Origin of the sequence: Thalassospira sp. (assembly GCF_048059015.1) — a bacterium.
Classification (GTDB): domain Bacteria; phylum Pseudomonadota; class Alphaproteobacteria; order Rhodospirillales; family Thalassospiraceae; genus Thalassospira.
In genome coordinates this window covers 1-83,905 of record NZ_JBLLNT010000021.1, presented here as the reverse complement: position 1 = coordinate 83,905, position 83,905 = coordinate 1, and the positions used below count along the sequence as shown (strand labels likewise).

Sequence of the window (83,905 nt, the reverse complement as noted above, 5' to 3'; positions counted from 1 at the left end):
ACCGATGATTGAACTCCACGAAATTTTTCCTTCAATACTTAACTCCATGGTTAAGTATCAAGACACCGAACTGAACAACATCTTCGCAGCCCTTGCCGACCCTACCCGTCGCGCACTTCTGGCACGGCTGGAAGAAGATAAAAACGGGTTATCGGTCAGCGAACTGGCACAACCCTTTGATGTGTCGTTGCCTGCGGTGATGAAACATCTGACTGTTTTGTCCGACGCCGGATTAATCCGCCGACATAAAATCGGACGCACGGTCAATGTGCAGCTGCAGCCCGAAAAGATGGCGCATGCCATGGAATGGTTGGCCCGGTACCAACGTTTCTGGATCGAAGGTCTTGATCGGCTTGCCGCCTTTGTCGAAGACGAAGAAAAGGAAGCATGATGGACGTGCAAAAACCAAGCCTGACCATCCGCCGCCGCATGGCCGCCCCACCAGCCAAAGTTTTTGCCGCCTGGACCGATGCAGAAAAACTTGCGCGATGGTGGGGACCGGGGGATTGCACGGTCATTGACGCAAAAGTTGATGCGCAGGTTGGCGGTACGTTCCGCATTCGCTTCAAGGAGCCGGAGCCGGACGGGGAAGTCCATGATGTCAGCGGCACCTATGATGCGGTTGAAACCAACCGCTTGTTATCGTTCAGCTGGCAATGGATCACCATGCCCGAACGCAAGTCACATGTCACATTGACGCTAAAGCCAGATAACACCAGCGAGGAAACAGGACAGGCCACCATCCTCGTCCTGCATCATGAACAATTCTTCGATCAGGCAGCCCGCGACGGACACGAAAGTGGCTGGAACAGTACGCTCGACAAACTCGAAGCATATTGCCACCCGCAAGCATAACACCTTTGACCTCAATTACGGTTGAGTTCCGAAACTACCTCATACCGACTTATATGGATCATTCAAAAATGGCTAAGCCACGATCCATAGAAATTGACAAACATCCGTCGTGCCACCGACGCCACCAGGAAAATACAGGAAACAGAAATGAGCGCCCCGACACATCCCGATACCGCCCCCATAGACGGCAAAGCCACGCGCAAGGAGTGGATTGGTCTTCTGGTATTGGCTTTGCCTTGCCTGCTGATTGCCATGGACATGACCGTTCTGCATCTTGCCGTGCCCCATCTGACGGCAAGCCTGAACCCGACCAGCGACCAATTGCTATGGATTGTTGATATCTATGGCTTTTTCATCGCCGGATCACTCATCACCATGGGTACGCTGGGGGATCGGATTGGTCGCCGTAAATTACTGATGATCGGTGCCGGTTGCTTTGGTGCTGCATCGGTTTTGGCCGCATTCGCCAATACTTCAGAAATGCTGATCTTTGCCCGTGGTGTGCTGGGCGTTGCAGGCGCAACCCTGATGCCATCCACCCTGTCGCTGATCCGCAACATGTTTCACAATAAAAAGGAACGTTCCTTTGCCATTGCGGCATGGATGACGACCTTTATGGTCGGGACTGCGGCCGGACCACTTTTGGGTGGGCTCGTACTCAGTTACTTCTGGTGGGGGGCTGTCTTCCTGCTGAACGTGCCTGTTATGGCCGTTCTGTTGATTGTCGCGCCGATCTTGCTTCCCGAACACAAGGCTGAAAAATTCGGTCGGATTGATCTATTCAGTGCAGCACTTTCGCTCGTTTCCATTCTGGCGATCATCTACGGGATCAAGATCCTTGCCGCCTATGGATTTGGTGGTGATGCGATTGGTGCAATCATAGCCGGTCTTTTCGGCGCGTGGATTTTCGTCCGTCGCCAGCGCAAACTTGCCGATCCATTGCTTGATCTCGGTCTGCTGTATCGCCGCACAATTTCGGTTCCGATTGTTATCCAAACAGCGGCGATTTTTGTCGGCATGGCATATTTCATGTTTTTGTCCCAATCCCTGCAATTGGTCATCGGCCTGTCGCCCATTCAGGCTGGCATGGCAATGTTACCTGCAACTGTCTCGGGCATTATCGGATCGCTGGGGGCGCCGGTGTTGCTTGGACGTTTCCGCCCCGGCACGGTTATGACGAGCGCGCTTATCCTGACGGCTTTCGGTTTTGGGTTATTGTCCCTGCCCGGGTCTGCCGCATCGCTTTACCTTCTTGCGAGTGGTGCTGCGATCTTTTCACTGGGCATTACGCCCGTCGCGATGATCTGTACTGATATGGTAGTAACCGCCGCCCCGACGGATCGGACCGGATCGGCCGCCGCCATGTCCGAAACCAGTGCCGAGCTTGGCGGGGCATTGGGCATCGCCGTTTTAGGCAGTGTCGGCACAGCGATTTATCGTGATGCCATGATTAACGCCAATGTTCCGACGAACCTGACAGCTGAGGCCATCGACGCCCTGCGCAGCACACTGGGCGGGGCCGTTCATGCGTTGGGAAATGCACCATCGGGTATAGGACATGACGTTTTACTATTGGCGCGCAACGCCTTTTCCGACGGATTGCAGGTGATTTCTATCATTTGCACGATCCTGATGATCCTGTCGGCAATTGGAACGGTGATGGTCTTGCGCAATGCCACCTGCGATCCCGCCGAGGGGTCCGATAATGACCCGGACGGAGATACCGTCATTGACCCGACACTACAACCAGCGGCCTGTGCCGCCGGACGTGTTGAATAGGAAAGGAAGATCAGCATGCGCAATCCTGAATTTCCTGTCCTGTTGCACGGCAAACGGTTCGTTCTTCGCGACTTCACCGAAACCGAACGTGCGGATTTCGTCGCCTATCAGATGGATGAACGTTACCGCGCGCTGTATGACCATGCCGATACCCAGGAGACACGTGACCGCAGCAACGCGCTGTTCGACCGCTTTCTTGATTGGCAGCAAGCATCCCCGCGCCGCAATTTCCAGATCGGGATATTTGACCGGACGACAGGCGAACTCATCGGGTGCACCGGCCTGAGATGTCGCGAAAAACCTGTCGATAGCGCCACGTTCGGCATCGAACTGGCACCTGCCCATTGGGGCCGGTACCGTGCAGCACTTGAGGCAACCACCGTTATGATCGCCTATGGCTTTCGCGAACTGGATCTCGTGACGATCATTGGCGATACCGCAAGCGGGAACAACCGCATCGCCCGCTTGGCAAAATGGTTCGGCGCAGAAATCACGGCCGAACGCCCCGGTCCCGACTGGATGAACGAACGTGGATGGACCGCAATCGACTGGTCCCTGCATCGTCATGTCTGGGACACGACACACAGCGAAACACCAACCGTCACCAACAATCAGGGAGAAACCATATGACCCGCCCCAATGTCGTCGACCGTGCGGAATGGCTTGATGCCCGTAAAGCGCATCTCAAACGCGAAAACGAGCACATGCGCGCCTGGGATCGTTTGTGCGAAGAACGCCGCGCCCTGCCCTGGGTCAAGGTTGATAAGGAATATCTTTTCGACACCCCCGACGGGCAAAAGTCACTTGGCGATCTGTTTGATGGTCGAAGCCAAATGATCGTCTATCACTTCATGTTCGGCCCAGGCTGGAAAGAAGGCTGCGACGGCTGTTCGTTCCTTGCAGATCATTTCGACGGTGCCAATTTGCATCTGCGTCATCATGACGTGACGCTGATGGTGGTATCACGCGCGCCACTGGCCGAATTTCTGCCCTTCCGGGACAGGATGAACTGGCATTTCCCGTGGGTGTCGTCTCATGGAAGCGATTTCAATTACGATTTTGACGCTTCCTTCCGCCCCGAAGATGTCGCGTCGGGCAAGACAACCTATAACTTCGCGCCCTATAGCGGCAAGATGGAGGATCTGCACGGCATCAGCGTGTTTTATCGCGATCCCGATACGGACGAGATTTTCCATACCTATTCATCTTACAGCCGTGGGGGCGATGCGCTGATCGGGGCACATGCATTTCTTGATCTCACCCCGTTTGGTCGCAACGAAAATGGCACGATGGATTGGGTCAAACTGCATGACCAGTATGAAGACAGCCCAACAAAAGCCGGATGCTGCCACTAATCTGACGTTTTGCACGCCATAACCATCAAGACCGTTATCGCGCACCGTCTAAGAAAAAGCGCAATCTCGTGAAGACTGCCCTGCCCATCGGCAGGGCGATCTTTCTGGTTTATCAAGTTGCGTCTTTGCGCCTTTTCCTCCTGCCATGAAGTTGTCGAATTTCACCCGCAGCCTTGGACCTGCCGGGGTAAGGCACTTCATGCAGGAGACTGGCATGGTTGATAACATCTATGGAACGGACGGCGACGACGAGATCACGGGAACAGAACAAGCCGACAGAATTTATGGACGTGCAGGCAACGATTATGTCCACGCGCTTGGCGGCGACGACCATATGTTTGAGTTGGGTTTTGGTGATGACACGCTTGATGGCGGTGACGGGCACGACGACATCAATGGCAGCGCCGGAAACGATGTCCTTTTCGGTGGCGCTGGAAATGACGAACTCAACGGCGGATCGGGCGCTGATATTATAGACGGCGGGCCCGGTCGCGATGAAATCACCTTTGGCTTCACCCAATGCCCATCAAACGAAGGCGTATACGTCAATCTCGAGACCGGTATTGGCTTGGGTGGCGATGCCCAGGGTGATCGATACAGCAATATCGAAGATATTCGTGGTTCCAACTATGGCGACGTGCTGATCGGCGATGATAGCGCCAACACCTTCTTCCAAAACTTCAACGGCACAGATAGCGGCGACGTCATGCACGGGCAAGGCGGGGATGATAAATTCTCTGCCGCAGGCAGCACCGACTTTTCCGAGGATCGCACACATATCTTTGACGGCGGTGAAGGGTCAGACACCATCAGTTACATCGCCGGATGGGGAAATGACGCCCCTTATGGAGAATACGGACCACAACCGGTCATCAACCTTGAAACCGGCCTTGGGCGCACCGGCGACCATTTCATCAGTATCGAAAATGTTGATGGCAGCAATCAAGGCGATCTGATCATCGGCGACGATCAAGACAACCACCTGATCGGCAAAGGCGGAAACGATACGATCTATGGCCGTGATGGTGATGACTTCATTGTCGGCGACAACATCCATGGCGAAGCCGGCAATGATACGCTCACCGGCGAATGGTATGACGTCTCGCTTTATGGTGGCGATGGGCACGATACGCTGCGTGCCGGTCCGGTTGGTGATCCGGTTTTCAGCGACAATCTTTTGTCTGGCGGCGCTGGCAATGACTGGCTTGAAGGTAACATCGGCAATGATACCTTTGTTTTCGATGCAGAAGCGTCAAGCCGCGACCGCGTAGTGGGTTTTGAAACCGGGGATGCCAATACTTATGACCGGGATTTCGTGCTTCTGACGTCTGAGCTTCAAGAACGATCCGGCATTACGGATTTTGACAGTTTTCTTGAACACACGACCCAGACCGGTGATGACCTGTATGTAGATTTCAGCAATGGCGATCCATGGACATTTGGCGTGATCATCGAAGATACAAACAAACAGGATCTCGATGCCGATCAGGTCCTGTTTGAAGAGGTCTAGATCACCCGCGTGATTTGACGCCTTACCGTCATAAAAAAGACAGCCACAAGGGGCTGTCTTTGTGCGTTTCAGATCGACATCAGATTATCGCGATGAACTTGCGAGTATGTTGTCGCCACCCTTTCGGATGCGTTTTTGCTGATACATTTTTTCATCGGCAAGGCCCAGCAACGCGACCGTTTCGCGGCTGTCTTGCGGGAAGACGGCAATGCCGACACTTGCGCCAACCGATATGCTAAGTGATCCGATTTCCATCGGTCGCTGAACGGATGCGGCAACTTTCTGCGCGACCCATTCGGCTTCATCCCGACCATTTACATCATCGGCAATAACGGCAAATTCATCGCCGCCAAGACGGGCCACCGTGTCGCCTTGGCGGACGGTGTTTTTGATCCGCTCGCCAACTTTCCGCAGCACCTGATCGCCGACTTCATGGCCATAGCGATCATTGACCGGCTTGAAGCCATCAAGATCGATATAAAGAAGGGCGATGGAATGGCCTTCGTTTTCGGCATGGCCACAGGCAACTTCAAGGCGGTCTTCAAACAGCAAACGGTTGGGAAGTCCGGTCAGAGCATCATGGTTGGCCTGACGCCAAAGTTCCTGTGCGTTTTCCATATGGCGCGAGATATCGAGCCCCATCTCGACAAAATTGACTTCGGCACTGTTGGGATCGGTGATCGCACTGATCACGACATTGGAATAGAAGAAATCACCGCTTTTGCGACGGTTGCGAACTTCACCTTCCCAGATGCCATTAGCACGTGCGCCCATCAGGATTTCATCAAGCTGTTGGCTATTGTCACGCTCGGCCCGCAGGAACGACAGGGGCTTGCCAATCGCTTCATTGGGCAAATAGCCGGTCATTGCGGTAAAGCCCGGATTGACCTTCAGGATCGTGCCAGCTTCATCGGCGACCACCACACTGTTTTTCGATGCGCGCAGAACCTGTTCAGACAGACGCGCATCAAAGCTTGCAACGATCTGACGTTGACGTGTCCAGGCATAGGCCGCACTGCCAATCGTGATCAAAAAGATAAAGGCAGCAGATACCGTGATCAGGGTGCCACGTTCCGGCCAAAGAAGCGCACTTAGAACCTCGTTGGGCAAACGCGTGCCGACATAGAGGCTAAGGCGGCTGTCATGCCCTTCCTGTTCACCAAATATGATCGACAATGACCGGTTCGCATTGCGCGACAGCATCAGATCAGAGACATCAAGACGCTGCACACTGTAATAGCCGCTATCGGTGCGGAAGCTTTGCAGGCCAAGCTGCATATTTTCCCACGCCTTGGGAAAACGATCGCCGAGAACCACCGGGGTATCGGAAAGCTCCATCGCCCAGTTATCACCATCCCGGCCACCCATGATCCAGTTGCCTTCAAAATCCAGAACGAATGGACGCGCACCATCAAGTGCCAATGAGTTGGTGACTTCATTCAGGATCGGGGCTGCGCGGAGGTTCAAAACGACAACGCCATGCCGCTCGCCGAAACGATCAAATACCGGGGCCGACAGACGAATGACCGGTTTGATCGGCTTTTCGATCTGACCGAACTCTTCGTTCAGATCAATGCCGGAGATATAGATTGTGCCGCGTGCCGCTTTGTTGGCCAGCTCGAAATAAGCGCGTCCCGCCTTGGATTGCAAATCACGGCCCGGAACTGCAAAGGGGATGCCACTGCCGTAATTGACGCGAACAACTTCCATGCCTTCGTTATCCAGGAAACGGACCTGGTCATAAACGCTGCGCCGAAGTGAAAAGATCGCGTATTCCTCGGCCAGCTGTTCGTAAGAAGACCGTCCTTCAAGGATCGCTTCAAACTGCCGACTTTCCGAGAGTATAAGAAGGTCGGACACCACCACATCAATGCGTTCGCGCAAAACCGAAACCGATTTTTCCAACGCAAAGCGCCGGTCATCTGAAATCGCTTTCTCGCGTGCGGTGCTTCCTTCCCACGCCAGAAATCCGACGATTGACAGGAAAACCGCACTAAGTGGTGCAAAGCACACCAAAAACGATTTGATATGTCCGAACTTGATCATCAGCGTACTGCCCTTGATTACGTTCACGGATATTTATTCTTGCAGTCAAGCCACTGTCCTAGCCAAACAGCCAAGGCCCTACCCGTAGGGATGGATTTCATCATACGCCGATTGAGAAGTTTCTCAAGAAAACGACGTGTGAAATCTCAATTTTATCAGTTAGATCAGTGATTAAATTCCATTTCATACATTGTAATGATTCTAAATTCTACATCCTACAAGGGCAGCGCACAAAAACGTGCCCCTTGCCACAGGCAATAGTCGTCAGATTTTCGCGGCTCGTCCCGCCGCCAAGCAGTATCCAAACCACAACATTCTGCTTGAATTGTTCGTCAATTTTTCCTGCGTCATTTCTGCTGACAAACTCCTGTCAGGAGGCAGTTGGTAACGTGTCGCCAGCCACCTGACATTTACCAAACGAGACCGCGCCCCATGACCTATATCGAAAACCTTTGGCTCTTTTTCATCCTGCTTTCGGGCATCATTATCGTACCTGGCATGGACATGTTTTTTGTCATTGCCAATTCCCTGACCGGCGGTAAACGCGCCGGATTATCGGCAACCGCTGGCATCATGCTGGGCGGTGTTTATCACACACTTCTTGGCGCGATTGGCATCAGTGCCCTTCTTGCCATTGCCCCATGGCTTTTGAATGTCATGCTGTTTGTCGGTGCTGCTTACATGATCTGGATTGGTATCACCCTGATCCGAAGTGCCATCACGGTTGGTGCAATCCGGGCCGCACGCGAAACATCGCTTTGGGTCGCGTTTCGCCAGGGCATGATCACCTGCATGCTGAACCCCAAGGCCTATCTGTTTATCTTTGCCGTCTACCCGCAATTCATTCGCCCGCACTATGGGCCATTGTGGTCGCAGGCCCTTATAATGGGGATCATGACAGCAGCGGTTCAATTAGCCGTTTATGGCGCGCTTGCCTTGGCGGCAGGCACCAGTCGCAACCTGATTACAGGTAATCCGACGGCAACGATATATATCGGGCGGGCGGCAGGAATGCTGTTTATTGGCGTCGCACTGCTGACCGCCTGGCAGGGCATGATCAGCTTAAATTAAACCCAATGGCCGTAGCGCCAAAATGCAAAACGCCCGCAAACCATCTGGCTTGCGGGCGTTTGACTTTGTTGCTGATTAATCGAGCTGATTATTCAGTGATCTTGAAGACCGGAAGAACCGAACCTTCGTATTTGGTTTCGATGAATTCACGAATGGAATCATCGTGATAAGCTTCAACAAGGGTTTTGACCCAAGCCGCATCCTTGTCCTGGGTGCGGGTAACGATCACGTTGGCATACGGGCTGTCATTGCCTTCAATCGCGATCGAATCCTTGATCGGGTTCAGACCAGCTTCAAGCGCGTAGTTGGTGTTGATCGCAGATGCATCAAGATCGGCAAGCGAACGCGGAAGCTGTGCTGCATCGAGTTCAACAAAGCTGATGCTTTTCGGGTTTTCGATGATATCAAGCGGGCTGACAACCAGACCAGCAGCCGGATCAACCTTGATCAGGCCATGTGCTTGCAGCACCAGAAGCGCACGACCACCGTTGGTCGGATCGTTCGGGATACCGATTTCCGCACCGTCTTTAAGTTCATCAAGGCTTTTGATCTTGTCGGAATAGATGCCCATCGGCGTCAGAATGTTGTAACCGACAACAGCAAGGTCATAGCCACGATCACGGATCTGGTTGTCCAGATACGGCTTGTGCTGGAAGCTGTTCGCCTGCAGATCGCCATCATCAAGCGCCTGGTTCGGAATGACGTAATCCGAGAAGCTGACGATTTCGATATCAAGACCCTTGGTCGCCGCGACCTTGACCACTTCTTCCATGACTTCTTCATGGGCACCCGGGGTGACGCCGATTTTGATTTTTTCGTTGGCAAGTGCCTGACCCGTCAGGGCCGATGCCAGAACAGCCGCAGCCGTCAATTTAAGCAGAAACCGCATTTTAAAGCTCCTTCTTTGCTTTTGGATTTTGCGGGAATTCGAAATTCGAATGGGCGAAATTCGAAGAACTTGGTTCGATAAAAATCAGATATTTCGTTTATCAGCCTTGCGCGCCATCCAGTCGCCAAGGCTCTGGACTGCCTGCACAACAACGATCAACGTGATCACAACTGCCGCCATCACATCAGGGCGGAACCGCTGATAGCCATAGCGAATGCCAAGGTCACCAAGACCACCGGCACCGACCGCACCAACCATCGCCGAATAGCCAATCAGGGTAACCGCCGTCAGGGTCAGGCCATGAATGATGCCCGGTAATGCTTCAGGCAGAAGAACCTTGGTCACAACCTGAACCGGGCGTGCGCCCATGGCTTGGGCCGCTTCAATAAGCCCGCCATCAACTTCGCGAATGGCACCTTCGATGATGCGCGCGATAAACGGGATGGCCGCCACGGTCAGCGGCACGATCGCAGCCGACGTGCCGATTGAGGTGCCGACGATCAGACGAGTAAACGGAATGATCGCCACCGCCAGAATGATGAACGGCACCGAACGGGTCGCATTGACCAGCGGGCCAAACACGCGTTGGAACCACATGGCTTCAAACAGCTCGCCACGGCCAGACGTCGCCAGAAGCACACCAAGCGGAAGGCCAAAGGCGGTCGCAATGCTGAGCGACACAACGACCATGTAAAGGGTTTCAAACGTCGCCTGCAAAAGGATCGGAGCAAGAGTTGAAATCATGACTTAGCCCTCCTGCCCGGCGTTTTGACCGGCGCGAAATTCAATAAACTCATCTGCCAAAAGCGATTTGGTCGTGTCGTGAACCGGATTGGCAAAAATGCCATCAACGGCACCTTCTTCGACGATCACGCCACCATCCATCACCGCAACGCGGTCACACAATGCTTTGACCACCGCCATTTCATGGGTGATCACAACCATGGTCAGGCCAAGACGCTTGTTGATGTCTTTGAGCAGATTAAGGATCTGACGGGTGGTTTCCGGATCAAGGGCGGACGTTACTTCGTCGCACAGCAAGACCTTGGGGCTTGATGACAGGGCGCGCGCAATGCCAACGCGCTGCTTCTGACCACCGGACAATTCCGCCGGGTAACGATCACGCTTTTCTTCAAGCCCGACAAGCGGCAAAAGCGGATCGACCGCATTGGCGATCTCGGCCTTGGACGCACCGGCAAGTTCAAGCGGAAGCGCAATATTGTCATAAACCGTGCGCGATGACAGCAGATTGAAATGCTGGAACACCATGCCTAGCTGACGACGAAACAGCGGCAGATCGCGTTTGGAAAGTTTGGTGACATCAGTGCCATCAACGGTCACGGAACCCGATGTCGGAACTTCAAGCAGGTTGATACAGCGGATAAGCGTCGACTTACCGGCGCCGGAACGGCCAATGACGCCAACAATTTCGCCTGCTGCAATATCAAGATCGATACCGCGCAATGCTGTATGTTCTGCGCTGCCACGCCGCGCTGGATAAGTCTTCTGGACGTTCGAGAGCCGGATCATGGACCCCAACCTTTCCGTAGATACAAAAAAACCGCCGCGGCGTAACCGAGGCGGTCGTACATACGGAGCATATACGCCCTCTCGCTTTAGCCGCATTTTTATCGCGCCCGCAAGCTGAGGAGCAAATCGGCGCGTTCGATATCCAATATGTATCTGACCCATCGTCATTCTTCAATGGGAATGAGCATGCATTTTACGCATGGCTTTTATGATTGCGAAATATACAACACAATTTTCGTGTTTAATTTCAGTTGGATTGCCGGGTGAACAGCAACTTGATGAAACTACGCAATAACATGACCTGATCGGCAAGTTTGTGCGGCTCATTCAGCGCCTTTGACATCACGATCCCGCCCTCCAATACGGTCGAAATCATGTCTGCCACTTCTTCCAGATCAACCGGCTCTGTCGTCTGATATTGCCGCGCGATATCATCAAGTGCCGCGCGGAACCGCGTGCGCCACGCCAAAACCGCATGACGGTTCAAATCGCGGACTTCCTGATCAAACAAACGTTCCTGATAGCAATAGACAGCAACGATGCATCCGGGATGACCGTTTGGCAAATCTTCGAGAACTTCCGCCAGCATCTTAAGGGCTGCAAGCATCTGGTGAAGCGGATCATCAATCAGTTCGCGCGCGCGATCAAAGACCTGGTCCAGGATTTCGTCATCCTGTTCGATATAGCGTTCCAGCAACGCACGGGCGAGCTCGTTCTTGTCCCGGAAGTGATAGAAAAACCCGCTTTTGGTCAGGCCTGCTTCGCAGATCACTTCCTCGATCGAGGTGGCACCAAAACCCTTTTCGAGGATGGATTGTGACGCAATTTCCATAATCCGTTCGCGCGTGCGTTCGCCTTTGCGTTTGGGCCCACCAAACGTGTTGGTAATTGTCAGTTTTTCCATCTCAGCCATCACTTACCCTACCGACGGTACAGTTTTGCGTCGCCAAAGGCCGAAATGGCCGCGCCGCAAGACACCAAACTCATCGTAACCATTTGAATTAAATAGACCTTTGAAAATCTTCGAAACTCGACCGTGTGCCCACTAGAAACACAACCCCAATCAGAGCGAGATTTCCAACCCGCGTTTACATACCCCCGCGGTAGAAAATTTGAAATCTAAAACTGAAATTTGGATCAATGAGCACACGCAACCCACTCCTTTCCCCACACGGAAAGGTAAAATTCATCACCGATGGCGGTCTTGAAACCACACTGATTTTTCATGACGGCATCGATCTGCCGCATTTTGCGTCCTTTGACCTTTTGAAAACGCCGGAAGGTTGCGCACATATCAGCGCTTATTATGAGCGCTACCTTAAACTTGCGACTGAGGCCAAGGCGGGGTTCATTCTTGAAAGCCCGACATGGCGCGCCAACCGCGATTGGGCGCAAAAACTTGGCTATGACGAGGATGAACTGGCTGAACTGAACCGCAAGGCCATCATGCTGATGGCAAATTTGCGCGACCAGTATCAGTCAGACACAACACCATGCCTGATCAGCGGCAATATCGGCCCGCGCGGCGATGGTTATGTTCCCTCCGAACGTATGACAGTTAATCAGGCACGGGCCTATCACGCGGTTCAAATCATGACATTTGCCAAATCGGGCGTGGACATGGTTTCGGTTGTGACGATCAATTATCCCGAAGAAGCAATCGGCATTGCCCTTGCCTGCCGGGATATCGATATCCCGTGCGTCATTTCGTTTACCGTCGAAACAGATGGCAACTTGCCGAGTGGCGAGATGCTCCGCGACGCGATTGAAATGGTCGATGCCCAGACCAGCAATTATCCAGCCTATTACATGATCAATTGCGCCCATCCGGATCATTTCCGCAACCGACTGGAAGAAGACGGTGCATGGAAAAAGCGGATTTGCGGCGTTCGCGCCAATGCATCACGCCAAAGCCATGCAGAGCTTGATGCCTGCGAACATCTTGATGACGGCAACCCGGATGAACTGGGTCAGCTTTACCGTGATCTTGCCGGCCTTTTGCCCAATCTGGCGGTCATTGGCGGCTGCTGCGGGACCGACCATCGCCATGTTGGCGCCATGGCAAAGCATGCGCTGACACACCTTCGCACAACGATCTATACAAACAACACACACTGGGACACGAGCAATGAATATACAGACAAAAGCACCCCACGCGCCGAACGCGGAACAAGCGGCTGTCGAGATTGATATTCGCGCGGCCACGCCAAACGATGCGGATGCCATGGCCAAACTGATCAACCTCGCGGGTGAAGGCTTTCCGGTTTATCTTTGGGAAAGCATGATCGAAGGCGATGAAACCGTCTGGGATGTCGGCCGACGTCGCGCCCAACGCGAAGAAGGCGGCTTTTCCTATCGCAACACATACGTTGCTGTTGGTGAAGACCAGATCATGGGGGCCATCACAGCCTATGCTCAGCCCGACACAATTGACCCGGTCGATCCAGCAGAAACACCTGCGATGTTTGTGCCAATCCTTGAACTGGAAGGCCTTGCACCAGGCAGTTGGTACATCAATGTCCTTGCAGTATTTCCGCCGTTTCGCAATCTCGGCCTTGGATCAGTTTTGGTCCGCGCAGCTGAACAGCACGCGCGCGATGCCGGTAAACACACCGTCAGCATTATTGCATCTGATGGCAATCCCGGTGCTGTGCGTCTTTATGAACGTTTGGGATATCAGGTTCGCGCAACGCGCACGATGATCAAGGACGGCTGGGAAAATCCTGGTAAAAACTGGATCTTGTTGACCAAGGAAGTTTGAGAACCAAAGGCCGATTGCGATTAGCTTTCGGCCTTTTTCTCCCACGACCCTTGCGGGGTTTGCTGCCAATAGGACAGCTTGTGACCGGCTTCTTTCCAGTCTTTCCAGCGCGTGCGCGCCTCGGAAACCGCATCATAGTCACGGTCATCAAACAGCATGATGACGCGTTCGTAATCAGCGACCTTATCGCTCATGGCGCGGTCAGTCAGAAACAGGAACTGGGCCCCGTTGGGATTTTCATCCTCGGATGTCAGCCAGACGGGTTGAAGTTCCGGATCGCCATCGGCCTTGGAACCATGTGGAAGCCAGCTTGCAGGCTCATAGGTCCAAAGCAGCGTGTTAATCGCTTCAATGCGCTGTTCATTTCCGGTCATGACCACAGCACGCTTTTCCCGCTCCAAGGTTTTGGACAGCAGGGTCGGCAATGCGCGTTCCAGCGGCAAGCTGGTGAGATGGTAAAACCAGATGTCAGCCATAAGCCAATTCAGTATCGCGAAAGCAAAAACGGGGCAAGATGATCATCACCCTGCCCCGCCATTAAATCAGATATTCGCCCTGAAATCAGAACTCGTAGTTATCAGCAACAAAGCGATCGAGCAGACGCACGCCGAAACCGGTACCACCTTTGGGAACAACTTCCTTGTCCGCGGTCGACCATGCCATGGCGGCGATATCAAGATGCGCCCACGGACGATCCTTGGTGATAAAGCGTTTGAGGAACTGGGCCGCGGTGATTGAACCTGCCGGGCGACCACCAACGTTTTTCATATCCGCAATGTCAGATTTCAGCTGCTTGTCATAAGCAGGCGACAGCGGCAAACGCCAGACGCCCTCGTCAACAGCAAGACCAGCTGTGGTGATCTGGGCTGCCAGATCGTCATTGTTGGAAAACAGACCAGCATTTTCATGACCAAGGGCGATGATGACAGCACCCGTCAGGGTCGCCAGGTCAACAATCAAACGCGGATCGTATTTTTCCTGCACATAGGTCAGCGCATCACACAGAACAAGGCGGCCTTCCGCGTCGGTATTGATGACTTCAATCGTCTGCCCCGACATGGAAGTCACAACGTCACCCGGACGCTGTGCGGTCGAAGAAGGCATATTTTCAACAAGGCCAAGAACCGCAACAACGTTGCATTTCGCCTTACGACCAGCCAATGCCTTCATCAGGCCCGATACCACACCGGCACCGCCCATATCCCACTTCATGTCTTCCATGCCGCCCGCAGGCTTAAGCGAGATACCGCCGGTATCAAAGGTCACACCCTTGCCAACAAAGGCAATCGGAGTGTCTTTTTTCTTACCACCGTTCCAGCGCATGATGACCATGGCAGGCTTGCGCGCCGAGCCCATGGCAACGCCCAAAAGCGCGCCCATGCCAAGCTTTTTCATTTCCTTTTCATCAAGGATGTCGATCTCGACACCAAGTTTTTCGAGGGCGGAGACTTCCTTGGCGAAGCTTTCCGGATAGAGAACGTTTGCCGGTTCAGACACCAGATCGCGGGTGAAGAACACGCCTTCGACGACCTTTTTGGCACTGTCGAACTGTTTCTTGGCGTCCTTGTGATCACGGGCGCAAACGCTCAGGCCCTTAAGGACCGGTTTATCGTCCTTGGTTTCGGTCGTGCGGTATTTATCGAACCGATAATCGCGCAGCATCGCACCGGTTGCGAAATCACATGCCATGCCTTCCATGTCAAACAGAACAGAAAGCTCTTTCTCACCGGTGGCAAGTGCACGGGCCGTTACCGAACCGCCAAGTTTCTGGGCTGCGATCACGTCAAATTCGGCTTCCTTGCCAATCCCGAAAATGATCACGCGCGACAGATCGACATTTGCCGGTGCAAGGATCTGAAGGCTCTGGCCTGCTTTACCCTTGAAGGTCGACGCCTTGATCGCCTTGGTGATCGAACCACCTGTTGCTTCATCAAGTGCAACCGCACTTGGCATCAGATCGGCACCCTCGGTCGCAAAGGCAATAACGGCACCGCTGGAGGGAATGGCGAGATCGGAAAACGTGATCTTCATGGTGAACAGGACTCCTGTCATGTTTCGGGGCGCACAGTTTTCATACTGTGTCTGAAAAATACTGCCCCTAATCTAGCGTGATATCCGCGCTTGAAAAGGCTTATCATCGAAAAAGCTGCGGGATTTCACGCAAAAGCAATGCGTTGGCCTGATCAATGGCTTTGCTGCCAAATTGCGCAACGTCAAAGACACGATGGCAAACATCGATAAGATGGCCCATCCCCGTTTGCAGGAGGCCACCTTGTCCGCCCAACCAGCCCCGATCATGATCACCGAACCAAGTGCCCAACCCCACCCGTTCTGGAGTGGCGCGTTCCGCCCATTATTCCTTTTGGCCGGTATGCTTGCGATTATTGCCGTCGTCTGGTGGGTCGCGGGTTTTGTCCACGGCATCGCAGTGCCCAGCCTTGGCACGCCGTCCTACTGGCACGCCCATGAAATGATCTTTGGTTTTGGCGGGGCTGCAATTGGGGGCTTCCTTTTGACCGCGATTGCCAATTGGACAGGACGCCCATCGATCAACGGCACAATGTTAATGATGCTAACATGCTCGTGGCTTTTGGGGCGGTTCGCGATCGGTTTTGCGGAAAGCCTGCCTGCTTTTGCCGCAATCACCGGGGCATTGTTCTATTTCGTCTTCCTGATCGCCTTGGCGGCACGAGAACTGATTGCTGCGCGCAATTTCAAGAATATGCGGGTGATCGCGGTCATTTCCGTGATTGCGCTTTTTGACGGGCTGTTTGTCGCATCCTGCCTTGATGTGATCAGCCTTGATCCGATGATGCTTTATCAAACAGCGATACTGACGATCATTTTGCTGATCGCCCTGATTGGCGGACGCGTCATTCCCGCCTTTACACGCAACTGGATGACCCGCGAACAGATTGCAGCCCCCATGCCCGCCATGTTTGACCGGTTTGACATGGCCTGTTTGGCAAGCATTGCCCTTTGCATAATTGGCGGGCTTGTTGCCCCGGCCTCCTCCACCCTTGGCTATGCGCTATTTCTTGCAAGTGCGCTGCATAGTGTGCGCCTGATCCGTTGGCGCGGGATCTATAGCTGGCGCGAACCGATCGTTGCGATGCTCCATCTGGGCTATTTCTGGGTGCCGATGGGTTTGGGATTGCTAGGCCTATCGGTCCTTTGGCCCGATATGATCAGCAGTCGTGATGCGCTCCATGCCCTGACCGGCGGGGCGATGGCTTGCATGATCATTGCCATTGCCGGGCGCGCTGCCCTTGGCCATACGGGGCGCGAGGTCCGCTCAAGCATGATGCTGAATGCCGCCTTCGGCCTGATCTGGTTTTCAACCGTATTTCGGATCGCAGCCAGCCAAAGCAACGAGCACTATGTCACGATCCTCGCCATCGCGACCCTGATGTGGCTGGGCGGATGGCTGGCGTTTTTGATTGGTTATGCGCCGGTATTGCTCGGCCCATCGCAAAAGAAAACGCGCGGCATTCCGGTGCAATAAACCGAACACTCAGCCAAAATCAAACAGCGAGAGCGACGGGTTGGATTTGATGTATTCTACCTCGTCGTTCTCGACATCGCCGGTGGAATGCCAGCCGTGGCTTTCATAAAAGCCGTGCGCGCGGTTGTCCGGATCTGCCCCGGTGGTCAGCGAGATGTCATTACATCCTTGAGCAAACAGCCATTCCTCGGCCGTACGCAGTAATGCAGCCCCAACCCCGCGTCCTTCAAAATCGGGATCAACGAACAACGCCCAAAGCGTTGCTTCCTTGGGGATGGCAATGGCAAAGCCCGCCGCTGATCCATCCAGATCGGCTATCCAGATGCCATAACCATCTGAAAGCCACTTGCCATAGGCGGCCTTGGTGACACCGCGTTCGGCCAGCTCGGATGCTGAAAGATGGTTTTCGCGCACGCGGCTTCGGATGGCAAAAATTGCCCCGACATCGCCAATACGTGCTTTGCGAATTTTCATCCCGGCCATGCTGATTTTCCCGAACGCGTCTTAAACCGGCGGTAATTTAGCCAAGCCGCCGACAAGTACCAGCAAAAACGTCGGGCGGCCCGATTATTGGCCGAGATAATCCGCATCCGTCACGGGCTCCAACCAATCCACCGGCGACCCATTGAGCTTTTCCTGAATAGCGATATGGGTCATCGCGGTGTCGGGACCCGCCCCATGCCAATGCTTTTCACCGGGTTCAAACCAGACAACATCACCCGGGCGGATTTCCTCAATCGGGCCGCCTTCGCGCTGTGCCCGGCCAAATCCGGCAGTTACGATAATGGTCTGGCCCAGTGGATGTGTATGCCATGTGGTGCGCGCACCGGGTTCAAACGTAACGTTTGCGGCGGCCACCCGTGCCGGGTCAGCAGCACTGACAATCGGTTCGATCCGGACCTGCCCGGTGAAATATTCCGGCGACCCAACGGTTGAGGCCTGCGATCCCGCGCGTTTGATTTCCATGACGTCCTTCCTGTGGATTTGTCCCTGAGATTTTATAGGTTTTGATTACTTGGTTCCGGCCTTCAAGCGTACCGGTTGGCGTTTGGGGCCCCATGTGCCGGGCTTTGCCTGAAACACGCCGCCACAATGGGTGCCGCATTTCCGGCACGCCCCATGGGCATCAAGGTTCCAGTCAGACAGTTGATACCAGTCCCGCCCGATCAGGATATCGCCACAGCCATGGCAATAGGTGCTTGAACCCGACTTGTCGTGCACATTGCCGACATAGGGATATCGAATACCGTTTTTGATCGCGATATCGCGTGCGCGCAGCAACGTTTCGGGGGGTGTGCGCGGCGTATCCATCATTTTCCAGTCGGGATGAAAGGCTGTGAAATGCATAGGAACATCTGCGCCAAGTTCGGACTGAACCCAACCGGTCATTTCATCAAACTCTGCATCGCCATCATTTTCACCGGGAATGACAAGATTGGTCAGCTCAAACCAAACGCCTGTTTCATGCTTGAGGTATTTTAGCGTCTCCAGCACATCATCAAGATGGGCCGAGCACAGCTGATGATAAAATCGGTCGGTAAAGCCCTTAAGATCAACATTGGCCGCATCCATATGGCGAAAGAATTCCTCGCGCGCCTTTTCCCCAATGTAGCCCGCTGTCACCGCCACGGTACGCAGCCCCATTTCGCGACATGCCTGTGCGACATCCACCGCATATTCAAGGAATATCACCGGATCGTTATAGGTAAAGGCGACCGACGAGCAACCATGTGCCTTGGCGGTCTTGGCAATCATTTCCGGGGTCGCGAGCGATGAAAGCTTGTCCATCTGGCGCGCCTTGGAAATCTCGTAATTCTGGCAGAACTTACACGTCAGATTACAACCCGCCGTGCCAAAGGACAGGATGGGCGTACCGGGCAAAAAGTGGTTCAGCGGCTTTTTCTCGATCGGATCAATGCAAAAGCCCGATGACCGCCCCCAGGTGGTCAGAACCATCTGATCACCTTCGCGGGCGCGCACAAAACACAAGCCCCTCTGCCCGTCGTTGAGCTTGCAAAAGCGCGGACAGACATCGCACTGAATGCGCCCATCGTCCAGATGGTGCCAGTAGCGTCCGGGGACCGTATCGACCTGCGGGGTGGTCTGGTTCATCAAACGGGCTTTCTTTTGGCGAAGCTTACTCTTTGAAAATCTAGTCCTGATCGCTATCTTTTTCAAAGGAAGTCATGCGATTGGAACATGAATGAGCATTATTCGCCCCCCTGCCGTTGCCGGAAGTTTCTATCCTGCCGATGCCGACATTCTTCGAAGCGAGATTGACGGGCTGATCGATGCGGCCCTGCATTCTGATGTGATGCAGGAAACGGCAACACCCAAGGCGATCATTGTTCCCCATGCCGGTTTGATGTTTTCCGGAAGCTTGGCCGCCCTTGGCTTTGCCACCGTGCGTGCACTCAAAGAACGGATTAAACGCATTCTGATCGTTGGCCCAGCCCATCGCATGGCGTTTCAGGGGATTGCATTGGCCAAGGCAGATGGCTTTGCCACCCCGCTTGGTAATGTGCGCTGTGATTTGCCTGCCCTGCAAACCGCTCTTGCCCTGCCGCAGGTTCAAATCCTTGATGATGCGCACAGGCAAGAACACGGGCTTGAAATTGAGCTTCCCTTTATCCAGCGCCTGTTTGGCGAGACCGCCGATATCGGCATCGTCCCGCTTTTGGTCAGCCGATGCAGCCCGCGTCAGGTCAATGAAGTGATCGAAAAACTGTGGGGCGGCCCGGAAACGTTGATCGTGATTTCATCGGATCTGTCGCATTTCCATGATTATGACACCGCCAAGCGCATGGATAGCCGAACGCGCACCATGATTGAGCAGTTCGATGCCGAAAGCATTGGCAGTGACGATGCCTGTGGCGCGCTGCCTGTTGCCGGAATGCTGATTTCGGCGCGCAATCGCAACATGACGATCAAGACATTGGGCATGCGTAATTCAGGCGATGTTACGGGGGATAAATCCCGAGTGGTCGGATATGGTGCCTGGGCGATTTACGAGGCACAGGATGCGGCCATGAAAAGCACATCAGGCGAAGAAAACGACTTCACCAAAGCGACAGAGCAACTGATTACGGATCATGGTGCGGCGATGCTTGATCTTTGCCGCAAGTCGATCTTGCATGGTCTTGCCCATGGTGCGCCATTACATGTTTCACCCAATGAATTTGGCCCGGCACTTGCGGCCCCTGGCGCGTGCTTTGTGACGCTTAAAAAGGCCGGGCAACTGCGCGGCTGCATCGGGTCGATCATTGCCCAGCGCGATCTTGCCAATGATCTGTGTGAGAACGCCTTCAAGGCCGCATTCCGTGATCCGCGTTTTCCGGGACTGAGCAAGGATGAGGTCAATGATGATCTTGAACTTTCAATCTCGGTCCTCTCCCCGCCGCATGCCTTTCCATTCACAAGCGAAGCTGATTTGATCAGCAAACTGACCCCGTTTGAAGACGGCATCATCCTGTCGGATGGCAATCGTCGGGGATTGTTCCTGCCCCAGGTCTGGGATCAATTGCCGGAACCGGCAGACTTCCTTGCCCACCTGAAGCGCAAGGCGGGTCTTTCGATGGATCATTGGTCCGATACCATGCGTACTGAGCGGTTCATCACGCGCGGTGTTTCAAACGCCAGCGTCACCACAAGCGGGTTCTGGAACCGCGCCTGAGGTGCCTTCAACAGCCAGGGAAAACCGAACCTTGGATTTTGCCACCGCGCCCAAACGCTCATAAAAGCCGATGGCATAAGCATTCCAATCGGGTGTCTGCCATTCCATCCAGCCAAGACCGCGTTCATCCGCATATAGCACAGCAGCGTCCATCAGCATGCGTCCGGCGCCTTGCCCCCGACATTCTGGTGTCAGATAAAGACAGTCCATATGCAAATATTCTGCCGCCTGCCACGTCGAAAACTCGATACTGGCGGCCAGATATCCAACAATATCATGGTCCAAATCAGCAACTAAAATGACTGCACGCGGTACCTCGCCAAAGATGTTTTGTGGCAAGGCTCCCCGCAGGTGATTTCGATCCACTTCTGAGCGTTCAAACGCCGCATGATCGGCAATCAGGTCAATCAAAGCATCCAAATCTCTGGGCCTAACCGGCCTTACAACAACGTCGCCTGCCAAGAATTCTACTCTTTCATCATAGGAAAGACCCCGCCGCATGTGATCCACGGCGGGGCTTCATACTCAATCCTTGCCGGTCACGAGGCTAAAGCCCTCGTCAATCCAGCCCGTAATCCCGCCAATCATCAGCTTGACCGGAAGACCAAGTGCTGAAAGGCGACAGGCTGCCTTGTTTGCCCCATTGCAATGCGGACCGGCGCAATAGACGACAAAGGTCTTGCCGGCCGGATATTCCGCCATGCGGCGTTCAGTCATCTTGCCATGCGGCAGGTTCAGCGCACCTTCGATATGACCGCTTTCATAAAGAGCGGGCGATCGCACATCGAGAAGGATGAAGTCATCGGCACCCGATTGCAGGGATGCATGCGTGTCCCAACAATCGGTTTCAAACGCCAGCAAGGCGTCGAAATGTGCGCGCGCAATATGCGATGGGGCTGCTGGTACTTCATTAATCAGGCTGGTCATCTTCTATCTCCGTTGAATTGATGACGCCGATTTTAGGCCTTGCCCGATTTTGCAACAGTGACCAAAATGCCATTATTCAGTAATTTTTCGCCAAAGTGATCACAGATGGCACAAAGCCCCCAACAGACCAGCATCGCTACCCCCGACAATCGCCATCACGTTGTTGTTCTGGCTTATGACGGTTTATGCACGTTCGAGTTTGGCATCGCGCTGGAGGCCTTTGCCCTGCCGCGCCCGGAATTTGATTTCCCGTGGTATCGATGCTCCATCGCCGGGATTGATCCGCATATTCGGGCCATGGGCGGCTTTTCTGTCGCGGTTGATGCCGGGATGGAACTGATGGAAACGGCTGACACCATCATCATTCCGGGTTGGCGCGGTGCGGATGCCATACCCGAACCGGCCTTGATTACCGCCATTCAAAAGGCGCATGTACGCGGATGCCGGATTGTAACGATCTGCTCTGGCGTGTTTGTTCTGGCCCATGCCGGGATATTGCAAAATGGCCGGGCAACAACCCATTGGCGCTATGTTGATAAGTTCCGGGCGATGTTTCCCGATACTGAGATTGTCGATGATGTGCTCTATGTCGATCATGATGGCATTATTACCTCTGCGGGCAGTAGTGCCGGAATAGATGCCTGCTTGCACGTCATTCGATCCGACCATGGCGCACAGGTTGCCAACACGGTCGCAAGGCGCCTTGTCATGCCGCCCCATCGCGATGGTGGGCAGGCGCAATATGTCGAAGCCCCCATTCAGGAACGACCGGGCAAGTCGATTGCCGTGGTCCTTGATTGGGCGCGCGAAAACCTTGGCAAACCGATTGAAATCAGCGACCTTGCCCGTCAGTCGGGTTTGAGCCAACGCACATTCCTGCGCCGGTTCCGCGATGGAACGGGCCTGTCACCACTGAAATGGTTGCGGCGTGAACGCATCACCCGGTCAATGAAACTGCTTGAAGAAACCGATCTGGCACTTGTCGATATTGCCGAGCAATGCGGGTTTCAATCGCTTGAGACATTTCGCATCGCCTTTCGCGATATCGCCGGAACACCACCGGCAAGCTATCGCAACCGGTTCAAGCTACGCCAGTCCGCTTGATCGGCATACAAACCCAAAGGATCAATCCAATCGCATCGCCCGACACGCAAGATACCACGCGCTATCAAAGCTTCATTCAATCGGTCTGCGAATGGGAAGGTGTTTGGGGCCTGTATCACAATGGCTGGTTGCTTCATCGCGGCGAAAGCTCTGCCCTTCACTGCCCGCTTTTCACAACGCGCGAAGCAGCCCAAAGCTGGGGTGCAAGCATCCGGACCGATCACGTTCCATGCGCCATCACACTGGTTGAGCTGATGGAAAACCTGATGATGGAATGGCGTGCGAACGGTGTTGTCGCGGGCGTTGCCCCAACTCCGTCCCAAAAGCCTGTCATCGTCGATATTGAGCAGTTTGAACGCGATTTGCTAAGCGGCGTTAAAGCCGCCATGACCGCACGGTTTGGCCGGAAATAGGTTAAAACACCTAAGCATGTGACGTCGGGCTGGACCTTGGGGCGAAAATTCCCTATCCCCAATCCATCGAAGAATTCACGCCAAGAAAATGAGATTGCAATGACCCTTGCCCTGCCTGCCAGCGCAGAAGCGCTTGAAAACGGACTGATCGAGATCGCGCGCAAAGCTGGTGCTGCGATGATGGAAATCTACAAGACCGATTTCGAAGTCCGCTCCAAGGATGATGCAAGCCCGGTCACCGAAGCTGACGAAGCCGCCGAGGCCGTCATTCTGCCAGGTCTTCGCGCCCTGACCCCGGATGTTAAAATCGTGTCCGAGGAAAGTGCCGCCAAGGGTGATGTCCCTGACGTGAATGGCGAGACCGATTTCTTCTGGCTGGTTGATCCGCTGGATGGCACCAAGGAATTCATCAAACGCAATGGCGAGTTCACGGTCAATGTCGCCCTGATTTCCAAAGGCCAGCCGGTTCTGGGCGTTGTCTATGCCCCGGCAATCGACAAGCTTTATTACGGTGGCCCGGATGGCGCGAAACTGATCGAAGGTGTTATTGAACCCAAAACCACCGACATCACTGTGCGCGACATGCCAGAAGACGGCGTTGTTGTTGTTGGCTCCCGATCCCACGGTGATCCCGAAGCCATGAAGGCGTTCTTGGGCGATCTTGCGGTCAAGGAACTCCGCCCGGCGGGTAGCTCGCTCAAGCTGTGTCTGGTTGCGGCGGGTGAAGCGGATCTTTACCCGCGTCTTGGCCCGACCATGGAATGGGATATTGGTGCGGGTCATGCGGTACTGGCTGCGGCCGGTGGGGTGGTCGAGAATATGGATGGCTCGCGATTCCTTTATGGCAAAGGAGAATTTCGCAATCCGTTCTTCATCGCACGTAGCCCATCCGTGCCAGTAAAATACCAAGCCTGATTTTCCGCGAAGCGAAGGCTTTTGGAAAAATTCACGCCCGATCAGCGGTTTGTCTTTTGTGCAGCGCACATAAGGCAGGCCGCTTTTGGTTTGGCGAAATATAGAAATGCTCTAAACCGCAGTTTCGTTGACTTTGGCCCTGATTTGCGGTACACAGAATTCATCGCCACACAGAGTGTAGGTGACGTAAATAGCCGCCGGAATCACGGCGACGCGGTCCAATTTCACCACCGCGGGGCGAAATCGGGCTAGAGCGTAAATTGGAGCCGCCATTTCATGGCGGCTCTGCGCTGTTTGGGCCCAAATTCTTTCCGATATGTCATTCTTTTTTGGCTGCTATCGCAAGGTATCAGGGCGTTCTTCCTTGTCATCAGCATGCATCGTCGCTAGGTATCTGAGTAGATTATCTTTTCAGAGATTGTTGCATGTCACCAGCACTCACCATTCGTCCATATTCCGAAGGCGCTCTCAGCCAGGCCGCAGGCAAACTGCGTGCGGGTGAACTCGTGGCCTTTCCGACCGAGACGGTCTATGGGCTGGGTGCGGATGCGACCAATGCGGATGCGGTTGCTGGCATCTATGCTGCCAAGAAACGGCCAAGCTTCAATCCGCTAATCAGCCATTTTCCGGATCGCGACGCCGCCGCCAAACATGCCGTGTTTGATGAGCGCGCCGATAAACTGGCTGCGGCCTTCTGGCCAGGTGCCCTGACGCTGGTTTTGCCACGTCAGAAAGACAGTACAGTTTGCGAGTTGGTCACGGCTGGATTGCCCAGCATTGCCGTTCGTGTTCCCGCCCACCCGATGGCGCGTGAGTTGCTCCGCTCTGTCGGGCGTCCGGTGGCCGCCCCCTCGGCCAATCGGTCCGGGCGCATCAGCCCGACCACAGCAGGCCATGTCGCCCATTCGCTTGGTGATGCAATTGGCATGATCTTGGATGGCGGGCCATGTGGTGTTGGACTTGAAAGCACGGTGATTGATCTGACGACTGATCGGGTAGTGATGCTGCGTCCCGGCGGGATTACGATGGATCAGGTTGCCGAAATTCTTGGCACCGAAATCGTCATGGCCGAAACCGATGACACCGCACCGAAAAGCCCCGGTATGCTAACCAGCCATTATGCACCAGGATTGCCTGTGCGCCTTGATTCCACCGCACCCGATACCGCCAAATACGGCAATGAAGTGCTGCTGGCCTTTGGCGATTGCGTGACTAAGGGGTTTGATGCTGTGCTTTGGCTGTCGAAATCCGGTGATGACCGCGAAGCCGCAGCCAATCTGTTTGCCAAGCTTCATGAAGCCGATCAGAAACGCTTTGACGGCATTGCCATCGCACCGATCCCGCAAAGCGGCCTTGGACTTGCGATCAATGACCGTATGAAGCGCGCGGCCGCCCCGCGTGCGCCCCACCCGTCCCCATAACCGGAACACGATGATGCCGTTCCTGCCAGATGCCGTGATCAATGATCTGAAAGATCTGCTTGGCCCCAAGGGCTGGAGCACGGATTTGGACGTTTTGGGCCCACATAATTCCGAAGCACGCGGCAAGTTCACAGGCCACGCAGAACTGGTGATTTTCCCGGCCACCACCGCCGAGGTTGCCAAGGCCGTCGCGATTTGTGCCAAACATGACATCACCATTGTCCCACAGGGTGGCAATACCGGACGCTGCGGCGGTGCAGTTGCGAGTAACAAGCAGGTCTTGTTGAACCTGAAACGCATGAACCGCGTCATTGAAATTGACGAGCGTGACTTTACGGCCACCGTGGAGGCTGGCGCGATCCTTCAAACCATTCAGGATGCATGTGCCGAGCGTGATTTTCTTTTCCCGCTGTCACTCGGGTCAGAAGGAAGCTGCCAGATCGGCGGCAATCTTGCGACCAATGCCGGGGGCCTGAACGTTATTCGTTATGGCAATGCGCGCGATCTTTGTCTGGGGCTTGAGGTCGTCCTGCCTGATGGCAGCATCTGGAACGGGCTTTCGAAACTTCGCAAGGACAATACCGGCTATGATCTGCGCGATTTGTTCATTGGCGCGGAAGGCACGCTTGGCATTATCACCAAGGCAACGATCAAGCTGTTTGCCCAGCCACAACATATTGCCACCGCCTGGATTGCCGTACCGTCACCGGAATGTGCGATTGATCTGCTGGCGCTTGCGCGGCGCCATAGCGGGGATGCCATCAGCGCGTTTGAGCTTCTAAGCGACTTCGCCCATACGGTCGCAGTTACCTATTTACCCAACATCAAGCGCCCGCTTGCCACCAAAACCAACTGGCATGTGTTGATCGAGCTGAGCTCATCGCGCCCCAATGATGATCTTCAGACACTTTTGGTCGATCTTCTGGAAAAGGCGGTTGAGATCGGCATAGCGACCGATGCCACCATTGCCCAGTCAGATACCCAGCGCAAAAACCTGTGGGCCATCCGCGAAGGCATCCCCGAAGCGCAAGGATTTGAGGGTGGATCGATCAAGCACGACGTGTCCGTGCCAGTTTCGAACGTGCCGGATCTTTTGGAGCGCGGCATGGCCGCCGCACAGGCGCTGATCCCCGGCATTCGTCCCTGCCCGTTTGGCCATGTTGGCGATGGCAATATTCATTTCAATTTCACCCAGCCCGTGGTGATGGAAAAGGCGGCTTTTCTTCGCCGTTGGGAAAGCCTCAATAGCGTGATCCACGACATCGTCACCGATCTTGGTGGATCGATCAGTGCAGAACACGGCATTGGTCAGCTCAAACGTGACGAGCTTGCCCATTATGCCAGTGACGAAAAAATGAAGTTATTGCGCGCGATCAAGACAGCAATTGATCCTGATGGTAGGCTCAATCCCGGTAAAGTTGTGTAAACCCACACAATTTCGATGAACTGCCGGAGATCGCCCCATGTTCTCGGTCGATACCTATGCGCCGCTTGATATTCCCAAACCGATTGCTGATGACATCTGGATCATTGATGGTCCGGTGATCGGCTTTCAGAATTTCGGGTTTTCCATGCCCTTCCCCACCCGCATGACGATTGTGCGGCTGGCCAATGGCAAACTGTTTGTCCATTCGCCGATCCGTCTGACAGAGCAGCTTAAATCCGCCGTCGATGAATTGGGCGAAGTTGCCTATCTGATTGCATCCAACACGATCCACTATGCCGGTGTACCCGACTGGCAGCGTGCCTATCGCGATGCCAGGGCCTATTGCGCACCCGGCGTGATCAAGCGCGCCAAATCAGCCGGTATTGCTGTTACTTTTGACGGCGAACTCGCCGATACGGCGGAGGCCGAATGGGCAGATGAAATCAAACAGATTCTGGTGCGCGGCAGTTATCTGAACGAGGCGGTCTTTTTCCATAGCGCGTCCGAAACCCTGATCCTGACCGACCTGATTGAAAACTTTGAACCTCATAAAATCAAAAGCCCGTTCTGGCGGTTTATGGTGCGATTGTTTGGCACCATGGACCCGGATGGCTCCGCCCCGCGCGACATGCGTGCGACCTTCTTTGGGTATCGCGACCATGTCCGCAAATGCGTGCAAACCATGATCGACTGGAACCCCAACCGGGTCATTATGGCGCATGGTCGCTGGTATGAGACCGACGCCGTGGCAGAGCTCAGACGCGCCTTTCGCTGGGTATTGAAATAACCGCATCAAAAAGGGCGCCCCATCAGGACGCCCTTTGAATTTGCAGATCACAGCAGAAGGCTTACTCGCCCGGACCTGCCCATGGATCCATGGCGTTGAGCTTGTCCTGACGACGTTCGTCGCCCGACTTGCCCCAGTCACCACCAAATGCCGCAGATTCCCACGAACCATAGCTCGGGTTCGGCAGCATGAACCAACGCTCACCCCAATAGGTGTCGTATTTGTTCATCACGTCGAGACGTTCGGCAATGGTACCATCGATGTCGTCGGTGAAATCACCGAAGTTATCGCCAAACATCATGATGACGCGGTAGTCATCGGCAACAGCCTGACGACGCGGTGCCTTGGCCGAACCCCAAGCTTCGATTTCGCCGCGCAGCATGACGTGCTTCTCATCCGCATACGGGAAGCCGTATTTCTTCAGGTTCTCGATGGTCGGTGCTTCTTCCGGTGCCTTGCGGTTCGACACATAGAAGACTTCAACACCCTTTGCCGCCGCAGCCTTGGTGAATTCCAGTGCGCCCGGTGTCGGGGTGGAAATCATGTCATGGACGAATTTCGCCCAGGTTTTGGAGCTGTAATAGGTGCTTTCGGTCACAACCCATGCCTGATAGGCGGAGTTGTCCAAAACCGTCTCATCGACATCAAGGATAACCGCCGGCGGTTTGGACATATAGTTGCCGTCCTGCTCAAGGGCTGCGGTCCAGCTGTGATCGCCAATAGCCGCATCAAGCAGACGGGTTGCACCGGCAAAAACCGATTTTGCAGTCGTTTTATATTCGACCGAGGTCTGCAGCCAAAGCGTGCCGTTCAGACCATCATTCTGGGCTGGCTCTTCTGCCTGTGCGCCAAATGCGCAAAGCGCGCTGGTCGCAACGATGGCAGCAACGCCAAAAGATTTCGCGATAAAGGTCATTTTTTATCTCCCTGTTGATTTCCCGGCTGCATGGATGCTGACCATACAGACAGGATTTCAACAGCATGCCATTGCAGTGCGGCAAATAAAAAGCCTTTTTCCACATTTGCGCGGAAAAAGGCTTTTGTCCGTCATTTGATAATAGCGCCACGGTTGGGCAGAAAACGCGATATTAGCCAGTCGGTCGTTTCTCAAACCCGGTGAAACCGTCTTCAAGGGCGGGTTCTTCGTGGATGCGATCAACCCGCGCATGGGGTGGGCCGTCGTGACAGGCATCAATCATGGACTGAACCACATCCACCGGCCCGCAAAACACCGCCTCAACCGTGCCATCCGGACGATTGCGCACCCAGCCGGTTAGGTCGCGTTTGCGGGCTTCTTCGACCGTCCAGGCGCGATACCACACACCCTGCACCCGCCCTTCGATCCGGGCGTGCACCGCAATATTGCCAGCGCCAGTGGCCGGATCGGGTCGTGTATTTGTCATAAGCGACCTCCTCGCGTCCCGATGGGTCAGCATGGATTACTTGGCACCGGGGATTTTGGCATGCAGATGGGCAGTGTCCTGATATTTCTGCTTCTGCTCGTCGGTTGCCGGGGCCTGATGATTGTCTTTCCATTCGTCATAGGTCATGCCATAGACGACTTCGCGCGCCCCATCATAATCCATGGCAACGCCCTTTTCGCGCGCAGCTGCTAGATACCATTTCGACAGACAGTTGCGGCAAAAACCGGCAAGGTTCATCAGATCAATATTCTGAACATCCTTGCGGTCCTGCAGATGGGTAACAAGCCCACGAAACGCAGCAGCTTCAAGTTCCAGTTTGGTTTGCGGATCAAGGTCGGCTGCCGGGCCATTGGCCATCACGGCCGCCGTCGACATTTCAGAACCGGCACAATCAGACATGTTCCATACTTCCAGCAGTTCGGTGTTGTTCAAGTTGTTCAATCATGGCCGGGACATCTGAAATGCTCTCGGCTGTCAGAACATTCTGGTTTTCCAATTCGGTCTGATCGACCATTTCATGGACCCAGGTGATTTCATAGGGAATGTGGATCGCAGCCCCGCCTGCCGCAAGGACTGGCAGGATGTCGGACTTCATCGAATTGCCGATCATGATCGCGTCTTCGGGCTCGACATTATAGCGGCCAAAGATATTGCGATAAGTCAGCGGATCCTTTTCCGAGACAATCTCGATCCCGTCAAACAGGTCTTCGAACCCGGAGCGGTCGATCTTGAGTTGCTGGGCAATCAGATCACCCTTGGTGATCAGAACCACCTTATAGCGCGGGTTCCCGGCATAGTGACGCAACACCGTTTCTGCCCCGTCAATGATACGGGTCGGTGCGCGCAGCATGGATTTGCCGATCTCGGCAAGTTTGTGGATGTCTTCGGCACTGATCCTGCGTTCGGAAAGCTCAATCGCAGTTTCGATCATCGATAACGTGAACCCTGTCACGCCATAGCCATAGATCGACAAGTTGGCCAGTTCGGCCTGATAGAGACGGTCATCGACCTGATCAGCAGCAACATAGTGGCTCAGCATCTCGCGCAGCTGGATGTGCGCTTCGCGGAACAGCGGCTCGTTGTGCCACAGGGTATCATCGCCATCAAAAGCAATCAGCTTGTACATGTTTACGCCTCGTTTCTTGTTATTGGATGGCCACAGTCATCGGGGAATACGGCCTCGATTTCCGACCATATGGCAGCGCAAACCCTCCGTAAAGCCCCGTTTTCTGTATTTAATATGCTCGACTGGTTTGCGAAAGGGGTTGAAAACACAAGTGTTTGAACAGGTTAAAAGAAAAGGCGTCAGCGAATTGATCGCTGACGCCCAATATCTCACATCACCCTTGCGGGATCAGCTTGCCTATTCGTCTTTCTCAAACTCGATGATGATGGCATCAACCGACAGGTTTGAACCCTGTTCGGCATGGATCTTTTTAACCACACCTTTGCTTTCGCATTTAAGCACGTTTTCCATCTTCATCGCTTCAAGGATGCAAAGCTCCTCGCCCGGCTGGACGGTTTGGCCTTCGGTAACGGAAACCTTGACCAGAAGACCCGGCATTGGCGAAAGCAGGAAGTTCGACATGTCTGGCGGTGCCTTGAACGGCATCAATTTCTGGAGTTCTGCCACGCGCGGCAGAAGCACCTTGAAGCTGCGCTGAATACCGTTGGCCGACAGACGGAAGCCAATGCCTTCGATGTCGATCTGCACACAAACCGGTGCGCCATCGATCTCACCGATGAACATCGGATCACCGATTTTCCAATCCGATGTCACGCCATAGCTGCGATCACCAATGGCGACGATGTAATCACCGTTAACACCATCGAACTCGATATCAAACGGGGTGTGGTCATCACCGCTTACCGCGACCCAGCTTTCGGCAACTTCAAGCGGATGATCGCTGACCTGACCGGTGATGCCGGAATTACGTTCGGCATAACGCTGGTTCAGATAAGCCGCAACCACGATCAAGGTTGACGGGTCTTCGTTTGGCAAATCATCAGCCGAGAACCCATTGGGATATTCTTCGGCGATGAAGTTGGTGGTGATGTTGCCGTCCTGGAAGCGCTTATTGGCCATAACAGCGGCCAGGAACGGGATATTGTGCGAAATACCACGGATGTAATAGCCATCCAGTGCCCGACGCATTTCCGCAATCGCCTCATCACGGGTATCCCCGTAGGTGATCAGCTTGGCGACCATCGGATCGTAATACATCGAAATTTCGCCGCCTTCATACACGCCGGTATCAACGCGGACCGTCGCACTTTCCAAAGGTGGCTGATATTTCACCAGACGGCCGGTGGAGGGCAGGAATTCACGGAACGGGTCTTCGGCATAGACGCGCGTTTCCATCGCCCAACCGGTCAGTGTGACGTCTTCTTGTTGAAGTGTCAGTTCCTGACCATCAGCAATCTTGATCATCCATTCGACAAGGTCCTGACCAGTGACAAGCTCGGTCACCGGATGTTCGACCTGAAGGCGGGTGTTCATTTCAAGGAAGTAGAAATTCTTGTCCTTATCAACGATGAATTCCACTGTCCCTGCCGAACAATAATCCACTGCACGGGCCAGTGCCACGGCCTGTTCGCCCATGGCTTTGCGGGTTTCAGGATCGATGAACGGTGACGGTGCTTCTTCGACGACCTTCTGGTGACGGCGCTGAATGGAACATTCACGTTCGCCCAGATAGATCGCATTGCCGTGCTTATCGGCCAGCACCTGAATTTCAATGTGGCGCGGTTCTTCGACGAACTTTTCGACAAAGACGCGGTCATCACCAAACGAGCTTGCGGCCTCAGACGTTGCACGTTCAAACCCTTCGCGGCATTCGGCGTCATTGCGCGCAATACGCATACCCTTGCCGCCACCGCCCGCAGATGCTTTCAGCATCACCGGATAGCCGATTTCATTGGCGATTTTGATCGCCTCGTCCGTGTCCTTGATGACGCCCATATAACCCGGAACGGTCGAAACACCGGCGTCGGCAGCAATTTTCTTGGACGTAATCTTGTCACCCATTGCGGCAATTGCGTCATTCGGCGGGCCGATAAAGGCGATGTTGGCGGCATCAAGGGCCTTGGCAAAGGCCTGGTTTTCCGACAGGAAGCCATAGCCTGGATGAACGGCCTCGGCACCGGTCGATTTGCAGGCATCGATGATCTTATCAATGATCAGATAGGACTGGTTGGTCGGTGCCGGACCGATATGGACGGCCTCGTCAGCCATCTGAACATGAAGGGCTGCTTTATCCGCATCGGAATAAACCGCAACGGTTTTAATTCCCATTTTGCGGGCTGATTTGATCACACGGCAGGCAATTTCACCGCGGTTGGCAATCAGGATTTTCGTAAACATGGATGTCTCCCAATCTGTCTTGGCGGCTTACAACGGAATGTTGCCGTGTTTCTTTTCCGGGTTTTTGATGTCTTTGTTGCGCAGCATACCAAGCGCCTTGCAAACTCGACGGCGCGTGCCGTGCGGCATGATGACATCGTCGATGAACCCCTTGCGACCCGCGACGAACGGATTGGCGAATTTTTCGCGGTATTCTTCGGTGCGTGCTTCGATCTTTGCCGGATCGTTCATGTCCGCACGGAAGATGATTTCCACAGCACCTTTCGGGCCCATAACGGCGATTTCGGCCGTCGGCCAGGCATAGTTGACATCACCCCGCAGATGCTTGGACGCCATAACGTCATAGGCACCACCATATGCCTTACGCGTGATCACGGTAACTTTGGGAACAGTGGCCTCGGCATAGGCATAAAGAAGCTTCGCGCCATGCTTGATGATCCCGCCATATTCCTGTGCGGTACCCGGCATGAAGCCCGGCACATCAACAAAGGTCACAATCGGAATGTTATAGGCATCGCAGAAGCGCACAAACCGTGCAGCTTTCTTCGAGCTGTCAATATCAAGGCACCCGGCCAGAACCATCGGCTGGTTGGCGACAACACCGACCGTGCGGCCATCCATACGGGCCATGCCAATGATGATGTTTTTGGCGTAATCAGGCTGAACTTCAAAGAAGTCGCCTTCATCGACAACCTTGGTGATCAGTTCCTTCATGTCGTAGGGCATGTTGGGGTTTTCTGGCACCAGGGTATCAAGCGAGAAATCATCACGCGTGATCGAATCTTCGCACAGATGTGCGGGCGGGTCTTCCTTGTTACACAGCGGCAGGAAGTCCATGAAACGACGGGTCTGCAACAGCAGGTCAACATCGTTATCAAATGCCAGATCAGCCACACCCGAAACACTGGTATGGGTTGATGCCCCACCCAGCTGTTCATGGGTAACTTCTTCATGCGTCACGGTTTTGACCACATCAGGACCCGTGACAAACATATAGGAGCTATCCTTGACCATGAAGATAAAGTCGGTCATGGCCGGGCTATAAACAGCACCACCGGCACATGGCCCCATGATCAATGAAATCTGCGGGATGACGCCCGATGCCTCAACATTGCGCTGAAACACGTCGGCATAGCCTGCAAGACTTTCGACGCCTTCCTGAATTCGTGCCCCGCCCGAATTATTAAGGCCAATCACCGGTGCGCCGACCTTCATGGCCTGATCCATGATCTTGCCAATCTTGCGCGCATGGGCACCCGAAAGCGCGCCACCAAATACGGTGAAATCCTGCGAGAAGACAAAAACCAGACGGCCATTGATCGTGCCGTGGCCGGTGACGACACCATCGCCCGGGATGCGGTTTTCGGTCATGCCGAAATCCACACAATCATGTTCTACAAACATGTCCCATTCTTCGAAGGAACCTTCATCTAGCAGCACATCAAGGCGTTCACGCGCGGTGAGTTTGCCTTTGGCGTGCTGATTATCAATGCGGCGCTGGCCACCGCCCATGGCGGCTTCGGCGCGCTTCGCTTCGAGTTTGGCGACGATATCTTGCATGTTGCGTTTTCCTTGCTGTGATCGGGCGTTTTGCACATTTCGCCCAATGTGCGCGTCCTGAGAATGAAATAGCATTATTCGGTACTGGAATGCCAATTATTTTTCGCATTGTTGAAACGCAACAAAAACTGGCGCAAACGCCTGATTTCCCTAACGTCATCGCGATATATGAGATTGGGCTGGACTAAAGTCTAGAGAGGATAGGCAACCTATCGGCGAAATGCACCGTCCGCATGCACCGATGGACCGCCCTATTCTTTATTCTTAAGGCTTTCCGCATGGCGGTCGTCGGTATTCTGGTTTGGCGCACCATCACCGTCACGCTCGCCATCATCGAAATAGCAGTACCGATTGCGGCCACCATTTTTGGCACGATAAAGCGCCTTGTCCGCATCGCGGTAGAGAATTTCAGGCTCACTCAGGCGATTGCGGCAGGTCGAGATGCCGATACTGATACCGACACGGACCTCAAAACCATCGATCAAATGCGTCTGTGATACTTCCTGAATGATGCGCTCTGCCGGGACGGATGCCTGTCGGATATCATCAAGCAGCGGCAAGATCACCGCGAACTCATCCCCGCCCAAGCGCGCAACAACATCTGCCTCGCGGAAGTTGCGCTTGATGATTTCGGCTACGCGCACCAGAAGCTTATCCCCCACCGGGTGGCCATAGGTGTCATTGACCTGCTTGAACCGATCAAGGTCAAGCAACAGCAAGGCGCTGTTTTTATCGAACCGCCGGTTCATCTGGACAATTTGCGACAGCATCGTATTGAACTGATAGCGGTTCGAAAGCCCGGTCAACTGATCGGTTTGGGCCAGCCGTCTGATATCGGCTTCAACCGTTTTGGATGGCGTAATATCAGTATGAGTACCCGACATGCGGAGCGGCTTGCCATCGGCATCCCATTCAACGACCTTGCCACGATCCAGAACCCAGACCCAATGACCGTTTTTGTGCCGCATCCGGCATTCACATTCGTAATAGTCATCTTGCTGGGCGAAAACCCGTTGTAGCAGATCGTTGGATTTTTCCAAATCTTCCGGATTGCAGTATTTCATCCAGGTTTCGATACTACACGGCTCAAGCTCGGCCAAATCATAGCCGATGATTTCTGCCCACCGCTCGTTAAAGCGGACTTCGCCGGTTTGCACATGCCATTCCCATGTTCCGGCATTCGTCCCCCAGATGATTTCATTCAAGCGCAACCGTTCTTCATCCAGCTTGCGATTGGCATCGGTCAGCTTTTGTTCGTACTCTTTGCGTTCGGTGATGTCGAAATTGGTTGAATGAATGTATTTGCGTTCCTGAAGCTCGATCAGGCCCGAATGGATCAGGATATCGCGGACTTCTCCGGTGCCGAGTTTGTGGCACACCGTAAAGGACGCGGTTCCGTTGACCAAAACGTCGGAGATATTATTGCGAACAACCCCGTCCCCACGCAGGTTGAGATCAAGAATACTGCGCCCGATAAGCTCACCATCGGCAAAACCGTAAAACGCCGTCGCCGCCTCGCTGGCATCGACAATCCGGCCATCTTCCGGATCGATCAGAAGGTTGACGGCCGTCGTATTCTTGAACATCTGCCGATAAAGGGCTTCGCGTTCGTTGACCGCGACCTCCGCCTCTTTGAGCTCGTTGATATCGGCAAAGGAAACAATAACGCCTTCGAAGCATCCGGTTTCTTCGTTAAACAGCGGCTCTGCATTGATGCGGATCCAGGAAAAGCCGCCATCAGGGCGGTTCACCCCCATCACAACACCATATTGCCGCTTCTGCGTTGCCAACACGACGGCAGCAGGATGTTCTTCACCCGGAAACGGCGATCCGTCATCACGGATACAGCTCCAGCGCGGATCAATTGGTGTGACACCGGTTAGCTGTTCCGCACTCAGACCAAGGATGCTGAGTGCGGCATTGTTAAACTCAACAACCGTACCATTCGGATCATGGACAACCACCCCCTCGGCCAAGGCATCAAGCAGACGTTTATAGCGCGTTCCACCATCACGCGCGCCCCCAACCGGTTTAAGCGTATCGGGACTATTGCCATCAGACTCTGATGCGGTCACATCCGTCAAAGCGGCATCGCCAGCAGATGCACCGCTGGTAGTTTCAACGACATTATCAATGCTGTCGTCACCTGCTTGCCCAGTATTCATGACCATAGATTTACGCATATTCCGCCCGATCAATCACAGGCAATGACAAGTCTGCGGGATCGCGTTCTTCACCATTTCCTGTGACGGCTGCGCGCACATCAAAGCATCGCACACCAATACAATAGTATAGTGTTATTTATACCAATCATCCTATTGCGCAAAGCGGATTTCGCGGACCAGACCTGGAAACACCCCAACCTCACGCCCAAACATTTGAAAATATTGGATTACATAATCAACAAGCCCTTCGAAGGTCGAACGGCTTGGACCTGCACCTTTGCAGGTGTCATTGGCAAAACAAAAAAGGAGGCAGTCTCCTGCCCCCCTTAAATGCAATTAATTCTGTATGGCTTCAGGATCAGCCGAGCAGCCCCAAGTAACGTCCGGTAGCCAGCAACTCTGCCTGATGACGATCGCGGCGCGCGACGGCTTCGGCGTCATCACCCCATTGTTCGATCGCGTATTCTTCATCAAGCATCGCGCATTCAAATGCCTTCTGCGCATCGATCTGCTTGTTCATCACCGCAAGACCGATAATGACCGAACCCGATACCGTCGTCAGGCTGTGCAGTGCCGTAAGATAATAATCATTAAAGCTTGCGACATGATCCTGAATCTTTAGCAAGGACTGATCATCCTGCGCGATGGGCATGACGCCCTCGGTCACGGCAAGGGTGACATCAAGATCGCTTTTGGCCCAATCAAGAAGCGGTTGCCATGCCTTTGCCTGACGTTCAATCAGGTCTTCGGGGAATGTCGCGCGGTAGCACAACAGGTCAGACCGCCCATAGCCGGTCAGCTCCGCAATCACGGCGTCACGGTGTGGGCGCACCCGATCGATGGCGGTTGCCGCCAATTGCATAATCGGCATGGTAGAGGGTTGCACCTTCTCACCTTGCGCGTCCCATTCCGCAGCAACTTCACGTGCCAGCACTTCGGACGGCAGCAGGAATTCAGCCTTTGCAGGCGATTTCACTGCGCGACCGTCAAGATGCACGCGCCAACCCGAACCGCTGTCATCTGCGACAGCTTCGGCTTTTTTGTAGAAGCGATTGATCGTTTTTGTAAGCATGATCGCCATATGCCTAAAACTGGCACGCTGTGCAAGGGGTTTTGCGTCACTATGCCTGGAAGAACGTCATTTGAGCGATTATCAAAAATTTCTGTATAATTTTTGATCAATTTGCCCCATTGACCAAATAGTAAACACCTCTACTGTGCAATGTGAAGATTACAAAACCGCGACAACGCGGGGAAATTAGCGACATGGCATGTGCATTGCTGTGTCATCAGGGGATTTATTCGGTTGCTGGGTCGGCATAATCGGCCCGAAACAGGAGGCTTCTAATAACATGACCACGCTTAAAAACCGTCTATTGGGTGCAGCAGTCGGCGTTGCTGTCGCACTTGGCGCACAGGCTGCCATGGCAGAAATGGCAATCAAATTCTCGCTCGACTGGAAATATGAAGGTCCGGCGGCGCCTTACCTTCTGGCCAAAAAGAACGGCTATTTCGAAGAAGAAGGTCTGGATGTGACGATTGACTCGGGCAACGGCTCGGTCGGTGCGATCACGCGCGTTGCCAGTGGCGCCTATGACGTTTCGCTTGCAGACATCAACTCGCTGGTCGAGTTCAATGCATCGAACCCGGATCGCGCCATGAAGTCGATCTTCATGGTTTATGACCGCCCGCCGTTTTCGCTGTTCATGCTCAAAAAGTCCGGCATCACCAAGCCGGAAGACCTGATTGGCAAAACCCTTGGCGCACCGGTCTTCGACGCATCGCGCAAACTCTATCCGGCATTTGCTTCGGCAACCGGCCTTGAACTTGATGCTGTCACCTGGGAAAGCATGGATCCGCCGCTGCGTGAACCGATGCTGGTGCGTGGTGATGTGGACGCGATTTCCGGTCACTATTTCACCTCGATCCTGAACCTGAAAGCACAGGGCATCTCCAAAGATGACCTGACGATCTTCCAGTACAAGGATTTCGGTATGGACTTCTATGGCAACGGCCTTCTGGCATCGCCCGACATGATGGAAAACCATCCTGAAGAACTGCGTGGCTTCCTGCGCGGTGTCGTTAAAGGCTGGCGCGCAGCCATTGCTGATCCGGCATCAGCAATCGCAGCCCTAAAAGAAGTCGATCCGCTGATTGACTCCGATCTTGAATTGCAGCGTCTGCAGATGGCAATTGATGAAAACGTCGTCACTCCGGAAACGCTTGAAAACGGTATGGGCCTGGTCAAGACCGACCGTATGGCAAAGGCCATCGATCAGGTTTCCCTGGCATTTGGTTTTGAAACCAAACCGGCTGTTGGCGATGTCTTTACCGACATCTTCATGCCGGGCGCTGATGACCGCAAAATCAAATAAGCCACTTTGATGTCCGGGGCGGTTTGACCGCCCCGGATCATATTGGTCCCACCAAAAACAAAAAATACCGATACGGACAAGCAGGGGGAATAACTGCAGTGTCGAAGAGTTTCGTTGAATTAAATAACGTCAAGCTCCGCTATAGCGAAGGCGATGAGCTGGCGTTGGAAACCACCAACATGAAGATCGACAAGGGCGAATTTATCGCTGTTGTGGGTCCTTCGGGCTGCGGCAAGTCTTCCTTGCTTAAACTGGTTTCTGGTCTGATGCCGCCCTCCGAGGGCAATGTGATTGTCGATGACAAGGAAGTCACAGGCCCGCTTAAAATCGTTGGCATGGCGTTTCAGAACCCGACCCTTCTGCCATGGCGCACGACGCTTGATAACGTGTTGCTGCCCATGGAAATCGTCAAACCGCATCGCCACCGCCTGCGCAAGCATCGCGCGGAATATGAAGAACGCGCACGCAAGCTTCTGGCAACGGTTGGCCTTGAAGGCCATGAAAACAAATATCCGTGGGAATTGTCAGGCGGCATGCAGCAACGTGCATCTTTGTGCCGGTCATTGATCCACGAACCTGATCTTTTGATGCTTGATGAGCCGTTTGGCGCGCTTGATGCCTTCACCCGTGAAGAGCTTTGGGACATCTTGCAGAACCTTTGGATGATCAAGCCCTTCACCGTCATTCTGGTTACCCATGACCTGCGCGAAGCGGCTTATCTTGCTGACACCATTTATGTGATGTCCAAACGTCCGGGTAAAATTCTGGTGGAACGTGAAAACACCCTGCCGCGCCCGCGCGATCAGGAAACCACCTTTACCCAGCCTTTCACCGACCTTGTCCACGAACTGCGCAGTCACATCCGTGACGTGCGAGAATCATAAGAAAGGCGGGCAGATCATGAAAAAGAAATTCAACCTTACCAAAGCAACGCCCTGGCTTAGCGCCATTGGCTTGTTTGTGTTCTGGGAACTGGTGGTGCGGATTTTCAATATCCCGCCTTACGTCCTGCCAACCCCGTCTGAAAGCATCATTGTCGGCTGGCAATTCCATGAAGCGATCTGGATGCATGCGGTCCATACGCTTTACACAACGCTTGCGGGCTTTGCCATTGCAGTCGTGTTTGGCGTGGTGCTGGGCGCACTTGTTGGCTCCAGCCGGGCGATCTATGACGCAGCAAATCCGCTTTTGGTTGGCTTTAACTCCGTTCCCAAAGTCGCCCTTGTCCCGGTTCTGGTCATGTGGTTTGGCATTGGCACGGTTCCGGCAATCATTACCGCGTTTTTGATTTCGTTCTTCCCGATTGTGGTGAACGTGGCCACCGGTCTGGCAACGCTTGAGCCGGAATTGCGTGATGTGTTGCGATCGCTCGGTGCAACGCGCCGCGACATTCTGGTCAAGGTCGGCTTCCCGCGTGCAATGCCGTACTTCTTTGCATCGCTTAAGGTCGCCATCACGCTGGCCTTTGTCGGTTCGGTTATTTCGGAAACCGTCGCATCGAATGTTGGCGTTGGTTATTTGATGCTGTCGGCATCGTCGAAGTTCAACATGCCGCTGGTCTTTGCCGGATTGCTGGTGATCGCGGTGATGGGGATTGCGATGTATGAGATCTTTAACGTGATTGAACGCCGCTCCACCAAATGGGCGAACCGCGGCAATCCGACAGGTTAAGCTTATTCATCAGACAAATAAAAAGGCCGGGATTTTTCCCGGCCTTTTTTGTCATACGATTGGAAATCTCATCCAAGATGCTGATCGAAGAACGCCATGGTGCGATCCCAGGCCAGCATTGCATCTTCGTTGTCATAGCGACCACCCGTTGGGTTGGCAAACGCATGGTCAGCTTCATACCAGAAGAACTCGTAATCTGATTTACCCGCCACACGCAGGGACTGCTCGAACCCGTCGACCATGTCCTTGTTGATGCTTTTATCAAGGGTGCCGAAATGGCCCATGATCGGGGCATTGAGCGTCGCGACCTGTTCCGGGGTCTTTTTGACATTGCCGTAATAGATCACGGCTGCATCGACATCGGTTGCAAGGGCCGTATTAAGCGACCAGCCACCACCAAAGCACCACCCGACCGAGCCAACCTTGCCCGTTGAGTCCTTATGCCCCCGCAGGAATTCGACCGATGACTGCAATTTACGGGTTGCCACGACCGGATCCATGCCCGACATCAATGCACGCGCACCATCCGGTGTCGTCGCTGGCGGCTCGCCATAAAGATCAACCGCAAGAGCTATATAGCCCTGCTTGGCATATTCGGCTGCAACCGCGCGAATATGATCGTTCAGGCCCCACCATTCATGGATCAGAATGACGGTGGGTGCCGGAAGCGTTGCCGGCATGGCGATTTCGGCCACCATTTGATCGCCTTCGGGCGTTGTGATCGTCACTTTATCAAGCCCGTGACCAGCCGCATGGGCAAGCATCGGGTCGGCAAGGATAACGGCAAGCGGCAAGGCCGCCGCACCTTTTAGAAACAGTCGACGTTGTTCATCAGTTGCCTTGGGCGGCGGGCCAAGATGTTCGTGGGAGCCGCATCCATCAAGCGTACACATGTTCAAGCCTCCTCTGATTCTTGATTGTTCGATGACGATCATCTGCAAGGACACCCGCACTTGGCAAATGACAATCCCGTCATCAGGCAAATTTGCCTTTGCATTCCATACGTTGCCCCTGCCCCGCAGGATCAGCGCTTCTACGTCTTTTCAAGAAACTGCTGCTTGCGGATGAGCACGTCACCTGATTTAACGGGAACCGCAATTTGTCGTTTCCCAAATCATCAATTCCCCAAGGAGCCCCCATGCGCGATATCGAAACCGTTCTGTTTGATCTTGGTGGTGTTCTTGTCGATTGGGATCCGCGCTATTTGTATCGCAAGATTTTCGATGACACGGCCGAGATGGAAAAATTCCTGAACGAGGTTTGCCACCCGCATTGGAACTTCCTGCATGACAAAGGAGCACTAAGCTTCAAGGATTCCATCCCGGATTTGCAGCATCGCTATCCGCACTATCATGATCAGATCGCTGCATGGAATGATCGCTGGCCGGAAATGCTCAATGGCGCGATCGCCCGCACCGTTGGCGTGTTGGAAGATTTGAAAAAGCGCAACAAGGTCCGCCTGTTTGCCCTGACCAACTGGTCTGCGGAAACTTGGCCGCACGCATTGGAACGCTTTGAATTCCTGAACCATTTCGAAGGCATTCTGGTATCGGGTCAGGAAAAACTCGCCAAGCCGGACCCACGCATCTTTGAGCTGACCTGTGATCGCTTCAAACTTAATCCGCGCGAGACGCTGTTTATCGATGACAGTGAAAAGAACATCCAGCAGGCACGCGAGATGGGCTTCATCACCCATTGGTTCCGCGATCCGGTCAAGCTGCAGCGCGACCTGATCGAATATCGCCTGTTCTGATCAGGCTTCGAGCTAAAACGACAAAGGGCACCGTTTGGTGCCCTTCTTTGTTCTGTGCCTTGCTTTGCGATCAGCGCTTCTTACGCAGATAGTTGCCAAAGCATTCGCCAAAGACCATTTCCCAGCCCTTGAGATAACCATCGCGCAAGGCCGGTGCGATTTCGCCGACATTTTCCCATGCTTTATGTTCAAGCCGGATCACGCAGCGGCCAAAGTCATTTAGGCCAAAGGTGACTTCCACAAGGGTATAATCCCCGGCATTCCAGCCCGGATGCCATGTAAATGAAAGCTTCTCGCCCGGTTTCCAGGTTTCCACCTGCCCCCAAATGATATTATCGCGGCCCTTGGCACGCTCGATAATCTGACCGCCAAAGCCACCATTAAGCTCAACGGAAATGCATTCCATTTTCGAAAGCGAATGGGTGTCCGTCGGCCACCATTCACCAAAGCCTGTGGTAAAGGCGTCAAAGGCAGCATCGGGATCAACGGCCAGGGTCAGCTCAAAGCTGATCGGTGCCAGTTCCGGGTTCTTAAGCGGCGTCACGATCGATTTCCCAAATCTCTTCAAGAACAGATGCAAGCTCGTCAAAGTGGCTGATCACGGCATGCGCACCAGACTTATGCAATGTATCGACGTCATGATATCCCCAATCAACACCGATGGCGATCATTCCTGCCGCACGGCCCATTTCGATGTCATAGCTGGTATCGCCAACAATCACCGCATTGGGCGCATCGACCCCGGTTTCATCAAGAGCGGCCATCAACATTGCCGGATTGGGTTTTGACGGATGGTTATCGCAGGTCTGAAGGGTCACAAACCGACGTTCAAGCGCGTTGCGCGCCAGAACAGCATCGAGACCACGGCGTGCCTTGCCGGTCGCAACACCACTTAACCACTGACGACGATCAAGCTCGGCCAGAACTTCGCGAACGCCCGGGAAAAGCGGTTCATGGAAATCAGGCGTCTGACGCAGGGTAAAGAAAGCTGTTTTATAAGCGGCTGTCACCGCATCAATCAGCGCATCATCAATCTTGGACGGTGCGGCAAGCTTGATGATGGCTTCGGGCAGGCTCAGACCAATAATTGTGCGGGTATTTTCAAGCCCCGGACAATCCAGCCCATGCTGGGCAAAGGCATGATCCATGCAATGTGCAATCGCATGCTGACTGTCAACAAGGGTGCCGTCGCAATCAAATACAACAAGTCTGAGCGGGTCGTTGGCCATGTGGGGTCTTTCATCCTGTATTTCGGAAAGCCAGAACCTAATCCAAAGAGGACCAAAGATCGAGTCCCGCACATCTGCAATGCAGAACCATTTTGCACATGCCCGGAAGCATCAGAAACCACAGATAAATTTCAGCCTGCTTCCGATCACCCTAAAGGCGCGATATCATATTCGTCTGGCCGTTAACAGCGGAGGCAGAAAGATGCTCACTCTTCGTGATTGTATTGATTTCAGCGATCTTAAGGAGGAAGAGATTCTCGCCATTGCCGAGTGTGAGCAAATCCCACTTGTGACCGCCTTGGAGGAAGGCGAAAGCATGGTCCACACATCGCAAGGCAGGAAACGCATTGCGATTATGATCAAAAGCCAGGCCGAAATCTGTGAACGATCGGGAAATACGGTTCATGCCCAGCATCTGAACAGGGTGCATGATGCGTTCATCCAGCGTTTCGGAAAACACTAATCACCGCTGATACCTTACGAATGTCATTCAACGCCTTTTGGTTTTGACCTCTGACAGGGACGAAAAAGCCGACGCACTGCGTCGGCTTTTCGCGGTTTTAGAGCCGGGTCAATCCGGCGTTATTTCTTACGCGCACGCGACGGCTTTGCCTTTGGCTTCGGCTTTTCTTCCTTCTCGCGGTGAATTTCCGGGGTCAGGAATTTGGTCGGCGTTTTCGGATCGAAATTAAGCGCTTTAAGGCTTTCGGCAAAATGCGGCGGTACTGGTGCTTCGATCACCACGCGATGACCGGTCACCGGATGCGGGAAGTCGATCGCACGCGCATGCAGATGCATCTGGTTTGAAAGCCCATCAAGGAATGCTTTCGCCCCACCATATTTACCATCGCCCAAAATCGGGCATTCAATGGCTTCGCAGTGAACGCGCAACTGGTGGGTACGACCGGTCAGCGGCGAGAGCGCCAGCCATGCGGCCTTGCGACCCGCACGGTGCAGCTGACGGAAGATACTTTGGGCTGATTTGCCCTGCTTCTCGTCAATCACCATCTTTTCCCCGCCCTTGCCAGCAATCTTGGCAAGTGGTGCGTCAATCAGACCTTCGCGTTCTGCCGGTGCACCGGCAACCAGCGCCCAATAAAGCTTGCGCGTTGATTTGTCCTTGAACGCCTTGGTCAGCGCATGGGCAGCTGATGCCGAACGCGCCAGAAGCAGAACACCACTGGTGTCCTTATCAAGGCGGTGCACAAGTTTCGGGCGTTCCTTGCTATCAAGTTTCAGCGCATCAAGCATGCCATCGACATGAAGGCTGGTGTTGGTTCCGCCCTGAACAGCAAGACCGGCCGGCTTGTTGATCGCCAGAACGACTTCGTCATAGAAAATAACGGAATCGCGCAGTGCCTGAAGCTCTTCTTCGCTGGCATCCGATTTGGACGGGCCCGCCTGTTTGCGCTGCTGAACTTCGGCCGGGTTATAGGTGTAGTTACCACCTTCTTCGGCCCATGGGCCAACACCGCCCCCAGACATCACCGGAAGCGGCGGAACGCGGATTTCCTGGCCCGGCTCAACCCGCTGGTTGGCCTTGGCACGTTTGCCATCAACGCGGATCTGACCGCCGCGCAGGAACTTTTGAACCTGCCCGAAGGTAAATTCAGGACAGTTGCGCTTGAACCAGCGATCAAGCCGAATATCGGCTTCGTCAGCTTTGACCTTGCGCAGAGTGACACCACTCATTGCAGAATACCCCTTACCAGCGCAAACGCGCCAAACAACGCAGATATACCAACCACGACGGAAACAATCACATACAGGGCCGCCAAGCCCATATTGCCCCGTTCATATAGGGTCGCCACATCGAGCGAAAAAGTCGAAAAAGTTGTAAACGCCCCCAGAAAACCGGTCACGAGGAGTGCGCGCATCTCAGGTCCCATGGAAAGTTTCAGGGCCGAGACTTCGATCAACACCCCCATCAGGAATGAACCAACGATATTGACCGTTATGGTTCCCCAGGGAAATCCATTACCGAGCATGGAGCCCATCATGACCGACACACTGTGACGTGCGACCGCACCAATGGCGCCGCCCAAAGCAATGGAAGCGATTAACAACGGTGAAAATTGCATGGCGCGGAACCTATTCTTTCAAACATCAAAAGTCACGTGTGAAAACGGCATAGGGCCATGGCAATAACAGGGCCCATCAAATGGCATCTGGAAGCCAACGCACGGATCTATCAAAGATCCGCACATCATAATTGATTTCAATTGTTTAGCCCGCCTGCCCCATTCTGGCAATCACATCGGAAATCCAGGCACGTGTGCGTTTCTCGTTCTGCTGGATGTCATCAAGGCCATAAACCGACTGGGCAAACAGGCAAAAGGTAATCTCATTGCCGGTTTCAGGCAGGATCAATTCGACCTCAACCCAATCAGGGAAATGAAATACCGGGCTGCGCGCCAGGAAATAAAGCCGACCGGGTTCCGATCCGGCAATGCCACTCATCAATGTCATGCCATGCGCCGGTGCGGTTTCGACCAAAAGGTCGGTCAGAGTGGAAACAGCTGCCTCGAACTTGGGGCTTTCCATCCGGCGGTCAGTTTTTGGGGATCGTTCAGCGGGACAGACGATGAAATAATTCCGGCTTTGCGGAACGCTGGCGTCCGGGGCAAAGGTAAAGTTGGGTGGATCACCCGCAGGCAGCATATGGTCAATCAATCCGGTAAACCGGATGACGACAAATATCCCTGCCAGAACCACAAGTCCCCATATCGCAAACATTATCAGCCGTCTCAATCGCACCACCTGTCTGCCTGTAAGCGCTGTCCGGTGTAACCGGCGCGTTCATAGGAAACCACAATAGTACGGAAACAGACAGAATTAAAATGCCCGACCGGGGAAACAGTCGGGCATTAAATTTGCTAAACGCGGAACCCAGCAAAGCGGGGGGGGGATATGTTACTTTTGCTGAGTCCCGGTCTTGCAAGACGTCGGGAGACGAAATTTGTTAGGCAACAGCCGGAAGTTCAATCGCTTCGACATTAGCAATTGCGCGTTCCATGGCTTCTTCAGCATTTACCGCGAAGCCCGATGCATCGATGATTTCAACATCAGAAATGCCGATGAAACCAAGAACCTGCTTCAGGTACGGAGTTGCGAAGTCAGCCGGGCTGTTGACCGGCACACCACCGGTTGCAACAACAACGTAGGCTTTCTTGCCAGTCAGAAGACCAACCGGACCGTTTTCGGTGTACTGGAAGGTCACACCAACGCGGGCGATCAGGTCAACCCAGGCTTTGAGCGTGGACGGAACCGAGAAGTTGTACATCGGCGCACCGATAACAAGGATGTCGGCAGCCTGAACTTCAGCAACCATTTTGTCAGAAACAGCAATGACGGATTTCTGTGCGTCAGAGCGGCTTTCTTCCGGGGTGTAGAAGGCACCAACGGTTTCACCGGTCAGTGCAGAGATTTCCGCTGCATTGGCGTCACGATCGGTAACGGTCGCGGACGGGTTGGCAGCAACAATGCGTTCGATCAGTTTGGACGCGATCTGGCGGGAGTTCGAGTTCTCACCGTTCACAGACGCATTCACGTGCAGAATATGGGTCATTTGAGGTCTCCAAATGCGTGTTCGTTTGTTGACCTGAAACTACCGCTATTCGCGCAGCTTGTTTACCTAGAGAGTTTTCACCAGATTGTTTCCAAAACGATACCTAACCGCGCGTCAGTTACTTTGATTGTTCTTCTTTTGACGTTCTGCGCGCAGCCGCTCGAAATATTCGACGCGTTTTTTAAGGTCGCGTTCAAAGCCGCGCTCGACCGGCTCATAAAAATTCTGTCGCCGCATGCCTTCGGGGAAATAGTTCTGCCCGGAAAAACCGTCTTCCTGATCATGGTCATAGGCATAGCCCGTACCATAACCGATATCCTTCATCAGCTTGGTCGGTGCATTAAGGATGTGGGCGGGTGGCATCAATGATCCGGTTTCACGCGCGATCTTAAGCGACCTTTTATATGCCGAGTACCCGGCATTCGATTTCGGTGCCAGTGCCAGATAGATCACGGCTTGCGCCAGGGCAAGTTCCCCTTCCGGACTGCCAAGCCGTTCATAGACTCCCACGCACCAATACAGAACTGCTGGGCCTGTGGATCGGCAAGGCCGATATCCTCAACTGCCATACGCGTCAGACGGCGCGCAAGGAACTTGGGATCCTCGCCACCCGCCAACATGCGGTTAAACCAATAAAGCGCTGCATCCGGGTCCGATCCACGAATGGATTTATGCAAGGCACTGATCAGATTGTAATGACTGTCATCGCCCTTGTCATAAAGCGGCATGCGCTTTTGCACGGTGCGGGCAAGCTCGGCCACACCCAGCGGACCATCATCACTGGGTGGCATCAGAAACAGTTCTTCGGCAAGGTTGAGGCAATAACGCCCATCGCCATCTGCCATGGCGCGCAATGTTTCGCGCGCCTCGGGCGTCACGGGCAGCTCGAAACCCATTTCCTTTTCTGCCCGTACCAGAAGCTCTTCAAGTCCCTGATCATCTAGTCGTTTAAGCACCAGCACCTGACAACGTGACAGAAGTGCCGCATTCAGCTCAAAGGACGGGTTTTCGGTGGTCGCCCCGATCAGCGTGATGGTGCCATCTTCGACATAGGGCAGGAAGCTGTCTTGCTGCGCCTTGTTGAAGCGATGGATTTCATCGATGAACAGAAGCGTTGCACCACCAGTCGACCGGCGACCGCGCGCACGTTCAAACACCTTGCGCAGGTCAGCAACGCCGGAAAATATCGCTGAAAGCGGTTCGAACGCCATATCAGCAACATCAGCCATCAGACGCGCCAATGTGGTCTTGCCACAGCCCGGCGGCCCCCAAAGGATCACGGACGGCACTCGACCGGTTTTGATCATGCGTGTGATTGGGCCATCATCACCAAACAGATGTCCCTGCCCGACAACTTCGTCAAGCTTGGCAGGGCGCAGTCTGTCGGCCAAAGGGCGCGATACCTGACTTTCAAACAGGGAAACCATGAAGCGTCATCGTGATGGTGGAAAGATTGGGGCAACTTTGCTGCGAAAAGTAACATGCTGATGACATTGATGACAGACGAAACATCGGCAATTGACGGCCCCATCAGCCGGGCATAGCTTTCCGCCCGAATTACCGCCAAGATAGAACCACGCGCACCACGCCAAACAGCAGAAGTGACCGATTGTGAGGCTTGATCCCCCCCGCCCCATTTACAAGCCCAGCCCTAATCACCGGGGCATGGCATGAGCATGTCATCAACACCATCAAAACTTCCCATCGTTTTGGGGCTTGGCACAGGTCAGACCCTTGCGTTTGGGACGACCCTTTATCTTCCGGCCATTCTGGCCGAACCGATGGCGGTTGAGCTTGGAATTCCGCCGGGCTGGGCATTTGGTGCCTTTTCCCTGGCACTGGTTTTTGCCGCCATTTTGGGACCGTCGGCAGGTGCACGGATTGATCAGTTTGGCGGGCGGACCATTCTTGCGATTTCAAGCCTGATCTTTGCGGCTGGTCTTGCCCTGTTGGGGATGTCTGACAGTCTTGTCATGATGTGTCTGGCTTGGTGCGTGATTGGCATTGGCATGTCGATGGGGCTTTATGAGTCGGCCTTTGCCACGCTCAGCTGGATTTTCGGCCACGATGCGCGCGGACCAATCACCGGCATCACCCTGATTGCAGGCTTCGCCAGTACGATCTGCTGGCCGATCACCGCCGGGTTTGAGGCCGAATTTGGCTGGCGCGTGGCCTGTTACTTTTGGGCCGCGATGCATATCGTCCTTGGCCTGCCCTTAAACCTGTTTCTGATCCCCAGAACCAAGCAAGATAGCGCAACTGAAAGTAACGAGACTGATCCAGCAAGCAGAATTGCCCCTGCCCCGACCAAACTGGCGCGCAAGGATATCCTGAACGCACCGATGATCCTGTTGGCTGTTGTCTTTGCTGCAAGCTGGTTTACCACAACCGCCATGGCCGCACATTTGCCGCGTCTTTTGCAAATATCTGGCATGGATGCCACGGATGCGCTGATTGCGGCGTCCTTGGTCGGACCGGCGCAGGTGGCAGGGCGGTTGTTGGAATTCGGATTGCTTAAAAAGATGCATCCACTGATCTCGTCACGCTTGTCCGCCCTTACTCATCCGATTGGGGCGGTCTTGCTGCTGATGTTTGGCGGGCCTGTCGGGATGCTGTTCACCAGCCTGCATGGGGTTGGCAACGGGATCCTCACCATCGCCAAGGGAACCCTGCCATTGGCGATCTTTGGTCCCAATGGCTATGGCGCCCGCCAAGGCTTTATCATGGCGCCATCGCGCTTTGCCCAAGCTGCGGCACCGTTTCTGTTTGGGCTTCTGATCGATGATTACGGGCAATATGCCATCTTCCTGACCATCGCCCTTGGGCTGGTGACCTTTGCCGCGCTGATGATGTTGCGGCATGGCAAGGCATCCTAACGCGCGATCATGTGCAAACGACAAAGGGCGCGACACCAATGGCATCGCGCCCTTTATAAATTCGACCGAAGGCTGGCTTAGAGGGTGAATTCCCCGGTCAGGATTTTGCCATCGCGTTTGACAGCAATCTTCCAATCGCGACCACGTTCACCGGCACGTACGACTTCCTTTAGGCGCGCGACGCTATCAATCGGCTCGCCATTGACTTCGACGATATAGTCACCTGCCTGCAGACGGGTGCGACGCGCAAGGCTATCGCGAGCAACTGCCAGGATCATGACGCCCTGTGTCAGGGTATCGACGCCAAGCTCGTCGGCCAGTGCCGGGTTCATATTGGCGATCTTGGTGCCACTGAACGGGTTCGTGCCATCAATGATGCTTTCATCGCGTGCCGGGAGTTCCGGGGCGACTTCAAGCGGCATGGCAAGCTTGGTTTCAACACCACGGCGCAGCACGGAAAGCTCTGCTTTGCCATCAAGCTCAAGGGTGGCGATGCGGAATTTAAGTTCGTTCGGGTTATCGACTGGAAGACCGTTTACCGCAATCACCACGTCACCGGAACGCAGATCACCACGATCAGCCGGGCTGCCATCACGGACCTTGTTGATCAAAACACCATGCGGGCGATCCAGTTCCAGCGATGCCGCCAAATCAGCCGTCACCGCCTGCCCGGCTGCCCCCAGCCATGGACGACGCAAATCGCCACTGATCAGACCGCGCATAACGACCTTGACCATATTGGCAGGCACCGCAAAGCCGATCCCGTTGGAGCCGCCAGACTTGGTGAAGATTGCGGAGTTCACACCAATCAGTTTGCCATCAATATCAACCAGCGCCCCGCCCGAGTTCCCCGGGTTAATCGCGGCGTCCGTCTGAATGAAAGACTGGTAATCCTGTCCGGTCACACCGGCACGGGCCAATGCGGAAACAATGCCGCTTGTGACGGTCTGACCAACGCCAAACGGGTTGCCGATCGCCAGCACAAGATCGCCGACTTCAACCGCATCGGAATCGCCAAACGGAATCGCGGGAAGTTCGCGTTCAACTGCGCGCAGTTTCAACACCGCCAAATCAGTACGTTCGTCTGATCCGACAAGGTCGGCATCAAATTCACGGTTATCATGCAGAACGACACGGATTTCACTGGCCCCATCGATCACGTGATGGTTGGTCACGACCGTCCCGTCACTAGAGACAATCACACCCGAACCGAGGGATCGTTCAACGCGTTGGCGCGGTGCGCCAAAGGCTCCATTAAAACGATCACCAAAGAATTGCTTGAAGAACGGGTCGTTGAAGAATGGCGTGCGCTGACGCTCGGAGACGACCTTTTTGGTATAGATATTAACGACCGCCGGTGCGGTCTGTTTGACCAATGGCGAAAGCGACATCTTGATTTCGGTCTGGCTCGACGGTAGGCGCCGATCAACCGCAACTTCATCGCTTTGGGCATGGGCCGTGTTGGTCACACCGGCAATTGCGGTCATGCTGATCATCGCAATTGTCACAATGGTCGAAATCCATTTTGCCTGCACGTCGCACTCTCTTCTTCAAGGTGGTGGTTATAAGATCGGTTTTTATCGGCATCGTCAGAGCGGTTTGGCATTGCGGGACGCCGACCGATCTAACCGATACCTCAATTAGGGAATTTAGACCTTACGCGCAACCTTGGCAGAAATATGAACAAAGTGGCATATGGCCCAACAATGTCATTTGGGCAAAAGAAAACGGGCGACACCGTAAGGTATCGCCCGTTTCTGTTTCTTAAAGGCCGAAACGCTACTTATTCAGCAGCTGCTTCTTCGCCTTCGCCCTCTGCTTCGAGGCGAGCGCGGTCAGCCGCGCCTTTTGCTTCGACGTTGCGATCGACAAGTTCAATCACAGCTACCGGAGCCGCATCGCCGTAACGGAAGCCGGCCTTGAGAACGCGGGTGTAACCACCCGAACGCTCTTTGTAGCGGTCAGCGATTTCGCCGAACAGCTTGGCAACAACTTTATCGTCACGCAGGATCGAAATGGCCTGACGGCGTGCATGCAGGTCGCCCCGCTTGCCCAGCGTAATCAGTTTTTCGACATACGGGCGAAGATCCTTGGCCTTCGGAAGAGTGGTTTTGATCTGCTCGTGGGTGAGCAGCGAAACTGCCATGTTGGCAAACATCGCCTTACGATGGGACGAAGTACGATTAAGCTTACGGCCTTGCATACCGTGACGCATGGTAACTCTCCTAAATAGCCTGGCTTCGCTCACGAAACCGATTGTAAAACCGCGCCGCCACCCTGATCACTTTCAATGAAAGGTCAGGTTATGCACGTGCGGTGTGGGCAACGCGCCCGCCGGACGCCCAAACAACTGGTTATCCGGTTTGGAACATAAATGTTCCGAAAACGGCCCGAAGGCCGAAGACCCGTTCTTAGAACGGATCTTCGAACTTGCGAGCAAGTTCTTCGATGTTTTCCGGCGGCCAGCCGCCGACTTCCATACCGAGATGCAGGCCCATCTGAGCCAGTACGTCTTTGATTTCGTTCAGCGACTTACGGCCGAAGTTCGGCGTACGGAGCATTTCTGCTTCGGTCTTCTGAACAAGATCACCGATATAGATGATGTTGTCGTTCTTCAGGCAGTTCGCCGAACGTACCGACAGTTCAAGCTCGTCAACCTTACGAAGAAGGTTACGGTTGAACGGCAGTTCGTCTTCTTTCTTCTCTTCGACAACCGCTTCCGGCTCTTCGAAGTTGACGAACAGAGACAGCTGGTCCTGGAGGATACGGGCAGCAAGCGCAACCGAGTCTTCCGGGGTCAGCGCGCCATTGGTTTCAACGGTCAGCGACAGCTTGTCAAAATCGGTATCCTGACCAACACGGGTGTTTTCCACCTTGTAGGCCACTTTACGGATCGGGCTGAAAATCGCATCAATCGGAATAAGACCGATCGGCGCATCCGAAGAGCTGTGCGAGCTGGCTGCAACATAGCCTTTACCGTTATCAACGGTGAATTCGATGTTGAGCGTTGCACCATCGTCAAGATGGCAAAGCTCGAGATCCGGGTTAAGGATTTCGATATCCGCACCGGTTTCGATCTGACCTGCGGTGACGGCACCCGGGCCGGTCGCCTTCAGAGCCATTTTCTTCGGACCTTCAGCATGCATACGCACGCCCATGGTCTTGATGTTCAGGATGATGTCGGTAACATCTTCACGCACACCCGGAATCGACGAAAATTCGTGCAATACACCGTCGATCTGGATCGCAGTCACCGCCGAACCCTGGAGCGACGACAGCAGAATGCGACGCAGCGCGTTACCCAGAGTCTGACCAAAACCGCGCTCCAGCGGTTCCGCCACGATCGTACCAACGCGGCTGGCATCAGTACCCGGAGTAACATCAAGCTTCGTCGGCTTAATCAGTTCCTGCCAGTTCTTTTAAATCACGAGACCCACCTTCGCAACTGGAGCCTATGGTAAGGAGGGCATGAAAATGCCCTCGCGAGAAACGCGAAGAGGCCCGGTGTACCCGGGCCCAAACGCGGGGTCGTCCGCAAAGATCGACGCGATTAGACGCGACGACGTTTACGCGGACGGCAACCGTTGTGCGGAATCGGCGTTACGTCTTTGATCGACGTAATGGTGAAACCGACAGCCTGAAGCGCACGCAGTGCAAATTCACGTCCCGAACCCGGGCCTTTAACCTGTACTTCGAGGGTTTTCATGCCGTGTTCAGCAGCTTTTTTACCTGCGTCTTCGGCCGCCATCTGTGCAGCATACGGAGTCGATTTACGCGAACCGCGGAAACCCATACCACCAGCGGTCGACCAGGAAATGGTGTTACCCTGAACGTCGGTGATGGTGATCATGGTGTTGTTGAAGGTCGCGTTTACGTGCGCGATACCGTTCGTAATGTTCTTGCGCTCGCGGCGACGCACGCGAGTCTGAGGAGCTTTCGCCATTGTCGTTCCCCTACCTTACTTCTTCTTGCCAGCAATCGGCTTAGCCGGGCCCTTACGGGTGCGAGCGTTGGTGTGGGTACGCTGACCGCGTACCGGGAGACCGCGACGATGACGCAGGCCGCGATAGCAACCCAGGTCCATCAGACGTTTAATGTTCATTGCGGTTTCACGACGAAGGTCGCCTTCAACGGTGTAATCAGCGTCGATGACTTCACGAACCTTCAGCACCTGGTCATCAGAAAGCTGATGAACGCGGGTGGTGGATTCGATACCAACCTTTGCGCAAATTTCTTTGGCTTTAGCCGGGCCAATACCGGTGATGTAGGTAAGCGCAATCACGACGCGCTTCGCGGTCGGGATGTTTACGCCAGCAATACGAGCCACTATGTGAACTCCTGTTTCCTGTTAACAAACCCAAGGGCAGATCCGGTAGGGTAGGACGCTGCAAAAGCGGGCAAGCATTACTGCCAACCCGCCAGCAAAAAAACGCCCTGCCCGGGAAATTACCCCAGGATGGCTTCAATCTCGCGCGTAACTTCGTCGATTTCGGCCATCCCGTCAACTGTTTTCAGCTTACCGACCTTTTCATAGTAAGGAATGATCGGTGCTGTCTGCTTGTGATAAGCTTCCAGTCGCGAGGTAACCGTTTCGGCGTTGTCATCTGCACGGCGTTTGAATTCAGTGCCAGAACATACGTCACAGACACCTTCTTCAGCAGGTTTCTGGAACTCGTCGTGATATCCCTGCCCGCATTTCGCGCAGGTATAGCGGCCAACAATACGGGCCACCAGTGCTGCATCGTCAACACGCAGTTCAATCACATAATCAAGTGCCAGTCCCTTGGATTCCAGCATAACGTCCAAGGCTTCTGCCTGGGCCGTCGTACGCGGGAACCCGTCCAGAATGAAACCACCTTTGGTATCATCCTGGTCAAGTCGTTCAGAAATCAGGCCGATCATAAGATCGTCAGATACGAGCTGCCCCGCATCCATGACTTCTTTTGCCTTCTGCCCCAGTTCCGTACCGGCAGCAACAGCTGCGCGAAGCATATCACCAGTCGACAGCTGGATCATGCCGCGTCCCGTTTCGAGACGCTTGGCCTGGGTTCCTTTCCCTGCACCGGGAGGGCCAAGAAGGATAATGTTCATTGTCGTCCCCCTGAATTCCGTGGCCGCTCTTAACGGCGGCGACCACGCAGTTTGGATTTCTTGATCAGGCCTTCATACTGATGAGCCAGCATATGAGACTGGATCTGTGCAACGGTATCCATGGTTACCGTGACAACGATCAGGAGGCTAGTCCCACCAAAGTAGAAGGGAACAGACCATTCCGCGATCAGCAGTTCCGGCAAGATACAGACGAATGCGAGATACGCTGCACCAATCACGGTCAGGCGGGTCAGAATGAAATCCAGATGATTCGCGGTATTTTTACCCGGACGGATGCCCGGAATAAAGCCACCGTGTTTCTTCAGGTTGTCTGCCGTATCTTCCGGGTTGAAAACAACCGCTGTGTAGAAGAAGGCAAAGAAGACGATCAGACCGATATAAAGCGCGATGTAAAGCGGCTGGCCACGGCCAAGCAGTGCTGTCGCAGTGGTCAACCAAGCCGGCGCATCAACGCCAGTGGTGAACTGAGCAACCGACAGCGGCATCAGCAGGAGCGAGCTTGCAAAGATCGGCGGAATAACACCGGCAGTGTTGATCTTGAGCGGCAGGTGCGAGCTCTGACCTTCCATAACCTTCATGCCGACCTGGCGTTTCGGGTACTGGATCAGAACACGGCGCTGCGCACGTTCAACAAAGACGATGAAAGCAATAACTGCAATCGCCAGAACGATGATCGCGACGATAACCAGTGCAGAAATTGCACCGGTACGGCCAAGTTCAAGGGTACCGGCAATCGCGCTCGGAAGACCTGCGACGATACCAGCAAAGATGATCAGCGAAATACCGTTACCGATGCCGCGCTGGGTGATCTGCTCACCAAGCCACATCAGGAACATGGTGCCACCAACAAGCGTGATCACAGCCGTAACGCGGAAGAACATGCCCGGATCATGAACAGCAGCACCGGTCGAACCGGTCATGCTTTCCAGACCAACAGCAATGCCCCACGCCTGAACAGTCGCGATCAGAACCGTAAGGTAGCGGGTATATTGATTAATTTTTTTGCGGCCCTGCTCGCCTTCTTTCTTGAGCTGCTCAAGATTTGGCGAAACGGTCGTCATCAGCTGAATGATGATCGAGGCCGAGATGTACGGCATGATATTTAGCGCAAAGATCGTCATACGACCCAGCGCACCACCGGCGAACATGTCAAACATGCCCAGAACGCCACCCGCATTCTGACGGAAAATGTCAGCAAGAATGGACGGGTCAACACCAGGAACCGGAATATAGGTTCCAAGACGGTAAACAATAAGCGCGCCCAAAGTGAACCAGATACGCTTTTTAAGCTCGGTCGACTTCGAAAAAGCGGACCAATTCAGGTTCGCGGCAAGCTGCTCGGCGGCCGATGCCATGCACTCATCTCCCAATACACATAAACTGGAGGGTCCGGTCCCGTTAATTACTGGAACCGGACCCTCACGAAGTCATTCTAGTCTTATTCTGCGGTTTCTGCTGCAGCAACCGGAGCAAGAACTTTAACCGAACCGCCAACTTTCTCAACAGCTTCAACAGCTGCTTTGGAAGCACCGGAGATCTCGATGTTCAGTTTCGCTTTCAGTTCGCCTTTAGCGAGAAGGCGCAGACCGTCTTTCTGCGGACGGGCCAGACCTTTTTCCGTCAGAACAGCGATGGTGACATTTGCACCTTCTTCAAGAACACCGTTATCAACGGCGGTCTGAAGGGTACCAAGGTTCACAACACCGAACTGTTTCTTGAACGGGTTTTTGAAGCCGCGTTTCGGAAGACGGCGATAGACCGGCATCTGCCCGCCTTCGAAGCCATTGATGGCTACACCTGAACGGGACTTCTGACCCTTCTGACCTGCGCCAGAAGTTTTGCCTTTGCCCGAACCGATGCCGCGACCGACGCGGGTGCGCGCCTTGCGGGCACCCGGGTTATCGGCAAGTTCGTTGAGTTTCATCGTTCAACACCTTTTCGATCTGGGGTCAATCAAGCCTCGTCCACACGGACGAGGTGCTTGACCTTTGCGATCATACCGCGAACAGCTGGGGTATCTTCCAGCTCACGAAGTCCGGTGCAGTTTGTTCAGACCAAGACCAACAAGGGTCTGGCGCTGATCAGCCGGACGTCCGATCGGCGAACCCGTCTGGGTAACGCGAACGGTCGCTTTTTTCTTAGCAGCCATATCGAATTACTCCTTTTCGAGAACGGCGGCAGCAGCCGAACCGCTATCGCGACGGGCAACGACGTCACCGACTTTCAGGCCACGCTTAGCGGCGACCTGACGCGGGGAAGCACCGTTGACCAGAGCGTCAAGGGTTGCGCGGATCACGTTGTGCGGGTTGTTCGAACCGGTGCATTTGGACACAACGTCCTGAACGCCCATGGTTTCGAAAACCGCACGCATCGCACCACCTGCAATGATACCGGTACCAGCCGGAGCGGAGCGAAGGATAACCTTGCCTGCGCCGAAGTGGCCCTGGGTATCATGGTGAAGGGTACGACCTTCACGCAGCGGTACGCGGATCATGTTACGTTTAGCAGCTTCGGTTGCCTTACGGATCGCTTCCGGAACTTCACGAGCTTTGCCCGTGCCGTATCCGACGCGACCGCGCTGGTCACCGACGACTACCATTGCGGAGAAAGCAAAACGACGGCCACCCTTAACGACTTTCGCGACGCGGTTGATGCCAACCAGCTTATCGACGAGTTCGTTTTCTTCACGGGCTTTCGGCGCCTGCTGCTGTTGATTCTGGTTACGTGCCATGGTCGTGCTCCTTAGAAGTCCAGACCGCCCTCACGGGCGGCATCGGCCAGAGCTTTCACCCGGCCATGGAACAGATACCCGCCACGATCGAAGACGACCGTTTTCACACCAGCTTTGACTGCGCGCTCGGCAATAGCTTTGCCAACCAGAGCAGCGGCTTCGGCATTGCTGCCTTTCGCCTGCAGATCTTTCTCCATCGTCGAAGCAGCCACCAGGGTGGTGCCAGCGACGTCGTCGATGATCTGAGCATAGATGTGTGCGTTCGAACGGTGCACGCTGAGGCGCGGGCGACCGGCCGCTTTCTGGCGGATCGCAAAACGAACGCGACGCTTGCGGCGTTCGAATAGGCTTCTCACGTTTTTCATCGTGCCTGTCCTTACTTCTTCTTGCCTTCTTTGCGCAAGATATACTCGCCTTCGTAGCGGACACCCTTGCCTTTGTAAGGCTCCGGACCGCGCCAGCCGCGTGCATTTGCAGCGAACTGACCAACGAGCTGTTTATCTGCGCCAGAGATGGCGATAAGGGTCGGCTTTTCAGCGACGACGTTAAGACCCGCAGGGATCTCCATTTCTACGTCATGTGAGAAGCCAAGCTGCAGAACAAGGTTTTTACCCTGAACCTGCGCACGGTAACCAACACCGGTGATTTCCAATTTCTTGGTGAAACCTTCCGAAACCCCGGTAACGAGGTTCGCGATGTTCGCACGGGTGGTACCCCAAAGGGCACGCGCGCGCTTGCTATCGTTTTTCGGGTTCACGAAGATCTGGTTATCTTCCTGAGTGACGGCTACGTCCGAGGTCAGAGCCAGGTTAAGCTCACCGAGCTTGCCTTTTGCACTGATCTGCTCTTCGGTCAAGGTGATGGTAACGCCGTTAGGCACGACCACCGGATTTTTTCCTACTCGCGACATCGTTGGCCCTCCTTAGAATACCTTGCAGGGATTTCGCCGCCGACATTCTGCTCGCGAGCCTCCTGATCCGATAGAACCCCTTTCGGAGTGGATAGGACTGCGATGCCGAGGCCGTTATACACTTTAGGAAGATCTTTGATCTTCGAGTATACGCGGCGACCCGGGGTCGAGACGCGGTCGATCTGCTTAATCACGGCATCGCCCTCAAAATATTTGAGTTCGATGGTGATTTCGCTGACGCCCTTGCGAATTTCGTTAATGTTGTAACCGCGGATGTAACCTTCGCGCTGGAGAACATCCAGCACACCGGTACGCAGTTTCGAAGCCGGCGAGACGACGCTGGATTTACCAACGCGCTGACCGTTACGGATACGCGTAAGCATATCACCGACTGGATCAGTCATCGACATGTGATGTCCTCCTTACCAGCTCGACTTCACCATGCCCGGGATCTGGCCACGCGAAGCAAGTTCACGAAGGGCGATACGGGACAGGCGGAATTTGCGATAGACACCACGCGGGCGACCGGATACCTGGCAGCGAATACGCTGACGGATACGAGCCGAGTTACGCGGCAGCTGGGCGAGTTTCATCACAGCCACGATACGGTCCTCAGGGGACGTCTCGCGGTTTGCGATAACCGCTTTAAGGGCGGCACGCTTGGCAGCAAACTGCTTGGCCAGGCGTTCACGTTTGAGTTCACGCTCTACAGCGCTTTTCTTGGCCATGGGCCAACCTCCGTTAGTTTCCGAACGGAAGATCAAAACCCTTAAGAAGGGCAAGAGCTTCAGCGTCGGACTTAGCCGTGGTACAAATGATGATATCCATCCCGCGAACAGAGTCGACTTTGTCGTACTCTACCTCAGGAAAGACGAACTGTTCTTTCAAGCCCATGGCAAAGTTGCCACGACCATCGAAAGATTTTTTGTTCAGGCCGCGGAAGTCACGAACGCGCGGAAGCGCGATGGTGACCAGGCGGTCCAGGAACTCAAACATACGGTCGCGACGCAGGGTCACTTTACAACCGATGTTCATACCTTCACGAAGTTTGAAAGCCGCAACGGACTTTTTCGCTTTGGTGAAGACAGGCTTCTGACCGGTGATAGCAGCGAGATCCGCAGCTGCACCTTCCAGCTTTTTGCGATCCTGGGTGGCGTCGCCGACACCCATGTTGATCACGATCTTTTCGAGGCGCGGAATCTCCATCGAGTTCTCGTAGGAGAACTCTTTGAGGAGTGCGTCACGCACCACTTCTTTGTAATGTTCGCGCAGGCGCGTCATTTTTCCGTCCCTCAGTTGTCGATGACTTCGCCGCTGAGCTTCGCGAAGCGAACCTTGCGACCGTCATCAAGGGTCTTGAAACCGACGCGGGTCGGCTTGTTTTCTTTCGGGTCGACAATCGCGATGTTGGAAACAGCAATTTTTGCTTCCTTCTCGACGATGCCGCCGGCATCAGCACCGGTCGGGCGCTGGTGACGTTTCACCAGGTTGATGCCCGAAACCAGAACTTTGTTCTCGGCCGGGAATGCGGCGAGAACCTCGCCGGTCTTCCCTTTGTCTTTACCCGTCAGAACAATGACGCGGTCGCCCTTTTTAATCTTGGCAGCCATTACAGCACCTCCGGAGCGAGCGAAATGATCTTCATGTAACCTTTAGAACGAAGTTCACGGGTTACCGGGCCAAAAATACGCGTGCCGATCGGCTCACCGTTCGCATTAATGAGAACGGCAGCGTTGCGGTCAAAGCGGATCGCCGAGCCATCGGCACGACGGATTTCCTTTGCGGTGCGAACGATGACAGCTTTGTGAACTGCACCCTTCTTTACGCGACCGCGCGGGATGGCTTCCTTAACGGAAACCACGATAACATCACCAACGTGAGCGGTTTTGCGCTTCGAGCCGCCCAGCACCTTGATGCACTGGACGCGGCGAGCGCCGCTGTTGTCGGCGACGTCCAGATTGGACTGCATCTGGATCATGGGTTTACCCCTTGACTATGATTGGGCTGAGGACTCACTCCTCGACCACTACTTCCCAAGACTTCAACTTCGAGATCGGCTTGCATTCGCGAATGCGAACTACGTCACCCGTTTTGAAGCGGTTCTCTTCATCGTGCGCGTGGAATTTCTTCGACTTGCGCACGTACTTTTTATACAGCGGGTGCATGACCTGGCGTTCCACACGGACCACCACGGTCTTGTCGTTTTTGGTCGAAACGACTGTCCCCTGCAATACACGCCTCGGCATGTGTTGTTACTCCTCTGCGTGTCCAGTTAGGCCGCGGTCGCACCCTTCTCGTTACCGAGAAGGGTTTTGATGCGGGCGATATCACGACGGACCTGGCGGACCCGCGCAGTGTTTTCAAACTGACCAGAAGCCTGCTGGAATTGCATGTTGAACGATTCTTTACGCAGGTCCAGCAGCAGCTGTTTCAGTTCGTCAGCGCTTTTAGCGCGGAGATCAGCAATTTTCATCACTAATTACTCCCCTTCACCAAGACGAGTGACAAACTTGGTCTTGATCGGCAGTTTTGCCGACGCCAGCTCGAAAGCACGGCGTGCAAGATCCAACGGAACACCGTCGAGTTCAAACATGATCCGACCCGGTTTAACGCGTGCCGCCCAATATTCAGGCGAGCCTTTACCTTTACCCTGACGGACTTCGGCAGGCTTCTGCGAGACCGGGAGATCCGGGAAAACGCGAATCCACACACGACCCTGACGGCGGATGTGGCGGGTGATCGCACGGCGAGCCGCTTCGATCTGACGCGCCGTTATACGCTCAGGCTCCAAGGCTTTCAAGCCATAAGCGCCGAAATTAAGGTCCGTACCACCCTTGGCTTCACCTTTAAGGCGGCCTTTGTGGGCTTTACGGAACTTTGTACGTTTCGGAGAAAGCATATCTGGATCTCCTTACTTACGGCCTGAACCGGTCGAACTCGAGCGCTTTACGCTCAGAAGCCAACGGATCGTGTGCCATGATTTCGCCCTTGAAGATCCAGACCTTCAGACCGCAAACACCGTAGGTGGTGTGTGCTTCGGAAGTGCCATAATCAACGTCCGCACGCAGAGTGTGCAGCGGAACGCGACCTTCACGGTACCATTCGGTACGAGCGATTTCAGCGCCACCAAGACGGCCAGCAGCATTAATACGAATGCCACCAGCACCGAGACGCATTGCGTTCTGAACCGAGCGCTTCATAGCGCGACGGAACGAAACACGGCGCTCAAGCTGCTGGGCGATGTTGTCAGCGACCAGCTTGGCATCGATTTCCGGCTTGCGGATTTCGATGATGTTAACCTGCACTTCAGCATTCGCCAGTTTCTGCAGATCGTTCTTGAGCTTCTCGATGTCCTGGCCTTTTTTCCCGATAACAACGCCCGGACGAGCGGTGTGGATCGAGATGCGGGCTTTTTTCGCCGGACGTTCGATAATCACCTTCGCAACACCAGCCTGCTTGAGGCGGTCGAAGATGTACTTACGGATCGCGAGATCTTCGTGAAGAAGACCAGCGAAATCGGTCTTGTTGGCGTACCAGCGGGAATCCCAGGTACGGTTAATCCCAACGCGCAGACCGATCGGATTTACTTTCTGACCCATTACTCGGTCTCCTCACGTTCGCAAACGACGATGCGCATGTTGGAGAACGGCTTAATGATCTTGCCGACGCGACCGCGTGCACGGGCGCGCCAACGTTTCATCACGAAGGCCTTACCAACAGATGCCTCTTTAACGTAGAGACGGTCGACATCGAGCTGGTGGTTGTTTTCGGCGTTAGCAATCGCCGATTCCAGCAGCTTTTTGACGTCCTGCGAAATACGTTTGTTGGAGAAGGTCAGTTCTGCCAAAGCAGCTTCTGCCTTCAAACCACGAATCGACTCGGCGACGAGGTTGAGCTTACGCGGGGAAATGCGTACTGCCCGGAGCGAAGCCGCAGCCTCGTTATCCGCCAGCCGACGGATGTCAGCTTTTTTACCCATCGTTACTTCCTCTTCGCCTTTTTGTCGGCCGCGTGACCATAGTAGGTACGGGTCGGCGAGAATTCACCGAACTTGTGACCGATCATATCTTCAGTCACCAGCACCGGCAGGAATTTCTGGCCATTGTAAACCCCAAAGGTGAGGCCTACGAATTGCGGCAGAATTGTCGAACGCCGCGACCAGGTCTTAATTACCTCATTCCGGCCTGAGGCACGGACAGTATCGGCTTTCTTAAGAAGGTATCCGTCAACAAACGGACCCTTCCAAACGGAACGCGCCATAGTCTAGCCTCCTCCGTTAGCTCTTGTGACGACGGCGCATGATGAGCGCGTCGGTCTTTTTGTTCGAGCGGGTACGTTTGCCCTTGGTAGGCTTGCCCCACGGCGTAACCGGGTGACGACCACCCGAAGTACGACCTTCACCACCACCATGCGGGTGATCGATCGGGTTCATGGCAACACCACGAACCGAAGGACGCTTGCCGAGCCAGCGATTACGGCCGGCTTTACCAAGGTTAGTGTTCTGATGGTCCGGGTTGGACACGGCACCAATGGTAGCCATGCATTCACCACGTACCAAACGTACCTCACCGGAGGACAGCTTAAGCTGGGCGTAACCCTGGTCCTTACCAACGAGCTGCACGTATGCACCCGCTGAACGTGCGATCTGACCACCTTTACCGGCTTTCAGTTCGACGTTATGGACAATGGTACCGACCGGAATGTTCTTCAGCGGTGCGGCGTTACCCGGCTTAATGTCTACGCGTTCAGCGGCAACAACGTTGTCGCCAACAGCGAGACGCTGCGGTGCGAGGATGTAGGCCAGCTCGTCGTCAGAATAGCGAACCAGTGCGATAAACGCGGTACGGTTCGGATCATATTCCAAACGCTCGACGGTACCGACGACGTCAAACTTGGTACGTTTGAAGTCGATAATACGGTAACGACGTTTGTGACCACCACCAATACGGCGGGCGGTGATACGACCAGTGTTGTTACGGCCACCGTTCTTGCGCAGACCTTCGGTCAGCGACTTGATCGGCTTGCCCTTGTGGAGATCAGAACGATCCACGAGAACCAGCTGACGGCGACCAGGAGAGGTTGGTTTAAACTTCTTCAAAGCCATTGTCTTAGATTCCCGTAGTCACGTCGATGGACTGACCCTCTTCGAGGGTTACCATCGCTTTCTTGAAATCGCTCCGACGACCGGAAACACCGCGAAAACGCTTGGTTTTTCCTTTTACCACAGAGGTATTGACCGCCTTGACCTTCACCCCGAACAGACCTTCCACAGCAGCCTTAATCTCCGGCTTGGTGGCGTCGATCGCAACTTTGAACGCAACTGCGTTGTGTTCAGAAATCAGCGTCGACTTTTCAGTGATATGCGGGGCGCGGATGACTTCGTACATCCGCTCTTTGCTGATGATCGTCATTTGAGACGTGCCTCCAACGCTTCGACCGCACCCTTGGTCAGCACCAGGGTGTCACGGCGCAGGATGTCATAGACGTTAGCACCAACCTGCGGCAGCACGTCGATCTGCGGGATGTTGCGCGCTGCGCGTGCAAAACCCTCATTGACCTGCGCACCGTCGATGATCAGTGCAGATTTCCAGCCGAGTTTATTGAAAACAGCGACCAGATTTTTGGTTTTGGCGTCCGAGAATTCCGCGTTATCAAGAACGATAAGCTTACCGTCCTTTGCTTTAGCCGACAGAGCGGTCTTAAGCGCGAGTTTACGGAACTTCTTGGTCAGATCGTGTGCGTGGTCGCGAACGCGCGGACCGTGCACGGTACCACCACCACGGAACTGTGCAGCCTTACGGGAACCGTGACGAGCACCGCCACTACCCTTCTGACGCACGAATTTTTTCGTGGTTGCGGAAACTTCCGACTTTTCCTTAACCTTGTGGGTACCAGCGCGGCGTTTTGCCAGCTGCCAGTTCACCATACGGTGCAGGACGTCACGACGTACTTCCAGACCAAAGATCTCTTCTGCGAGATCGATGTTGCCTGCCTTGGAAGCGTCAAGTTTAAGAATGTCGAGCTTCATGATGCTTATTCCTTATCCTCGGCGACAGCTTCTTCAGCAGCCGGGGCAGCACCCTTAAGCGCGGCCGGGAACGGAAGACCTTCCGGTGCAGCACGTTTCACGGCATCCTTAACAAGGACGTATGCGCCCTTGTGACCCGGGACTGCACCGTGGATCAGGATCAGACCTTTGTCGGCGTCGGAAGCGACAACCTTAAGGGACTGAACCGTCACACGAGCGGCACCGAGGTGACCAGCCATCTTCTTACCTTTGAAGACGCGGCCCGGATCCTGGCACTGACCAGTGGAACCATGCGAACGGTGCGATACAGACACACCGTGCGACGCACGAAGACCACCGAAGTTGTGACGCTTCATCGCACCGGCAAAACCTTTACCGATGGACGTGCCGATTACGTCAACGAACTGGCCTTCTACGAAATGGGTTGCAGCAAGTTCTGCACCAACTTCGATGAGGGCGTCTTCGCTAACGCGGAATTCAGCAAGTTTAGCTTTCGGCTCAACCTTGGCTTTGGCGAAGTGGCCACGCATCGGCTTGGATACGTTTTTCACTTTCGCTTTGCCATAACCAAGCTGAACAGCGACGTAGCCGTCGGTGTCGTTGGTACGGTTGGCGACAACCTGAAGATCTTCGACCTTCAGAACGGTTACAGGAAGGTGGGAACCATCGTCTTTGAAGACGCGGGTCATGCCAACCTTCTGGGTAATAAGTCCACTACGCATTGCGGCTTACTCCCGATTAAAGTTTGATCTCGACGTCGACGCCGGCAGCCAGATCGAGCTTCATAAGAGCATCGACGGTCTGCGGGGTCGGGTCGACAATGTCGAGAAGACGCTTGTGCGTACGGATTTCGAACTGTTCACGCGATTTCTTATCGATGTGCGGAGACCGCAGAACAGTGTATTTTTCAATGCGGGTCGGCAGCGGAATCGGGCCGCGGACCTCTGCGCCAGTGCGCTTCGCCGTATTGACGATCTCACGTGTGGACTGATCCAGCACGCGATGGTCAAACGCCTTCAGGCGAATGCGAATGTTCTGACTATCCATGTAATTATGTACCGGAGCCCTCAAAAGGACACCGGCCCCTCAACTGGAGTTGACGATTGCCGCAAAAGTGTTGCGGGCGGCCTACATAGCCGCCCGCTTCACAAAGATCAAGAGAAAAAATTACTCGATGATCTTGGCAACAACGCCCGCGCCGACGGTACGACCGCCTTCACGGATTGCGAAACGCAGACCTTCGTCCATTGCGATCGGTGCAATGAGGGTCGCGACCATCTGAACGTTGTCGCCCGGCATAACCATTTCGGTGCCAGCCGGCAGCTCGATCGAACCGGTTACGTCAGTCGTACGGAAGTAGAACTGCGGACGGTAGTTCGAGAAGAACGGCGTATGACGGCCACCTTCATCCTTGGTCAGGATGTAAGCTTCTGCTTCGAATTTGGTGTGCGGGGTGATCGAGCCAACGTGTGCCAGAACCTGACCACGCTCAACGTCTTCACGCTTCGTACCACGGAGCAGTGCGCCGATGTTGTCGCCAGCTTCACCCTGATCGAGCAGCTTGCGGAACATTTCAACGCCGGTAACGGTGGTTTTAACGGTGTCTTTAATGCCGACGATTTCGATCTCTTCGCCAACTTTAACAACGCCGGTTTCAACACGACCGGTTACAACCGTACCACGACCCGAAATCGAGAACACGTCCTCGATCGGCATCAGGAACGGACGATCCTTCGGACGATCCGGTGCCGGGATGTACGAGTTAACAGCTGCCATCAGTTCGAGGATAGCGTTTTTGCCGATTTCGTCATCGCGACCTTCCAGAGCAGCAAGAGCCGAGCCCTTGATGATCGGAATATCGTCGCCCGGGAAGTCGTAGGACGACAGAAGTTCACGGATTTCCATTTCGACGAGCTCGAGAAGCTCTTCGTCGTCGACCTGGTCAACTTTGTTCATGAAGACTACGAGAGCCGGAACACCAACCTGACGTGCGAGCAGGATGTGCTCACGGGTCTGCGGCATCGGGCCGTCTGCAGCGGAGCATACCAGGATGCCACCGTCCATCTGTGCCGCACCAGTGATCATGTTCTTGACATAGTCAGCGTGGCCCGGGCAGTCGACGTGTGCGTAGTGACGGTTTTCGGTCTCATATTCGACGTGCGCGGTCGAGATCGTGATACCACGAGCTTTCTCTTCCGGTGCTTTGTCGATCATGCTGTAGTCCTGGAACGAAGCGCCACCCTGTTCTGCCAGAACTTTGGTGATCGCTGCGGTCAGCGTGGTTTTACCGTGGTCAACGTGGCCGACGGTGCCTACGTTAACGTGCGGTTTTGTACGCTCAAACTTTTCTTTAGCCATTTCTAACTCCGTTTATTCTGGCTTGGCCTTAGCCGGCCGATTTGGCTTTGACTTCGTCCGCAACTGCCTGCGGGACGTCTGCATAGTGATCAAACTGCATCACGAACTGGGCACGGCCCTGGGACATGGAGCGCAGCGTGTTGACGTAACCGAACATGTTCGCCAGCGGTACGAACGCGTTAACAACGCGGGCAATACCACGGGAGTCCATGTCACGGACCTGGCCACGACGGCTGTTCAGGTCGCCAATGATGTCGCCCATGTATTCTTCCGGGGTCACTACTTCGACTTTCATGATCGGCTCGAGCAGCTTCGGAGAAGCTTTGCCAAGACCTTCTTTGAATGCTGCGCGAGCAGCGATTTCGAAGGCCATGACGCTCGAGTCAACGTCGTGGTAGGCACCGTCGGTCAATTTGATCGACAAGTCGGTTACCGGGAAGCCTGCGATAACACCGCTCTGCAGCGAGCTCTCGAGACCTTTCTGAACACCCGGGATGTATTCCTTCGGAACGTTACCGCCAACAACGGTATCGGTGAAGGAGAAGCCCGTACCCGGTTCACCCGGGGTAAAGGTGAGCTTGATACGCGCGAACTGACCCGAACCACCCGACTGTTTTTTGTGGGTGTAGTCGATATCGACTTCTTTCGAGATGGTTTCGCGGTAAGCAACCTGCGGCGCACCGATGTTAGCTTCGACTTTGAATTCACGCTTCATACGATCGACGATGATGTCGAGGTGAAGTTCGCCCATACCGGAAATGATGGTCTGGCCGGATTCGTGGTCGGATTTAACGCGGAACGACGGATCTTCCTGTGCAAGACGTGCAAGGGCGAGACCCATTTTTTCCTGGTCGGCCTTCGATTTCGGCTCAACAGCGATTTCGATAACCGGATCCGGGAATTCCATACGCTCGAGGATGATCGGCTTGGCCGGGTCACAAAGGGTATCACCAGTGGTGGTGTCCTTCATGCCAACCAGAGCAACGATGTCGCCAGAGCAAGCGTATTTGATTTCTTCACGGTTGTTCGAATGCATAAGAAGCATACGACCGATACGTTCTTTCTTCTCTTTAACAGAGTTCAGAACATACGAACCTGCATCGAGAACGCCCGAGTAAATACGAATGAAGGTCAAGGAACCAACAAACGGGTCAGACATGATCTTGAATGCAAGAGCCGAGAACGGTGCTTCATCGGTCAGCGGACGGGTGTCCGGCTCGTCTTCGGTGTTCGGCTTAACGCCACGAACATCGTCGATGTCGTCCGGAGCCGGCATGAAGTCGATGACTGCATCGAGAAGCGGCTGAACGCCTTTGTTCTTGAACGCGGTACCCAGAAGGACCGGAACCAGATCGCCAGCGATGGTACCCTTACGGATGCACTTCTTGAGAACTTCCTCGGTCGGCATTTCGCCTTCGAGGTAAGCTTCCATTGCTGCTTCGTCGCACTCAACAGCCTGCTCGATCAGGGCTTCACGGTATTCCGCAGCCTGGTCAGCAAGGGAGTCACGGATGTCGCGATATTCGAATTCCGCACCAAGGCTTTCGTCTTTCCAGACGATTTCCTTGTTGCGAACCAGATCGACAACACCTTCGAATTCCATCTCGGAACCGATCGGCAGCTGCATGACTGCAGCATTCGCGCCGAGGCGTTCTTTGATCATATCGACGCAACGGAAGAAGTCTGCACCGGTACGGTCCATTTTGTTGACGAAGCACATACGCGGAACGTTGTACTTGTCAGCCTGGCGCCACACGGTTTCGGTCTGCGGTTCAACACCGGAAACGGCATCGAAAACAGCGCAAGCACCATCGAGAACACGAAGCGAACGTTCAACTTCAATGGTGAAGTCAACGTGGCCGGGGGTATCGATGATGTTGATACGGTGGTCGTTCCAGAAGCAGGTGGTTGCAGCAGACGTAATCGTAATGCCGCGTTCCTGTTCCTGTTCCATCCAGTCCATGGTAGCGGCGCCGTCATGGACTTCGCCGATTTTGTAGGACTTGCCGGTGTAGAAAAGAATTCGCTCGGTGGTCGTGGTTTTACCAGCATCAATGTGTGCCATGATGCCAATGTTACGATACCGAGAGATCGGAGTACGTTGTACCATAATCGAACTCTTGATCTTGAGGTCTGAATTACCAGCGATAATGAGCGAAAGCTTTGTTAGCTTCAGCCATACGATGGGTGTCTTCGCGCTTCTTGACAGCGGTGCCACGGTTATTGGCAGCGTCCATCAATTCACCGGCGAGACGACCGATCATGGTCGTTTCGGAACGCTTGCGAGCAGCGTCAACCAGCCAACGAATGGCCAGAGCCTGACGACGCTCGGAACGAACTTCAACCGGAACCTGGTAAGTTGCACCGCCAACACGACGCGAACGAACTTCGACGTTCGGCTTCACGTTGTCCATGGCTTCATGGAACTGAGCAACAGGATCTGCACCCTTGCTTTCCATGACTTCGAGTGCACCATAAACGATTTTCTCAGCTGCGGATTTTTTACCGTCGAGCATAAGGCCGTTCATGAATTTGGTCAGAACCTTATCGCCATATTTGGCGTCAGGCAAAACTTCGCGCTTTTCAGCAGCGTGACGACGTGACATCTGAGCTGCTCCTTATTTCGGACGCTTCGCGCCGTATTTCGAACGGCGTTGCTTACGGTCTTTGACACCCTGCGTATCGAGGGTACCGCGAATGATGTGGTAACGAACACCCGGCAAATCTTTTACACGGCCGCCGCGGATCATCACGACAGAGTGCTCTTGCAGGTTGTGGCCTTCACCTGGGATGTAAGAAGTTACTTCGTAACCGTTGGTCAAACGGACACGAGCAACTTTACGAAGTGCCGAGTTCGGCTTCTTCGGGGTGGTGGTGTAAACACGGGTGCAAACGCCGCGTTTCTGCGGGCATGCTTCCAGTGCCGGAACCATATCGCGCTGGGTGCGCGGAGTTCCGCGACTTGCGGATCAACTGGTTAATAGTGGGCATTAACTTTCCCTTTTACTTCAACGGACGCCACTAGGGCGTTGCTCTTATCGACGCACGACGAGCGACCACGCGTCTTCATACTGGGTATGAAAACACGCGCGGACGCCCATAAATGCAGGAGTTCCTGCCTCGACGGCCGTCAGAGTCGCACTCAAGCGATGGGGGGCGAAAACCGCCCGCTACCGCACAAAACGGTACCGGCACAGTTACACCCCCTAATTCGGTGGGCGCATACTAGTGACGGCCCCCTTTTGCGTCAAGCAAAACCCTCTGGACCTTCGAGTTGGCGCTTCAAACGCCGAGACGAACCGGTGCGTCGATAAGAGTTCCGGTTCGCCTCTGATTCTTTAACTGTCTGACGCGACGAACTTATTCGCCTGCAGGCAGTGATGCGGTGTCGGCATCGGCCTGCGGGCCGAAGTTGTCGCCGATTTCTTCTTCTGCTTCGATCTGGACCGATTTGTCGCGTTCGGCAGCCAGTGCACGGAAGCGGTTCATCACCGCACCGGTACCAGCCGGGATCAAACGACCCACGATGACGTTCTCTTTCAGACCGATAAGGGTATCGGTTTTGCCCGAAACAGCTGCTTCGGTAAGAACGCGCGTGGTTTCCTGGAACGACGCGGCCGAAATGAAGGAATGCGTCTGGAGCGAGGCTTTGGTGATCCCCTGGAGGACCGGTGCGCCTTCGGCCAGCTCGCCGCCTTCTTTAAGAGCACGATCGTTTTCAGCATCAAAATCAACGCGGTCAATGATTTCGCCTACCAGAAGCGTGGTGTCACCCGGTTTGGTGATTTCCACTTTCTGCAGCATCTGACGAACGATGACCTCGATGTGCTTGTCGTTAATCTTAACGCCCTGCAGTCGGTAAACTTCCTGGATCTCGTTGACCAGGTAGTCTGCCAGTGCCGGAACGCCCATAACACGCAGAATATCGTGCGGAACCGGTGAACCATCGAGGAGCTGATCGCCCTTCTCGACGAAGTCGCCTTCCTGAACCGCAAGGTGTTTGCCTTTCGGGATCAGGTATTCGACCGGTTCGGTCAGGCCCGAGTCTTCCAGCGGATGCACGATCACACGACGCTTGTTCTTGTAGTCCTTGCCGAATTCGACGCGACCCGCGATATCCGCGATGATTGCGTGTTCTTTCGGTTTACGGGCTTCGAACAGCTCGGCAACACGCGGCAGACCACCGGTAATGTCACGGGTCTTCGAACCTTCACGCGGAATACGTGCGAGCACGTCACCGGCATGAACTTTCTGACCGTTCTCAACCGAGAGAATAGCGTCAACCGACAGGAAGTAACGGGCTTCAAGACCGTTATCCAGGTTGATGACCTCACCCGACTCGTTACGCAGGGTAACGCGCGGCTTAAGGTCGGACGCCTTGGGCATGCTCTTCCAGTCGATAACCGTTTTCGAGGCGATACCGGTCGCTTCGTCATAGACTTCGCGAATGGTTACGTTCTCGAGAAGGTCGACATAGTTCACATAACCTTCTTTCTCGGTGATGATCGGCAAGGTGTACGGATCCCACTCGGCCAGTTTCTGGCCACGGGTTACCTGTGCACCTTCATCGGTGAGAAGCTTCGCACCGTACGGAACGCGGTATTTCGCACGTTCACGGCCGGTTTTGTCGATCAGAAGGATCTCGAGGTTACGCGCCATAACGATATTGACGCCCGCCGAGTTCGCAACAACCGCACGGTTTTTAAGCTTCACGATCGCATCGAAGTTCGCTTCGACACCGGAAACCTCGGCACCACGCTGCGCGGCACCACCAATGTGGAACGTACGCATCGTAAGCTGTGTACCCGGTTCACCGATCGACTGAGCAGCGATAACACCGACAGCTTCACCAATGTTGACCGTGGTACCACGCGCCAGGTCACGACCATAGCAATGGCCGCAAACACCGGTTTCGGCATCACAGGTCAGAACCGAACGGATGCGCGCCATTTCGACGCCAGCCTTTTCGATCAGATCGAGGTGATCTTCTTCGACCATCTCGTTCTTCGGTACGATGATTTCGCCGGTTGACGGATTTACGATCTCGTCAGCGGTGAAACGACCGAGGATACGATCAGAGAGGGTTTCGATAACTTCACCGGAATCGACAACTGCTGCGATGTCGAGGCCACGGTCAGTACCGCAATCATGCTGGGTGATGATGCAGTCCTGGGCCACGTCAACGAGACGACGGGTAAGGTAACCCGAGTTCGCCGTTTTCAGTGCGGTATCAGCAAGACCTTTACGAGCACCGTGAGTGGAGTTGAAGTACTCCTGCACGGTCAGGCCTTCTTTAAAGTTCGAAATAATCGGCGTTTCAATGATCGAGCCGTCCGGTTTCGCCATCAGGCCGCGCATAGCAGCCAGCTGACGCATCTGAGCGGCAGAACCACGGGCACCGGAGTGCGCCATCATGTAAACCGAGTTCACGTTGTCACCTTCAGCCGTTGCCGAGATGACTTTCATCATCGCTTCGGAAACGTCATCGGTGCACTGTGACCAAGCATCAACAACCTTGTTGTATTTCTCACCACGGGTGATGAGACCATCCTGGTACTGCTGCTCGTATTCTTTGACCTTGTCGTGGGTGCCACCAACCAGCGGTTCTTTGGCATCAGGAATGATCATGTCATCCTTACCAAACGAAATACCGGCTTTACATGCCCAGTTAAAACCAAGGCCCATCATGCGGTCAGCAAAGATAACGGTCTCTTTCTGGCCACAGTGACGGTAGACGACATCAATAACGTTCGAGACGTCTTTTTTGGTGAGCAGCTTGTTGATGGTCGAGAACGGAATGCGCGGATGACGCGGCAGAAGTTCCGACAGCAACATGCGACCCGGAGTCGTAGCAACACGAACGGTGATCGGTTCGTTGTTTTCATCAACCGTGTGATAACGGGCATTGATCTTGGAGTGCAGGTTAACAACACCCTCACCCAAGGCCTGCTCGATCTCGGCGATGTTTACAAACGACATGCCTTCGCCCGGCTGACCATCACGCTCCATGGAGATGTAGTACAGACCAAGGACAATATCCTGCGACGGCACGATGATCGGTTTACCCGAAGCCGGAGAAAGGATGTTGTTGGTCGACATCATCAGGGTACGTGCTTCAAGCTGAGCTTCAAGTGACAGCGGTACGTGGACAGCCATCTGGTCACCGTCGAAGTCCGCGTTAAACGCGGTACAAACGAGCGGGTGCAGCTGGATGGCCTTACCTTCGATCAGAGTAGGTTCGAACGCCTGAATACCAAGACGGTGCAAGGTCGGTGCGCGGTTAAGCATGACCGGGTGTTCACGGATAACCTGCTCGAGGATATCCCAAACTTCGGCACGCTCTTTTTCCACCATACGCTTTGCAGCTTTGATGGTGGTTGCCATCCCGTACAGTTCCAGCTTCGCGTAAACGAACGGCTTGAACAGTTCGAGTGCCATTTTCTTCGGCAGACCGCACTGATGCAGTTTCAGGTTCGGACCCACGGTAATAACGGAACGACCGGAATAGTCGACGCGTTTACCCAAAAGGTTCTGACGGAAACGACCCTGCTTACCTTTAAGCATATCCGACATCGATTTGAGCGGACGCTTGTTGGCACCAGTGATCGGACGACCGCGACGACCGTTGTCAAACAGTGCATCAACCGATTCCTGAAGCATACGTTTTTCGTTACGCACGATGATATCAGGCGCACGAAGTTCGATCAGACGCTTCAGACGGTTGTTACGGTTGATCACACGACGGTAAAGGTCGTTCAGATCCGAGGTAGCAAAACGGCCACCATCGAGCGGAACCAGCGGGCGCAGCTCTGGCGGGATAACCGGAATAACTTCAAGGATCATCCATTCCGGACGCGCGCCAGATTCCTGGAACGCCTCAATCAGCTTGAGACGCTTGACCAGCTTCTTGCGCTTGGCTTCGGAATTGGTTTCCTTGAGGTCGAGTTTCGCGGTTTCGCGTTCTTCATCAAGGTCGATTGCCGCAAGCATATCGCGGATGGCTTCTGCACCGATACCGGCACGGAAGCTGTCTTCGCCATATTCTTCCTGGGCAGTCATATACTGGTCTTCGGACAGGAGCTCACCCATTTTAAGCGGGGTAAGGCCCGGTTCGATAACCACATAGTTTTCGAAGTACAGAATGCGCTCAAGATCCTTGAGCGTCATGTCTAGCAGCAGACCCAAACGGCTCGGCAGCGACTTCATGAACCAGATGTGGGCAACAGGTGCCGCCAGTTCGATATGGCCCATACGTTCACGACGTACTTTGGCCAGAGTCACTTCGACGCCGCATTTTTCACAGATAATGCCGCGATACTTCATACGCTTGTACTTGCCGCACAAGCATTCGTAATCCTTCACCGGACCAAAAATGCGCGCACAGAACAGGCCGTCGCGCTCCGGTTTGAAGGTCCGGTAGTTGATGGTTTCCGGTTTCTTGATCTCGCCGAAGGACCAGGAGCGAATACGCTCCGGGCTGGCAATCTGAATCCGGATCTGATCGAAGCTCTGGGTGCCCTGCGGCTGCCCGAAGATCTTCATCAACTCGTTCATAAAGGCTCTCCCGCTATGCCCGGTCTCGCCGGGTTTCGCCAATTTCAGGCCGAAAGATGCGAAATGGCGACAGAGATGCCCAAACGGGCACCTCTGTCAGCCACACACTTAATATTCGTTCTGCTCAAGTTCGACATTGAGACCAAGCGAACGGAGTTCTTTAACGAGAACGTTAAAGGATTCCGGAATGCCTGCCTCGAAGGTGTCTTCACCACGAACAATGGCTTCGTAAACCTTGGTACGGCCCGAAACGTCATCCGACTTGACCGTAAGCATTTCCTGAAGGGTGTATGCAGCACCGTAAGCTTCGAGTGCCCACACTTCCATCTCCCCGAAACGCTGGCCACCGAACTGCGCCTTACCACCCAGCGGCTGCTGGGTAACAAGAGAGTACGGACCAATCGAACGTGCGTGGATCTTGTCGTCGACCAAGTGGTGCAGTTTGAGCATGTAGATATAGCCCACTGTCACCTTGCGATGGAATTTCTCACCGGTACGACCGTCATAGAGGTCAACCTGGCCAGAACCATCAAGGCCGGCTTTTTCAAGCATACGAACAACATCAGGCTCACGAGCACCGTCGAAGACCGGGGTGGCCATCGGGACGCCGCGACGCAGGTTGTTGCCAAGCTCGATGACTTCACCATCAGACAGCTCTTTGATGCCAGCAACATATTCGTCGCCTTCATAGACATCATTAAGCTTGCTGCGCAGGTCATCCATCTCGCCACGACCGTCAGCAACAGCATCGACGAGCTCGCCGATCTGTTCGCCAAGACCACGCGAAGCCCAACCAAGGTGGGTTTCAAGGATCTGGCCGACGTTCATACGCGACGGAACACCAAGCGGGTTCAGAACGATATCGACCGGCGTACCGTCTTCGAGGTGCGGCATGTCTTCAACCGGCATAATGCGCGATACGACACCCTTGTTCCCGTGACGGCCGGCCATTTTGTCGCCCGGCTGCATCTTACGCTTAACAGCGACGAAGACTTTAACCATCTTCATGACGCCCGGCGGCAGTTCATCACCAGCCTGCAGCTTGTCGACCTTGTCGTCGAAACGAGCCTGAAGAACAGAGATCGATTCCTCGAACTGCTTTTTCAGAGCTTCGATGTCAGACATGACATTGTCATCAGCAACGGCGATTTGACGCCAAAGACCACGTGCGACACCCGACAGGCTGTCTTCGGTGATCTCGCCGGTCAGGCCTTTCGGGCCATCCACGAGCTGCTGACCAAGCAGAAGGTTTTTCAAACGGCCGTAGAAGTTACGCTCAAGAATTGCGCGTTCATCGTCACGGTCCTGTGCAAGACGTTCGATTTCCGAACGCTCGATCGCCAGAGCACGTTCGTCCTTGTCAACGCCACGACGTGAGAACACGCGGACTTCAACAATGGTACCGAACTGTCCCGGCGGGACACGCAGCGACGTATCACGGACGTCGGATGCTTTTTCACCGAAGATGGCGCGCAGAAGTTTTTCTTCCGGCGTCATCGGGCTTTCGCCCTTCGGCGTTACCTTACCAACAAGGATATCGCCCGGTTTGATTTCCGCACCGATGTAGACAATGCCCGCCTCGTCGAGGTTTTTGAGCGCTTCTTCACCGACGTTCGGAATATCACGGGTGATTTCTTCCTGACCCAGCTTGGTATCGCGGGCCATGACTTCGAATTCCTCGATATGGATCGAGGTGTAAACGTCATCACGTGCGATACGCTCGGACAGAAGGATGGAATCCTCGAAGTTGTAACCGTTCCACGGCATGAACGCGACGAGCACGTTACGGCCGAGAGCCAGTTCACCCATATCGGTACACGGACCATCCGAAATGATATCGCCCTTCTCGACGACATCGCCAACTTTCACCAGCGGGCGCTGGTTGATGCAGCTGCCCTGGTTGGAACGCTGATATTTCAGCAGGGTGTAAATATCGACACCCGATTCCGAAGCGGCAATGTCACCGGTTGCGCGGATAACCATACGGGTCGCGTCAACGGATTCAACAACACCGTCACGACGTGCGATCAGGGTTGCACCCGAATCACGTGCGACAGGAACTTCCATGCCGGTACCAACATACGGAGCTTCAGAGCGGATCAGCGGAACCGCCTGACGCTGCATGTTCGAACCCATCAGTGCGCGGTTCGCGTCATCGTTCTCAAGGAACGGAATGAGCGCGGATGCGACCGATACCAGCTGCTTCGGCGAGACGTCCATAAGGTCGATCTCTTCGGAGCGGGCCATGTAGTGGTCACCGGCTTTACGGGTGTTGATCAGTTCGTTCGTGAAGCTGAAATCATCGTTAAGCGGTTCGTTCGCCTGTGCGATGACATAACGGCCTTCTTCGATCGCCGAGAGGTAAATAACCTCTGCAGTGACGTTGCCGTCGACAACCTTACGATACGGGCTTTCGATGAAGCCGTACTGGTTGACGCGGGCAAAGGTCGCCAGCGAGTTGATCAGACCAATGTTCGGACCTTCCGGCGTTTCAACCGGGCAGATACGACCATAGTGGGTCGGATGAACGTCACGAACTTCAAAGCCTGCACGCTCACGGGTCAAACCACCCGGGCCAAGCGCCGAAAGACGACGTTTGTGGGTAATTTCCGAAAGCGGGTTGGTCTGGTCCATGAACTGCGACAGCTGCGAGGAGCCGAAGAATTCACGTACAGCAGCCGCAACCGGCTTGGCATTGATCAGGTCATGCGGCATGACGTTGTCGATCTCGACCGAGCTCATACGCTCGCGGATCGCACGTTCCATACGCAGAAGACCAACGCGGAACTGGTTTTCCATCAGCTCGCCAACCGAACGCAGACGACGGTTACCGAGGTGGTCAATATCGTCGATCTCGCCACGACCGTCTTTCAGGTCGATCAGAACACGGACGACTTCCAGAATGTCTTCGCGACGCAGGATACGAACGGTGTCTGCACATTCGAGGTTCAGACGCGCATTCATCTTAACACGACCAACCGCGGAAAGATCGTAACGCTCTGCATCGAAGAACAGGCCCTTGAACATGGCTTCCGCACCCTCGAGGGTCGGCGGTTCGCCCGGGCGCATCACGCGATAGATGTCCACAAGGGCTTCTTCGCGGTTGCTGTTCTTGTCCAGCGCCATGGTGTTGCGCAGATACGGACCAACCTGGTTGTGGTCGATCATCAGCAGACGAACGGAATCTACACCCCATTCTTTAAGCTGCTCGAACACACCTTCGGTCAGTTCGTGACCGGCTTCTGCCAGGATCTCGCCGGTTTCGCCGTCAATGAGGTCGTCCGCCATGAACCAGCCGTTAAGCTGTTCTTCGGGAACGAGGATCTCTTTAACGCCCTGTTCGGTGATTTTGGCAGCAGAACGCTTGGTGATTTTCGAACCGGCTGCTGCAACAACTTCGCCGTTGCTTGCATCAACAAGGTCATTAACCAGCTTCTGGCCGATATAACGGTCTGCGCTGAAATCGGTTACCCAACCATCTGCGGTACGGCGGTATTCAGCCGACTCATAGTAATAGTTGAGGATTTCTTCCGGAGTGAGGCCTTCGATTTCCGACGGATCGACGGAGCGCCCTTCTTCGGCACGCTGTGCACGCAGCTGTTCGGACTCTTCGTTTTCAAGAGCCATAAGCAGCGTGGTCGCCGGCAGTTTGCGGCGACGGTCGATACGGACATAAAGAATGTCTTTGGCGTCGAATTCGAAATCGAGCCAGGAACCACGATAAGGAATAACACGCGCAGCAAACAGGTACTTGCCCGAGCTGTGGCTCTTGCCTTTGTCATGGTCAAAGAAGACGCCCGGCGAACGGTGCATCTGAGAAACGATCACACGCTCGGTGCCGTTCACGATAAAGGTACCGTGTTCGGTCATGAGCGGCATGTCGCCCATGTAAACGTCCTGTTCTTTGATATCGCGGATCGAGCGTGCGCCCGTGTCCTCGTCGATATCCCAAACAACCAGGCGCAGTGTTACACGCAGCGGTGCGGCAAAGGTCATGCCACGCTGGCGACACTCTTCGGTATCGTATTTCGGCTGCTCAAGCTCATACGAAACGAATTCAAGAGTTGCGCGTTCCGAAAAATCTTTAATCGGAAAGACGCTCTTGAACACTTCCTGGAGACCTGCATCGTCCCGCTGCTCCTGCGGGGTCCCGGTCTGCAAAAACTTATCGTAGGAATTCTTTTGAACCTCGATGAGATCGGGAGCGGAGCGACTTCGCTGATCCGTCCAAAGCTTTTGCGGATGCGCTTTCGACCAGTAAAGGACTTATCCATCATCGTTCCTTTAATCGCGCCTCCCCACACCGTCCGAACTCGTTCGCCCCTGCCCTGTATCGCTTGCAACTTGCGCAAAACGCATACAGCACAACGACGCCCGAGCCCCGTACGGGGCGGGCGTTCACTTGATTATGACCGTGGATGTGTTTTGACATCCAACTTGATTGAGATCACTGATCCCTCGGCTGTCGACGCCGTCAAAGATAACCTCTGACCTAAACGGCCTTACGTTATGTACGATTACCTTTGGCAGCGTCAACCGTTAAATTCCTGTTCGCGCCCCTGCACGGACACGGCACGATTGCCGGGGTGCACAGAGACGGAAGGGCCGGCGCCCGAAGGACGCCGACCCAAACCTTGGCAAGAAGCCGTCGATTACTTGAGTTCGACGGTTGCGCCAGCTTCTTCAAGCTGCTTCTTGATAGCTTCGGCTTCGTCTTTAGAAGCGCCTTCTTTGACGGCTTTCGGAGCGCCTTCAACCAGGTCTTTGGCTTCTTTGAGGCCAAGACCGGTGATGCCACGAACTTCTTTAATGACGTTGATTTTCTTGTCGCCAGCAGAAGCGAGAATAACGTCGAATTCGGTTTTCTCTTCTGCAGCGGCACCGGCAGCAGCGCCACCAGCAGCAGCAACAGCTACCGGAGCAGCGGCGGAAACGCCCCACTCTTCTTCGAGCATTTTGGAAAGTTCTGCAGCTTCAATAACGGTGAGCTTGGAAAGCTCTTCAACGAGTGCCTTAAGATCGGCCATTGTAATAAACTCCTAGGCTTGAACTTAGATATCTTAGATATCTGGATAATTTGGTTTACGCGGCTTCGCCTTTGTCGGCGTATGCCTTCAGCACCTGGGCGATCTGAGCCGCCGGCTTGGAGGTCAGCGTAGCGATACGCTGTGCCGGGGTCTGGATCATACCAACCAGTTTTGCACGCAGTTCGTCCAGCGACGGCAGTTCTGCCAGAGCTTTAACGCCCTGTTCATCGAGAACCTGTTCGCCGATGGCACCAGCAACAAGAACGAGCTTGTCGTTGGTTTTTGCGAACTCGGAGGCTACTTTTGCGACCGAAGCCGGATCAGCTGAGTAGCCAATCGCGGTCGGGCCGGTGAAGAAGCTGCAAGACCAGCAAATTTGGTGCCTTCCAGAGCAAGTCGCGTAAGCCGGTTTTTGGTGACCTTGAAGCCCGCACCAGAAGCACGCATCTGTGCACGAAGAGCGGTGATTTCAGCAACCGTCAACCCTTTGTACTGGGTGACGATGACGCCTTCCGCACCTTCGAACACTTCGCGCATCTCTGCTACGAACTGTTGTTTATCATCGCGGTTCACTATTAGTCTCCGACATTGCTTATTGCCCTGAACCCCACAAGGAGGTTCACAGACGCGACCAATCCTTTCGAACTGGTCTGTGACGCCCGTCCGTTTGCCAGATGTCCAAGCCTTGTGTGATGCCCTGTACAGGGAAAAACTAAGAACCGGAACCTCTGCCTATGCAGGAGATTAAGAATGGCAGATGCCATTCACCTGCAGTCTGGGACAGACAGGTAGAGAGGGCATTGAGCCCTCTCCGGTCCTGACCGATCCGAAGATCGGTCAGAATTCGAAAAACTTCTTACTTCGATGCGATATCAGCAATCGACAGCTTGACGCCAGCACCCATGGTGGAGCTGATCGCCGCGCGCTGCAGGTAGACACCTTTTGCGCCGGTCGGTTTTGCTTTAACGATCGCATCGACGAATGCTTTTGCGTTTTCGACGATCTGGTCTTCGCTGAACGAAGCTTTGCCGATACCTGCATGGACGATACCGGTTTTCTCAGCGCGGAACTGGACCTGGCCAGCTTTTGCGTCGGAAACTGCGGTAGCAACATCCATGGTAACGGTGCCGAGTTTCGGGTTCGGCATCAGGCCGCGCGGGCCGAGAACCTTACCGAGACGACCGACAACAGCCATCATGTCCGGGGTTGCAATAACGCGATCATAGTTCAGATCGCCTTTCTGCATTGCTTCCATCAGGTCTTCGGCGCCAACAGCGTCTGCACCAGCTTTCTGGGCTTCTTCTGCTTTTGCGTCTTTTGCGAAGACTGCAACGCGCATGGTTTTACCGGTACCATGCGGAAGGGAAACAACACCACGGACCATCTGGTCAGCGTGACGCGGATCAACACCAAGGTTCATTGCAATTTCGATGGTTTCATCGAATTTTGCTTTTGCACCTTCTTTGACGAGCTTAACAGCAGCTGCAAGTTCGTACTGGGTGTTACGGTCGATGCCCTCATAGGCCTGGGCAAGGCGTTTACCAGTCTTGGCCATCGTCTTACTCCACTACCTCGAGACCCATAGCACGGGCAGAGCCTTCGATCATTGCCATCGCGCCATCAATGTCGAATGCATTGAGGTCAGCCATTTTGGCTTCTGCGATTTCTTTGACCTGTGCTTTGGTAACCTTGCCAACGTAACCTTTACCGGTGGTACCGGAACCCTTCGGAATGCCTGCTGCCTTTTTCAGGAAGTAGGATGCCGGCGGGGTTTTGGAAACGAACGAGAAGGAACGGTCGGAATAAACGGTGATGACGACCGGAATCGGCATACCTGGTTCCATCTGCTGGGTAGCAGCGTTAAACGCTTTGCAGAATTCCATGATGTTCACACCGCGCTGACCAAGAGCCGGGCCGACGGGCGGCGACGGGTTGGCTTTGCCGGCGGGAATTTGCAGCTTAATATAGCCGTCGATTTTCTTCGCCATTAGAGTACCTCTTACAGAAGCGCGCGGTCCGGCCATGGCTGACCTCCCGCGCCTTGATTGCTGCCTGCGTATACAGGCAGCGACTTAAATTTTCAAGATCGTTTTTAAAGCTTCTCGACCTGGGTGTATTCCAGCTCGACCGGAGTTGAACGACCGAAGATCGAAACAGACACCTTCAGGCGCGCACGTTCTTCATCAACTCCTTCGACAACACCGTTAAACGATGCAAACGGGCCGTCGGAAACGCGTACTTCCTCGCCAACCTCGAAAGCGATGGTCGGCTTCGGACGGTCAACACCTTCCTGCACCTGATGCAGAATGTGCTGAGCTTCCTTTTCGGAAATCGGCATCGGCTTACCGCGGCTACCGAGGAAGTCGGTGACCTTTGCGGTGTTTTTTACCAGATGCCAGCTCTCGTCAGTGAGATCCATCTTCAGCAGGACATAGCCCGGGAAAAACTTCCGCTCGGCATTGACCTTGGTGCCGCGACGCATCTCGACAGTTTCTTCAGTCGGAACCAGGACCTCTTCGATTTCGCCCTCAAGACCTTTCTTGATGGACTGCTCGCGGATCGACTGGGCGACCTTTTTCTCAAAGCCAGAGTGAACGTGCAATACGTACCAACGATGCGCCATATCAGCCCCCAACACCAAAGACCAGCTTAACACCCCATGCGAGGAGCTGATCGACAACAAAGAAGAAAACAGACGCAAGCGCGACCATTACGAATACCATGATGGTCGATACGGTCGTTTCCTTACGGGACGGCCACGAGACTTTCTTTGCCTCGGAGCGGACCTGCTGGACGAATTGTGCTGGCGACGTTTTAGCCATTGTCGGGGTTACACCGCTTTCTATTGCTTAAATTCACAACCCGGAAAAATTGGCAGGAGAGGAGGGACTCGAACCCCCGACACTCGGTTTTGGAGACCGATGCTCTACCAACTGAGCTACACTCCTACAAGATCGTCAGAAAGTTGAAAAGCTTATCTTCTTTCTGGCTCATCCCCACCCGGGTGGTGGGGTGTGCGGGCGGTTTATAGCCGCCCGCACATCCAAGATCAAGCACTCAATCGTGCAAAATCTTAAAAATTATTCGATGATTTTCGCAACAACGCCTGCGCCGACGGTACGACCGCCTTCACGGATTGCGAAACGCAGACCTTCGTCCATTGCGATCGGTGCAATGAGGGTCGCGACCATCTGAACGTTGTCGCCCGGCATAACCATTTCGGTGCCAGCCGGCAGCTCGATCGAACCGGTAACGTCAGTCGTACGGAAGTAGAACTGCGGACGGTAGTTCGAGAAGAACGGCGTGTGACGGCCACCTTCATCCTTGGTCAGGATGTAAGCTTCTGCTTCGAATTTGGTGTGCGGGGTGATCGAGCCAACGTGTGCCAGAACCTGACCACGCTCAACGTCTTCACGCTTGGTACCACGGAGCAGTGCGCCGATATTGTCGCCAGCTTCACCCTGATCGAGCAGCTTGCGGAACATTTCAACGCCGGTAACGGTGGTTTTAACGGTGTCTTTAATGCCGACGATTTCGATCTCTTCGCCAACTTTAACTACGCCGGTTTCAACACGACCGGTTACAACCGTACCACGACCCGAAATCGAGAACACGTCCTCGATCGGCATCAGGAACGGACGATCCTTCGGACGATCCGGTGCCGGGATGTACGAGTCAACAGCTGCCATCAGTTCGAGGATAGCGTTTTTGCCGATTTCGTCATCGCGACCTTCCAGAGCAGCAAGAGCCGAGCCCTTGATGATCGGAATATCGTCGCCCGGGAAGTCGTAGGACGACAGAAGTTCACGGATTTCCATTTCGACGAGCTCGAGAAGCTCTTCGTCGTCGACCTGGTCAACTTTGTTCATGAAGACTACGAGAGCCGGAACACCAACCTGACGTGCGAGCAGGATGTGCTCACGGGTCTGCGGCATCGGGCCGTCTGCAGCGGAGCATACCAGGATGCCACCGTCCATCTGTGCCGCACCAGTGATCATGTTCTTGACATAGTCAGCGTGGCCCGGGCAGTCGACGTGTGCGTAGTGACGGTTTTCGGTCTCATATTCGACGTGCGCGGTCGAGATCGTGATACCACGAGCTTTCTCTTCCGGTGCTTTGTCGATCATGCTGTAGTCCTGGAACGAAGCGCCACCCTGTTCTGCCAGAACTTTGGTGATCGCTGCGGTCAGCGTGGTTTTACCGTGGTCAACGTGGCCGACGGTGCCTACGTTA

Annotated in this window: 85 protein-coding genes, 1 tRNA gene, 7 pseudogenes and 1 riboswitch; of the genes and pseudogenes, 23 read left to right on the top strand and 70 right to left on the bottom strand. The window is 54.4% G+C overall.

The annotated features are described in order from the left end of the window. From ACMZ66_RS21520 to ACMZ66_RS21495, 6 genes are all read left to right on the top strand, one after another. A partial coding sequence (locus tag ACMZ66_RS21520) for an ArsR/SmtB family transcription factor (protein WP_416940490.1) occupies nt 1–391 on the top strand: 391 nt, incomplete at its 5' end. Continuing rightward, on the top strand, nt 388–855 hold the full coding sequence (locus ACMZ66_RS21515; RefSeq protein WP_416940488.1) for an SRPBCC family protein: 468 nt from the start codon (nt 388–390) through the stop codon (nt 853–855). The genes ACMZ66_RS21520 and ACMZ66_RS21515, both read left to right, overlap by 4 nt. Nucleotides 856–1,002: 147 nt before the next feature. Then, nucleotides 1,003–2,634 carry an MFS transporter gene (locus ACMZ66_RS21510; protein WP_416940486.1) on the top strand — a complete coding sequence of 544 codons (1,632 nt, stop codon included), beginning with the start codon at nt 1,003–1,005 and terminating at the stop codon, nt 2,632–2,634. Nucleotides 2,635–2,649: 15 nt separating this feature from the next. Next, the gene (locus ACMZ66_RS21505) at nt 2,650–3,264 is read left to right on the top strand and encodes a GNAT family N-acetyltransferase (RefSeq protein ID WP_416940484.1); all 615 of its coding nucleotides are present in this window, start codon (nt 2,650–2,652) and stop codon (nt 3,262–3,264) included. Then, nucleotides 3,261–3,989, top strand: a complete 729-nt coding sequence (locus tag ACMZ66_RS21500; RefSeq protein WP_416940482.1) for a DUF899 domain-containing protein — start codon at nt 3,261–3,263, stop codon at nt 3,987–3,989. The genes ACMZ66_RS21505 and ACMZ66_RS21500 overlap by 4 nt, the downstream gene beginning before the upstream one ends. 214 nt (nt 3,990–4,203) lie before the next feature. After that, on the top strand, nt 4,204–5,499 hold the full coding sequence (locus tag ACMZ66_RS21495) for a calcium-binding protein (RefSeq protein ID WP_416940480.1): 1,296 nt from the start codon (nt 4,204–4,206) through the stop codon (nt 5,497–5,499). An 84-nt stretch (nt 5,500–5,583) separates the two neighbouring features. On the opposite strand, the gene ACMZ66_RS21490 is transcribed toward ACMZ66_RS21495, so the two are convergent. Further along, entirely contained in the window at nt 5,584–7,572 is a 1,989-nt protein-coding gene (locus ACMZ66_RS21490) for a diguanylate cyclase domain-containing protein (RefSeq protein WP_416940478.1), read from the bottom strand. Between the two features lie 405 nt (nt 7,573–7,977). On the opposite strand from ACMZ66_RS21490, the gene ACMZ66_RS21485 reads away from it, so the two are divergent. After that, nucleotides 7,978–8,616, top strand: coding sequence for a LysE family translocator (locus ACMZ66_RS21485; protein WP_416940476.1), 639 nt, complete (start codon nt 7,978–7,980; stop codon nt 8,614–8,616). Nucleotides 8,617–8,704: 88 nt separating this feature from the next. Here ACMZ66_RS21485 and ACMZ66_RS21480 read toward each other — a convergent pair whose 3' ends face one another. From ACMZ66_RS21480 to ACMZ66_RS21465, 4 genes and pseudogenes are all read right to left on the bottom strand, one after another. Then, on the bottom strand, nt 8,705–9,505 hold the full coding sequence (locus ACMZ66_RS21480) for a MetQ/NlpA family ABC transporter substrate-binding protein (protein ID WP_416940474.1): 801 nt from the start codon (nt 9,503–9,505) through the stop codon (nt 8,705–8,707). Nucleotides 9,506–9,589: 84 nt separating this feature from the next. After that, nucleotides 9,590–10,249 carry a methionine ABC transporter permease gene (locus tag ACMZ66_RS21475; RefSeq protein WP_416940472.1) on the bottom strand — a complete coding sequence of 220 codons (660 nt, stop codon included), beginning with the start codon at nt 10,247–10,249 and terminating at the stop codon, nt 9,590–9,592. A gap of 57 nt (nt 10,250–10,306) precedes the next feature. Continuing rightward, nucleotides 10,307–11,035 (bottom strand): annotated as a pseudogene (locus ACMZ66_RS21470) (methionine ABC transporter ATP-binding protein); the annotation flags it as partial. A 65-nt stretch (nt 11,036–11,100) separates the two neighbouring features. Further along, nucleotides 11,101–11,178: riboswitch (SAM riboswitch) on the bottom strand. A 104-nt stretch (nt 11,179–11,282) separates the two neighbouring features. Further along, the gene (locus ACMZ66_RS21465) at nt 11,283–11,948 is read right to left on the bottom strand and encodes a TetR/AcrR family transcriptional regulator (RefSeq protein WP_416940470.1); all 666 of its coding nucleotides are present in this window, start codon (nt 11,946–11,948) and stop codon (nt 11,283–11,285) included. Nucleotides 11,949–12,175: 227 nt separating this feature from the next. On the opposite strand from ACMZ66_RS21465, the gene ACMZ66_RS21460 reads away from it, so the two are divergent. Next, a complete protein-coding gene (locus ACMZ66_RS21460) occupies nt 12,176–13,225 on the top strand; it encodes a homocysteine S-methyltransferase family protein (protein WP_416940468.1) in 1,050 nt (349 codons plus the stop codon). Further along, the gene (locus ACMZ66_RS21455; RefSeq protein WP_416940466.1) at nt 13,164–13,796 is read left to right on the top strand and encodes a GNAT family N-acetyltransferase; all 633 of its coding nucleotides are present in this window, start codon (nt 13,164–13,166) and stop codon (nt 13,794–13,796) included. The genes ACMZ66_RS21460 and ACMZ66_RS21455 overlap by 62 nt, the downstream gene beginning before the upstream one ends. Nucleotides 13,797–13,816: 20 nt before the next feature. On the opposite strand, the gene ACMZ66_RS21450 is transcribed toward ACMZ66_RS21455, so the two are convergent. Together ACMZ66_RS21450 and ACMZ66_RS21445 are read right to left on the bottom strand one after the other, a co-directional pair. Next, on the bottom strand, nt 13,817–14,272 hold the full coding sequence (locus tag ACMZ66_RS21450; RefSeq protein ID WP_416940464.1) for a DNA polymerase III subunit chi: 456 nt from the start codon (nt 14,270–14,272) through the stop codon (nt 13,817–13,819). 85 nt (nt 14,273–14,357) lie between these two features. Beyond that, a complete protein-coding gene (locus tag ACMZ66_RS21445; protein ID WP_416940462.1) occupies nt 14,358–15,827 on the bottom strand; it encodes a leucyl aminopeptidase in 1,470 nt (489 codons plus the stop codon). A gap of 241 nt (nt 15,828–16,068) precedes the next feature. Between ACMZ66_RS21445 and ACMZ66_RS21440 the strand changes: the two genes are divergently transcribed. Next, a complete protein-coding gene (locus ACMZ66_RS21440; RefSeq protein WP_416940460.1) occupies nt 16,069–17,301 on the top strand; it encodes an NnrS family protein in 1,233 nt (410 codons plus the stop codon). A 9-nt stretch (nt 17,302–17,310) separates the two neighbouring features. Here the strand turns inward: ACMZ66_RS21440 and ACMZ66_RS21435 are convergent, their stop codons facing one another. From ACMZ66_RS21435 to amrS, 3 genes are all read right to left on the bottom strand, one after another. Next, on the bottom strand, nt 17,311–17,784 hold the full coding sequence (locus tag ACMZ66_RS21435) for a GNAT family N-acetyltransferase (RefSeq protein WP_416940458.1): 474 nt from the start codon (nt 17,782–17,784) through the stop codon (nt 17,311–17,313). A gap of 84 nt (nt 17,785–17,868) precedes the next feature. After that, nucleotides 17,869–18,267, bottom strand: a complete 399-nt coding sequence (locus ACMZ66_RS21430; RefSeq protein WP_416940456.1) for a cupin domain-containing protein — start codon at nt 18,265–18,267, stop codon at nt 17,869–17,871. Between the two features lie 45 nt (nt 18,268–18,312). Further along, nucleotides 18,313–19,413: an AmmeMemoRadiSam system radical SAM enzyme gene (gene amrS, locus ACMZ66_RS21425; RefSeq protein WP_416940454.1), complete on the bottom strand. Its 1,101-nt coding sequence runs from the start codon at nt 19,411–19,413 to the stop codon at nt 18,313–18,315. 91 nt (nt 19,414–19,504) lie between these two features. Here amrS and amrB point away from each other — a divergent pair, with 91 nt between their 5' ends. Further along, a complete protein-coding gene (amrB, locus tag ACMZ66_RS21420; protein WP_416940452.1) occupies nt 19,505–20,974 on the top strand; it encodes an AmmeMemoRadiSam system protein B in 1,470 nt (489 codons plus the stop codon). Here the strand turns inward: amrB and ACMZ66_RS21415 are convergent. Together ACMZ66_RS21415 and ACMZ66_RS21410 are read right to left on the bottom strand one after the other, a co-directional pair. Beyond that, nucleotides 20,930–21,475: a GNAT family N-acetyltransferase gene (locus ACMZ66_RS21415; protein ID WP_416940495.1), complete on the bottom strand. Its 546-nt coding sequence runs from the start codon at nt 21,473–21,475 to the stop codon at nt 20,930–20,932. The genes amrB and ACMZ66_RS21415 overlap by 45 nt on opposite strands. A gap of 24 nt (nt 21,476–21,499) precedes the next feature. Then, nucleotides 21,500–21,901: a rhodanese-like domain-containing protein gene (locus ACMZ66_RS21410; protein ID WP_416940451.1), complete on the bottom strand. Its 402-nt coding sequence runs from the start codon at nt 21,899–21,901 to the stop codon at nt 21,500–21,502. Between the two features lie 105 nt (nt 21,902–22,006). Here ACMZ66_RS21410 and ftrA point away from each other — a divergent pair, with 105 nt between their 5' ends. The 6 genes from ftrA (at nt 22,007) to ACMZ66_RS21380 (ending at nt 27,967) form a co-directional block, all read left to right on the top strand. Further along, the gene (gene ftrA / locus ACMZ66_RS21405) at nt 22,007–23,005 is read left to right on the top strand and encodes a transcriptional regulator FtrA (protein WP_416940449.1); all 999 of its coding nucleotides are present in this window, start codon (nt 22,007–22,009) and stop codon (nt 23,003–23,005) included. Further along, nucleotides 23,002–23,418 (top strand): DUF2750 domain-containing protein, encoded by a 417-nt coding sequence (locus ACMZ66_RS21400; protein WP_416940447.1) that lies wholly within the window; start codon nt 23,002–23,004, stop codon nt 23,416–23,418. Before ftrA ends, ACMZ66_RS21400 begins: the two co-directional genes overlap by 4 nt. Before the next feature lie 99 nt (nt 23,419–23,517). Beyond that, nucleotides 23,518–24,333 carry a 3'(2'),5'-bisphosphate nucleotidase CysQ gene (gene cysQ / locus ACMZ66_RS21395; RefSeq protein ID WP_416940445.1) on the top strand — a complete coding sequence of 272 codons (816 nt, stop codon included), beginning with the start codon at nt 23,518–23,520 and terminating at the stop codon, nt 24,331–24,333. Between the two features lie 425 nt (nt 24,334–24,758). Then, nucleotides 24,759–25,754: an L-threonylcarbamoyladenylate synthase gene (locus tag ACMZ66_RS21390; protein ID WP_416940443.1), complete on the top strand. Its 996-nt coding sequence runs from the start codon at nt 24,759–24,761 to the stop codon at nt 25,752–25,754. 13 nt (nt 25,755–25,767) lie between these two features. Next, a complete protein-coding gene (locus ACMZ66_RS21385) occupies nt 25,768–27,180 on the top strand; it encodes an FAD-binding oxidoreductase (protein WP_416940493.1) in 1,413 nt (470 codons plus the stop codon). 37 nt (nt 27,181–27,217) lie between these two features. Beyond that, nucleotides 27,218–27,967, top strand: a complete 750-nt coding sequence (locus tag ACMZ66_RS21380) for a DUF4336 domain-containing protein (RefSeq protein ID WP_416940441.1) — start codon at nt 27,218–27,220, stop codon at nt 27,965–27,967. A 61-nt stretch (nt 27,968–28,028) separates the two neighbouring features. On the opposite strand, the gene ACMZ66_RS21375 is transcribed toward ACMZ66_RS21380, so the two are convergent. The 8 genes from ACMZ66_RS21375 to ACMZ66_RS21340 all read right to left on the bottom strand — a co-directional run bounded on the left by ACMZ66_RS21375 (nt 28,029) and on the right by ACMZ66_RS21340 (nt 37,552). Then, nucleotides 28,029–28,883 (bottom strand): 5'-nucleotidase, lipoprotein e(P4) family, encoded by an 855-nt coding sequence (locus tag ACMZ66_RS21375; protein ID WP_416940439.1) that lies wholly within the window; start codon nt 28,881–28,883, stop codon nt 28,029–28,031. Nucleotides 28,884–29,055: 172 nt separating this feature from the next. Beyond that, complete coding sequence (locus ACMZ66_RS21370; protein ID WP_416940437.1) at nt 29,056–29,370, bottom strand: acylphosphatase; 315 nt, start codon at nt 29,368–29,370, stop codon at nt 29,056–29,058. 36 nt (nt 29,371–29,406) lie between these two features. Then, nucleotides 29,407–29,748, bottom strand: a complete 342-nt coding sequence (locus ACMZ66_RS21365) for a DUF1244 domain-containing protein (RefSeq protein WP_416940491.1) — start codon at nt 29,746–29,748, stop codon at nt 29,407–29,409. Between the two features lie 34 nt (nt 29,749–29,782). Further along, nucleotides 29,783–30,517: an HAD family hydrolase gene (locus ACMZ66_RS21360; RefSeq protein WP_416940435.1), complete on the bottom strand. Its 735-nt coding sequence runs from the start codon at nt 30,515–30,517 to the stop codon at nt 29,783–29,785. A gap of 237 nt (nt 30,518–30,754) precedes the next feature. Beyond that, nucleotides 30,755–32,755: an acetyl-CoA carboxylase biotin carboxylase subunit gene (gene accC, locus ACMZ66_RS21355; RefSeq protein WP_416940433.1), complete on the bottom strand. Its 2,001-nt coding sequence runs from the start codon at nt 32,753–32,755 to the stop codon at nt 30,755–30,757. A gap of 27 nt (nt 32,756–32,782) precedes the next feature. Next, on the bottom strand, nt 32,783–34,315 hold the full coding sequence (locus ACMZ66_RS21350) for an acyl-CoA carboxylase subunit beta (protein WP_416940431.1): 1,533 nt from the start codon (nt 34,313–34,315) through the stop codon (nt 32,783–32,785). A gap of 251 nt (nt 34,316–34,566) precedes the next feature. Beyond that, nucleotides 34,567–36,498 (bottom strand): diguanylate cyclase, encoded by a 1,932-nt coding sequence (locus ACMZ66_RS21345; RefSeq protein ID WP_416940429.1) that lies wholly within the window; start codon nt 36,496–36,498, stop codon nt 34,567–34,569. A gap of 340 nt (nt 36,499–36,838) precedes the next feature. After that, a complete protein-coding gene (locus tag ACMZ66_RS21340; protein ID WP_416940427.1) occupies nt 36,839–37,552 on the bottom strand; it encodes an ATP12 family chaperone protein in 714 nt (237 codons plus the stop codon). A gap of 280 nt (nt 37,553–37,832) precedes the next feature. On the opposite strand from ACMZ66_RS21340, the gene ACMZ66_RS21335 reads away from it, so the two are divergent. The 3 genes from ACMZ66_RS21335 (at nt 37,833) to ACMZ66_RS21325 (ending at nt 40,526) form a co-directional block, all read left to right on the top strand. Then, on the top strand, nt 37,833–38,855 hold the full coding sequence (locus tag ACMZ66_RS21335; protein WP_416940425.1) for an ABC transporter substrate-binding protein: 1,023 nt from the start codon (nt 37,833–37,835) through the stop codon (nt 38,853–38,855). A gap of 98 nt (nt 38,856–38,953) precedes the next feature. After that, the gene (locus ACMZ66_RS21330) at nt 38,954–39,739 is read left to right on the top strand and encodes an ABC transporter ATP-binding protein (RefSeq protein WP_416940423.1); all 786 of its coding nucleotides are present in this window, start codon (nt 38,954–38,956) and stop codon (nt 39,737–39,739) included. A 16-nt stretch (nt 39,740–39,755) separates the two neighbouring features. Then, a complete protein-coding gene (locus tag ACMZ66_RS21325; RefSeq protein ID WP_416940421.1) occupies nt 39,756–40,526 on the top strand; it encodes an ABC transporter permease in 771 nt (256 codons plus the stop codon). A 68-nt stretch (nt 40,527–40,594) separates the two neighbouring features. Here the strand turns inward: ACMZ66_RS21325 and ACMZ66_RS21320 are convergent, their stop codons facing one another. Then, a complete protein-coding gene (locus ACMZ66_RS21320) occupies nt 40,595–41,419 on the bottom strand; it encodes a dienelactone hydrolase family protein (RefSeq protein ID WP_416940419.1) in 825 nt (274 codons plus the stop codon). A 245-nt stretch (nt 41,420–41,664) separates the two neighbouring features. Here ACMZ66_RS21320 and ACMZ66_RS21315 point away from each other — a divergent pair, with 245 nt between their 5' ends. Beyond that, nucleotides 41,665–42,279 carry an HAD family hydrolase gene (locus ACMZ66_RS21315; protein ID WP_416940417.1) on the top strand — a complete coding sequence of 205 codons (615 nt, stop codon included), beginning with the start codon at nt 41,665–41,667 and terminating at the stop codon, nt 42,277–42,279. Nucleotides 42,280–42,349: 70 nt separating this feature from the next. Here the strand turns inward: ACMZ66_RS21315 and ACMZ66_RS21310 are convergent, their stop codons facing one another. Both ACMZ66_RS21310 and ACMZ66_RS21305 read right to left on the bottom strand, forming a co-directional pair. Next, the gene (locus ACMZ66_RS21310; protein WP_416940415.1) at nt 42,350–42,823 is read right to left on the bottom strand and encodes an SRPBCC domain-containing protein; all 474 of its coding nucleotides are present in this window, start codon (nt 42,821–42,823) and stop codon (nt 42,350–42,352) included. After that, nucleotides 42,810–43,508, bottom strand: a complete 699-nt coding sequence (locus tag ACMZ66_RS21305) for an HAD-IA family hydrolase (RefSeq protein WP_416940413.1) — start codon at nt 43,506–43,508, stop codon at nt 42,810–42,812. The genes ACMZ66_RS21310 and ACMZ66_RS21305 overlap by 14 nt, the downstream gene beginning before the upstream one ends. A gap of 79 nt (nt 43,509–43,587) precedes the next feature. Here ACMZ66_RS21305 and ACMZ66_RS21300 point away from each other — a divergent pair, with 79 nt between their 5' ends. Further along, on the top strand, nt 43,588–43,971 hold the full coding sequence (locus tag ACMZ66_RS21300; protein ID WP_416940411.1) for a hypothetical protein: 384 nt from the start codon (nt 43,588–43,590) through the stop codon (nt 43,969–43,971). A gap of 119 nt (nt 43,972–44,090) precedes the next feature. On the opposite strand, the gene ACMZ66_RS21295 is transcribed toward ACMZ66_RS21300, so the two are convergent. The 5 genes and pseudogenes from ACMZ66_RS21295 to ACMZ66_RS21275 form a co-directional block, all read right to left on the bottom strand. Then, nucleotides 44,091–45,200 carry an RluA family pseudouridine synthase gene (locus ACMZ66_RS21295; protein ID WP_416940409.1) on the bottom strand — a complete coding sequence of 370 codons (1,110 nt, stop codon included), beginning with the start codon at nt 45,198–45,200 and terminating at the stop codon, nt 44,091–44,093. After that, nucleotides 45,197–45,589 (bottom strand): fluoride efflux transporter CrcB, encoded by a 393-nt coding sequence (gene crcB / locus ACMZ66_RS21290; protein ID WP_416940407.1) that lies wholly within the window; start codon nt 45,587–45,589, stop codon nt 45,197–45,199. Before crcB ends, ACMZ66_RS21295 begins: the two co-directional genes overlap by 4 nt. A 145-nt stretch (nt 45,590–45,734) precedes the next feature. Beyond that, on the bottom strand, nt 45,735–46,244 hold the full coding sequence (locus tag ACMZ66_RS21285; protein ID WP_416940405.1) for a DUF1499 domain-containing protein: 510 nt from the start codon (nt 46,242–46,244) through the stop codon (nt 45,735–45,737). A gap of 226 nt (nt 46,245–46,470) precedes the next feature. Beyond that, the gene (locus tag ACMZ66_RS21280; RefSeq protein ID WP_416940404.1) at nt 46,471–47,076 is read right to left on the bottom strand and encodes an FMN-dependent NADH-azoreductase; all 606 of its coding nucleotides are present in this window, start codon (nt 47,074–47,076) and stop codon (nt 46,471–46,473) included. Between the two features lie 114 nt (nt 47,077–47,190). Next, a pseudogene (locus ACMZ66_RS21275) lies at nt 47,191–48,503 on the bottom strand (replication-associated recombination protein A). Between the two features lie 243 nt (nt 48,504–48,746). Between ACMZ66_RS21275 and ACMZ66_RS21270 the strand changes: the two are divergent. Further along, nucleotides 48,747–49,952: an MFS transporter gene (locus tag ACMZ66_RS21270; RefSeq protein ID WP_416940403.1), complete on the top strand. Its 1,206-nt coding sequence runs from the start codon at nt 48,747–48,749 to the stop codon at nt 49,950–49,952. Between the two features lie 77 nt (nt 49,953–50,029). Here ACMZ66_RS21270 and ACMZ66_RS21265 read toward each other — a convergent pair whose 3' ends face one another. From ACMZ66_RS21265 to tuf (ACMZ66_RS21060), 42 genes and pseudogenes are all read right to left on the bottom strand, one after another. After that, nucleotides 50,030–51,487 carry a DegQ family serine endoprotease gene (locus tag ACMZ66_RS21265; RefSeq protein ID WP_416940401.1) on the bottom strand — a complete coding sequence of 486 codons (1,458 nt, stop codon included), beginning with the start codon at nt 51,485–51,487 and terminating at the stop codon, nt 50,030–50,032. 248 nt (nt 51,488–51,735) lie between these two features. Next, nucleotides 51,736–52,167: a 50S ribosomal protein L17 gene (gene rplQ, locus ACMZ66_RS21260; protein ID WP_101247951.1), complete on the bottom strand. Its 432-nt coding sequence runs from the start codon at nt 52,165–52,167 to the stop codon at nt 51,736–51,738. Nucleotides 52,168–52,363: 196 nt separating this feature from the next. Then, a pseudogene (locus ACMZ66_RS21255) lies at nt 52,364–53,371 on the bottom strand (DNA-directed RNA polymerase subunit alpha); the annotation flags it as partial. 131 nt (nt 53,372–53,502) lie between these two features. Then, on the bottom strand, nt 53,503–53,895 hold the full coding sequence (gene rpsK / locus ACMZ66_RS21250; RefSeq protein ID WP_416940399.1) for a 30S ribosomal protein S11: 393 nt from the start codon (nt 53,893–53,895) through the stop codon (nt 53,503–53,505). 15 nt (nt 53,896–53,910) lie between these two features. Next, the gene (gene rpsM / locus ACMZ66_RS21245; protein ID WP_416940397.1) at nt 53,911–54,279 is read right to left on the bottom strand and encodes a 30S ribosomal protein S13; all 369 of its coding nucleotides are present in this window, start codon (nt 54,277–54,279) and stop codon (nt 53,911–53,913) included. Nucleotides 54,280–54,398: 119 nt separating this feature from the next. Next, a complete protein-coding gene (locus ACMZ66_RS21240; protein WP_416940395.1) occupies nt 54,399–55,043 on the bottom strand; it encodes an adenylate kinase in 645 nt (214 codons plus the stop codon). A gap of 29 nt (nt 55,044–55,072) precedes the next feature. Then, on the bottom strand, nt 55,073–56,419 hold the full coding sequence (gene secY / locus ACMZ66_RS21235; RefSeq protein WP_416940393.1) for a preprotein translocase subunit SecY: 1,347 nt from the start codon (nt 56,417–56,419) through the stop codon (nt 55,073–55,075). Nucleotides 56,420–56,502: 83 nt separating this feature from the next. Continuing rightward, nucleotides 56,503–56,988, bottom strand: coding sequence for a 50S ribosomal protein L15 (gene rplO, locus ACMZ66_RS21230; RefSeq protein WP_416940391.1), 486 nt, complete (start codon nt 56,986–56,988; stop codon nt 56,503–56,505). A gap of 29 nt (nt 56,989–57,017) precedes the next feature. Next, a pseudogene (rpmD, locus tag ACMZ66_RS21225) lies at nt 57,018–57,213 on the bottom strand (50S ribosomal protein L30). Between the two features lie 6 nt (nt 57,214–57,219). Beyond that, a complete protein-coding gene (gene rpsE / locus ACMZ66_RS21220; protein WP_008892191.1) occupies nt 57,220–57,795 on the bottom strand; it encodes a 30S ribosomal protein S5 in 576 nt (191 codons plus the stop codon). Between the two features lie 11 nt (nt 57,796–57,806). Next, nucleotides 57,807–58,160: a 50S ribosomal protein L18 gene (gene rplR, locus ACMZ66_RS21215; protein WP_416940389.1), complete on the bottom strand. Its 354-nt coding sequence runs from the start codon at nt 58,158–58,160 to the stop codon at nt 57,807–57,809. Between the two features lie 11 nt (nt 58,161–58,171). Beyond that, entirely contained in the window at nt 58,172–58,705 is a 534-nt protein-coding gene (rplF, locus tag ACMZ66_RS21210) for a 50S ribosomal protein L6 (RefSeq protein ID WP_416940388.1), read from the bottom strand. Continuing rightward, the gene (gene rpsH, locus ACMZ66_RS21205; protein ID WP_416940387.1) at nt 58,693–59,115 is read right to left on the bottom strand and encodes a 30S ribosomal protein S8; all 423 of its coding nucleotides are present in this window, start codon (nt 59,113–59,115) and stop codon (nt 58,693–58,695) included. The genes rplF and rpsH overlap by 13 nt, the downstream gene beginning before the upstream one ends. 12 nt (nt 59,116–59,127) lie before the next feature. After that, nucleotides 59,128–59,433 (bottom strand): 30S ribosomal protein S14, encoded by a 306-nt coding sequence (gene rpsN / locus ACMZ66_RS21200; protein WP_416940385.1) that lies wholly within the window; start codon nt 59,431–59,433, stop codon nt 59,128–59,130. A gap of 13 nt (nt 59,434–59,446) precedes the next feature. Beyond that, on the bottom strand, nt 59,447–59,986 hold the full coding sequence (gene rplE / locus ACMZ66_RS21195; protein ID WP_416940383.1) for a 50S ribosomal protein L5: 540 nt from the start codon (nt 59,984–59,986) through the stop codon (nt 59,447–59,449). Between the two features lie 11 nt (nt 59,987–59,997). Further along, a complete protein-coding gene (rplX, locus tag ACMZ66_RS21190) occupies nt 59,998–60,315 on the bottom strand; it encodes a 50S ribosomal protein L24 (protein WP_068518265.1) in 318 nt (105 codons plus the stop codon). Further along, nucleotides 60,315–60,683 carry a 50S ribosomal protein L14 gene (rplN, locus tag ACMZ66_RS21185; RefSeq protein ID WP_033067181.1) on the bottom strand — a complete coding sequence of 123 codons (369 nt, stop codon included), beginning with the start codon at nt 60,681–60,683 and terminating at the stop codon, nt 60,315–60,317. The genes rplX and rplN overlap by 1 nt, the downstream gene beginning before the upstream one ends. A 34-nt stretch (nt 60,684–60,717) precedes the next feature. After that, complete coding sequence (gene rpsQ / locus ACMZ66_RS21180; RefSeq protein WP_008892183.1) at nt 60,718–60,951, bottom strand: 30S ribosomal protein S17; 234 nt, start codon at nt 60,949–60,951, stop codon at nt 60,718–60,720. 26 nt (nt 60,952–60,977) lie between these two features. Next, nucleotides 60,978–61,178 carry a 50S ribosomal protein L29 gene (gene rpmC / locus ACMZ66_RS21175; RefSeq protein WP_416940380.1) on the bottom strand — a complete coding sequence of 67 codons (201 nt, stop codon included), beginning with the start codon at nt 61,176–61,178 and terminating at the stop codon, nt 60,978–60,980. Nucleotides 61,179–61,184: 6 nt separating this feature from the next. Next, nucleotides 61,185–61,604 (bottom strand): 50S ribosomal protein L16, encoded by a 420-nt coding sequence (gene rplP, locus ACMZ66_RS21170; RefSeq protein WP_068518266.1) that lies wholly within the window; start codon nt 61,602–61,604, stop codon nt 61,185–61,187. A gap of 16 nt (nt 61,605–61,620) precedes the next feature. Beyond that, entirely contained in the window at nt 61,621–62,304 is a 684-nt protein-coding gene (gene rpsC / locus ACMZ66_RS21165) for a 30S ribosomal protein S3 (protein WP_416940378.1), read from the bottom strand. Further along, nucleotides 62,304–62,684: a 50S ribosomal protein L22 gene (gene rplV, locus ACMZ66_RS21160; RefSeq protein ID WP_114098873.1), complete on the bottom strand. Its 381-nt coding sequence runs from the start codon at nt 62,682–62,684 to the stop codon at nt 62,304–62,306. The genes rpsC and rplV overlap by 1 nt, the downstream gene beginning before the upstream one ends. Nucleotides 62,685–62,686: 2 nt before the next feature. After that, nucleotides 62,687–62,965, bottom strand: a complete 279-nt coding sequence (gene rpsS, locus ACMZ66_RS21155) for a 30S ribosomal protein S19 (RefSeq protein WP_008892178.1) — start codon at nt 62,963–62,965, stop codon at nt 62,687–62,689. A gap of 16 nt (nt 62,966–62,981) precedes the next feature. After that, nucleotides 62,982–63,809 carry a 50S ribosomal protein L2 gene (rplB, locus tag ACMZ66_RS21150; protein WP_416940375.1) on the bottom strand — a complete coding sequence of 276 codons (828 nt, stop codon included), beginning with the start codon at nt 63,807–63,809 and terminating at the stop codon, nt 62,982–62,984. Nucleotides 63,810–63,813: 4 nt separating this feature from the next. Beyond that, nucleotides 63,814–64,116 carry a 50S ribosomal protein L23 gene (locus ACMZ66_RS21145; RefSeq protein ID WP_068518270.1) on the bottom strand — a complete coding sequence of 101 codons (303 nt, stop codon included), beginning with the start codon at nt 64,114–64,116 and terminating at the stop codon, nt 63,814–63,816. Beyond that, nucleotides 64,113–64,733, bottom strand: a complete 621-nt coding sequence (rplD, locus tag ACMZ66_RS21140; RefSeq protein ID WP_416940374.1) for a 50S ribosomal protein L4 — start codon at nt 64,731–64,733, stop codon at nt 64,113–64,115. Before rplD ends, ACMZ66_RS21145 begins: the two co-directional genes overlap by 4 nt. Before the next feature lie 5 nt (nt 64,734–64,738). Then, nucleotides 64,739–65,455, bottom strand: a complete 717-nt coding sequence (gene rplC, locus ACMZ66_RS21135; RefSeq protein ID WP_416940372.1) for a 50S ribosomal protein L3 — start codon at nt 65,453–65,455, stop codon at nt 64,739–64,741. A gap of 16 nt (nt 65,456–65,471) precedes the next feature. Further along, nucleotides 65,472–65,780: a 30S ribosomal protein S10 gene (gene rpsJ, locus ACMZ66_RS21130; protein ID WP_007091508.1), complete on the bottom strand. Its 309-nt coding sequence runs from the start codon at nt 65,778–65,780 to the stop codon at nt 65,472–65,474. Nucleotides 65,781–65,900: 120 nt separating this feature from the next. After that, nucleotides 65,901–67,091: an elongation factor Tu gene (gene tuf / locus ACMZ66_RS21125; RefSeq protein WP_416940370.1), complete on the bottom strand. Its 1,191-nt coding sequence runs from the start codon at nt 67,089–67,091 to the stop codon at nt 65,901–65,903. Nucleotides 67,092–67,119: 28 nt separating this feature from the next. Beyond that, nucleotides 67,120–69,201, bottom strand: coding sequence for an elongation factor G (fusA, locus tag ACMZ66_RS21120; protein WP_416940369.1), 2,082 nt, complete (start codon nt 69,199–69,201; stop codon nt 67,120–67,122). A gap of 28 nt (nt 69,202–69,229) precedes the next feature. Beyond that, the gene (rpsG, locus tag ACMZ66_RS21115; RefSeq protein ID WP_114100161.1) at nt 69,230–69,697 is read right to left on the bottom strand and encodes a 30S ribosomal protein S7; all 468 of its coding nucleotides are present in this window, start codon (nt 69,695–69,697) and stop codon (nt 69,230–69,232) included. A 12-nt stretch (nt 69,698–69,709) separates the two neighbouring features. Beyond that, nucleotides 69,710–70,082: pseudogene (gene rpsL / locus ACMZ66_RS21110) on the bottom strand (30S ribosomal protein S12). Nucleotides 70,083–70,451: 369 nt separating this feature from the next. Next, a complete protein-coding gene (gene rpoC, locus ACMZ66_RS21105) occupies nt 70,452–74,645 on the bottom strand; it encodes a DNA-directed RNA polymerase subunit beta' (RefSeq protein WP_416940367.1) in 4,194 nt (1,397 codons plus the stop codon). A gap of 108 nt (nt 74,646–74,753) precedes the next feature. Then, nucleotides 74,754–78,919 (bottom strand): annotated as a pseudogene (gene rpoB / locus ACMZ66_RS21100) (DNA-directed RNA polymerase subunit beta). A gap of 378 nt (nt 78,920–79,297) precedes the next feature. Next, complete coding sequence (gene rplL, locus ACMZ66_RS21095; protein ID WP_416940365.1) at nt 79,298–79,672, bottom strand: 50S ribosomal protein L7/L12; 375 nt, start codon at nt 79,670–79,672, stop codon at nt 79,298–79,300. A 55-nt stretch (nt 79,673–79,727) separates the two neighbouring features. Beyond that, nucleotides 79,728–80,245, bottom strand: a pseudogene (rplJ, locus tag ACMZ66_RS21090) (50S ribosomal protein L10). A gap of 283 nt (nt 80,246–80,528) precedes the next feature. Next, on the bottom strand, nt 80,529–81,227 hold the full coding sequence (rplA, locus tag ACMZ66_RS21085) for a 50S ribosomal protein L1 (RefSeq protein WP_416940363.1): 699 nt from the start codon (nt 81,225–81,227) through the stop codon (nt 80,529–80,531). 4 nt (nt 81,228–81,231) lie between these two features. Continuing rightward, on the bottom strand, nt 81,232–81,660 hold the full coding sequence (gene rplK, locus ACMZ66_RS21080; protein ID WP_416940362.1) for a 50S ribosomal protein L11: 429 nt from the start codon (nt 81,658–81,660) through the stop codon (nt 81,232–81,234). Nucleotides 81,661–81,764: 104 nt separating this feature from the next. Then, the gene (nusG, locus tag ACMZ66_RS21075) at nt 81,765–82,295 is read right to left on the bottom strand and encodes a transcription termination/antitermination protein NusG (RefSeq protein ID WP_416940360.1); all 531 of its coding nucleotides are present in this window, start codon (nt 82,293–82,295) and stop codon (nt 81,765–81,767) included. 1 nt (nt 82,296) lies between these two features. Continuing rightward, nucleotides 82,297–82,494 carry a preprotein translocase subunit SecE gene (gene secE, locus ACMZ66_RS21070; RefSeq protein WP_040824880.1) on the bottom strand — a complete coding sequence of 66 codons (198 nt, stop codon included), beginning with the start codon at nt 82,492–82,494 and terminating at the stop codon, nt 82,297–82,299. Nucleotides 82,495–82,544: 50 nt separating this feature from the next. Beyond that, a tRNA-Trp gene (locus ACMZ66_RS21065) sits at nt 82,545–82,620 on the bottom strand. 132 nt (nt 82,621–82,752) lie between these two features. Further along, nucleotides 82,753–83,905, bottom strand: a 1,153-nt coding sequence (tuf, locus tag ACMZ66_RS21060; protein WP_416940358.1) for an elongation factor Tu, incomplete at its 5' end; no start/stop codon positions are given.

What these genes read in the sequence shown, in the direction of transcription:
- ACMZ66_RS21515 (WP_416940488.1), top strand. Translation starts at nt 388, where the DNA reads ATGATGGACGTGCAAAAACCAAGCCTGACCATCCGCCGCCGCATGGCC.
- ACMZ66_RS21510 (WP_416940486.1), top strand. Translation starts at nt 1,003, where the DNA reads ATGAGCGCCCCGACACATCCCGATACCGCCCCCATAGACGGCAAAGCC.
- ACMZ66_RS21505 (WP_416940484.1), top strand. Translation starts at nt 2,650, where the DNA reads ATGCGCAATCCTGAATTTCCTGTCCTGTTGCACGGCAAACGGTTCGTT.
- ACMZ66_RS21500 (WP_416940482.1), top strand. Translation starts at nt 3,261, where the DNA reads ATGACCCGCCCCAATGTCGTCGACCGTGCGGAATGGCTTGATGCCCGT.
- ACMZ66_RS21495 (WP_416940480.1), top strand. Translation starts at nt 4,204, where the DNA reads ATGGTTGATAACATCTATGGAACGGACGGCGACGACGAGATCACGGGA.
- ACMZ66_RS21485 (WP_416940476.1), top strand. Translation starts at nt 7,978, where the DNA reads ATGACCTATATCGAAAACCTTTGGCTCTTTTTCATCCTGCTTTCGGGC.
- ACMZ66_RS21480 (WP_416940474.1), bottom strand. Translation starts at nt 9,505, where the DNA reads ATGCGGTTTCTGCTTAAATTGACGGCTGCGGCTGTTCTGGCATCGGCC.
- ACMZ66_RS21475 (WP_416940472.1), bottom strand. Translation starts at nt 10,249, where the DNA reads ATGATTTCAACTCTTGCTCCGATCCTTTTGCAGGCGACGTTTGAAACC.
- ACMZ66_RS21465 (WP_416940470.1), bottom strand. Translation starts at nt 11,948, where the DNA reads ATGGCTGAGATGGAAAAACTGACAATTACCAACACGTTTGGTGGGCCC.
- ACMZ66_RS21460 (WP_416940468.1), top strand. Translation starts at nt 12,176, where the DNA reads ATGAGCACACGCAACCCACTCCTTTCCCCACACGGAAAGGTAAAATTC.
- ACMZ66_RS21455 (WP_416940466.1), top strand. Translation starts at nt 13,164, where the DNA reads ATGAATATACAGACAAAAGCACCCCACGCGCCGAACGCGGAACAAGCG.
- ACMZ66_RS21450 (WP_416940464.1), bottom strand. Translation starts at nt 14,272, where the DNA reads ATGGCTGACATCTGGTTTTACCATCTCACCAGCTTGCCGCTGGAACGC.
- ACMZ66_RS21445 (WP_416940462.1), bottom strand. Translation starts at nt 15,827, where the DNA reads ATGAAGATCACGTTTTCCGATCTCGCCATTCCCTCCAGCGGTGCCGTT.
- ACMZ66_RS21435 (WP_416940458.1), bottom strand. Translation starts at nt 17,784, where the DNA reads ATGGCCGGGATGAAAATTCGCAAAGCACGTATTGGCGATGTCGGGGCA.
- ACMZ66_RS21430 (WP_416940456.1), bottom strand. Translation starts at nt 18,267, where the DNA reads ATGGAAATCAAACGCGCGGGATCGCAGGCCTCAACCGTTGGGTCGCCG.
- amrS (WP_416940454.1), bottom strand. Translation starts at nt 19,413, where the DNA reads ATGAACCAGACCACCCCGCAGGTCGATACGGTCCCCGGACGCTACTGG.
- amrB (WP_416940452.1), top strand. Translation starts at nt 19,505, where the DNA reads ATGAGCATTATTCGCCCCCCTGCCGTTGCCGGAAGTTTCTATCCTGCC.
- ACMZ66_RS21415 (WP_416940495.1), bottom strand. Translation starts at nt 21,475, where the DNA reads ATGCGGCGGGGTCTTTCCTATGATGAAAGAGTAGAATTCTTGGCAGGC.
- ACMZ66_RS21410 (WP_416940451.1), bottom strand. Translation starts at nt 21,901, where the DNA reads ATGACCAGCCTGATTAATGAAGTACCAGCAGCCCCATCGCATATTGCG.
- ftrA (WP_416940449.1), top strand. Translation starts at nt 22,007, where the DNA reads ATGGCACAAAGCCCCCAACAGACCAGCATCGCTACCCCCGACAATCGC.
- cysQ (WP_416940445.1), top strand. Translation starts at nt 23,518, where the DNA reads ATGACCCTTGCCCTGCCTGCCAGCGCAGAAGCGCTTGAAAACGGACTG.
- ACMZ66_RS21390 (WP_416940443.1), top strand. Translation starts at nt 24,759, where the DNA reads ATGTCACCAGCACTCACCATTCGTCCATATTCCGAAGGCGCTCTCAGC.
- ACMZ66_RS21385 (WP_416940493.1), top strand. Translation starts at nt 25,768, where the DNA reads ATGCCGTTCCTGCCAGATGCCGTGATCAATGATCTGAAAGATCTGCTT.
- ACMZ66_RS21380 (WP_416940441.1), top strand. Translation starts at nt 27,218, where the DNA reads ATGTTCTCGGTCGATACCTATGCGCCGCTTGATATTCCCAAACCGATT.
- ACMZ66_RS21375 (WP_416940439.1), bottom strand. Translation starts at nt 28,883, where the DNA reads ATGACCTTTATCGCGAAATCTTTTGGCGTTGCTGCCATCGTTGCGACC.
- ACMZ66_RS21370 (WP_416940437.1), bottom strand. Translation starts at nt 29,370, where the DNA reads ATGACAAATACACGACCCGATCCGGCCACTGGCGCTGGCAATATTGCG.
- ACMZ66_RS21365 (WP_416940491.1), bottom strand. Translation starts at nt 29,748, where the DNA reads ATGGCCAATGGCCCGGCAGCCGACCTTGATCCGCAAACCAAACTGGAA.
- ACMZ66_RS21360 (WP_416940435.1), bottom strand. Translation starts at nt 30,517, where the DNA reads ATGTACAAGCTGATTGCTTTTGATGGCGATGATACCCTGTGGCACAAC.
- accC (WP_416940433.1), bottom strand. Translation starts at nt 32,755, where the DNA reads ATGTTTACGAAAATCCTGATTGCCAACCGCGGTGAAATTGCCTGCCGT.
- ACMZ66_RS21350 (WP_416940431.1), bottom strand. Translation starts at nt 34,315, where the DNA reads ATGCAAGATATCGTCGCCAAACTCGAAGCGAAGCGCGCCGAAGCCGCC.
- ACMZ66_RS21345 (WP_416940429.1), bottom strand. Translation starts at nt 36,498, where the DNA reads ATGCGTAAATCTATGGTCATGAATACTGGGCAAGCAGGTGACGACAGC.
- ACMZ66_RS21340 (WP_416940427.1), bottom strand. Translation starts at nt 37,552, where the DNA reads ATGCTTACAAAAACGATCAATCGCTTCTACAAAAAAGCCGAAGCTGTC.
- ACMZ66_RS21335 (WP_416940425.1), top strand. Translation starts at nt 37,833, where the DNA reads ATGACCACGCTTAAAAACCGTCTATTGGGTGCAGCAGTCGGCGTTGCT.
- ACMZ66_RS21325 (WP_416940421.1), top strand. Translation starts at nt 39,756, where the DNA reads ATGAAAAAGAAATTCAACCTTACCAAAGCAACGCCCTGGCTTAGCGCC.
- ACMZ66_RS21320 (WP_416940419.1), bottom strand. Translation starts at nt 41,419, where the DNA reads ATGTGTACGCTTGATGGATGCGGCTCCCACGAACATCTTGGCCCGCCG.
- ACMZ66_RS21315 (WP_416940417.1), top strand. Translation starts at nt 41,665, where the DNA reads ATGCGCGATATCGAAACCGTTCTGTTTGATCTTGGTGGTGTTCTTGTC.
- ACMZ66_RS21305 (WP_416940413.1), bottom strand. Translation starts at nt 43,508, where the DNA reads ATGGCCAACGACCCGCTCAGACTTGTTGTATTTGATTGCGACGGCACC.
- ACMZ66_RS21300 (WP_416940411.1), top strand. Translation starts at nt 43,588, where the DNA reads ATGCAGAACCATTTTGCACATGCCCGGAAGCATCAGAAACCACAGATA.
- ACMZ66_RS21295 (WP_416940409.1), bottom strand. Translation starts at nt 45,200, where the DNA reads ATGAGTGGTGTCACTCTGCGCAAGGTCAAAGCTGACGAAGCCGATATT.
- crcB (WP_416940407.1), bottom strand. Translation starts at nt 45,589, where the DNA reads ATGCAATTTTCACCGTTGTTAATCGCTTCCATTGCTTTGGGCGGCGCC.
- ACMZ66_RS21285 (WP_416940405.1), bottom strand. Translation starts at nt 46,244, where the DNA reads ATGTTTGCGATATGGGGACTTGTGGTTCTGGCAGGGATATTTGTCGTC.
- ACMZ66_RS21280 (WP_416940404.1), bottom strand. Translation starts at nt 47,076, where the DNA reads ATGACCCATATTCTGCACGTGAATGCGTCTGTGAACGGTGAGAACTCG.
- ACMZ66_RS21270 (WP_416940403.1), top strand. Translation starts at nt 48,747, where the DNA reads ATGAGCATGTCATCAACACCATCAAAACTTCCCATCGTTTTGGGGCTT.
- rplQ (WP_101247951.1), bottom strand. Translation starts at nt 52,167, where the DNA reads ATGCGTCACGGTATGCAAGGCCGTAAGCTTAATCGTACTTCGTCCCAT.
- rpsK (WP_416940399.1), bottom strand. Translation starts at nt 53,895, where the DNA reads ATGGCGAAAGCTCCTCAGACTCGCGTGCGTCGCCGCGAGCGCAAGAAC.
- ACMZ66_RS21240 (WP_416940395.1), bottom strand. Translation starts at nt 55,043, where the DNA reads ATGAACATTATCCTTCTTGGCCCTCCCGGTGCAGGGAAAGGAACCCAG.
- secY (WP_416940393.1), bottom strand. Translation starts at nt 56,419, where the DNA reads ATGGCATCGGCCGCCGAGCAGCTTGCCGCGAACCTGAATTGGTCCGCT.
- rplO (WP_416940391.1), bottom strand. Translation starts at nt 56,988, where the DNA reads ATGAAACTCAACGAACTTGCCGATAACCCGGGTGCCCGCAAGGCGCGC.
- rpsE (WP_008892191.1), bottom strand. Translation starts at nt 57,795, where the DNA reads ATGGCACGTAACCAGAATCAACAGCAGCAGGCGCCGAAAGCCCGTGAA.
- rplR (WP_416940389.1), bottom strand. Translation starts at nt 58,160, where the DNA reads ATGAAAAACGTGAGAAGCCTATTCGAACGCCGCAAGCGTCGCGTTCGT.
- rplF (WP_416940388.1), bottom strand. Translation starts at nt 58,705, where the DNA reads ATGTCGCGAGTAGGAAAAAATCCGGTGGTCGTGCCTAACGGCGTTACC.
- rpsH (WP_416940387.1), bottom strand. Translation starts at nt 59,115, where the DNA reads ATGTCGATGACTGATCCAGTCGGTGATATGCTTACGCGTATCCGTAAC.
- rpsN (WP_416940385.1), bottom strand. Translation starts at nt 59,433, where the DNA reads ATGGCCAAGAAAAGCGCTGTAGAGCGTGAACTCAAACGTGAACGCCTG.
- rplE (WP_416940383.1), bottom strand. Translation starts at nt 59,986, where the DNA reads ATGACGCGCCTGCGCGAACATTACAAAGAAGTGGTGCGTGACGCACTC.
- rplX (WP_068518265.1), bottom strand. Translation starts at nt 60,315, where the DNA reads ATGGCTGCCAAGATTAAAAAGGGCGACCGCGTCATTGTTCTGACGGGT.
- rplN (WP_033067181.1), bottom strand. Translation starts at nt 60,683, where the DNA reads ATGATCCAGATGCAGTCCAATCTGGACGTCGCCGACAACAGCGGCGCT.
- rpsQ (WP_008892183.1), bottom strand. Translation starts at nt 60,951, where the DNA reads ATGCCGAGGCGTGTATTGCAGGGGACAGTCGTTTCGACCAAAAACGAC.
- rpmC (WP_416940380.1), bottom strand. Translation starts at nt 61,178, where the DNA reads ATGAAAATTGCTGATCTCCGCGCTAAAAGCGCTGACGAACTGAAACAG.
- rplP (WP_068518266.1), bottom strand. Translation starts at nt 61,604, where the DNA reads ATGCTTTCTCCGAAACGTACAAAGTTCCGTAAAGCCCACAAAGGCCGC.
- rpsC (WP_416940378.1), bottom strand. Translation starts at nt 62,304, where the DNA reads ATGGGTCAGAAAGTAAATCCGATCGGTCTGCGCGTTGGGATTAACCGT.
- rplV (WP_114098873.1), bottom strand. Translation starts at nt 62,684, where the DNA reads ATGGGTAAAAAAGCTGACATCCGTCGGCTGGCGGATAACGAGGCTGCG.
- rpsS (WP_008892178.1), bottom strand. Translation starts at nt 62,965, where the DNA reads ATGGCGCGTTCCGTTTGGAAGGGTCCGTTTGTTGACGGATACCTTCTT.
- rplB (WP_416940375.1), bottom strand. Translation starts at nt 63,809, where the DNA reads ATGGCTTTGAAGAAGTTTAAACCAACCTCTCCTGGTCGCCGTCAGCTG.
- ACMZ66_RS21145 (WP_068518270.1), bottom strand. Translation starts at nt 64,116, where the DNA reads ATGACGATCATCAGCAAAGAGCGGATGTACGAAGTCATCCGCGCCCCG.
- rplD (WP_416940374.1), bottom strand. Translation starts at nt 64,733, where the DNA reads ATGAAGCTCGACATTCTTAAACTTGACGCTTCCAAGGCAGGCAACATC.
- rplC (WP_416940372.1), bottom strand. Translation starts at nt 65,455, where the DNA reads ATGCGTAGTGGACTTATTACCCAGAAGGTTGGCATGACCCGCGTCTTC.
- rpsJ (WP_007091508.1), bottom strand. Translation starts at nt 65,780, where the DNA reads ATGGATAGTCAGAACATTCGCATTCGCCTGAAGGCGTTTGACCATCGC.
- tuf (WP_416940370.1), bottom strand. Translation starts at nt 67,091, where the DNA reads ATGGCTAAAGAAAAGTTTGAGCGTACAAAACCGCACGTTAACGTAGGC.
- fusA (WP_416940369.1), bottom strand. Translation starts at nt 69,201, where the DNA reads ATGGTACAACGTACTCCGATCTCTCGGTATCGTAACATTGGCATCATG.
- rpsG (WP_114100161.1), bottom strand. Translation starts at nt 69,697, where the DNA reads ATGTCACGTCGTCACGCTGCTGAAAAGCGCGAAGTTTTGCCTGACGCC.
- rpoC (WP_416940367.1), bottom strand. Translation starts at nt 74,645, where the DNA reads ATGAACGAGTTGATGAAGATCTTCGGGCAGCCGCAGGGCACCCAGAGC.
- rplL (WP_416940365.1), bottom strand. Translation starts at nt 79,672, where the DNA reads ATGGCCGATCTTAAGGCACTCGTTGAAGAGCTTTCCAAGCTCACCGTT.
- rplA (WP_416940363.1), bottom strand. Translation starts at nt 81,227, where the DNA reads ATGGCCAAGACTGGTAAACGCCTTGCCCAGGCCTATGAGGGCATCGAC.
- rplK (WP_416940362.1), bottom strand. Translation starts at nt 81,660, where the DNA reads ATGGCGAAGAAAATCGACGGCTATATTAAGCTGCAAATTCCCGCCGGC.
- nusG (WP_416940360.1), bottom strand. Translation starts at nt 82,295, where the DNA reads ATGGCGCATCGTTGGTACGTATTGCACGTTCACTCTGGCTTTGAGAAA.
- secE (WP_040824880.1), bottom strand. Translation starts at nt 82,494, where the DNA reads ATGGCTAAAACGTCGCCAGCACAATTCGTCCAGCAGGTCCGCTCCGAG.